We start from the raw sequence: 91461 nt of genomic DNA on the forward strand, positions 1-91461 counted from the left end.
GTGGTGGGTGGGCTTCTCCTCGGTGGGGGGTGATTGTGGTGTGGGCTCCTAATCGGTTGGGGTGTTTGTGGTGGGTGGGTGGCTGCTCGGTGGGGGCGCTTGGCCGTCTGGTGGTGGGTGGGCTTCTCCTCGGTGGGGGGTGATTGTGGTGTGGGCTCCTAATCGGTTGGGGTGTTTGTGGTGGGTGGGTGGCTGCTCGGTGGGGGGTGTTTGTGGTGGGGCGGTGGTGCGGGGGTTCGCTACATGCGGGTGCGCGCGTCGGCTATCCACTGGAGAACGCCGGCCGCGCCGCACTGCGTGGCCGTTGTGTGGGCCTGGTCCAGTAGACGTTGTGCCGAGTCGTGGTCGCCGCAGGAGTGCCAGAGGAACTCGGCGAGGGCGAGTTGGGCCGCGGCCGCGGCGGCGGGGAGGTTCAGGTCCTCGCGTAGTTGGACTGACTGTTCGAAGCGTGCGCGGGCTTCGTCCAGGCGGCCGGCTGCCTCCGCTGCGAACCCCAGGTGGCGTGTGGCGTATGACTGGGTGAGTCGGTCGCCGGTCGACTCGGCCAGGTCGTAGGACCGTTGGAAGCACGGCACCGCCTCGCCGTATGCCTCCCGGACCACTTGGTGCCAGACGCCGAGCCAGAAGAGGGCCTCGCCTTCGCCGCGGATGTCGCCGAGCGCGCGGTAGAGGGTCACCGCCTGCTGGAACAGCTCTCCTTCTTGCCCTTCGACCACCTCCTTTCGGTCTGTCAGATAGCGTGCGTGCAAGGTTTTGCCGCGGGCGAGCGCCAGGTCCGCCGCCAGTCCGTCGAGCACCTGCTCGGCCCGCGCGGGTGCTGTCCGGTCGCCACCGAACGTCGCTGCTTCGTACAACTGCTCGACGTGGCGGAGTCGTTCCCGATCGCTGATGAGATCACCCATACGGCCCAGCGTAGTGACGGCGAGGAACCGGAGTCGGGTGCCGGACCGTCGTAGTTCGCACACGGTCACGCGTTGTCCGCGCGTGGCCTGGCTCCCGGGAGGCACCCATGGACGGCGGCGGCGGGCACGGCGGCTCCGGGCACGGCGGCGGCGGGCACAGCGGGCATCACGGTGGGCATCACGGCCACCACGTTCACCACAGCGGGTATGACGGGGACCCTGGCGTGGGGGGTTCGGCCGGCCAGGGTCCCGTTCGCGGGACCGGGGGGAAGGAGGGTGGTGCTGCGGTCTTCGCTGTCGCGGTGGCCGTCGTGGTGGTCGCGTTCCTGATCTATCTGGGTACCCGCTGAGGTCGGACGCGGGTCAGGCGCCGGCCGGGACCTTGTCGAGGAAGCCGTGGACGCTGTGGATCAGGCCGTCCGTGCCGACCGACACCACGTCGAAGCCGACCACCAGCGACTCGCCGCCCGCGGGGCCCAACTCCCAGGTGAAGCGGGCGATGTTGTGGTGGGCGTCGACCGGGCCGAGGGTGAAGACCAGGCCCGCGAACTGGGCCTGGGCCCCGGCGACCACCTCGCCGAAGGCGGCCCGGCCCGTGACGTCCGCGAGCGGGTCGGTGTAGCTGCCGTTCTCGGCGAACACCTCGGCGATCTTCCAGGTGCGCAGGGCCGGGTCCGCCTCGTTCCAGATGCCGATGTACTGCTCGACCAGGTGCTGGATGTCGCTCATGGCGTTCTCCCATGTGTCGTGACCGGCACCGGTGTGCCGTGTCGTCGCTGGTCACGACGGTACGGAGCGGGAGCGGGCGGCGAATCTGTCACGTATAGGTAGTCGGGTTGGGCCGGACGCGGAAGCACCGCCGGGGGCGAGCCGGGGCACACGCGGATTCGTGTGCCCGGCCCGCCCCCGGCGGCTCCTGTGGGGGGATCTGCGGGAAACGGTTCTCGGGGGGAGCGCGGTCCGTACGGCGTGGGGAAGATGTGGGGGGCCGTGCGGACCGCGCCGGTCGCGGGGCTAGAAGCCGACCGCGACCTCCATCCACTGCGGGTTCTGCATCGAGGCGTACGCCGCCTGCCCGGCCACGTCGTCGTACGGGAAGCCGTAGGCCAGCCCGTTGATGGCGTGGTCGTGCCAGAACTTGGCGTACCAGTTGGCCGGGTCGCCCGAGTAGAACTTCGTCGGGTCCTGCTGCTGGTCGGCCGGGAGGGTGGCGGTGTGCCGGTTGAGCGCGGCGCACATGCTCGGGTCGCCGGCCAGCGAGCCCGCGCAGCCGAAGATGTCCGAGGTCGCCGCGTTCACGCCGACCGACTGGGCGTAGGAGGTGAAGTAGTTCTCGTTGGCGCCGCCGGCCCGGAAGCTCGGGTCACTGCCCGGGGCGATGATCCGGTACGGCGCCTGGGTCTGCGCCAGCACCTTGAACTGCTGCGGCACGGCGTCCTGGAACTCCTGGAAGACCTGGTCGCGGCTGGTGGTGAAGAGGTCCTGGTTGTCGCCGAGTTGGATGTCCTGACCGGTGTGCGAGTGCAGCCGGATGGCCAGCGGCAGCGCCCAGGCGTCCACCCGGGTGGTGTTGCCGTTGAAGACGTCCGGGCCGATCGTGAACTCGATGAAGTCGTTGTACTGGCTGTTCGGCGAGCCGACGTAGAAGTACATCCGGCCGGAGGAGTTGGCCGGCATGTCGAAGTACGGCTGCTCGGCGATCGAGTGCTCCTGGCCGTCGAAGCTCCAGTAGACCTGGCTGTCGGGATACGCACCGTTGGTCCGGTTGAGTATCGCGACCTCCATCACGTTGTTCGCGGCCGGGATCTGGCTGGTGTCGCCCCAGAAGGAGTCGTCACCGCCGGTGGGCGGAGGGCTGGTGGGGGGTGTGGTGGTGCCCGCGGCCAGGTGCACCGAGAACTCCCACAGCGACACGCCGTACGCCGTGGCCCGCGCGGTGGTGTAGACGCGGACGTAGCGGCCGGTGCCGGTGACGTCGATGTTCTGGATGCCGCCGGTGCCGGTCGTGGTGGAGTACACCGTGGTCCAGTTGGTGGCGTCGTCCGAGACCTGGATCTGGTAGGCGGTGGCGTACGCGGTCTCCCAGTTGAGGCCGACGCTGCAGAGCGGCACCGAGGCGCCGAGGTCCACCCGCAGCCACTGCGGGTCGCTGAACGCGCTGGACCAGCGGGTGCCGGTGTCGCCGTCGACCGCGGCGGAGGCCGGGGAGGCCGCGTTCTCGGTGGAGGACGCCGCGGCCGTCCTGCCCTGGGCCGCGTTGTCGGTGGCGCACGCGGTCGGGGTGACGCCGCCGCCGCCGTAGACCTGGAACTCCCAGAGCGAGTAGCCGTACTGGGTGGCGCGCTGGCTGCCGTACATGCGGACATAGCGGCCGGAACCGTTTACGGACAGGGTCTGGTTGCCGCCGGTCCCGGTGGTGGTGGAGTAGACGTCGGTCCAGTCGGTGCCGTTGACCGAGGTCTGGATCTTGAACGCCTTCGCGTACGCCGTCTCCCAGTTGAGGGTCACCTGGCTGATCGACTGGTTGCTGCCCAGGTCGACGCGGAGCCACTGGGGATCGGCCGCGGCGCTGGACCAGCGGGTGCCGGTGTCGCCGTCGACCGCGGCGGAGGCCGGGGTGCCCGCGTTCTCGACCGACGAGGCGGTGGCGGGTCGCCCCTGCGACAGGAGGGCGCCGGCCGCGCGGGCCGGCGCCTGCGAGGTGACGACGAGGGCGAGGCCCGCCGTCAGCGCGAGCAGGAGGGCAAGGATGAGATACGGCCGGGATCTGTCGTGCCGTCCGGGCCGTGGCCGCACCAACAGCGAAGTGCTGCCTGACATTTGGTATCTCCTCAACCGGGTGGGGGTCCGTGATGGAGGCCAGGGGGACGCGTGTGAGAGAGCGCTCTCTGGCGAGGTGATGTTTACAAGGCCCGTACATCGGCGTCAATAAGTTGTTCAATACTGGCCTGTTGAGCACTGTCGCCGTTTCGAGTCCCGAACGGACAACCCGCTGCTCACGCGGGAATCGCCGGACAACCCGGACATGCGTGAAGGGGCGGCCCCGTACACGCCATCCGTGTACGGGACCGCCCTGTCCGGGGGCGCCGGGAGCCCGGCCGAACTCAGCCCAGCGCGGCCAGATGGTCCTTGAGGCCCTGCCCGTAGGCGGTGGGCGTTCCGTCGTAAGAGGAGATCAGCGACGGGCCGGAGGAGCAGTCCCAGGTGTTCCAGGTCCAGCCCAGGTAGGACAGGTGGTGCGCGTCCAGCCAGCTCATGAAGGTGTCGGTGAAGGCGTGGGCGCAGGTGTTCTCACCGATCTCGCCCGCCACCAGCGGCACCTGGGCGGCGACCGGGGCGATCTGCGAGTCCCAGCAGGACTGGTTGGCGCACGAGTTGAAGTTGTAGACGTGCAGGGAGGCGGCGAGGTTGCCGGTCGGGTCGGTCGGCTCGTGGGCCAGCCAGCCGGTCTCGTCGTTGGAGTACGCCAGGCCGCCGAGCATGATCACGTTCTGCGCGCCGGTGCCGCGTACCGCGTCGACCAGGTCCTGCATGCCGGCCACCTGGTAGCCGATGCCCGGGCAGGTGCCGCCGTCCCGCCAGCAGGTCCACGCCTGCTCCGAGGTGGAGGTGGCGCGGTCCGGGTAGGGCTCGTTGAACAGATCGAAGACGACCGAGGTGTCGGACTTGAAGGTGTCCGCGACGCTCTGCCAGAACGGGACGGCGTACTGCGCGTCCGGCATCGGTTTCTGGCAGGTGGCGTTGACGTCCGAGCAGCCCGCCGAGTTGCCGGTGTACAGGCCGTGCGTCCAGTGCAGGTCGAGGATGGGCGTGATGCCGTGCGCGACCAGCCGGTTCACCCAGTCGGTGATCGCCGCGATGTAGGCGGCGCCGCCGTCTTCCGCCGGCACGTACGAAAGTCCCTCCCAGCAGTCCTCGTTGAGCGGGACGCGGACCGCGTTGACGCCCTTCCAGCTGGTGATCGCGTCGATCGCCGTGTCGTCGACCGGGCCGTCGAAGATGCCGTTGCCCTGCGCGCAGGCGAACTCGGTGCCGGAGCGGTTCACGCCGTGCAGCACCACCTGCTTGCCGGTGGAGTCCACCAACTCGTTGCCGGAGACGTGCAGTTTCGGCGGGGCCGGGTCGCCGCCGCCGTCGCCCGGCGGGGTGGTCGGGGGCGTGGTGGGCGGAGTGGTCGGGGGAGCGGTGCCGTCGTCCTCGTTGCAGGTGGTGCCGTTGAGCGTGAACGCGGTCGGGCTCGGGTTGCCGCCGGACCAGTCGCCGAGGAACCCGGCGCTGATGCTGCCGCCGCTGGGGATCACGCCGTTGTACGACTCGGACGCCACGCTCACGGTGCTGCCGGCCTGCGACCAGGTGCCGTTCCAGCCCTGGGTGACGTGCTGGCCGCCGGGGAAGTCGAAGGTGAGCCGCCAACTGGTGGTGGCGGCGGAGTTGTTGGTGATCACGACGTCGCCCTGGAAGCCGGCGTCCCACTGGTTGGTCACCGAGTAGGCCACCGTGCAGGCCGGGGTGGCGCCGGCCGCGGCGCCGGCGCCGAGCGCGGGCAGCAGCGCGGCGGCGGCCGCCGCCGTGGTGACGGCGGCGACGGAGAGCGCCGCGGTACGTGTTGGTCGTCGCATGTGCGACTCCTGGGAGTGTGGGGGGTGGTGGGGGGAGGGTGGTGCGGTGGTGCGAGGTGCCGGACGTGCCGATGTGCTGTGGGGGTGGGCGTGGGGCCCGGGGCGGGCGCGGACGAGGCGGCCCGCGCCGGGCGGGCCCGGCGGTGCGGGCCGCCTCGTGGCCCGGGTGGTGCGCAAACGGGGAAGGAACATGGACGCGCTCCCACTGGTCCGCCGGAGACCCTAGCGGGTCACCGTCCGTCCCGGTAGGGGTGAGGTAAAGGCCGGGTCGGTTTCCGGTCGGCTCGACCATGATGAAGTGGGCTGTTTTCAGGAGCAATTGACGGATGGTGCGGCATGGGCATGCCGTTGCGATCGGCCTCTTGACAGCGCTTCGTGGCACCCCGATGGTGGGAGCGCTCCCACTGGTTCAGTTGAACTTCCCCCCACGTTCCCCCCACAACGAACCGCGAGGAGGACCTCTCGCATGCCCAGAGGAAGACCTTTCAGAAAGCGGCTGAGAAGGCTGGTGACGGCCTTCACGGCCGCGCTCGCCGTGCCGCTCGCCATGACGGTGGCGGGCGGTACGGCCGCGCACGCGGCGGACATCCGGTGCGCCGTCGACTACACGACCAACGACTGGGGCGGCGGCTTCACCGCCAACGCCGAGATCACCGACCTCGGCGCCGCCCCGATCGACGGCTGGACGCTGACCTACGCGTACTCCGGTGACCAGACGCTGCAGAGCGGCTGGAACGGCGACTGGTCGCAGGCCGGCAAGGCCGTGACTGTCAAGTCGCTGGACTGGAACAAGACAATCGCGGCCGGCGGCAGCGTCACCGCGAGTGCCAATTTCACCTACACGGGCAGCAACGCGGCACCCACCGCGTTCGCCGTCAACGGCACGGCCTGCGGCGGCGCGCACCAGCCGCCGCTGCCGGTGCTGACCAGCCCCGCGGCCGGCGCCACGTACAACGCGGGCGCCGACATCCCGCTGGCGGCCACCGCCGTGGCCGCGGACGGCGCGACGATCACCAAGGTCGAGTTCTACAGCGACGACGTGCTGCTGGGGACCGACACCACCGCGCCCTACACCACGGACTGGTCGTCGGTTCCGGCCGGGGACTACTCGGTGTACGCCAAGGCGTACGACAGTCTCGGCGCGAGCGCCGAGTCCACGCCGGTGGGCCTGCATGTGGTGGCCGGGCCGTCGATCGTGGCCACCCCGGCGCAGGTCTCCGTCCAGCAGGGCGGCACCGGCGGCTTCGCGGTGAAGCTGTCCAGCGCTCCGACCTCCGATGTCACGGTGGCGGTGGCGCGTTCCGCGGGCAACACCGGGCTGAGCGTCACGTCCGGCGCGAGCCTGACCTTCACCCCGTCGAACTGGAGCACCGCGCAGCAGGTCACCCTCGCGGCCGACAGCGGCGGCACCGGCGCGGCGACCTTCACCGCGACGGCCGACGGCTATCTCAAGGCGAGCGTGACCGCCACGGAGATCGGCGCCACCAGCGACTACGACGCGCGCTTCCTGTCGCTGTACGGCAAGATCACCGACCCGGCCTCCGGCTACTTCTCACCCGAGGGGATTCCGTACCACTCGGTGGAGACGCTGATCGTGGAGGCCCCGGACTACGGCCACGAGACGACCTCCGAGGCGTACTCGTACATGATCTGGCTGCAGGCGATGTACGGCCAGGTCACCCAGGACTGGAGCAAGTTCAACGCGGCCTGGGCGACCATGGAGAAGTACATGATCCCCACCCACGCCGACCAGCCCACGAACAGCTACTACAACGCGAGTTCACCGGCGACCTACGCGCCGGAGCACGACCTGCCCTCGGAGTACCCGTCGCAGCTCGACGGCAGCGTGCCGGTCGGTCAGGACCCGATCGCGGGTGAGCTGAAGTCGGCGTACGGCACCGACGACATCTACGGCATGCACTGGCTGGAGGACGTCGACAACGTCTACGGCTACGGTGACACGCCCGGTGGCGGCTGCGAGCTGGGCCCGACGGCGAAGGGGCCGTCGTACATCAACACCTTCCAGCGCGGCTCGCAGGAGTCGGTCTGGGAGACCGTGCCCCAGCCGACCTGCGACGACTTCAAGTACGGCGGCAAGAACGGATATCTGGACCTGTTCACCGGCGACTCCAACTACGCCACGCAGTGGAAGTACACGGACGCGCCGGACGCCGACGCGCGGGCGATCCAGGCCGCCTACTGGGCGGACACCTGGGCGCAGGAGCAGGGCAAGGAGGCCGACGTGAAGGCCACCGTCGCGAAGGCCGGCGAGATGGGCGACTACCTGCGCTACTCGTTCTTCGACAAGTACTTCAAGAAGATCGGCGGTTGCACGAGCCCCACCTCGTGCCCGGCCGGCACCGGCAAGGACAGCGAGCACTACCTGCTGTCCTGGTACTACGCCTGGGGCGGCTCGACCGGCTCCGGCGGTGGCTGGGCCTGGCGGATCGGCGACGGCGCCTCGCACTTCGGCTACCAGAACCCGCTGGCGGCCTACGCGTTGACCACCGACGCCAACATGGCGCCCAAGTCGGCCACCGGCAAGCAGGACTGGACCACCAGCCTGGGCCGGCAGCTGGAGTTCTACCAGTGGCTCCAGTCCGACGAGGGGGCCATCGCCGGTGGCGCCACGAACAGTTGGGACGGCGCCTACGCCCAGCCCCCGGCCGGCACGCCCACCTTCTACGGGATGGCATACGACTGGGAGCCCGTCTACCACGACCCGCCGTCGAACCAGTGGTTCGGCATGCAGGCGTGGTCGATGGAGCGGGTCGCGGAGTACTACCAGCAGACCGGTGACGCGAAGGCCAAGGCGATCCTGGCCAAGTGGGTGAGCTGGGCGATGTCCGAGACCACGGTGAACGCGGACGGCACCTTCCAGATCCCGTCCGACCTCGCGTGGTCCGGCGCACCGGACACCTGGAACCCGGCCAGTCCGGGCGCCAACTCCGGCCTGCACGTGACGGTCACGTCCTACGGCGACGACCTGGGCGTCACGGCGGCCTACGCCAAGACGCTCGCCTACTACGCCGCCAAGTCCGGTGACACCGCGGCCCAGGCGGAGTCGAAGGCCCTGCTCGACGGCATGTGGGACCACTACCAGGACCCGCTGGGCATCGCGGCCCCGGAGACCCGCGCGGACTACTCGCGGTTCTCCGACCCGGTGTACGTGCCGTCCGGCTGGACCGGGACGATGCCGAACGGCGACAAGATCGACTCCAGCTCCACCTTCCTGGAGCTGCGGTCCTTCTACAAGGACGACCCGAACTGGTCGAAGGTCGCGGACTACCTGAACGGCGGGGCCGTGCCGACCTTCACCTACCACCGGTTCTGGGCGGAGGCGGACATCGCGATGGCGATGGGCACGTACGCCCTGCTCTTCGAGGAATAGCGCCACCAGGCCCCCGGAGGCGGGGGCGGCGGGAGATGACCCGGGCGGCCTGACCGCTCCCGGCCCGCCGCCGCCCGTCCCCGGCCCGGGCGCCGGGGCCCGCCCCTCGCCGAGAGTGCGGGGGCGGGCCGCCGGCGCCGTATCGCGCGCCCGTGCCGGTGTGCTGCGGCTCGGCGCCTGGGTACCGGGGCCCGTGTCCGTGTGCCGGGTGCCGGGGGCTGCGTGCCGAGGGCCGGTCTCGGGTGCCGCGCCCTACGCCTTCGCGCCGTCGACCACGGCCATCGCCTCGATCTCCACCCGGAACGCCGGATGGACCAGGGCCGAGACCTGGACCAGCGAACTGGCGGGCAGCCGGGCCGGGTCGAAGTGCTCGTCCCGCACCCGGCGGAAGGCGGGCAGGTCGGAGCCGATGTCGGTGAGGAAGACGGTGATCTTCACGACGTCCGCGAGGTCCGCGCCCGCGGCGTCCAGGACGGTCGCCAGGTTCGCGAACACCTGCCGGACCTGCGCCTCGGTGTCGCCCTCGCCGACCAGCGTCCCGTCCGCGTCCACGGGCACCTGCCCCGAGACGACGACGGTCGTGCCGGTGAAGGCGACCGCGTGGCTGTATCCGTTGACGGGCGCGCTGCCCTCGGGCCGTTCGTATCGAGTGATCACGCGATCATCATGCCGCTTCCCGCCCGCGCGCGGTGAGGGTGCCCAGGTGGCCCGCCGGCCTGGTGACGTGGTGGCGCGGTGACGTGGCGGCCTGGCCGCCCGGTGACACGGTTGACGCGGTGGCCCAGTGACGCGGTGGCCCGGGCAGACGAAAGCGGCCGCTGTTCTGCCGGAGCAGATCAGCGGCCGCCTCGCGTGAGGGTGAGTGACGGGACTCGAACCCGCGACATCCTGGACCACAACCAGGTGCTCTACCATCTGAGCTACACCCACCATGAGCGGCGCTTTTCCCTACCGGGGTGGCGCCGCCTGGAAAAGTGTACAGGGTGGGGAGGGGTGGTCGCGCCCGCTTATCCGGCGGGGTGCGGAGCCGGCGGAAGGACGTGCTTGGCGGCGATCGCGCGGGCGGTGTCCGTGTCGGGGCCGGGGGCGGGCACGAAGACGGCCTCGCGGTAGTAGCGCAGCTCGGCGATGGACTCGCGGATGTCGGCGAGCGCGCGGTGGTTGCCGTTCTTCTCGGGGCTGTTGAAGTACGCCCGCGGGTACCAGCGGCGGGCCAGTTCCTTCACCGAGGAGACGTCCACGATGCGGTAGTGCAGGTGCTGCTCCAGCGTCGGCATGTCCCGGGCGAGGAAGCCGCGGTCGGTGGAGACGGAGTTGCCGCACAGCGGGGCCTTGCGCGGCTCGGCGACGTGCTCGCGGATGTAGTCCAGGACGGCCTTCTCCGCCTCGGCCATGCCGACCCCGTCGGGCAGCTCCTCCAGCAGTCCGGAGGTGGTGTGCATCTGCCGGACGATCTCCGGCATGGTCTCCAGCGCCTCGGCGGGCGGGCGGATCACGATGTCCACCCCCTCGCCGAGGACGTTGAGCTCGGAGTCGGTGACGAGCGCGGCCACCTCGATCAGCGCGTCGTGCGCCAGCGAGAGGCCGGTCATCTCACAGTCGATCCACACCATCCGGTCGTTCATGTGTCTCACCCTACGGGCGATCACGCGGTCCCGGGAGGGCGGCTCCCAGCCCGCGCCCGGCACGCAGCCGCCCGCGGGCCGGCCCGTCGGCCGGATCGGGCCGCCCGGACTGCTCCGGGACCCGTGCGGACGTGGTGTACGCGTCCGGGTCGCCCTTGGCCGGAGCGGCCAGCACCTGCGAGCCGCCACCAGGACCGGCGCCGGGACTGCCGCCGGCTCCGGCTCCGGCTCCGGCCCCCGCTCCGGTCGCGGAGCCGTGCCCGCCGCCGTGCCCGCTCCCGCTCCCGTTCCCGTGGCTGTGGCCGTGACCGTGTGCGGCCCCGGCCCCGGCCGCGGACCCGCCGCCCGGACCGCCCCTGCGCGCGGGTGGCACCTCGGGAGGCGGCACGGCGCGGTCGCTGTCGTCCTGCGGCCTGCGGGCCCGGTACGCGGCGCGGTACGACGCGGGGGACGAGCCGAGCTGCCGCCGGAAGTGCCCGCGCAGCGCCACCGGCGAGCGGAACCCGCACCGCCCGGCCACCTCGTCGACCGAGTAGTCCGATGTCTCCAGCAGCCGCTGCGCCTGGAGCACCCGCTGCGTGATCAGCCACTGCAACGGCGCGCTGCCGGTCAGCGAGCGGAACCGGCGGTCGAAGGTGCGCCGGCTCATGTACGCGCGCGCGGCCAGCGCCTCGACGTCGAACTGCTCGTGAAGATGCTCCAGCGCCCACGCGACGACCTCGGCCAGCGGGTCCGCGCCGATCTCCTCTGGTAAAGACCGGTCCATGTGCCGCTGCCCGGTCTGCCAGTCCGCCCGGCGCGGCGGCACGACCAGCCGGCGGGCGAGCGCGGCGGCCGCGTCCGTGCCGTGGTCGGTGCGCACCACGTGCAGGCACAGGTCGATGCCGGCCGCGGTCCCGGCGGAGGTGAGGACGTCGCCGTCGTCCACGAACAGCTCGCGCGGGTCCACGTGCACCGACGGATAGCGCTTGGCCAGCGTCGGCGCGTACATCCAGTGTGTGGTGGCCGGGCGGCCGTCCAGCAGGCCGGCGGCGGCGAGCACGAAGGCGCCGGTGCACAGGCCGATGATCCGGGCACCCTCCTCGTGCGCGCGACGGATCGCGTCCAGCGCCTCGGGCGGCGGGGCCTGGGATATCGAGCGCCAGGTCGGCACCACCACGGTGCCGGCCCGGGCGAGCGCCTCAAGGCCGTAGGGCGCGGTCAGTTCGAGCCCGCCGGTGGTGCGCAGCGCACCCTCCTCGCCGGCGCAGACCAGCAGCCGGTAGCGGGGCACGCCCGCGTCCTGCCGGTCGATGCCGAAGACGGACAGGGGTATGGAACTCTCGAAGATCGGACCACCGCTGAAGAGCAGCACCGCGACGACCTCGGGCCGGCGGCGCGCGGAGAGCTTGCGGATGGCGCGAGGCGATGCCGATGGTGCTTGCGACGGAGTGTCCGCCGCCGTACCGGAACTGGACTCCTGGCTCATGGAGCTCAAGCCCCCCTCGTATCGACGCGTCGTCCCCTCGGTCCTGCACGTAATCCCCCGCTGTCCAGCGCAGTCACCCATGATCAAATCTACTGTGTCAGGTGGGGCGTTAGTGACAAGTTCACCATCTGACGCTAAGTCGACAAGGCAACGTGGCGTAAAGCATTCGATCACGAAGCGTTTCACCCAGGCGGCCCGCTGGGAAGTACGCCTCATGTCCGGGACCCCGGACCGCACCGTCCGCGTCCTGCCGCATCGTAGAACCGCTGGTGGCGCAGGTGTTAGTGCGCACGGCCGCCAACGAATGCGTAACGGCGCCAAGTTGGCCGAAAATCGCTGCTCCGGCGCGGAATGCGCGTACGGCTTTCGCGGGTATTCCGGGGTGAACTTGCACCTGTGTGACCGCCGCCGGCGCGGTGCACGCGGTGCTGGTCGGGCTGGGCGGAAGGTGGTGACGGGAGTTGTCGGGGAGGTGGCCGCAATGCGCCCCCGCGGTGCGCCCGTGCGCCGAACCGTGCAGCCGGTTGGCGCGATGGCGTCGCACTCATTGGCGCGGTGCCGTTGCGCTCTTGGCTTCCCTCCGGCATTCTCCTGGGAACTCCGGGTACGGAAGACGTACGGAAGAGCCTGTGAAGGGCACGTCAGCTCTGTGCAGGCGCTTGCGCCGGCCGTACCCTGGAGGGAGTGGGACGGGAAGTGGTGAACTGGCCGAAACCGGCCGCTGCGGCGGCCCGCCCCGCGAGAAACGTCTTGTCCGCTGCTCGGCGCGTCAGCGCCGCCCTCGCCGAGAATCCGCATCATGGCCGCTCATGAGATTCCCGAGCCCGCCGACGGCAGGCCGCTTGCCGACTCCGCGGCGGTCCCCGAGCTGGCCACCGCGCGGCACCACTCCTGCGACCCGGCCTTCCGGCACGGCGTCGTCGTCGGCTTCGACGGGTCCCTCTCCAGCGAGCGGGCCCTGTCGTACGCGATCGGGATGGCCCGCAGAACGCACTCCGCACTGATCATCGTGCATGTCGCCAACCGGCTGCCCGCCACCGTCTGGGCCGGCTGCGAGCCACCCGTCTTCGTCGACGTGCCCGACCACCGCACCGAGGTGCTCGGTCTGGAGCTGGCCTGCGCCGACCACCTCGCCGAGATCTCCTGGGTGCTGGTGGAGCGCGGCGGCGACATCTGCCACGAGCTGGAGGAAGTCGGCAAGGAGTACGAAGCCGACGCGATCGTGGTCGGCGGCACGCACGGCATGGTCGGCCGGATCTTCGGTTCGGTGGCCGGGCGGCTGGCTCGCCGGGCGCAGCGGCCGGTGGTGGTCATTCCGTAGCGGCCCGGCCGGTGCGGGCGCGGTCTGTTCGGCCCGTGCGGCGGGCCCGGCCGGGGTGCGGTCCGGGCCCACCACGGGTGTTCCAGGGGCCGCGACTCACTCCACGGTGACCGACTTCGCCAGGTTGCGCGGCTTGTCGATGTCCCGGCCGAGCGCGAGAGCGGTGTGGTACGCGAAGAGCTGCAGCGGGATGCCCATCAGGATCGGGTCCAGCTCGTCCTCGTTCTTCGGCACGATGATCGTGTGGTCGGCCTTCTCCTGCTCCTGGTGGGCCACGGCCAGGATGCGGCCGCTGCGGGCCTTGATCTCCTCCAGCGCGGCCCGGTTCTTCTCCAGCAGGTCGTCGTCGGGCACGATCGCCACCGTCGGCATCGCCGGCTCCACCAGCGCCAGCGGGCCGTGCTTCAACTCGGAGGCCGGGTACGCCTCGGCGTGGATGTAGCTGACCTCCTTCAGCTTCAGCGACGCCTCCCGGGCCACCGGGTAGCCCCGCACCCGGCCGATGAACAGCATCGACTTCGCGTCCGCGAAGTGCAGTGCCAGCCGCTTGATCTCCGGCTCGGCCTTGAGGATCTCGTCGATCTGGCCGGGCAGCCGCCGCAGCCCCTCGATGATCCGCCGGCCGTCGGCGACCGACAGGTCCCTGATCCGGCCCAGGTGCAGCGCGAGCAGCGCGAAGGCCACCACCGTGTTGGTGAAGCACTTCGTGGACACCACGCACACCTCGGGCCCGGCGTGCACGTAGGTGCCGCCGTCCGCCTCCCGGGCGATCGCCGAACCCACCACGTTGACCACGCCGAGCACCCGCGCGCCCTTGCGCTTCAGCTCCTGCACGGCCGCCAGCACGTCGTACGTCTCGCCGGACTGCGACACCGCCACGTACAGCGTGTCCGGATCGACCACCGGGTTGCGGTAGCGGAACTCCGAGGCGGGCTCGGCGTCCGCGGGGATACGGGCCAGCTCCTCGATGAGCTGCGCGCCGATCTGGCCCGCGTGGTAGCTGGTGCCGCAGCCGAGGATCTTGATCCGCCGCACCCCGCGCGCCTCGCGCGGGTCCAGGTTGAGGCCGCCCAGGTGCACCGTGGCGAACTTGTCGTCGATCCGTCCGCGCAGCACCCGGTCCACCGCCTCGGCCTGCTCGGCGATCTCCTTGTGCATGTAGGTGTCGTGACCGCCCATGTCGTACGACTCGGCCTCCCACTCCACGGTGGTCGGCGTGGCGGTGGTCCGTGAGCCCTCGGTGGTGTACGTGCGGAAGTCGTCGGCCTTGAGGGTGGCCATCTCGCCGTCCGCGAGCGTGACGACCTGGCGGGTGTGGGCGACGAGCGCGGCCACGTCGGAGGCGACGAACATCTCCTTCTCGCCGATGCCGAGCACCACCGGGGAGCCGTTGCGGGCCACCACGATCCGGTCCGGGAAGTCGCGGTGCAGCACCGCGAGGCCGTAGGTGCCCTCGACCGCGCGCAGCGCCTCGCTGACCCGTTGCTCCAGCGTGTCGGCCTGCGAGCGGGCGATGAGGTGGACGAGTACCTCGGTGTCGGTCTCCGAGGCGAAGACGGTGCCCTCGGCGGTGAGCCGGGCGCGCAGCTCCGAGGCGTTGTCGATGATGCCGTTGTGCACGATGGCGACGGCGCTGTCCGCGTCGAGGTGCGGGTGCGCGTTGGCGTCGCTGGGCGCGCCATGGGTGGCCCAGCGGGTGTGCGCGATGCCGGTGGTGCCGGCGAAGCGCTTGGGCACGCGCGCCTCCAGGTCGCGTACCCGGCCCTTGGCCTTGACGGTCCGCAGCTCGCCGGACCTGCCGGTGATCACGATGCCGGCCGAGTCGTAGCCTCGGTACTCCAGCCGCTGCAGGCCCTCCAGCAGCAGTGGTGCCACGTCACGCCTGCCGATGTAGCCGACAATTCCGCACATGTGCCGTCCCTCTCGGTCGTACCTGTCGGGGGTGCCCGGTGCGCCCCTGAGCGCCCGGTCGGGTGGGGGTGCCCGGTCAGCCGTAGACGATCCGGCGCAGCTGGCGCTGGGAGAGCGCGGCCGGGGCGACCGCCCGGTGCGGCAGCTCCTCGCCGATCCGCTCGAAGATCTCCGTGTTGACCAGCCCCTTCGCCTGGAGCTCGCGGTGCCTGCGGCGGACGTACTCCTCGGTCGTCTCGTCGAAGTAGGCCAGGACGTCCAGCACCACCCGGGACGCCTCGCCGCGGTGCAGCGACGTGGTGCGGACCAGGTGGTCGATGAGGTCTTCGTAGGACGTCCGGTGTTCGGGCACCCGTTGATACTCATCAGATCATCCCTGCTTTGCAAGAATCCTGCCCGTTTTCGGGCACCCCTGCGCGATTAGTGAGGGCCGAACGGGTGAGCGGCGAGCGGATTGTCCAGTATTCCGACGAACTGGAGTGCCGCCGAGGGGTCGGCGAGGTCGACCATGCTGCGGTTGTTCCGGAGCTGGAGCCGGTTCAGGCAGGACCGGGCGAAGCTCGGCGCGAACAGGTCGTGGCGGCGGAAGCGCCCGGCCAGCTCGGGGTGGGCCCGCTGGTAGTCCGCGACGCACTCGGCGACCGTCCGCCAGAAGGCGTCCTGGTCCAGGACCCGGCCGGTGTGCAGGATCGCGGACAGGAAGCGGAGGAAGCAGTCGAAGACGTCCGTGAACACGCACAGCGCCTGCTCGTCGTCCGGGATGTCGGCGCGGACCCGCCGCACCTCCGGCGGCAGATCCGCCTTCGGGTCCATCACCACGATCTCCTCGGCGATGTCCTTGAAGACCACCCGCTCCACCCGGCCGTCGGCGTCGAGCACGAGGATGACGTTCTCGCCGTGCGGCATGAAGGCCAGGCGGTGGGCGTACATGCAGTGCACGACCGGCACCAGGTACGCGTCCAGGTAGCCGCGCAGCCAGCGCTCGGGCGGCTCGCCGGAGCGGGCGATCAGCGCGGCGGCGAAGGAGCCGCCGTCGGGATCGACGTGCAGCAGCGAGGCCATCGTCGCCGCCGACCGCCCCGGGCCCAGCCCGGGCACCGGGCTCTCCCGCCACAGTGCGGCCAGCATCTTGCGGTACGGCGAGCCCGGCTCGGTGGCGGCCTCGTACGGCAGCGGGTGGTAGCCGACGGCGGCGCGCTCGCGCAGGATCGAGAAGCGGGCGGCGGTCAGGGTCGGGTCGGCGGCGACCAGGTCGGCGACCCAGTCGTTGATCGCGGGGGTGCCGGCCATGTACGCGGCGGACAGGCCGCGCAGGAACCCCATGTTGAGGACGGACAGCGCGGTCTTCACGTAGTGGCGTTCGGGGTGGTCGGCGTTGAAGAAGGTGCGGACCGACTGCTGGGCGAGGTGCGTGTCGTCGCCGGGGCCGAGGTGGACGAGGTGCCGCTGGGCGACCTCGCCGGCGAAGGTGGTGGCGAGGCGGTGCTCCCACTGCCAGGGGTGGGCGGGGATCAGGAGGTAGTCGGCGGGGTCGAGGCCGAGGTCGCGGAGGGTCCGCGCGAAGCGCTCCCGGGTGGAGGCGTCCAGCTCGCCCGCGATCAGGTCGTCGTAGCTGAGGCCGGCGCCCACGCTGAAGCGGGCGCGGTCGCGGTGGGCGGCCAGCCAGGTCAGCCGGACGGGGGTGGCGGCCTCCGGGGTGTACACGGCCAGGTCGTGGGCGCCGAAGCCGATGCGGCCACTGTTGGCCACGAAGCAGGGGTGCCCTTCGAGCATGGCGGCTTCGACGGTCTGGAAGGGGGCGCGGCTGAGGGCGGCGGCGCTGGGAGTGGCAGGGGTGGCGGGGGCGCCGGGTGCGTGCCGGGTGCCGTCCGCGCCAGGGGTGCCAGGGCCGGCGGTCGTGCCGTCGCCGGTGTGCTTGCCGTACTTGTACGCGAGCGACGCGAGGGTGGAGGTGATCTCCTCCAGGTACAGCGGCAGGACGTCGTCGCCGAGTGCGAGGGAGGCGCGGAACTCCGCGAAGAAGGCGAGCGCGTCCAGCGGCATGTCCTCGCCGATGGGGTCCGGGGCGGCCGGGCTCTGGGCACTCTCGCGGGTCCGGGTGAGGGAGGCCGGGTCGAGGTGCCAGTGGTCGAGCGCCAGCCGGTCGGCGCGGAAACGGTACGCCGTGCCGCCGTCGTCGCTGCGGACCGTGTACCACCCGCTGCCGCGCTCCTCGTCGCGGGCCGGCGTCAGCAGCTTCTCGTGCGCGAACTCCGCGAGCGCCTTGCGGACCAGGTGGCGGGTCGCGCGCGCCCACAGTTCCGGGTTCAGGTGGGCGGTGGCCGGGTCCAGGGCCGGTTCCAGGCCCGAGCGGACGGAGGTCGTCATCGCACCCGCCCCCCGTCGAGCGCCGCTTCGTACCCCGCGCGGGTGCAGATGCTCAGCAGCGCCTCCTTCTCCGGCTTGCGTATCCGGCGTACCACCTCGAAGCCGACCGTCTTGTTGAGCGCGTGGACCGCGGTGTTGCGGACGTCCGGCTCGACCACGACGCGGCGTACCGAGGGGTCGGCGAACAGTTCGCCCATCACCGCGGCGATGACCGCCCGGGTGAAGCCGTGCACGGGCCGGTCGGCCGGCGCGACCAGGAAGTGCATCCCGACGTCGCCGGGCTCGGCGTCGTACAGCCCGGGCAGTTCCACCCGCGCGGGGTCGTACCGCTCCAGCAGGCAGACGGGTTCGCCGTCGGACGACCCGATGAACGCGTCCTGGTACGGCGCCTGCGCGATGTCCGCGTAGGCGCGCTCGACGTCGTACCGGCTCGCGTCGGCCATCAGCCAGAACGACGCCTTGGGGTGGGTGACCCAGGTGTGCAGCAGGCCGGCGTCGGCGGGCGGGTCGACCGGGCGGAAGGTGAAGCGGGCGGAGGCGGTCATACGGTGAACTCCTGGAAGGCGATGGCCGTTTCCACCCGGTACGGCTCCTCGCCGTCGAGCAGGTGGCGGATGATGCGGGAGTTGCGGTAGGCGGCCATGCCGAGGTCGGGGGCGGCGAAGCCGTGGGTGTGCAACTCGGCGTTCTGGACGTAGATGCCGCGGCCGGTGACGTCGATCGCGTAGTCCCGACTGACGTCGTAACGGCCCTGGTCGTCCCAGCGGATGCGGTCGCGGACCGGGTCGAGGAAGTCCGGCACCTGGTAGCGGTAGCCGGTGGCCAGCACCAGGCCCTCGGTGGTGAGGGTGTGCGTGCGGTCCTGCTCGTGCTGGCGCAGCCCGAGGGTGTACGTGCCGGTGGCCGGATCGTGATCGGCGCTGTCCAGCGAGGTGTTGGTGAGCAGGCGGGTGGGGACCTTGCCGCGGCGGCTCTTGGCGTAGAGCAGGTCGAAGATCGCGTTGATCAGGTCGGAGTCGATGCCCTTGTACAGGCTCTTCTGCGTGCTGTTGAGCGAGTCGCGGACCGGGGCGGGCAGCGCGTGGAAGTAGTCGATGTACTCCGGTGAGGTCATCTCCAGGGTGAGCTTGGTGTATTCGAGCGGGAAGAAGCGGGGGGAGCGGGTCACCCAGGTGAGGTGGTAGTCGAGGGCGTCGATGTCCTGGAGCAGGTCGTGATAGATCTCGGCGGCGCTCTGCCCGCTGCCGACGATGGTGATGCTCCGCTTCTCCTGGAGCCCGGGTTTCGCCGCCAGGTAGCGGGAGTTGTGCAGGAGGTCGCCGCCGAGGCCGTCCACCGCGGAGGGCAGGTGGGGCGGGGTGCCGGTGCCCAGCACCAGGCGGGGCGCGTGGTACGTCTCGCCGTTCGCCGTCCGCACCTCGTATTCCGCGTGGCGCTCGTCGTAGACCACCTCGGTCACGGTGCGTTCGAAGCGCACCGAGGACAGGCGGGCGGCGGCCCACCGGCAGTAGTCGTTGAACTCCTCGCGCAGCGGGTGGAAGTTCTCGCGGATGTAGAAGGGGTACAACCGGCCGGACTGCTTGAGGTAGTTGAGGAAGCTGAAGGGCGAGGTGGGGTCGGCGAGGGTCACCAGGTCGGACATGAACGGGGTCTGGAGGCTGCTGCCCTCCAGGAACATGCCGGAGTGCCAGTCGAAGTCGGGCTTGCTCTCCAGGAACACGCCGCGGGGGTGGGGGAGCGGGGCGGTGAGGCAGGCGAGGCCGAGGTTGAAGGGACCGAGGCCGATGCCGATGAAGTCGAGCGCGTCGCCGGAGCCGGCCGGTTCCGTAGCCGTGGCTGCGGCGTTGCGGGGGTCACGAGGCGTGGACAAGCGTCTCTCCCGTGGTCGTGGTGGCGAGGTGGCGGTCGGCGTGCCCGGCGAGCAGGTCGAGGACCGCGGTGATGTCGGCGAGCGTGGTGTTCGGGTTGAGCAGGGTGAACTTCAGGTAGTGGCTGCCGCGGACCTTCGTGGCGGCGACCACGGCCTGGCCGGCGGCGGACACCGCCTGGCGGGCGTGCAGGTTGGCGCGGTCGATGTCGGACGGGGTCGCGATGCCGGACGGCAGCCAGCGGAAGACCAGGGTGGACAGCGTGGGGCGGACGACGACCTCGAAACGGGGGTCGGCGTCCAGCGCCGTCCAGGCCGCGTCGGCCAGGTCCAGCACCTCGTCGAAGAGCGCGCCCACCCCGTCGGCGCCCATCACCCGCAGCGTCATCCACAGCTTGAGCGCGTCGAAACGGCGGGTGGTCTGGAGCGACTTGTCCACCTGGTTGGGGATGCGCTCGGCCGCCGCTCGGCGGGGGTTGAGGTAGTCGGAGTGGTAGGTGGCGTGCCGCAGCGTGCCGCGGTCGCGCACCAGCACGGCACTCGAACTGACTGGCTGGAAAAAGGACTTGTGATAGTCGACGGTCACGGAGTCGGCGGCCTCGATGCCGTCGAGCAGGTGCCGGCGGGTGGTGGAGGCGAGTAGCCCGCAGCCGTAGGCGGCGTCCACATGCAGCCAGACGCCGTGCCGCGAGCAGAGCGCGGCGAGGGCCGGGAGCGGGTCGATGGAGCCGAAGTCGGTGGTGCCGGCGGTGGCCACCACGGCCATCGGGACCAGCCCGTCGCGGGCGCACTGCTCCAACTCACGTGCGAGCGCCGCGGGTTGCATCCGCCGGTCGCGGTCGCAGGGCAGCGTGATGACCGCGTCCGCGGACAGGCCGAGGAGCTTCGCGGACTTGCGGACGCTGAAGTGGCCGCACTCGGAGGTCAGGATGCGCAGCCGGGCCGGATCGGCGCCGTGACCGACCGCCTCCTCCCGGGCCAGCAGCAGCGCCTGGAGGTTGGACTGGGTGCCGCCGCTGGTGAACACCCCGTCGGCGGCCGGGCCGAGGCCGATCCGGGCCGCCGTCCAGTCGATCAGCCGGCGCTCGATCAAGGTGGCGCCGGCGCTCTGATCCCAGGTGTCCAGCGAGGAGTTGACCGCGCTGAGCACGGCCTCGGCGGCGATCGCGGGGATCGCCACCGGGCAGTTGAGATGGGCGAGATAACGGGGATGGTGGAAGTAGACGGCGTCGCGCAGATAGACCGACTCCAGCTCCTCCAGGGCGGCGGCGGTGTCGCCGAGGGGCTGGTCGAGGTCGACGGCGTCGACCCGGGGAGCGAGGGCGTCGGGGCTGATGCCGGTGAACGGCCGGTCGGTCGCGGCCAGGGTGGCCGCCACCCGCTCGACTCCCTCGGCGACGGAGCGCCGGTACTGCTCCGTCGTGGCGTCACTGAGCAGGTGTGAGCGCATGGGTGGACCTCTCACTGGGGGGATGAGTTAGGTTAGCCTAACCTAACTCACCGGCCCCGGTGGGCCCACCCCAGCACTTCTGCCCCTTTCGCCGGCTACCTCTGCCGCGTTATTCGGACAATCCCAACTCCCTTGCGATCAGCATCCGCTGGACCTCGCTGGTGCCCTCGCCGATCTCCAGGATTTTGGCGTCCCGCCACATCCGGGCCACCGGATACTCGTTCATGAAGCCGTACCCGCCGTGGATCTGGGTGGCCTCGCGGGCGTTGGTCACCGCGATTTCCGAACTGTAGAGCTTCGCCAGCGCCGCCTCCTTCTTGAACTTCTCCCCGCTCACCAGCCGCGACGCCGCGTCCCGCCAGGCCAGTCGCGCGGTGTGGGCCCGCATCTCCATGTCCGCGAGCTTGAACTGGATCGCCTGGTTGGCGCCGATCGGCCGCCCGAACGCCTTCCGCTGCCGCGCGTAGGCCAGTGACTCGTCCAGGCACCCCTGCGCCAACCCGGTGGCCAGCGCGGAGATCGCGATCCGCCCCTCGTCCAGAATCCGCAGGAACTGGGCGTATCCCCGGCCCTCCGCACCCAGCAGGTTCGCCGCCGGCACCCGGCAGTCCGCGAACGACAACTCCCGGGTGTCCGAGGCGTTCCACCCGACCTTGCTGTACTTCTTCGACACCGTGAACCCCGGGGTGCCGGACGGCACGATGATCGAGGAGATCCGCGGCCGGCCGTCCTCCTTGCGACCGGTCACCGCGGTCACCGTGACCAGGCCGGTGATGTCGGTCCCGGAGTTGGTGATGAAGCACTTCGTGCCGTTGATCACCCACTCGCCGCTCGACTCGTCCAGCCGCGCGGTGGTCCTGGTGCCGCCCGCGTCCGAACCGCACTCCGGCTCGGTCAGCCCGAAAGCACCCAGCATCTCGCCCGAGCACAGCCGCGGCAGCCAGGTCCGCTTCTGCTCCTCCGTGCCGAACCGGAACACCGGCATCGCGCCCAGCGACACCCCCGCCTCCAAGGTGATCGCCACCGACGAGTCGACCCGCGCCAACTCCTCCAGCACCAGCCCCAGCGCGAAGTAGTCCCCGCCCATCCCGCCGTACTCCTCCGGGAACGGCAGCCCGAACAGGCCCATCCGCCCCATCTCCCGCACGATCTCGTACGGGAACTCCTCCCGCTCGTAGAAGTCGCCGATCTTCGGTGCGATCACATCGCGGGCGAACTCCGCCACGGTCGCCCGCAGCGACTCGTGCTCCTCGGACAGACGGTGGTCGATCGACATGGCTACGGCTCCCGGTGGGTGAGGGCGCGGACGGTACGGGACGGGCTCGGCCGTCCCAACTGCTCCGCCATCCAGACGCTTGTGGCGCTGAGGCGGTCGAGGTCGACCCCGGTCCTGATGCCGAGTCCGTGCAGCATCCAGACGAGGTCTTCGGTGGCGAGGTTTCCGGTGGCGCTCTTGGCGTAGGGGCAGCCGCCCAGGCCGCCGGCCGAAGCGTCGACGACGCCGACGCCCCGCTGGAGTGCGGCCAGCGTGTTCGACAGGGCCTGACCGTAGGTGTCGTGGAAGTGCACCGCGAGGTGTCCGATCGGGACCCCGCCGGCGGTCAACTCGTCCAGCAGCGCCACCACATGGCCCGGAGTCGCCACCCCGATGGTGTCGCCGAGGCTCAACTCGGTGCAGCCCAGCTCGTACAGCCGCCTGGCCACCCCCGCCACCTGCCCGACCGGTACCGGGCCCTCCCAGGGGTCGCCGAAGCACATCGACAGATAGCCGCGCACCCGTACTCCCTCGGCCCGGGCCCGCGCCACCACCGGCTCGAACATCGCCAGCGACTCCGCCACCGTCCGGTTCAGGTTCGCCCGGGCGAAGGACTCGGTGGCGCTGCCGAACACCGCGATCTCCCGCACCCCCAGCTCCAGCGCCCGCTCCAGCCCCCGTGCGTTCGGCACCAGCACCGGCAGCCGCAGCTCCGGGTCCCGGGCCAGGTCGGCCAGGAGCGGCATCAGCTCGGCCGCGTCCGCCAACTGCGGCACCCACGTGGGGTGGACGAAGCTGGTCGCCTCGATCGTGGTCAGCCCCGCTTCCGCCAGCCGGTGCACGAACCGCGCCTTCACCTCCGTCGGCACCGTCGACTTCTCGTTCTGCAGGCCGTCACGGGCGCCGACTTCATGGATGCGGACGTACTCCGGCAGTCCCGGCATCGGCACCGCCATCGGCAGGCCCGCGGGCAGCCCCTCCGTGCGGCTGCTCGTGCCCGCTTCCGGGCTGCTGCCGCTGCTCCCGCTGCTCCCGCTCCTTCCGTCAGTCCCGTCAGTCCTGCCGGCACCGCCGGTCCCGGTGCCGCGCACCGCCGATCCGTCGCCGGCCGTCATGACGCCTCCCCGGAGCCGAGGGCCGAAGCGTCCGGGTCGCCGTCCGGCGCCACCACCGCCAGCACCTGGTCCATCGCCACCGTGCTGCCCGCGGTGACGTCGATCTCCGTCACCGTGCCGTCATGCGGCGCGGCGATCACGTGCTCCATCTTCATGGCCTCCACCACCAGCAGACTCTGCCCCGCCACCACCTGCTCGCCCTTGGCGACCTTCACCACCGTGACCGTGCCCGGCATCGGCGCGGTCAGCGCACCACCCCCGGCGCCCGCCGCCGCACCCCGCAGCGCCGCCGCCACCGGGTCGTACGACTGCACCCGCCAACTGTCGCCGTCCCGGCCCAGCCACTCGCCCGCCCGGTCGAAAGCCGACGCCCTGTCCTCGCGGTACAGCACCACCCGCGAGCCGGTCACATCGATGCGTGCCCGCACCGGCGGACCGTCGCCGATCCGCACCCGGCCGTCGCGCACTCCCACCCGCACCGGCTCCCGGCCCGGCACCCGCAGATGGTGCACCGTCCAGGCCGGCTCCCCGCCCAGCCGCCACCCGCTCGGCACCGAGAACGGGTCGACCCACCCGCCGTCCTCCGCCGGCGCTGCCAACTCGCGCTGCCGCAGCAGCGCCGCCGCCTCGTACACCTCGTCCGGCACCCCGTCCGGCAGCAGCCCGGCCGCGTCCCGGTCGATCAGCCCGGTGTCCAACTCGCCCGCCACCACGGCCGGATGCGCGAGCAGCCGCCGCAGGAACCCGGTGTTCGTCTCCAGGCCCAGCACCACCGTGCCGGCCAGCGCCGCCCGCAGCCTGCGCAGCGCCGTCGCCCGGTCCGGGCCGTGCGCGATCACCTTGGCGAGCATCGGGTCATAGGCGGTGCCGACCTCGGTGCCCGCCGCCAGACCGGAGTCCACCCGCACCCCGGGCCCGGCCGGGTCACGCAACTCCAGCACGGTGCCCGCCGACGGCAGGAAGTCCACCGAGCCGTCGCCCGGCCGGGCCGTCTCCGCGCAGATCCGCGCCTCGATCGCGTGCCCGGTCAGCGTCACGTCCTCCTGGCCGAAGTCCAGCGGTTCCCCGCAGGCCACCCGCAGCTGCCACTCCACCAGGTCCAGCCCGGTCACCAACTCCGTCACCGGGTGCTCCACCTGGAGCCGGGTGTTCATCTCCATGAAGTAGTACGCGGCCGGGTCCGCGCCGGGCACGATGAACTCCACCGTGCCCGCGCCGGTGTACCCGCACGAACGCGCCGCCTGCACCGCCGCCTCGCCCATCGCCGCCCGGGTGGCCGGGTCCAGCAGCACCGACGGCGCCTCCTCGATCACCTTCTGGTGCCGGCGCTGCAACGAGCACTCCCGCTCGCCGAGGTGCACCACATTGCCGTGCGCGTCGGCCAGCACCTGGATCTCGATATGGCGCGGCCGGTCGATCCACCGCTCCACCAGCAGCGTGTCGTCCCCGAACGAACCGCGCGCCTCCCGGCGGGCCGCCGCGATCTCCTCGGGCAGCCGCGCCGTGTCCCGTACCAGCCGCATGCCCTTGCCACCGCCGCCCGCGGACGGCTTGAGCAGCACCGGCATGCCGATCTCCCGCGCCGCCTCGGCCAGTTCGCCGTCGGTCAACCCGCTGCCGCTGCTGCCGGGCACCACCGGCACCCCGGCGGCCTGCACGGTCTGCTTGGCCCGGATCTTGTCGCCCATCAGCTCGATCGCGTCGGCCGGCGGCCCGATGAAGACCAGCCCGGCCTGTGCGCAGGCCCGGGCGAAGCCCGCGTTCTCGGCGAGGAATCCGTATCCGGGGTGGACGGCCTGCGCACCGGCCGCGCCCGCCGCCCGCACCAGCTCGGACGCCGACAGGTAACTGTCCACCCGCACCGCGGTGTCGGCCTCCCGCACATGCCGGGCGCCGGCGTCCGCCTCGGTGAACACGGCCGCCGACCGCACTCCTGACTCCCGCAGGGTGCGCATGACCCGCACCGCGATCTCTCCCCGGTTGGCCACCAGCACGGTGTCGAACATCGCCGGCCGGCTCGGGGTGGTGTTGCTGCTCATCTTGGCCCTCACATCCGGAAGACGCCGTAGCCCGGCGCGGTCGGATCGGCTTCGGGCAGTGGCGCGTTGGCACAGGCGGTCAGCGCCAGACCCAGTACGGTGCGGGTCTCCAGCGGGTCGATCACCCCGTCGTCCCACAGCCGGGCCGTCGCGTAGTAGGCGTTGCCCTGGGTCTCGTACTGTTCGCGGATCGGAGCCTTGAACTCCTCCTCCGCCTGCTCGCTCCACTTCTCGCCGGCCGCGGCCAACTGGTCCCGCTTCACCGTCGCCAGCACCGAGGCGGCCTGCTCGCCGCCCATCACGGAGATCTTGGCGTTGGGCCACATCCACAGGAAGCGGGGGCTGTAGGCCCGGCCGCACATGGAGTAGTTCCCGGCGCCGTAGGAGCCGCCGATCACCACCGTCAGCTTCGGCACCCGGGCGCACGCCACCGCCGTCACCATCTTCGCGCCGTGTTTGGCGATGCCGCCCGCTTCGTACTGCCGGCCCACCATGAAGCCCGAGATGTTCTGGAGGAAGAGCAGTGGGATGCCGCGCTGGTCGCAGAGTTCGATGAAGTGCGCGCCCTTGAGGGCGGATTCGGCGAACAGGATGCCGTTGTTCGCCACGATGCCGACCGGATGGCCCTGGAGGTGGGCGAATCCGGTGACCAGCGTGGTGCCGTACTCCGCCTTGAACTCCGCGAAGCGGCTGCCGTCGACCAGCCGGGCGATCACCTCCCGCACGTCGTACGGCGTACGGGAGTCCGCCGGCACCGCGCCGTACAGCCCCGCCGGGTCCACCGCGGGCGGTTCCGCGGGCCGCACCGTCCACGGCGGCGCGCCCCGGGCCGGCAGGGTGGCCACGATGTCGCGGACGATGCTCAACGCGTGCGCGTCGTCCTCGGCGAGATGGTCGGTGACACCGGACGTCCGGGAGTGCACCTCGCCGCCGCCGAGTTCCTCCGCGGTGACCACCTCTCCGGTGGCGGCCTTCACCAGGGGCGGGCCGCCGAGGAAGATCGTGCCCTGGTTCCGCACGATCACGGCCTCGTCGCTCATCGCCGGGACATAGGCACCGCCGGCGGTGCACGAACCCATCACCGCGGCGATCTGCGGGATGCCGCGGGCCGACATGGTGGCCTGGTTGTAGAAGATCCGGCCGAAGTGGTCGCGGTCGGGGAAGACCTCGTCCTGCCGGGGGAGAAAGGCGCCGCCGGAGTCCACCAGGTAGACGCAGGGCAGCCGGTTGTCGAGCGCGACCTCCTGGGCCCGCAGGTGCTTCTTCACGGTCATCGGGTAATAGGTGCCGCCCTTGACGGTGGCGTCGTTGGCCACCACCACGACCTCGCGGCCCGAGACCCGGCCGATGCCGGCGATCACCCCCGCCGCGGGGGCCTGGCCGTCGTACATCCCGTCGGCGGCGAGCGGAGCCAGTTCGAGGAAGGGGGAGCCCGGGTCGAGCAGTCCGTCCACGCGGTCCCGCGGCAGCAGTTTTCCCCGGGAGGTGTGCCGTGCGCGCGCCTTCTCCCCGCCGCCGAGCCGCGCGGCGGCAAGCTTGTCACGCAGAGTCGCCGTGAGTGCGGTGTGCGCCTGCGCGTTGGCGCGAAATGCCTCCGATGCCGGATCTGCGGCACTGGACAGGGCGGGTGCTGCCATGGGTCGGCCCCCCGGGTGTTAGCGAGCGTTAACCTGATGACTCCACGTTAACGCTCGCTAACGGGATTGTCTAGACTCGATTTCATGAGTCCGACCAAGGCTGTGGAAAACCGGCGCGAGCAGATCCTCCGAGAGGCCGCGCGGCTCTTCGCCGAGCGCGGGTTCCACGGAGTCGGCGTGGACGAGATAGGGGCCGCGGTCGGCATCAGCGGCCCCGGGCTGTACCGGCACTTCGCCGGGAAGGACGCGATGCTCGCCGAGTTGCTGGTCGGGATCAGCGGGCGTTTGCTGGCCGCGGGCCGGATGCGGGTCGCGGAGACCACGGAGCCCGCCGAGACGCTGGACGCGCTGATCCGCGGCCACATCGACTTCGCCATCGACGACCGGCCGCTCATCACCCTGCACGACCGCGAGCTGGACCGGCTGCGCGAATCCGACCGCAAACTCGTCCGCCAGCTCCAGCGGCAGTATGTGGAGGAATGGGTGGCGGTGGTCCGCCGGGTGTACCCCGGCGCCACCGAACTGGAGGCCCGAGCCGCTGTCCACGCCGTGTTCGGCCTGCTCAACTCCACGCCCCACCTCGGCGCGCAGTCCGGCCTGCCCGACCGCGCCGGGATGGCCGCTCTTCTGCACCGCCTCGCGCTCAGCGCGCTGGACGCCCTCGGCGGCGGCCCTGCCCTGGACAGCGGTGACGACCGGCGGGTAACTTTCTGAGCGCTTGCTTAATTCTCGGATGGGAGGCGCGCTGTGCGTCGTACGGTGTTCAACGAGGACCACGAGGCGTTCCGCGAGACGATACGCGCCTTCATCGAGGCCGAGGTCGTCCCCGTCTACGACGAGTGGCTGGCGGCCGGGCAGGTACCGCGGGAGTTCTACTACAAGCTCGGTGAGCTCGGTGTGTTCGGCATCGAGGTGCCCGAGGAGTTCGGCGGCGCGGGCGAGCGCAGCTTCAAGTTCCAGGCCGTGATCGGCGAGGAGCTGGCCCGCGCCGGTGTCAGCTTCGGCGGCAGCAGCGTGCACGTCGGCCTCTGCCTGCCGTACGTGATGGCGTACGGCACCCAGGAGCAGAAGAAGCGCTGGTTGCCCGGCTTCGTCAGCGGCGAGACCATGTTCGCCATCGCGATGACCGAGCCCGGCACCGGCTCCGACCTGGCCGGCATGAAGACCACCGCGAAACTCGCCGACGACCGCAGCCACTACGTCCTCAACGGCGCGAAGACCTTCATCACCGGCGGCGTCCACGCCGACCGCGTGATCGTCTGCGCCCGCACCGCCCCGCCCACTCCCGAGGACCGCCGCGCCGGCATCTCGCTCTTCGTCGTCGACACCAAGTCCGACGGCTACGCGGTCGGCCGCAAGCTGGACAAGCTCGGCCTGAAGACCTCCGACACCGCGGAGCTGTCCTTCACCGACGTCCGCGTGCCGGTGGAGGACCTGCTGGGCGAGGAGGGCAAGGGCTTCTCCTACCTCGGTCAGAACCTGCCGCAGGAGCGACTCGCCATCGCGGCCGGCGCCCACGCCCAGGCCGCGGCCGCGATCCGCTTCGCGCAGGCGTACGTCCAGGACCGCACCGTCTTCGGCAAGACCGTCGCGTCGTTCCAGAACACCAAGTTCGAACTCGCCGCCTGCAAGGCCGAGGTCGACGCCGCCGAGGCCGTCGTGGACCGCGCGCTCGAAGCCCACGACCGGCGCGAGCTGTCCGCCGCCGACGCCGCCTCGGCCAAGCTCTTCTGCACCGAGGTCGCCGCCCGTGTCATCGACCGCTGCCTCCAGCTGCACGGCGGATACGGTTACATGAACGAGTACCCGATCGCCCGCCTCTACGCGGACAACCGGGTCAACCGGATCTACGGCGGGACCAGTGAGGTCATGAAGTCGATCATCGCCAAGTCGATGGGCCTGTGAACGAGAAACCGACACCCCTGCAGTCCCTGCTCGGCCTCCTCGACCTGGAGCGGATCGAGCAGGACATCTTCCGCGGCTTCAGCCGCTCGGCCGTGGTGCCGCGCGTCTTCGGCGGGCAGGTCGCCGCGCAGGCCCTGGTCGCCGCCGGCCGCACCGTGCCCGAGGAGCGCGCCGCACACTCCCTGCACGCGTACTTCCTGCGGCCGGGCGACCCGGGCGCGCCGATCGTCTACCAGGTGGACCGGATTCGCGACGGCCGCTCGTTCACCACCCGGCGGGTCGTCGCGATCCAGCACGGCCAGCCGATCTTCCACCTGTCGGCGTCCTTCCAGATCCATGAGGACGGCCTGGAGCACCAGGAGGCGATGCCGCCGGCGCCCGACCCCGAGACGCTCCCCTGCGCCGACGAACTGCTGCCGGCCCACGCCGACAAGTTCCCCGATCCGACGGTCATCGACCGGCTGCTCGAAGCGCGGGCCGCCGTCGACCTGCGCTATGTCGAGGACCCGCCCTTCCTCACCGCGGGCGTGCGCCGCGAACCGCGCTCCCAGGTGTGGTTCCGCACCCGTGGCAAGCTCGCCGACGACCCCTTGCTGCACGTCTGCCTGGCCACCTATGTGTCGGACATGACGCTGCTCGACTCGGTGCTCCTCGCGCACGGGCGCGGCGGCTGGGCGGTCGGCGACGTGGTGGGCGCCAGCCTCGACCACGCCATGTGGTTCCACCGCCCCTTCCGCGCCGACGAGTGGCTGCTGTACGACCAGCAGAGCCCGTCCGCCTCGGGCGGACGCGGGCTGGGCACCGCGCGCATCTACACGCAGGACGGCGCGCTGGCCGTGTCGGTGATCCAGGAGGGCCTGGTCCGGGTGCCGTGGGACTGAGGCCGGCGCGCCCCGCAGAGGGCCTCGGTCGGCGATAGGGGGGCGGGGGCGGCGATCGGGGTCGGTGTCCGGGCTCCGACGCTCCCTGGTCCCCGGTTCCTAGTCGCGGGTCTTGCGGGTTCTGGTCCTTCGGGTCCGGGGGTCCGGGCGGTGCCGGCCGCCACCGCCCGGCCGGGGCGCCGCCGGGCGGCGCCGCAGGTCGGCCGCGTCCAGCAGGTAGGAGGCCATCGGCGCGTAGAAGTGCGGCTGCACGTTGTCGTCGAGCGGCACGCTCACCAGGACGCTGCCCTCGGACTCGCCGACGAACAGCGCCGGGTCGTTGGAGTCCGCGAAGCCGACCGTGTCGATACCGCGCGCCCCCGCGCAGCCCGCCCAGCCGTGGTCGGCCACCACCAGGTCGGGCAGCCCCCGCCCGTCGCGCTCCAGGGCGTTGAGCACCTCGGTCATCGGTTCCGGTGAGTGGGTGTGCACCAGGCCGCCACCCCGGTGCAGCATGAAGACACCGCCGAGGTAGCGGATCTCGCCGCCGTCCGCGTACAGGTTCTCCGCCGGTCCGACCACCTGGCAGCCGACCGCCCGCAAGGCCCCGGCAAGTACGTTGTGCACCGCGAACAATCCCGCGGGATGCCCGCTGGCCAGCAGGACCGTTGAGCGGCTCTCCGCCGCCTTCTTCAGCACCTCCGCCATACGGTCCAGGCCGTCGACGGTCAGCTCAGGGTCGATGGTGTCCTGCCCGTGCACGTGCTCGGGGTCGGCGACCACCCCGCAGCGCTCCGCCATCAACTCCAGCACCGCCGACTCCTCGGTCCACCGGTCACCGAGGTCCAACCCGAACCAGAAGTAGCGGTTGCCCTCGGCGAGCTCCCGGTAGTGGTCGAGGTTGTTCTCGCGCGTGGTCGCGACGTCTCCGGCGATCCGGGTGCGTATCAGGTGCGAGACGAGGGCCTGGCGGGTGGGGGTGGCAGGCAGCGGGTCCATGGGCATGGAGACATTCTCCCGCCCCCGCGTCCCGGTATGCGACGTGCCCCGGATCGACGCCGAGGCGTAATCACCGTCGCCGATTGGAGGAAACGTACATTTCGGGGGCCGATGGGGGACCGTAGGGTCGGCGGGCACCGGCCGTACCGAGAAGCGCCGTACCGAACCGCCACACCGAGAAGAGGCAGCCACATGAGCAGCGCCCAGCCGCGCGGCCCCGTCGACTCCTCGCGTGTCCCGCGCTACGCGGGCCCCGCGACCTTCGCCCGTCTGCCCCGGCTCGACGAGGTGGGCAGTGCGGACGTCGCGGTCGTCGGCGTGCCCTTCGACACCGGGGTGTCCTACCGCCCCGGCGCGCGTTTCGGCGGCAACGCCATCCGCGAGGCTTCCCGACTGCTGCGCCCGTACAACCCGGCGCAGGACGCCGCCCCCTTCGCGCTTGCCCAGGTGGCCGACGCGGGCGACATCGCCGCCAACCCGTTCGACATCGGTGAGGCGGTCGAGACCATCCAGACCGCCGCAGACGACCTGCTGGCGACCGGTGCCCGCCTCATGACGCTCGGCGGCGACCACACCGTCGCCCTGCCGCTGCTGCGCGCGGTCGCCCGCCGGCACGGGCCGGTGGCCCTGCTCCACTTCGACGCGCACCTCGACACCTGGGACACGTACTTCGGCGCCGCGTACACCCACGGGACGCCGTTCCGCCGCGCGGTCGAGGAGGGCATCCTCGACACCTCGGCGCTCTCCCACGTCGGAACCCGCGGCCCGCTGTACGGCAGGAAGGACCTCGACGACGACGAGAAGATGGGCTTCGGCATCGTCACCTCCGCCGACGTGATGCGCCGCGGCGTCGACGAGGTCGCCCAGCAGCTGCGGGAGCGGATCGGCGACCGGCCGCTGTACATCTCGGTGGACATCGACGTCCTCGACCCCGCGCACGCCCCCGGCACCGGGACCCCGGAAGCCGGCGGCCTCACCTCACGCGAGCTCCTGGAGATCCTGCGCGGCCTGTCCGGCTGCCATCTGGTGTCGGCCGACGTGGTGGAGGTCGCCCCGGCCTACGACCACGCGGAGATCACCTCGGTCGCCGCTTCCCACACCGCCTACGAGCTCACGACGATCATGGCCCGGCAGATCGCGGCAGCCCGCTGAGCCGTCCGAATCACTCGAAGTGATTACGACCAAGGTCGCACTCATGTGCGACCTTGGTCGTTGGTTTTGTTGCGGGAGGATGAAACGCGCGGTGCGGCGCGTTGGGAGCGTCGGCAGGACAAGCGGCGGCGGGTCGCGGGACGAACGTGGTGGAGGACGGCGTGGCGAAGGCGAGACCGGGGGCAGCGGCTGAGGACGGCCCCGAGCAGGGCTGGCTCCGGAGGCTGAGCGGCTATGCCTGGCGGTACAAGCGCAGCGTGCTGCTGTCGCTCGGCGCGTCCCTCGCGGGCATGGGCGTCACCGCCCTGGTCCCGCTGGTTCCCAAGCTGATCATCGACGACGTCATCGTCAAGCACGACAGGCCGCTCGCGCCGTGGGCCATCGCCCTGGTGGTCGCCGCCGTCGTCGTCTACGTGCTGACGTACCTGCGGCGGTTCTACGGCGGGCGCCTCGCCCTCGACGTCCAGCACGACCTGCGGGACGAGATGTTCCGGTCGATCATGCGGCTCGACGGCCGCCGCCAGGACGAGCTGAGCACCGGGCAGGTCGTCGGCCGCGCCACCAGCGACCTCCAACTGATCCAGGGGCTGCTGTTCATGCTGCCCGTCATGATCGGCAACCTGCTGCTCTTCCTGCTCTCCCTCGTGGTGATGCTCGTCCTTTCCCCGGTGCTGACCCTGGTCGCGCTGGCCGTCGCCCCCGCGCTGTGGTTCATCGCCGACCGCTCCCGCAAGCGGCTCTTCCCCGCCACCTGGTACGCCCAGGGCCAGGCGGCGGCAGTCGCCGGCGTCGTCGACGGGTCGGTCACCGGGGTGCGGGTGGTCAAGGGCTTCGGCCAGGAACAGCAGGAGATGGGCAAGCTGCAGAAGGTCAGCCGCCGCCTCTTCGCGGGCCGGCTGCGCACCGTCCGGCTCAGCGCCCGCTACACGCCGGCGCTCCAGGCGGTCCCCTCGCTCGGCCAGATCGGCATGCTCGCGCTCGGCGGTTGGATGGCCACCCGCGGCCAGATCACCCTGGGCACCTTCGTCGCCTTCTCCACCTACCTCGCCCAGCTCACCGGCCCGGTCCGGATGCTCACCATGATGCTGACCGTCGGCCAGCAGGCCCGCGCCGGAGTCGAGCGCGTCCTCGAACTCATCGACACCCGCCCCACCCTCGACGAGGGCACCAAGACCCTCCCGCCGGGCGCCCCCGCCACCGTCGACTTCGACAACGTCTCCTTCGGCTACAGCGCCCAGCGCCCGGTCCTCGACGGCTTCGACCTGAGCATCGAGCCCGGCGAGACGGTCGCCGTCGTCGGCGCCTCCGGCTCCGGCAAGTCGACCGTCTCCCTGCTGCTGCCCCGGATGTACGACGTGACCGGCGGCGCCGTGCGGATCGGCGGTGTGGACGTCCGCGAGCTGACCTTCGAGTCGCTGCGCTCCGCGATCGGGCTGGTGCCCGAGGACAGCTTCCTGTTCTCCGACACCGTGCGGGCCAACATCGCCTACGGCAAGCCCGACGCGACCGACGAGGAGGTCCTGGCGGCCACCCGCGCCTCCCAGGCCCACGACTTCATCACCGCACTGCCCGACGGCTACGACACGGTCGTCGGCGAGCAGGGCCTGACCCTCTCCGGCGGCCAGCGGCAGCGCGTCGCCCTGGCCCGCGCGATCCTCACCGACCCGAGGCTGCTGCTCCTGGACGACGCCACGTCCGCGGTGGACGCCCGGGTCGAGGCGGAGATCTTCGACGCCCTGCGCCAGGTGATGCGCGGCCGTACGACGCTGCTGATCGCCCACCGCCGCTCCACCCTGGCCCTCGCCGACCGGATCGCGGTCCTGGACGCGGGGCGCCTGGCCGACCTGGGTACCCACGACGAACTCCAGGCGCGCAGCCCGCTCTACCGCGCGTTGCTCACCGACCCCGAGGCGCTCGGCGCCGACGTCGTCGACCTCGACCCGGCCGGCGCCGCTGTGTCGCGGACCGTCGAGCGGTGCGGACACGAGATGGCCGCCGACGGCACCTGCGCCGACCCGGAGTGCCTGCTGCTGGCCGAGGAAGAAGCGGTGGCCGAGGCCGAATCGGTGCGGGACGCGGCCGCGGGCATCACCCCGGAGCTGTGGCCCGAGCACCTCCGGGTGGACGAGGACGACGATCCGTCCGGCGGCGGCACATCGGCGCCGGCGGCCGCGCGCAGGACCGCGGCGGGCCCGGGCGGAATGGCCGGCGCGCTCGCGGGGATGCCCGCCACTCCGGAACTCCTCGCCAAGGTCGCCGCCTTGCCGCCCGCCCTCGACACGCCCGACATCGACGAGGAGCGCGCTCGCTCCGCCGACCAGACATTCGGGCTCGGCAGCATGCTCCGCGGTTTTCGCACCCCGCTGCTGCTCAGCCTGCTGCTCGTCGCGATCGACGCGATCGCCGGACTGCTGCTGCCGGTCCTGATCCGGCACGGCATCGACGCGGGCGTGCGCAGGCAGGCGCTGGACGCGGTCTGGGTGGCCTCCCTGCTCGGCCTGGCACTGGTCCTGCTGCAGTGGGTGGTGGAGTGGGGCTCGACCCTGCTCACCGGCCGCACCGGCGAACGCGTCCTGTACACCCTGCGCGTGAAGATCTTCGCCCACCTGCACCGGCTCGGACTGGACTTCTACGAGCGGGAGCTGTCCGGCCGCATCATGACCCGGATGACCACGGACGTGGACGCCCTGTCCACCTTCCTGCAGACCGGTCTGGTCACGGCGCTGGTCAGCGTGCTGACCTTCGTCGGCATCCTGGTGGCCCTGCTCGCCATCGACGTGCAGCTCGCTCTGCTGGTCTTCGCCACCCTGCCCCTGCTGGTGATCGCCACCTGGGTCTTCCGCCGCAAGTCCGTGCGCGCGTACGAGTCCGCCCGCGAGCGGATCGCCGTCGTCAACGCCGACCTGCAGGAACACGTGGCCGGCCTGCGCGTGGTCCAGGCGTTCCGCGGTGAGCAGCACGGCGCCCGGCGCTTCCTCAGCCGCAGCGACGAATACCGCACGGCCCGGGTCCGCGGCCAGTTCCTGATCTCGGTGTACTTCCCGTTCGTACAGCTGCTGTCCAGCGTGGCGGCCGCGCTGGTGCTGATCGTCGGCGCCCACCGGGTCAACGCGGGCACCCTGACCGCGGGCGCCCTAGTCGCCTACCTGCTCTACATCGACCTGTTCTTCTCCCCGGTGCAGCAGCTCTCCCAGGTCTTCGACGGCTTCCAGCAGGCCTCGGTCTCGCTCGGCCGCATCCGTGAACTGCTGCGCCGGCCCACCACCACACCGCAGGCCCGGGACCCGCGGCCGGTGCACCGCCTGCGCGGCGAGATCACCTTCCAGGACGTCTTCTTCCGCTACGGCGGCGCCGACGCCGAAGGAACCGACGCCCTGGCCGGTATCGACCTGCGGGTGCCCGCCGGCCAGACCGTCGCCTTCGTCGGCGAGACCGGTGCGGGCAAGTCCACGCTGGTCAAACTCGCCGCTCGGTACTACGACCCGACCGGCGGTGCCGTCCTCGTCGACGGCACCGACATCCGCGAGTTCGATCTGACCGGCTATCGGCAGCAGTTGGGCGTCGTCCCCCAGGAGCCGTACCTGTTCGCGGGCACCATCCGCGACGCCATCGCCTACGGGCGGATGGACGCGACCGACGCCGAGGTGGAGGCCGCCGCCCGCGCGGTGGGCGCCGACGGGATGATCGCCTCCCTCGAAGGCGGCTACCTCCACCACGTCGCCGAACGCGGCCGGAACCTGTCCGCGGGCCAGCGCCAGCTCATCGCCCTGGCCCGCGCCGAACTCGTCGACCCCGCCGTCCTGCTGCTCGACGAGGCCACCGCGGCACTCGACCTCGCCACCGAGGCCCTGGTCAACCAGGCCGCCGACCGGCTGTCCGTCCGCCGCACCACCCTCGTGGTCGCGCACCGGCTCAGCACCGCGGCCCGGGCAGACCGGGTCGTGGTCCTCGACCACGGCCGTGTCGTCGAGGACGGCACCCACGAGGAACTCCTCGCCCGCGACGGTCGGTACGCCGGGCTCTGGCGCACTTTCACCGGCGAGGTCCGTTCGGCGGCCTGACCTCCGCCGCCGTGAACCCGTCACCCGGCCTGTCACCCGGCCCGTCACCCAGTCCGGGTGACGGGCCGGGCTACGCGGCCTGCTGCCAGTGCGCCCGGAGCGTGTCGACGGCGGCCGTGATCGACGGCCGCCGCGCCGCGCCCTTCCGCCACAGCGCGTACAACCGTCGCACCGGCGCGGGCTCCAGCCGCAGCACCCGCACCCCCTCGGGCAGCGGCCCCCGGCCCAGCCGAGGCACCAGCGCGATGCCCAGCCCGGCCGCCACCAGTGCGACCTGCGTGCCGTACTCCCCGACCTGGTACGCCATGTCCGGTTCGGTACCGGACTCCCGCAGCGTCCGCACCAGCCAGTCGTGGCACACCGAGCCCGGCGGCTGGCAGATCCACCGCTCCCGCGCGATGTCCGTCCGCAGCACCGACCCCCTTGCCGCCAGAGGGTGTTCGGCGGGCACCAGCACATCGCACCGGTCATCACCGATGACCGCTCGCCCCAGCCCGTCCGGCACGGGGAGCGGCGCGATGTCCCAGTCGTGCGCCACCGCCAGGTCCACCGCGCCCCGCAGCACCAGATCGACCGACAGGTGAGCGTCCACCTCCACCAGCCGCAGATCCAGCACCGGGTGCGCGGCGGCCAACTCGGCCAGCACCGGCGGCAGCAGCCCACAGGCCGCGGTCGGGAACGCCGCCACCGTCAGCCGCCCGCTCGGCCGCCCGCGCTGCTCCTCCAGCGCGACCTCGGCCGACTCCACCACCCGCATCAACTCCTGCGCCGCGGCCACCAGCAGCCGCGCCGCATCAGTCAGCGCCACCCCGCGGCCCTGCCGCTCCAGCAGTACCGACCCGGCCTCGCGCTCCAGCTTCGCGATCTGCTGGGACACCGCCGACGGTGTACCCCAGCGCCGCGGCCGCAGCACCGATCGAGCCGTGCGTGTGCACCGCGTGCAGCGCTCTCAGCCGTCCCAGATCGAGCACGCCCGCGTTCTCCCTTCCCTCTCCTGGCCGACGCCCGTCCGGGCCGGGCCCGTCGCCGACCGGCGCTCCAGCGCGCCCGTACTCCTCGGGCCGCTCAGGCCGACTCCGACAGCAGCCGAACCAGATGCTCCCGCCCGGCCTCCAGCAGACCCGGCAACTCCTCCGCCTGCGGATACCACCTCTTCTCGTACTCCCAGCACAGCCAGCCGTCCCACTCGGCGCGGCTGAGCACCTCGACCGTCTCGGCCAGCGGCAGCGCCCCCTTGCCGAGCGGCAGCGGCGTCCGATCCTCCGTCGAGGCGATGTCCTTGACCTGTACATAGCCCAGGTAGGGCGCCAGCGCCGGGTACGTCGAGGACGGCTGCTCCCCGGCGAGCCACGTGTGCATCACGTCCCAGATCGCGCCCACGGCGTGGTGCCCGACGGTGCCCAACACCCTCGCCACGTCGGCGCCGGACCGATGCGAGTCGTGTGTCTCCAGCAGCACTCGGACCCCTCGGTCGGCCGCGAGGGGCGCCACCGCGGCCAGCCGCCGTTCTGCGAGGGCGTCCGCCTCGGCGGCGGCCAGGTCGCCGCCGCCTGGGAAGACCCGGACGAAGGACGCGCCCAGGTCCGCGGCCAGGTCCACCGCGGCCTCTACCTCGGCCAGCACCGGACCGTCCTCGCCGGGTGCCGCCATTTTCGCGTAGGCGGCGACAGTGAGAACGGCGATGTCGGCCGCCGCGAACTGCTCGACCACGCTGGCACGTTCACCTGCGGAAATCCCCGGGTGGACCGGTTCTTCCTCGCTCGCGCGCAACTCGACGCCGTGGTAGCCATGGTCTGCCGCGAGCCGTACGACCTGCTCGATGGGCAACGCGGGAAGTCCGAGGGTGGAGAAGGCGAGTTTCATTCGCCGGACACTAGGCACGGGCCCGCCCGCGGTCAACCGGGGTCAGGTATCCCTGAGTCGCCGTGCCGCCTGCGTATCACGCCTGATACGACCTCCTTTCGGCTGTGGCCTCGGCTTCGGAGCGGCTTCCGGATTCGGCTACAGGGCCAGACGCCAGTCCTGGCCCATCAGCTCCCGGCCGAAGCTGCGGTGCGGTTTCTGGGCGACCAGTTCGAACCCGGCCCGCTCGTAGATCCTTCGGGCGCCGGCCAGCACGTCATTGGTCCACAGGACGAGTTCGGTGTAGGCGGCCTGGCGGGCGAAGGCGATGCACGTGTCCACCAACCGCCCACCTATCCCGTGGCCACGCGCTGCCGGATCGACCAGCAGCAGTCGCAGCCGCGCGGTATCGGGCGCGTCGTCCCGCATGCAGAACACACATCCCGCCCGCTCGCCGTCGAGTTCGGCCACCCACATCGCCTCGCGCTGCGGATCGTGGTCCGACGCGTAGTCCGCGACGATGCGCGCGACGAGGGTTTCGTAGTCCTCGTCCCAGCCGTATTCCGCCGCGTACACCGCGGCGTTGCGCTCGATCGCCCACCCAAGATCGCCCGGGCGGGGGGCACGCAGGGTCACGCGCGGGCCGGTGGTGATCCGGTGGTCGTCGTGCAGGATCTCGCGGACCGTGCTCATCGCATCGGTCAGCCGGGGCCGGTCCTCCGGGGCTATCCGGCCGACCAGGGAGCCCACGGCCTCCTGCGAGCGCTCCTCCAGCAGCGAGGCCGCTTCCTTCCCCCGTGCGGTCAGCTCTATCCGCTGCCTTCTCGCGTCCTGCTCGGAGGGCCTGCGGGTGACGAGCTGCCGCTCCTCGAACTTCGACAGCATTCGGCTGAGATGGCCCGCGTCGAGCGACAACTCCATCCGCAGGTCAGCAGCGTCGGTGCGCCGCGCGTGCGCGAGTTCGTACAGCACGCGAGCCTCGGTGAGCGTGAACGGTGTGTGCAGGTGGCGGCTGTAGTCGAGCGCGCCGATGAGGTTGGTGTAGAACCGGTTGAACTCGCGGATCTCCTGAACTGCCATGACGACCTCGGCCTTCCGTAATTCCTTTGCCTGAGTCAAAGGTATGCCCGTGCCGAGGCTGTGCGGAAGTCTCTTTTTCCAGCCTGTGGATAACTTTCAGCGAGCGGTGGCCGCCGGCGGTGCGGTGGAGCTGCGGACCATCAGCTCGGTGGTCACGGTGGCGACCGAGCCGGGCGGCGGGGCCGACCGCCCCAGTACCAGCCGGCCGGCCCGCGCGCCGGCCTCATGGAGCGGGATGCGGACCGTGGTCAGCGCCGGCGAGGCGTCCGCAGAGAACGGCAGGTCGTCGAAGCCCGCCACCGAAATGTCGCCGGGCACGCTCAGCCCGCGATCGCGCAGGGCGGCGCACACTCCGAGCGCCGCCGTGTCGTTGGCGGCCACGATCGCGGTCACCGTGGGGTCCTTGCGCAGGAGTTCCAGCGCGCCGTCGTAACCGGAGGAGCGGTCGTATCCGCCGTGTACGACGGGTTGGCCCGGGATCTCGCCGGGGTCTGCCCCGTTCGAGGTCTGCGGCGCGAGCCCGTAAGTGGCCAGCGCCGCGCGGTGGCCTTCGAGCCGGTGCCGTGTCGTGCTGCGCTCGATCGGGCCGGCGACGCAGCCGATCCGGCGGTGCCCCAGTGACAGCAGGTGCTCGGTCAGTCGCCGCGCCCCGCCGCGGTTGTCGAAGGCGATGGTCATGATGCCCGGCGCGGTTTCGGGCAGCGGGGGGCGACCGCACAGCACGATCCGGGTGCCGGAGGACGCCAGCCGGGCCAGCCGGGTGGCCACCGCGGCGGTGTGCCGCTCATCCTCGACCGCGCCGCCGGTCAGCACCACGCCGGCCGCGCGCTGGCGTTCGAGCAGGGTGAGATAGGTGAGTTCGGACTCGGGTGATCCACCGGTGTTGCAGACGACCGCGAGCTTGCCGCCGCTCGGGGGGTTGCCGGGACCGGCGGCGATCTCGCGCTGCAAGGCGCTGGCGATCAGGCCGAAGAAGGGGTCTGCCACGTCGTTGACGAGGACGCCGACGAGATCGGAGCTGGCCGCCGCGAGTGCCCTCGCCTGCCCGTTGACGACGTAGTCCAGCTCCGCCACGGCCCGCCGCACCCGTTCCCGGGTGCTGCCGGCCACAGGGTAGTTTCCGTTGAGCACCCGGGAGACGGTCGCCGACGACACTCCCGCGCGCGCCGCGACGTCGGCCAGTGTCACTGCCATATCGGTCCTGACCTCCTTGTGCGGCGGCCGGGATCGTGACCACCCGGCCCGGCGTCGTACGGCCGCCGACCACCGCGGCACATGCTCTCACCTCGATGGCGCGCGCGGCAGCGGCACCATCCTCGAATGGTCCACCATGCCAGCAAGCGCTTACATTCGCATCCAGGAGAGGGTTGTCCATCGCCACCCTTGCAAGCTAGCGTGACGCGGAAGAAAGCGCTTGCTATACGTGAGTACCTCACAGCCGGCCTTCGCGCCCCACCCCCAACCGCTCAGGAGAGGCCCCCATGACACGCAAGACCGTGCGGATCGCCATGAACGGCGTCACCGGACGCATGGGCTATCGGCAGCACCTGGTCCGATCCATCCTCAGTCTGCGCGAGCAGGGCGGCCTCGACCTCGGCGACGGCACCGTTCTGTGGCCGGAGCCGATCCTGGTCGGCCGCCGAGAGCACGCACTGCGCGCGATCGCCGAGCAGCACGGCATCGAGCACTGGACCACCGACCTCGACGCCGTGCTCACCGACCCCTCGGTCGAGATCTACTTCGACGCGCAGGTGACCTCCGCCCGTGAGGAGGCCGTCAAGCAGGCCATCGCGGCGGGCAAACACATCTACTGCGAAAAGCCGACCAGCACCACGCTGGCCGGGGCTCTTGAACTCGCCAGGCTCGCCAACGAGGCCGGCGTCAAGCACGGAGTGGTGCAGGACAAGCTCTTCCTGCCCGGCCTGCGCAAGCTCCGACGCCTGGTCGAAGGCGGCTTCTTCGGCCAGATCCTCTCCGTCCGCGGTGAGTTCGGCTACTGGGTCTTCGAGGGCGACTGGCAGAGCGCACAGCGTCCGTCGTGGAACTACCGCACCGAGGACGGCGGCGGCATCGTGGCGGACATGTTCCCGCACTGGGACTACGTGCTGCATGAGTTGTTCGGCCGGGTGCGCAGCGTGCAGGCGCTCGCCACCACGCACATCCCGCAGCGCTGGGACGAGCAGGGCAAGCCGTACGACGCCACCGCGGACGACGCCGCCTACGGCGTCTTCGAGCTGGAGGGCGGTGCGATCGCGCAGATCAACTCCTCCTGGGCAGTGCGGGTCAACCGGGACGAACTCGTCGAGTTCCAGGTGGACGGCACCCATGGCTCCGCCGTCGCAGGTCTGCGCAACTGCCGCGCCCAGCACCGCTCGGCCACCCCCAAGCCGGTCTGGAACCCCGACCTGCCCGCCACGGAGTCCTTCCGCGACCAGTGGCAGGAAGTGCCGGACAACGCCGACTTCGACAACGGCTTCAAGGCCCAGTGGGAGCTCTTCCTGCGCCACGTGGTGCTCGACGAGCCGTGGCGGTGGGACCTGCTGGCCGGCGCCCGAGGCGTGCAACTCGCCGAACTCGGCCTGAAGTCCTCCGCGGAAGGCCGCCGCTTCGAGGTCCCGGAGCTGTCGCTGTGACCATCCTGCTGCCCGACGTGTCGGGTGAATCACGCGCCTACCAGCCCAGGACGGAGTCGGTCGTCCACTCCGCCGGCCTGCCGCTGCGCAGCAGGGTGGTGTACTCGGCGGCCCATGTCGTCGCCGACCCGCTGCGCACCGCCGCCGACGCACCCGCGGCCGTCGACTGGGACGCGACCCTCGCTTTCCGCCGCCACCTGTGGAGCCATGGGCTCGGGGTGGCCGAGGCGATGGACACCGCACAGCGCGGGATGGGCCTGGACTGGCCGGTCGCGGCGGAGCTGATCCGACGATCATCCGCCGAGGCGCGTGCGGTGGGCGGCCGGATCGCCTGCGGTGTCGGCACCGACCAACTCGCCGGTCCTGCCGCCTCCGAGGTGACCCTGGCCGAGGTCACGGCTGCCTACGAGGAGCAGCTGGCGGTGGTGGAAGCGGCCGGCTCGCAGGCCATCCTCATGGCCTCGCGCGCCCTGGCCGCCGTCGCCAAGGGGCCGGACGACTACCTGGAGGTCTACGGGCACCTGCTGCGGCAGTCCGCGGAACCGGTGATCCTGCACTGGCTCGGCCCGATGTTCGACCCCGCGCTCGCCGGCTACTGGGGGAGCGACGACCTCGACGCCGCGACCGAGACGTTCCTGGAGGTGATCACCGCCCATCCGGACAAGGTCGACGGCATCAAGATCTCGCTGCTCGACGCGGACCGCGAGGTCGCGCTGCGCCGCCGCCTGCCGGAAGGAGTGCGCTGCTACACCGGCGACGACTTCAACTACCCCGAGCTGATCGAGGGCGACGACGAGGGCTTCAGCCACGCCCTGCTCGGCATCTTCGACCCGCTCGCACCGCTGGCCGCCGCCGCGGTCAGCGCACTGGACACGGGGGACGGGGCAGGGTTCCGCGGGCTGCTGGACCCGACCGTCGGCCTGTCCCGGCACCTCTTCGAGGCGCCCACCCGCTTCTACAAGACCGGTGTGGTCCTGCTCGCCTGGCTGGCGGGACACCAGGAGCACTTCACCATGGTCGGCGGCCTCCAGTCCGCGCGCTCCCTCCCGCACCTCGCGCGGGCGTACGAACTCGCCGACCGGGTCGGGCTGTTCCCCGACCCCGCACTCGCCGAAGCCCGGATGCGCGGGCTGTTGGCCGTATACGGAGTGGACGCATGACCGAGACCCAGGCCGCCGCACAGGGCCTTGAGCGCCTCAGCATCAACCAGGAGACCCTCAAGCAGTGGTCACTGCCCGAACTCGCCGAGGGCTGTGCGGCTCTCGGCATCACGTCGGTCGGGTTGTGGCGCGCGCCGGTCCAGGAGTTCGGCGTGCGGGACGCGGCCGCGCTGATGAGCGACCACGGGATCAACGTCACCTCGCTGTGCCGCGGCGGCTTCTTCAGCGCGTCCGACCCGGCACGCCGGGCCGAGGCGCTGGACGACAACCGTGCGGCGATCGACGAGGCAGCCGTGCTCGGCACCGGCACCCTGGTGCTGGTCTCCGGAGGTCTGCCCGAGGGCGACCGCGACATCGCCGCCGCCAGGGAGCGGGTCGCGGACGCGATCGGCGCGCTCGTGCCGTACGCGGCGGAACGTGGTGTGCGGCTGGCGATCGAGCCCTTGCACCCGATGTTCGCCTCGGACCGCTGCGTGGTCTCGACCCTGGGCCAGGCCCTGGACATCGCGGAGCGTTTCGCGCCCGAACACGTCGGCGTCGTGGTGGACACCTACCACCTGTGGTGGGACGACCGTGCGGAGGCGGGGATCGCCCGGGCCGGTGCGGGCGGCCGGATCGCGTGCTTCCAGGTCGCGGACTGGGTGACGCCGCTGCCCGAAGGGGTGTTGCTCGGACGCGGACAACTCGGTGACGGCTGTGTCGATCTGCGGGGATTCCGCGCGCGGGTCGACGAGGCCGGGTACCGGGGACAGGTGGAGGTGGAGATCTTCAACCCCGCGTTGTGGGCCAGGAAGGGCACGGAGGTGCTTGCGGAGGTCGCGGAAAGGTACCGGCAGCACGTGCTCTGAGAAGATCTTGGAATTTTGTCGTCCGCGGTACAACCCTTCCTCCACCTGGCGTGTCGTACATGGCATCAGGGCTCCTGGAGGGGGTTCAAGGAGCCCGGCTGGTACGCCCGAGGGGGGCTTCGGGAGTACAGGGGGAGGGAAGAGGGGTCCGGCTTCGGCCGGGCCCCTCTCCGCTTGTCCCTGCTTGCCATCGGGGTTGTCCACAGCCGCACGGGTGACCGACGACGCGGTGTCGGTCACTGCGAGTACCTTCGGAGCAGATCACCGACCGGCCCGAAGGGAGCCCGCAGATGGGTGAGGCGCCGCACCTTTCGGTCCTGGAGGGCGTCCTCGAGCGGATCACGTACGCCAACGAGGACAACGGCTACACGGTCGCGCGCGTCGACACCGGCCGCGGTTCCGGCGATCTCCTCACGGTGGTCGGTGCCCTGCTCGGCGCACAGCCCGGCGAGTCCCTGCGGATGCACGGCCGATGGGGCTCCCACCCGCAGTACGGCAAGCAGTTCACCGTGGAGAACTACACGACTGTCCTGCCGGCCACGATCCAGGGCATCCGCCGCTACCTCGGCTCGGGGCTTATCAAGGGGATCGGGCCGCGCATCGCCGAGCGCATCGTGGATCACTTCGGTACCGACACCCTGGAGGTCATCGAGACCGAGGCCGCCCGCCTGGTCGAGGTGCCGGGACTCGGGCCGAAGCGGACGAAGTTGATCGCCGTCGCGTGGGAGGAGCAGAAGGCGATCAAGGAGGTGATGGTGTTCCTCCAGGGCGTGGGGGTGTCCACGTCGATCGCCGTGCGGATCTACAAGAGTTACGGCGACGCCTCGATCTCCGTGGTGAAGAACCAGCCGTATCGCCTTGCCTCCGAGGTGTGGGGCATCGGGTTCCTGACCGCGGACCGACTCGCCCAGGCGGTGGGCATCCCGCACGACAGCCCTGAGCGGGTCAAGGCCGGTCTTCAGTACGCCCTTTCGCAGGCCACCGACGGCGGCAACTGCTTCCTGCCCGAGGAGCGGCTGATAGCCGATGCGGTGAAGCTGCTCCAGGTGGACATCGGCCTGGTGATCGAGTGCCTGGGGGAGTTGGCCGACGAGGAGGGGGTGGTGCGTGAGCGCGTGCCGTCGCCCGACGGCGACGGCGAGCCGATCAAGGCGGTGTACCTGGTGCCGTTCCATCGCGCGGAGATAGCGCTCGCCGCCCAGGTGCTGAGGCTGCTGCGCGGCCCGGAGGACCGTATGCCGTCCTTCCAGGACGTGGCCTGGGACAAGGCGCTGTCCTGGCTCGCTGACAAGACCGGTGCCGATCTCGCCCCCGAGCAGCAGGAAGCGGTGCGGCTGGCGCTCACGCAGAAAGTGGCGGTGCTCACCGGCGGTCCGGGCTGCGGCAAGTCGTTCACGGTGCGCTCAGTGGTTGCCCTCGCCACGGCCAAGAAGGCCAAGGTGGTGCTTGCCGCGCCCACCGGCCGGGCTGCCAAGCGGCTCGCCGAGCTGACCGGAGCCGCCGCGTCGACCGTGCACCGCCTGCTGGAACTCAAGCCGGGCGGCGACGCGGCCTACGACCGCGACCGGCCGCTCGACGCGGACCTGGTGGTGGTCGACGAGGCGTCGATGCTGGACCTGCTGCTGGCGAACAAGCTGGTGAAGGCGGTGCCTCCGGGGGCGCACCTGCTGTTCGTCGGCGATGTGGACCAGCTGCCGAGCGTGGGCGCGGGGGAGGTGCTGCGGGATCTGCTGACACCGGGCGGGCCGGTCCCGGCAGTGCGGCTCACCCGTATCTTCCGCCAGGCCCAGCAGTCCGGTGTGGTGACGAACGCGCACCGGATCAACTCGGGGGTGCCACCGGTCACCCAGGGGCTGGCCGATTTCTTCCTCTTCGCCGAAGAGGACTCGGAGGAGGCGGCCAGGCTGACAGTGGACGTGGTGGCCCGGCGAATTCCGGCCAGGTTCGGTCTCGACCCGCGCCGCGACGTCCAGGTGCTCACTCCCATGCACCGCGGCCCGGCCGGCGCGGGCGTGCTCAACGGACTGCTCCAGCAGGCCGTCACGCCGGCTCGCCCCGATGTGGCCGAGCGCCGGTTCGGCGGGCGCACCTTCCGGGTCGGCGACAAGGTCACCCAGATCAGAAACAACTACGACAAGGGCGCCAACGGCGTCTTCAACGGCACCGTGGGGGTCGTCACCAGCCTCGACGCGGTCGAGCAGCGGCTGACGGTGCGGACCGACGAGGACGAAGAGGTCGGCTACGACTTCGACGAGCTGGACGAGTTGACGCATGCCTACGCGGTCACGATCCACCGTTCGCAGGGCAGCGAGTATCCGGCAGTAGTGATCCCCGTCACTACCGGCGCCTGGATGATGCTCCAGCGCAACCTGCTTTACACCGCCGTCACCCGGGCGAAACGCCTGGTCGTGCTCGTGGGTTCCCGTCGTGCGATCGGGCAGGCGGTGCGCACGGTCTCCGCGGGTCGCCGCTTCACCGCTCTCGACCATCGGCTTGATCTGGGCGCAAAATAGGCACTCCGTGCCACTTTTCGGCCCGATGGCCGACCCCGAGTGCACACCCCAGTGCCAAATGGGGGACAGTGGACCTAGTCAGGGCACCTCGAAGAAGAGGCAAAACCGTCGGTGAGGGAATGACGTGAGCGACAACTCTGTAGTACTGCGGTACGGGGACGGCGAATACAGCTACCCCGTTGTGGACAGCACCGTCGGCGACAAGGGCTTCGACATCGGCAAGCTGCGTGCCGACACCGGGCTGGTCACCCTGGACAGCGGCTACGGCAACACCGCGGCGTACAAGTCCGCGATCACCTTCCTCGACGGTGAGCAGGGCATCCTGCGTTACCGCGGGTATCCGATCGAGCAGATCGCCGAACGCGGTTCCTTCCTGGAGACCGCGTACCTGCTGATCAACGGTGAGCTGCCGACCGTCGACCAGCTCTCGGAGTTCCAGGGCCAGATCACCCAGCACACCCTGCTGCACGAGGACGTCAAACGGTTCTATGACGGCTTCCCCAGGGACGCCCACCCGATGGCGATGCTGTCCTCCGTGGTCAGCGCGCTGTCGACGTTCTACCAGGACAGCCACAACCCGTTCGACCCCGAGCAGCGCGACCTGTCCACGATCCGGCTGCTCGCCAAGCTGCCGACCATCGCGGCGTACGCGTACAAGAAGTCCGTCGGCCAGCCGGTGGTCTACCCGCGCAACGACCTGGGCTACGTCGAGAACTTCCTGCGGATGACCTTCTCCGTCCCGGCCGAGGAGTACGAACTCGACCCGGTCGTGGTCAGCGCCCTGGACAAGCTGCTCATCCTCCACGCCGACCACGAGCAGAACTGCTCGACGTCCACGGTCCGGCTGGTCGGCTCCTCGCAGGCCAACCTGTTCGCCTCGATCTCCGCCGGCATCAGCGCGCTGTGGGGGCCGCTGCACGGTGGCGCGAACCAGTCGGTGCTGGAGATGCTGGAGCGCATCAAGGCCGAGGGCGGCGACGTCGACTCCTTCATCCGCCGGGTGAAGAACAAGGAAGACGGCGTGAAGCTGATGGGCTTCGGGCACCGCGTCTACAAGAACTTCGACCCCCGGGCGAAGATCATCAAGGCGGCGGCGCACGACGTCCTCTCGGCGCTCGGGAAGTCCGACGAGCTGCTGGACATCGCGCTCAAGCTGGAAGAGCACGCGCTCAGCGACGACTACTTCGTGTCGCGCAAGCTCTACCCCAACGTGGACTTCTACACCGGCCTGATCTACCGGGCGATGGGCTTCCCGACCAGCATGTTCACCGTGCTGTTCGCGCTCGGGCGGCTGCCCGGCTGGATCGCCCAGTGGCACGAGATGATCAAGGAGCCCGGCTCCCGCATCGGTCGGCCGCGGCAGATCTACACCGGTGTCGTCACCCGCGACTACATCCCGGTCGAGGCCCGCTGACCTGGGCACACGCACAAAGAGAGCGCCCCGCGACGGATCCCCCCACGGGTCCGGCACGGGGCGCTCCCGTTTCCCGGAGCGGATCCCCCCACGGGTCCGTACCGGGCGTTTTTCGGCGGCTGCGCCAAGCCGGGACGATAGGGCCGGGAGGGCCGCTCAAGCTCCCCGGCGTCGCCCCGGCGACGCAACTCGATCCATCCCCCAAGACGGACCGTACCTCAACCCCCCGCACCGGCTCCGCCGGGGGCCGGTGTTCAAGACATAAGACCCACGAAACACCGTAATGGTTACGTTCCAAGTGGTGTGATCTACGTCTCTTTGGTGAAGGTGTTTTCGCAGGCTACCCCGCGCGCTGCCGGTCCAGCGCGATCCCGTAGCGTGCTGTTTCTCCTCGAGGGGCGGAGCACATGGCAGAGAACGGGACAGCGGTCCGGGACATCGTGGTGACCGGTGGCGGCACGGGCATCGGCCTGGCCATCGCGATCCGGTTCGCGGAGGACGGCCACCGCGTCACGATCGTCGGCCGCCGCCGCGAGGTGCTGCACGCCGCCGCGGACGAGTTGCGTACCGAACGCGGCCTGGATGTCACCCCCGTCGTCTGCGATCTGGCCGATCCCGACGACGTGGAGGCGGTCCTGTCGCAACTTCCCGAGCGGGTCGACGTCCTGGTCAACAGTGCGGGCAGCCGTGAGCTCGCGGTCGGCGCCGGCCCGCACGGGCTGCTGGCCCGCTGGCGCGGCGACTTCGAGCGGAATGTCCTGACGGCGGTGCTGCTCACCGAGTCGTTGCGGGACCGCTTCACCGACGGCGGCCGCGTCGTGACGGTGACCTCGGTCGCCGCACTGCGCGGCGGTGGCTCCTACGGGGCCTCCAAGGCCGCTCTGCACGCCTGGAACCACTCCCTGGCCGCCCAACTCGGTCCGCAGGGCGTCACGTGCAACATCGTGGCTCCTGGGACGGTGGCGGGCACCGAGTTCTTCGGGTCGCGGCTCAATGACGCCGAGCTGACCCGGCGCGCCGGGCGCACCCTGGTCGGCCGGGTCGGGCGGCCTGCGGACGTTGCGGCGGCAGTGCTCTTCCTGGCCTCCCCGGAGGCGGGCTTCGTCACCGGGGAGATCCTCCAGTGCAACGGCGGCGAGTTGCTCGGGCGCTGACCCTGGGTCTGGGCCCTGCCGGGCCGGCGCGCCCTGGCCCCTGGCCCCGCCTCGTCTCCGGCGCCCGGGTGTGTTCGGCGGCGCGGTCTGCTCCTCGCACCAACTCGATCCCGCCACCTCACCGAGCGTCTCCACCCACAGGAGTAGGACCGCTGCGCCCCGAGGATGAGATTTCCGGGGAATCGGCGGAGAAGTGCCCCTACACCGCCAAACCCGCTTGCCGTGCCCCCGGAACCGCTGTCAGCGTTGATTCCAGGGGGTGGGAAGAGGGGCGGTGATATGGACGTTGCACTGAACGTGTCGTCATTGGACTTCACCTCAGGTCTCGCCGAGCACCTGCGGGGTGGCAACGTCTTCTGGGCGTACGCGCTGCTGGCCGCGACGACGGCTCCGCCGCTCGTACCCAACGCCGTGTTGCTCGTCACCGGCGGTGTGATGGCGGCTGAGGGCCGCCTGGACATCGCCCTCGTGCTTCTCGTGGTGGCGGGCAGCGCCGTCCTCGGCGACATGCTGCTGCACCGCGCCGGACGCGCGCTCAGCGGCCGGGTGCTGCAACGCATGCGCCGCCGGCCCCGCCAGGCGGCCCTCCTCAAATGGGCGGCCCTGCGCATTCAGCGACACGGGGTGCCCTTCGTCATAGGCGTCCGCTTCCTGCCCAGTGGCCGGGTGATAGGCGGCCTGGCGGCGGGCGTCGTACGCTATCCGGCTCGGCGGTACGCGATCGGTGCGGGCGTGGCGGAGGCGGTGTGGGCGTCATATTCGGTGGGGGCCGGATACATCAGCGGTCGGGCCGCCTCGAACTCGTTCTACGCGCTCTCCCTGGGTCTCGGCATATCCCTGCTGGTCGCGGGGGTCGGCACGATCGTCCAGTGGGTCTCGCGCGGCCGGGACCGCAGGCGCGGTGAAACCGCCCGGCCCTCCCCCGTCGTGGCGGCGTCCCTCGTGGCCGGCGTGGGTGGCGGTGCGGCCGGCGTCGCGACGGCTGCCGGTGGTTCTGGCAGCACCTTGGCTCCGAACCCGCTCCCGCCCCCCACACCGGCCGCAGCGGCTTCCTCGGTGCCCGTCCCACCCGAGCGACCACCGCCCCTCTCGGTGCCGACTGAGGGCAGGGAGATTCTGCCCTCCCCACTGCCGCCCCCGGACAATGACGCGGATGACAGTTCCTGTCCGCTGACCGGGCGCGGTACGTAGCCATGTCCGGGCCGGGGCGCACCCCCGGCCCGCGCGCGGTGCGTCCTTGTTGCCGCCGCGGGTCGGGCCGTCCCGTGGGGCTCAGCCGGGGTCCCGGCGTCCCCTGTTACCTGGGCGCCTGGCGCTCCACGACCGAATCGTGTCCGCGTACCAGAAGGGCTTCCCGCCCCGCACCACGTCGGGGTCCGGCAGGTGCCCGTGTTTGCGGTAGGAGCGCACGGTGTCGACCTGCACGCGGATATGGGCTGCGATGTCCGCGTACGACCACAGAGTCCGATCGGTCATGAAGAACCTCCATGCGACAGGGATGTCGATCAGCACCTTCGTCCGGTCAACGACGGGGTGCGACGACCGCATGCGGTTGTTGATCTTCTGTGACACGGAACCCGCGTAACGGTGACATCCCAGGTCACCGCAGGTACGACTGAAGTGTTGATCACACCGGAACTGTTATCGGTCACTCGTTCGAGTCAACCGCAGGTGCGGATCGTTTCGGGTCGGCGAGGTTGCGGGAGGCTTCGAGTGCGGGACGATCTCGCTTCGTTCGCTTCAGTCCTTCTGCTCGGGCTCGCCGGCCACGACTCGCAGCATGTGGGCGGCGGTGGCAGTCATCGCGTCGCGTGCCGGGCGCAGGTAGCGGCGCGGGTCGACCGCCGTGGGGTTGGCTGCGAGATGGTCGCGTACGGCGGTGGTGAAGGCGATGTTGAGTGCCGTGCCGATGTTGACCTTCGACATTCCTGCGGCGACCGCCCGCCGCAGTTCGCCGTCGGACACACCGGACGAGCCGTGCAGGACCAGCGGCACGCCCACGGACTCGCGCAGCCGGCCGATGAGTTCGTGGTCGAGGTGGGCAGTGCGCTCGGTCATGGCGTGCGAACTGCCGACCGCGACGGCCAGTGAGTCCACACCAGTGGCGGCGGTGAAGGATGCCGCTTCCGCCGGGTCGGTGCGCACTCCCGGGGCGTGCGCGCCGTCCTTGCCGCCGACCTCGCCGAGTTCGGCCTCCACCCACACCCCGTGGGTGTGGGCGAACTCGGTGATGCGGGCGGTGGCGCTGACGTTCTGCTCGTAGGGCAGGACGGACGCGTCGAACATCACCGAGGTCACGCCGGCGGCGACCCCGGCACGGAGAAGCGCCTCGTCCTCCACGTGGTCCAGGTGGAGGGAGACGGGCACGGATGCCGCTGCGGCGACGGCAGCCGCGCCGGCGAGCACACCGTCGAGGCGGCCGCCGTGGAACTTCACGGCGTTCTCGCTGATCTGGAGGATGACGGGCAGGCCGGTCTGCTCGGCGGCGGCGGTGATCGCCTCGGCGTGCTCCAGGGTGATCACGTTGAAGGCGGCCACGCCACCACCGGACGCGTGGGCGGCGAGGACGAGTTCGGCGGTGGCGGCGGTCGGCATGCGGGCTTCCTCGGGGTCCGGGTCCCCCTGGGCGGCGCGGGGACCGGTGGGTCGGCACGGAACGTGCCGACGGTTCGGGCGGGTTGATCAGCCGTGGGAGCGGCGGACGGGAGGTGCGGAGCGGGTGCGGACGGAATCGGACGGATCGTCAGCGGTGGAAGGGAGGTGGGTGGTGATGGGACTCACGAGAGGATGACCGAGCGGGTCAGGTTGCGCGGGCGGTCGGGGTCGTAGCCCTTGGCCTCGGCGATCGCGACGGCGAGGCGTTGGGCGCGGATCAGGTCGGCCAGAGGGTCGGCGGCGGGCCGGTGCTCGAGGTGACCGCCGACGGCGGCGACGTTCGCGGCCAGGCCCTCGGGCAGCGGGCCGAAGGACCAGGCGACGCGGCCGGGGCCGGTGATGCTGATCGGACCGTGGCGGTACTCCATGGCCGGGTATGCCTCGGTCCAGGCGCCGGCGGCCTCGCGCATCTTCAGCGCGGCCTCCTGGGCCAGGCCGTAGGTCCAACCGGTGCCGAGGAAGGTGATCTGCTCGGCGGCGAGTGCCTCGGATGCCAGTTCGTCGCTGACGGCGGTGCGGGCATCGGCGATCGCGGTGGTGAGGTCCTCACCGAGGTGGGCGCGGAGCAGGGCCAGCGCGGTGGTGGCGAAGCGGGTCTGCACCACGGACTGCTCGTCGGCGAAGTCGAGGACGACGATCTCGTCGGCGGCCTGCATCACCGGGGTCTTCGGGTCGGCGGTGATGGCGGTGACCGGAGTGGAGCCGAGCAACTGCTCGCAGGCCCTGAGTACTTCGGTGGTCGTGCCGGAGCGGGTGATCGCGAGCACCCGGTCGTAGCTGCGGCCGAGCGGGAACTCGGAGGCGGCGAAGGCGTCGGTCTCGCCGTGCCCGGTGCTCTCGCGCAGGGTGGCGTAGGACTGGGCCATGAACCAGGACGTGCCGCAGCCGATGACCGCGACCCGTTCGCCGCGGGCCGGCAGCTTGCCGGACTGCCCCGGGGCGAGGTCGGCCGCGCGCTGCCAGCAGTCGGGCTGGGTGGTGATCTCGGTGGTGGTCAGGGATGGGGCGGCCATGCGGGCTCCTCGGGCAGGGCGGGGCGCGGTGGTGCGCGGGCGGGTGTCGTGCGCGTACTTCGGTCAGTGTAGATGATTGATTCTGCTTGAAGAGAGGGTGTAATGAACAAGAGTGTGCAGTTCGGTGTTGTCATGCCGACCACGCGGGGATCAAAGGCGGCTCGACGGGAAGCGGCGGGGGCGGGCCGTGGGCTGCACGGTCGACGGTGGACCGGAGATCGCCTTGCGGCGGTCGGGTCTCCGCCGCGCGGGCGAGGCCGCGTGGCGGCGGTCCGGACCAGGGGAGCTGTTCGAAGGATGCTCGGGCGAACGGATGCTGGGGGAGGAGAAGAAGGGCGAACGCGCCTTGTTCCGCGAGTGGTTGGCGGCGGTCGAGCAGCGGTCATCCGATGGCTCGGCCGAGATGAGCTGCTGGGCGCAGCGGCCGCGTGGCATCGCGGAAGGCCGTCGTCGTCGGAGGGAGGACGAGACGCTGCTGCCGGCCGGGTCGGCGAAGATGCCGGCGGGGTGGCGGGGGCGGTCGGACGATGGTGCGCGGGCGGGGGCGCGGCAGCGCGGCGGCGTGGGTGCCGTGGATCGCCGGTGGGGTGGCGCCGGTGGGGGCGAGGGGGATCGGCGGGCCCGGCCGCCCGCGCGACGGTGTTTGTCGAACCGCCGGTGCTGGAAAGTGCGGTGCGGGGGCCGGGCCCGGGCTTGGAAGGGGGAGGGGCGCGCGTCAGCTTTCGGTGAGCTCGTCCGTGGCGATCCGCCCCGCCTTGGCGCTGCGCAGCAGGAAATCGGCTATCAGCGCCAGTTCATCGTCGTCGTACCCCGCGCACACGTCGTCCATGGCGTGGCTGAGGCCGGAGAGGAGGTATGCGATCTCGGCTTCCTTCTCCTTGATCACTTGGACGAGTATCGCCCGGCGGTCGCTCGGGTTGGGGGTGCGGACCACCCACCCACCGCGTTCCAGCCGGTCCAGCACGCCGGTGAGCGTGGCCGGATGGAGCCCCGCGCGCCGGGCCAGTGCCGTCGGGCCCGTCGGGCCGTGCCGGCTGATCAGGTCCAGGCACTCCAGGTCGGCGTCTCGGAGGTCCAGGTGCGCGCCTACCTGGTGGTTGAGTAGCGTGAGCTGCACATTGAGGTCCCGCACGTGCTCCTTGATGCGGTTCGTCAGCCGTCTGCGTCGCCGGGCTGTCGAAGTCGCCCCGGACAGTGTGGAGTCCATACGCAACGATCCCTCGCATCGTTTGCTTGCTCGCCGGGGTGGCCCATGACCGCCCGCGCGATCGCCCCGGCGGCGAGCGCGATGCCGACAGGTGCTCGAAGCCTGCCGGGGGCAGCTCAGGCGCACACCTTCTCACACCGCTCATTCACGCTCGTAGCCCTTTCGGGCAAACCATGCCCGTTCCTGCTCACCTGAGTTCGGGTTCGCGGGAGGGGAGATGCGCTGGTGAAGAGGAGGGGAAGGGGAGGCGATCGCGACGGTCCGCGGGGACGCTCCTCGTCGGCCGGAACTCGTCCACGGCGCCGGCGGTGCCGGGACGGGCCGGGGTGGCGTTTCCGTCGGAGAGTGGGGCGGTCGCCCTTCGTTCCAGGGCGCGTGAGGGTGGTGCGGGTCGGTCAGGCGGCGTGCCGCTGCGGCGGGGAGTCGGCTTTTGGGGCGGCTGTCCGGTCGTATTCGGTCACGGCCCGGTCGGTTTCGCTGCCTCCGGCTTCATCCTCGGCCGCGTCCACGGCCAGCTCGGCTCCGACGACCTCCGCGCGGATCGCCGAACAGGACCGGCTGATCAGTCGTGACACGTGCATCTGGGATATGCCGAGCTGGTCGGCGATCATGCTCTGGGTCATTCCGCGGAAGAAGCGGAGGTAGAGGATGTGACGCTCGCGTTCGGGCAGGCGGCACAGCTGCGGCTTGACCGCCTCGCGGTCGAGGACGACGTCGAGCGCGGGGTCCGGGGCGCCCAGCGTGTCGGCCAGTGACATGGGCCCGGTGTCCATCGGCTGCCGGCACTGCGCGTCCAGCGACAGCGAGCTGAAGCTCTCGAGTGCCTCCAGGCCGGCGGCGGCTTCCTGTTCGGTGAGGTCGGCGTGCTCGGCGATCTCGGCCGCGGTGGGTTCCCGGCCCGGTCGGCTCTGCGCCAGTTCCTGGTGCGCGGCCCGCACCCGGGCCCGTAGTGCCTGCACCCGGCGCGGTACGTGCACCGACCACATGCAGTCGCGGAAGTGCCGCTTGATCTCGCCGTCTATGGTCGGCACCGCGTAGCTCTCGAAGGCGGTGCCGCGCGCCGGGTCGTACCGGCTCACGGCCTTGACCAGGCCGAGTGCGGCCACCTGCCGCAGGTCGTCCAGTGACTCGCCGCGGTTGCGGTAACGGCCGGCCAGGCGGTGTGCCATCGGCAGCCAGTCCGTGGCGATCTCCTGGCGCAGCCGTTCCTTGGACGCGCCGTCCGGCAGCCGGGCGAGGCGGCGGAACGCCTCGGCGGTGTCGGGGGCGTCGTCGTGCGGATGCCTGCCGCGCGGGGAAGCGGGTGTGTGCGCGGGTGTGGGCATGGACGCGGGGGTGGAAGCGGAGACGGAAGGGGACATCGATCACCAGCTCCTCGCACTACGACCCCGCGGGGCTACGGTCGGTCACCGCCGGGGAGGGGGCCGAATGGGGTGTGCCCGGTCACCGATCCGACAAACCACCGTAAACAGGTAAAATAATCCAGTCATGTACAAATTGGTGTTGCGTGGCTTCGTTGCGCCCCATCCCGAACGGCGCCCCTGTCCGCTCCTGACCGGGTGCCTTCCGGAGCGGCGCCGCACCCGGCGGCCCGGGCGGCTACCGCCCCCGTGTCCCGCAGCCCCGCGGGGCCGCCGAGCCTCGGCTCAGCCGTAGAGCACCGGGTTCAGCGGTGACGCCGGGACGCCGCCCACCTTCGTGCCCGGCAGCCACATGGCCAGGTCGGATCGCTGGAAGTCGTTCGTCGGCTCGGCCACGGTGATGTCGGCGGCCATGTAGATCACGGTCATCACCCGACGGGCGATCGCGGAGCGGTTCGGGGCGGCCCGGTGGAAGGTCCAGCCGCCGTGGAAGCTGGCGTCGCCGAGACGGTAGGGCGTTTCCTCCACCGGGAAGTCCTGCGTGGCGAGTGCCTGCCGCAGCGCGCGTTCGGAGTCGTCGCTGATCGGCAGGTCGCGGCCGAACGCGAAGCGGTGACTGCCCGCCGCGAACGACAGCGGACCCATCTCGGCGGGCGTTTCCTGGAGCGGCAGCCACACGGTCACCGTCCGGTCGCTCGACAGCGGCCAGTAGTACTGGTCGGCGTGCCACGGGGTGATGCCGCCGCCGGGCTCCTTGTACAGCGCCTGGTCGTGGTAGAGGCGTACCGACGGAACGCCGAGCAGTGCGGCGGCGATGCCGGCCAGTCGCCGCGAGAAGACCAGCTCGCGTACCTTCGCGCTGTGCTGCCACAAGTTGGTGACCTGGAGGAACGCCTTGCCGTACGTGTCGCGTTCGGCCAGCGGCAGGTGCTGGGTGTTCAACTCCACGACCTTGGCGGTGATTTCCGGTTCATATGCCTCGACGGTGCTGGCGGCAAGCACGCCGGACAGCTTGGCGAAGCCCTCCTCGTGGAACCGCCGGACCGCGGCCGGTTCGATGGCGTACGGAGTGCTCAGGTCTTCCTCGGGCGTCGGCGTCATGCGGCAAGACTCCCGTCCGGCGCCTGACCGGGCCACGCCTGAGATGGCCGGTTCTGGTACTTTCCTGCCCGCCGGATGTCCCGATGCACGCCGACAAGGGCATGTGAGTAGCATGCGCGCGGTATTCGAGTACGTCGTCCCCACCGCACCCCTGAGCTGGAAGCTCTTCGCGCGCCGCGAAGCCCGCTTCGACTTCCAGTGGCACTTCCACCACGAGTACGAGTTGACGCTGATCGTGCGCGGCAACGGCACCCGCATCGTCGGTGACTGCGTACAGCCTTACGGGCCGGGCGACTTGACGCTGATCGGCCCGGAGATGCCGCATACGTACGTCTCGACGCCCGGGCAGGTCGGGCGGGTCGGACCGGTCGGGCAGGAGGCGGTCGTCGCGCAGTTCCGGCGGGACTTCCTCGGGCCCGACCTCTTCGACCGCCCCGAGTTCGCCGATGTGGCGCGGTTGCTCGAACGGGCCGCCCGCGGGCTCCACTTCCCGTCGCGATCGGCCGCGCCGGCCGAGCGGGTGGAGCCGGCCGGGCCTGGCGGGCGGACCGAACCGTTCGATCCCACTGGTCTCACCGCCCTGCCCACCCTCCCGCCACCAGAGCGCACCCTCGCGCTGCTTCGCCTCCTCGTCGACCTGTCCACCCGCGAGCCGGCGATCCCGCTGGCCGGCGCCCGGCACGTGCCCGCCCTCAATCGCACCTCTGGCGACCGTGTCGACGCGATCGTGCGGCTGTTGCACGCGTGCTACACCCGCTCGATCGGCCTGGACGAGATCGCCGGGGCCGCCCACATGTCACCCACGTCGGTGAGCCGCTTCTTCCGCCGCACCACCGGCATGACCCTCACCGACTACCTCAACCGCCTGCGGATCGAGGTGGCCTGCCATCTGCTGCGCGACACCGACCGGCGGGTCGCCGACATCGCCGCTGACTGCGGCTACGCCAACCTCGCCAACTTCAACCGCAGGTTCCGCCAGTTCAAGGGGCTGCCGCCGCGGGAGTACCGCGCCGGGTTCCGCACGCCGTAGCGCGTCGGCCCCGGGGGCGTATCCGGATCACTCCGGAACCGGGGCCCAACGCCCCTGCCGACGGGACGACTTCGGCGCAGACTGGGCGCAGCGGTACGGGTCCGCGACGTGAGCCGGGGCGGCGGCGGAGATGGCGTCAGGGGCGGAGCCGGGGCGACGAACTTTGCCAAGCCGAGTCCAGGATTTCGCCTGGGCTGTGGTGATCACCGCGAGGACTCGTGATGTCCTGTACATGTCATATCGGACAACCCCCACGCGAGGTGCGCATGTCCCGCCCGCACATCCGTCCCGCCTGCCTGCTCGCGGCCGCCGCCCTGGTCGCGGGCGCGGCCGGCGCCGTCGGCACGGCAGGAACCGCCGGAGCCGCCACGACCGGAGCCGCCACGACCCGGGCCGGCGCGAACGGAGCCGCCACGACGACCACGGCCGCCGGACCGTCCGCCGCCACCCCCTCGGCGGTCACGTACACCCTGGTCACCGAGCCGTCCGCCGGTTACGGCGCCATCTACGACCTGATCGGCTCGGCGACGACCAGCATCGACCTCACGATGTACGAACTGACCGACACCACCGCCGAGCACGACCTCGCCGCGGCCGCGGCCCGCGGGGTGACGGTCCGGGTGATCCTCGACCAGAACCTGGAGAAGTCCAACAACACCGCGGCGTACAGCTATCTCAACGCCAACGGCGTGCCGACCCACTGGGCCTCCACCAGCTACGCCGCCACCCACCAGAAGACCCTCACGGTCGACGACGCCACCACCGCCATCATGAGCGGCAACCTGACCAGCCAGTACTACTCCACCAGCCGCGACTTCGCCGTCATCGAGAACAACTCCCTCGACGTCAAGGCGATCGAGAAGGTCTTCGAGGCCGACTACGCGGGCACCGCGATCACCCCCACCGACGGCGACCACCTGGTGTGGAGCCCCACCGACGCCCAGTCGAAGATCCTGGCGATCATCAACGGCGCCACCACCAGCCTGTCGGTGGAGAACGAGGAGATGGGCTACGCCACCGTCGTCACCGCGCTGGAGAACGCCGCCAAGCGCGGCGTGAACGTCGAGGTCACCATGACCAACGACGACAACGAGTACGCCGACGAGTTCGACGCCCTCACCACGGCCGGCGTCCACGTCCGCACCTACGCCTACACCGCGTCCCTCTACATCCATGCCAAGGCGATCGTCGCCGACTACGGCACCAGCGCCGCCACCGTCGACGTCGGCTCCCAGAACTTCTCCAGCGCCTCCCTCAACAAGAACCGCGAACTCGGCTTCATCACCACGTCCGCACCGATCATCTCCGGTATCAACACGGCACTCGCCTCCGACTACGCCGGCGGCACCGCCTGGTCCTGACCCCCGCGGGGACGCACCCGGCCCGCCCTTCCGCAGTGACCGCGGCCCCACGGCCCCGGGATCACCGGGAGGGAGGGCCGGCCGGCGCCTGGTTCAAGCCGCTGGTCGGTGCGTGGATCAGGCCGTCTGGCCGGCGCGTTGGCGGTCGCGGACGCGGGAGCCGAGACGGTTGGCGACGAAGGGGCAGATGATCCAGAGCACCCATCCGTAGGTGGTCGCGAAGAAGACCGGGATCGAGAGGGCGAACCCGATGGTGACGCCGTGCAGGTCGCGGCCGTCGCCCGGGCCGGAGGGTGCCGGGGCGCCTCCTGTGCGCAGGTGCTGCTCGGTCAGGCGGCGGGTCGCCGCGAGCAGCGCGAGGCCGGCGATCACCTGCAGGAGTGCGTAGAACCCGAAGCGCAGGGCGTGCGTGGCGACACTGTCGTGATCCTCCGTGGTGAGCATCTTGGTCGCGAGCGGGTTCAGGACGATCATCAGCAGCCAGAGCATGTTGATCGACCGCAGCGGCGCGTCGACGCGGGCGACGGCGCGGTGGACGCGGTGGTGCCGGCCCCACGACGCCGAGATGACGGCGAAGCTGATCAGGAACGCCAGGTAGTGGCCGTCGTTCGACTGCCCGTGGGCGCCGCGCGGTCGACCTCACCTGCCGCCGGAATCGGACGGCGCCGAGCCGCGGGGGAACCGTCGGTTCCGGAACGCGGCGGTGGCATCGGACCTACGGGCGATCGGGCGTCAATCGGCCTGTGTACGGGGCGAGTTGTGCTGTGGCCCCTGATCCGAGCTGAGCCGGTGAACGCTCTTGCGCACGGAGCGACTTGGGTCTGCGGGAGAATTCCCCCGACGACTCGCCGCAGCCGGAACCGGACCGGGCCGGGCCGGGGCCGTTCCCGTCCGGGATCGGACGGGCGCCGGAGCGGGACCGGACCGCGAACGGACTGGACAGGAGCTGACGCGATGGCCACCGCCGACCTTGACGGAGTCGCCCTCCACTACGAGGTGAGGGGCACGGGACCGCGACTGCTGTTCCTCAACGGGTCCGGCGGGACGCTCGCCGAGGCGGCGCCCCTGATCATCCCCCTGACCAGCCACTTCGAGGTGGCCGCCTTCGACCAGCGAGGCATGGGCCGGTCGGCGCCCGCCGCCGGGCCGTACGGCATGGCCGACCTCGGTGCGGACGCGGCGGCGCTCGCCGACCACCTCGGCTGGCCGACGTTCCGGCTGCTCGGCTTCAGCTTCGGCGGGATGGTCGCCCAGGAACTTGCCGTCACCCGACCGGGCCGGGTCGAGCGACTGGCGCTGCTGTGCACGTCGTCCGGCGGCCGCGGCGGTTCCTCCTTCCCGCTGCACACGCTGGGCCAACTCCTCCCGGGCGAGCAGGAGACCCGGTACGCGCGCCTCCTCGACACCCGCTTCACCACCGAATGGCTGGCCGGCCACCCTGGCGACCGCGCTCTGGTCGCCCCGATGCGCGGTCGGCTGACGTCGGACAAGCCGGACCGGATACGGCGGGGCGAGGACTTCCAGTTGCGTGCCCGGGCGGACCACGACGTGTACGACCGGCTCGCGGCGGTCACCTGCCCGACGCTGGTCGCCGCCGGTCGCTACGACGGCATCGCGCCGGTCGCCAACAGCGAGGCCATCGCCCGGGCCGTTCCTGACGCCGAACTGCGGCTTTTCGACGGCGGGCACCTCTTCCCGTTCCAGGACCCCACCGCGCTGCCGGCGATCGTCGACTTCCTCTCCCGGTGACCGTCCGCCGGAGCGGGGGCCCGCCCGCGTCACCGCCGCCGACATCGTGAGCCGGCGGCCGCACGGGCGGCATGATCCGGGAGGTAGCCGGAGCAACCGAGGCAACAGCCGCCTCAGGGGCTGAAACCAGCCATCCGCGGCAACGATTCACCGGAGTCCACACCCCCGCAAAAGCGAAAAAGAAGGATAAGGTGACCGCTGGTAGCCGCCCCTCGGTCCTTCCGCGTGGTGCCCCCGGCAGGACTCGAACCTGCGGCCAAGTGCTTAGAAGGCACCTGCTCTATCCACTGAGCTACGGGGGCCGGACAGTGGCCGCGGCTGTCTCCGCCCCTGGGTGGTTCCGTGACCTCGTACCGGGGTCAAGGATAGGGCGACAGATACCCGCTGCCGCGTGCTTCACCCGCGTGACACGTTGTGGAGGTTCGGTGAAGCGGTCCGATAATCCCAGGTGGCCGCGGAAGCCGCATCGCTTTTGACGGGTCGAAATGCTGCTGTTGTGCACTCGTTATGCCGGTGGCTCATTCCGCCCCCTGGCTCCCGTGCGTCCCATCGGGGTCTCGTAAGACGCGAATAGGGCAAATCGTCTCGAATAGGCTTCGAAATCACGCCAATGTGGGGCATTGTGCCATTGTGGTGATCTTGGACGTACGGCCCGAGCTGCTCGATGCGCTGTCCGCACTGCGTGACGGTGTCGACGCCGCACGCTTCCCCTTCCCACTGCCCGGGGCCGCCCGGGCCCGCCGAGCCCGTCAGGAACTGCTGACCCAGCTCGACGACTACCTCGTCCCCCGACTCAAGGCACCGGAGGCACCGCTCCTGGCGGTCATCGGCGGCTCCACGGGCGCCGGGAAGTCCACCTTGGTCAACTCGCTGGTCGGCCGCCGCGTCAGCCCCTCAGGAGTGCTACGGCCCACCACCCGCACCCCGGTGCTGGTCTGCCATCCCGAGGACCGGGCGTGGTTCGCGGACCCGAGGGTGCTCCCGGGACTGACCCGCATCTGGTCGGTGCGCCAGCGCTCCCGCGCGGACGAGGACGGCCAGGACCGCTCCGACGCCGAGCGCCACGGGTCCGAGCGGGCCGAACTCCGCCTGGAAGCCGACGACTCCCTGCCCCGCGGCCTCGCCCTCCTCGACGCCCCCGACATCGACTCCCTGGTCAGCCACAACCGCGAACTCGCCGCCGAACTCATCTGCGCCGCCGACATCTGGATTCTCGTCACCACCGCCTCCCGCTACGCCGACGCCCTCCCCTGGCACCTGCTGCGCGCCGCCAAGGAGTACGACGTCACCCTCGCCACCGTCCTCGACCGGGTGCCGCACCAGGTCGCCGACGACATCAGCCGCCACTACGCCGCCCTGCTCACCAAGGCCGGTCTTGGCGACGTGCCCCGCTTCACCGTCCCCGAACTGCCCGAGTCCGCCGCCGGAGCCGGGCTGCTGCCGCAGACTACCGTCGCCGCGCTGCGCGCCTGGCTGGCACACTGCGCCGAGGACCCGGCCGCCCGGCAGCACGCCGCCCGCCGCACCGCCGTCGGCACCCTCGACTCGCTGCGCGGCCGACTGCCCGCCCTGGCCGCGGCTTCGGCCGCCCAGCACGCCGCCGCACAGCGGCTGACCCGCGCCGCCGAGGACGCCTATGAACAGGCCGCGGCCCGCGCCGCCGCCGCCGTCGAGGCCGGCAGCCTCCTGGCCGGAGAGGCGCTCGCGTACTGGCAGGGCTATCCGGCCTGCGGCCCAGACGCGCTGCAGCGCGCCCTGGCCGAGGAACTGGCCGCCTTGCTGCGCACCGAGACCGACGCGGCCGACGACCGTGTCGCCGAGGCGTGGCGGCATGAGCCGGCAGGTGCCGCCCTGCTCGACGAACCCACCGCTCGCCCCGACCGCGACCGGGTCGCCGTCGCGGCCCGCATCGACAAGGGCGTACGCCGCTGGAGGCGCGGCCTGACGGACCTCGCCTACGCCGAAGCCCGGGCGTCCCGCTCCGCCGACCGGCCGGCCGCCGACCCGGAGGACGTCGCCACCCTCCTGGCCACGGTGCTGCTCGGCGGCAGGTCCGGCCGGCCCGCGGGCGAACGGCTGGCCGAAACGCTCGGTGCCCAGGCCGCCGTCCGGCTGCGCGATGCCGCCCGTGCCCTGCTCGACGACGCTGTCGCCGGGCTGCTGTCCCGTGAACGCGAACGCCGGCTCGCCCCCGTGGACGGCTACGACGTCACCGCCGGTCAGCAGTCCGCCCTGATCGCCGCTCTGTCCGTACTACAGAAGGAGAGGTGACCCGGTGGCCACCAGCCCCTCGGCCCTGGACGTCCCGAACGCATCCGCCGAGCCGTCGGTGGTCGACCCGCTGACCGTACGGGTCGAGGCGCTCGGCGAACTGCTCGGCCTGTCCAGGACCCGGATCAGTCCGGATGAGCTGGCCGAGAGCAGCGAACTGCTCGCGCGGGTCGGTGAGCGGCGGCGGCTGTCACTCGACCACACCGTGGTGGCCATGGCCGGGGCGACCGGCAGCGGAAAGTCCACGCTCTTCAACGCGCTGACCGGGCTCGAACTGTCCGCCACGGGTGTGCGCAGGCCCACCACCTCACGACCGGTGGCCTGCGCGTGGCAGCCGGAGCGGGCAGCCGGGCTGCTGGACCGGCTGGGCGTGGCCCCACAGGACCGCTACGCGCGCTACGGGTTGCGGGACATGTCAGCGCCCGCTCCCGCGGAGACGGGGGCGGAAAGGGAGCTGGAGGCACGGCCGCAAGGGCGCCCGGAGCGGCAGGAGCACGAACTGCCGTGCCTGCCCGGTCAGTCCGGCGCACCCGATGGCGCTTCCCACTGTTCAGTTGGCGACGGCGCCGAGGCCGGCGGGGACCTCGGTGACGTCAAGGAGCAGAGCCTCGACGGGCTGGTGCTGATCGACCTCCCCGACCACGACTCCGCCGCCACCGGCCACCGCGAGCAGGTGGACCGCCTGCTGCGGCTGGTGGACGTCGTCGTCTGGGTGCTGGACCCGGAGAAGTACGCCGACGCGGCACTGCACGAGCGCTATCTGCGGCCGCTGGCGGGGCACGCCGATGTCACCGTGCTGGTGCTGAACCAGGTCGACCGCCTCCCGGGGGACACGGCCGACCTCGTCCTCGACGACCTGCGGCGACTGCTCGACGAGGACGGGCTGGCGGTCGGCGAGCACGGCGAGGCGGGTGCCGTCGTGCTCGCCGCCTCCGCACTCACCGGGCAGGGCGTGCCGGACCTGCGCGCCGTGCTGGCCCAGATCGTCTCCGAACGCGCCGCTGCGGGGCGGCGGCTGGCGGCGGACATGGACCGCATGGCGAGCGGACTCCAGCCGCTCTACGTCGGCGAGGGCGGCGCCGGGCTCACCGATCCGGCGCGCGAGGAGTTCGTCGACCGGCTCGCGGACGCGGTGGGAGCGGCCGGTGCCGGTCAGTCGGCGGAGAAGGAATGGTCGAGTGCCGCGTGGGACGCCTGCGGCACGCCGTGGAGTCGACTGATGGGAGAACGGGCCGGCTCTGCGGGCTGTTCCCGTTTCGTCCACAAAATGACCGGTTCACTCGGTCGGCGTACAAATGGGCCGCGGTGGGCCGAGGTTCGGCCGCCCGCGCAGCTCGCGAAGGAGCAGAGCGGTCCGTCCGGGCTGCGGCCGACGGCCTCCCGGCCGGTGATCGACGAGGCGGTGCGCGGACTTTCCGCCGACGCGGCCCGCGGACTGCCGGTGCCGTGGGCGAGAGCGGTGCGGGACGCGGCGCGGCGCGGCGGGGAAGGACTTCCGGCGGCACTCGACGCCGCGGCGGTCCGGGCCCGGCCGCGTACGCCGGAACGGCCCGGCTGGTGGTCGGTGGCCGCGGCCGTCCAGTGGCTGCTGATGGCTCTCGCGCTGGCCGGAGTGGTCTGCCTGAGCGCGGTCGGATCGGGCTCTCTGGACATGTCGTGGTGGCCGCCGCTCGTCACGGTCGCGGTGGGCGGGGTCGGCGGTCCGCTGGTCTCCGGGACGTGTCGGATCGCCGCGCGGGGACCGGCCAGAAGGTACGGACAGGCCGCCGAGCGGCGGCTGCGGGACGCGGCGGCGGACTGCGGCCGGGCCCGCGTGCTCGAACCGGTCGCGGCCGAGCTGATGCGCTACCGCGAGGTCCGCGAGCAGTACGCGGTCGTGGCCGGCTCCGCGCCGGCGTCCGCCCGGCTCCTGCCGGCGGGCAGGCCGTCGGATCGGCGGACCGGCGAGGTGCCGGCGCCGACCGGAAACCGCGGGGATCGCTTGTCTCACTCGTCCGAGTGACGAAGTTATCCACATCCGGCGAGTTATCCACAGTTTCCGGATCTTTTTTCCTCGGTCGTCCGATTTCGCGCACGATGGTCTTGTCGCGTTCCGCAGGGGAGCGCGGCGGACGAAAGGAACGCGCGATGAACGAGACCTTGGTGACTGTCGTGGGAAATGTGGCGACCGAGCCCGAGAGCCAGGTGACGGCCACCGGCCTGATCGTCACCCGATTTCGGCTGGCCACCACCACGCGCCGCTGGGACGCCGAGCGCGGAGCGTGGACCGACGGCGCGACGAGCTTCTACACCGTGCGCGCGTGGCGGAACCTCGGGAGCAACGTGAAGGAGTCGGTCTGTCTCGGTGAACCACTGCTCGTGCAGGGCAGGTTGCGGATCAGGCAGGACGAGAAGGACGGCCGGCGCTACCTCGCGGCTGAACTGGAGGCAGTGGCGATCGGACACGATCTGGCCCGCGGCGTGGCCCGGTTCAGCCGTTCCGGCGGGGGTGGCGGGGTGAGCGCGGCCGCACGGGCGGAAGCGCGCGCGCCGGAACCGGAGTTGACAGCGGCCGGGCCCTGAGTGGCTGCCGCGTGAATGCGCCCCGGCATTTCTGGCGTGAATTGCGTCAATGATTTATCGACAATGACGGAAACATGTCCGTGGTCGCGTAACGATTGAGATTCGAATGCCGCTCAGGCTGCTCTCGGCTGTGGTCATGCCATCTGCGGTTCCTAGGATTTCGGCGTTCGTATGCACGGGGGCTCGGCACAGGCGGGGCCAACCCTCATCACGACCAGGCGCCCCGCCCGGAGGGGAAAACTCATGTCCAAGACCTACAGGCGGGGCGCAGCCCGTCTCGCGGCGGCCGGCGTCACCGCCGGCCTGCTCGCGGTCGGCGCCTTCGCCGGAGCGACCACGGCCGGCGCCGACAGCGGCACCGGCTCGGCCGGCGACACCGCGTCGTCCGGTGGCGCGACCGGCACACTCGGCGATCTCGTGCCGGGTATGTACGGTGGCGCGACCGTCACCAGCAAGGACGGCAAGCCCGCGGCGGAGCAAGCCGGGCTGTTCAAGCTGAGCCTCAGCGACGGCACGACCGTCTACACCTACTGCATCGACCTCTACAACGGCGCCGACACCAGCGGCAAAGCCGCCTACCATGAGGTCCCCTGGAGCGCGACGTCCCTGACCCAGCAGGGCCGGGACAAGGACGTGGCCGGGAAGATCACCTGGATACTCCAGCACTCCTTCCCGCAGGTCAACGACCTCGACGCGCTGGCCAAGACGGCGGGATCGGGGTCGCTGACCAAGGAGACCGCCGCGGCCGGCACCCAGGTGGCGATCTGGCGGCTCTCCGACGACCCGAAGGCGGCCGCGGACGATCCGGCGGCGGAGAAGCTGGCGGACTACCTCGACCAGTCCGCGCAGGCCGTAGCGGAGCCGTCGCCGTCGCTGGAGCTCACTCCGTCCTCGGTGTCCGGCAAGTCCGGCGGGCGGATCGGCCCGGTGACCGCGCACACCAGCGCGAGCGGGGCCCAGGCGGTGCTGGCCTCCGACGCGCCCGCCGGCGTGAAACTGGTGGACGGTGACGGCAAGCCGGTCACGTCGGTCTCGGACGGCAGCCAGCTCTACTTCGACGTGCCCGCGGGCACCAAGGAGGGCGGCACGTCGGTGACGGTGTCGGCGACCACGAGCGTGCCGGTCGGCCGCGCCTTCGCGGGCACCAACTCGAAGGACGGCGGGTCGAGCCAGACCATGATCCTGGCCGGCACCAGCCAGACCGAGATCAAGGCCACGGCAGCGGCCACGTGGGCGGACCAGGGCCCGATACCGGCGCTGACCGCGCAGGTGAACTGTGCCAAGTCCGGTGTGGACGTCAGCGCCACCAACAAGGGCGACGAAGCCTTCACCTTCACCCTGGAGGGGAAGACCTACACCATCGCCCCCGGCAAGTCGCAGACGATCACGGTCCCCGTCGCCGAGGACCAGGGCTACAAGATCGACATCGCGCTGCCCGACAAGTCGGTGAAGACCTTCAAGGGCGTGCTGGACTGCAAGGCGGCCACGCCGCCCCCGACCCTGCCGGCCAACCAGCCGAGCCCGGCGTCCGGGACCGGCAACCTTGCCGAGACCGGTAGCAGCAACTCCACCCCGCTGATCGCGGGCATAGCGGTCGCCCTCGTGGTGGTCGGTGGGGGAGCGGTCTTCTTCTTCCGCCGCAGCGCCAAGAAGAACTCCGCCACCTCGTAGGACCGTAGCCGGGGAACGGCAGCCGGACGGGCGGTCCCACCCGTCCGTCCGGCTCCGGGCCACGGTCCCGGCCGCTGCCGTCGTGCGGGGCCGGGACTGCGGGCCTCGGCCGGGGCAGGGGCTGACCTACCCGTTCGCCCCGGTGGGTGGACGTACGGCAAGATGGGGCGTATCTGCCCTCACGCGGCGGAGCCGCACATTGGCCCTTCTCGATTGCCGGACGGTTTCTCTTGGCTGAGTACATCTACACGATGCGCAAGACGCGTAAGGCGCACGGCGACAAGGTCATCCTCGATGATGTGACGCTGAGCTTCCTGCCGGGCGCGAAGATCGGTGTGGTCGGCCCGAACGGTGCCGGTAAGTCCACCGTGCTGAAGATCATGGCGGGGCTGGAGCAGCCGTCGAACGGGGATGCGTTCCTGTCGCCGGGCTACAGCGTGGGGATGCTGCTCCAGGAGCCGCCGCTGGACGAGTCGAAGACGGTCCTGGAGAACGTGCAGGACGGCGTCGCGGAGACCAAGGCGAAGCTCGACCGGTTCAACGAGATCGCCGAGCAGATGGCGACGGACTACTCCGACGCGCTGCTGGACGAGATGGGCAAGCTCCAGGAGCAGCTCGACCACTCCAACGCGTGGGACCTCGACGCGCAGCTCGAGCAGGCGATGGACGCGCTGGGCTGCCCGCCCGGTGACTGGCAGGTGACGAACCTCTCCGGTGGCGAGAAGCGCCGGGTGGCACTGTGCAAGCTGCTGCTGGAAGCGCCTGACCTGCTGCTGCTGGACGAGCCGACCAACCACCTGGACGCGGAGTCCGTGCAGTGGCTGGAGCAGCACCTGGCGAAGTACCCGGGCACCGTGGTGGCCGTGACCCACGACCGGTACTTCCTGGACAACGTCGCGCAGTGGATTCTGGAGCTGGACCGCGGCCGCGCGCTGCCGTACGAGGGCAACTACTCGACGTACCTGGAGAACAAGGCTTCCCGGCTGAAGGTCGAGGGGCAGAAGGACGCCAAGCGGCAGAAGCGCCTGAAGGAGGAGTTGGAGTGGGTCCGCTCCAACGCCAAGGGGCGGCAGGCCAAGTCGAAGGCCCGACTGGCCAGGTACGAGGAGATGGCCGCCGAGGCGGACAAGATGCGGAAGCTGGACTTCGAGGAGATCCAGATTCCGCCGGGCCCGCGGCTCGGGTCGGTGGTGGTCGAGGTGGACCACCTGCACAAGGCGTTCGGCGACAAGGTGCTGATCGACGACCTGTCGTTCACCCTGCCGCGCAACGGCATCGTGGGTGTCATCGGGCCGAACGGCGCGGGCAAGACCACGCTGTTCAAGATGATCCAGGGCCTGGAGCAGGCGGACACCGGCAGCATCAGGGTCGGCGAGACGGTGAAGATCTCGTATGTCGACCAGGGCCGGTCGAACATCGACCCGAAGAAGACGCTGTGGGAGGTCGTCTCGGACGGCTTGGACTACATCAACGTCGGGCAGGTCGAGATGCCGTCGCGGGCGTATGTGTCGGCGTTCGGCTTCAAGGGCCCGGACCAGCAGAAGCCGGCCGGGGTGCTCTCCGGCGGTGAGCGAAACCGGCTGAACCTCGCGCTGACCCTCAAGCAGGGCGGGAATCTGCTGCTGCTGGACGAGCCGACCAACGACCTCGACGTGGAGACGCTGTCGTCGCTGGAGAACGCGCTGCTGGAGTTCCCGGGTGCGGCGGTGGTCGTCTCCCACGACCGGTGGTTCCTGGACCGGGTGGCGACGCACATCCTGGCGTACGAGGGCGACTCGAAGTGGTTCTGGTTCGAGGGCAACTTCGAGTCGTACGAGAAGAACAAGGTCGAGCGACTGGGTCCGGACGCGGCGCGCCCGCACCGGGCCACGTACAAGAAGCTGACGCGCGGCTGATGGCGCGGCACGTCTTCCGCTGCCCGATGCGCTGGGGCGACATGGACGCGTACGGCCATGTCAACAACGTGCTGTTCCTGCGGTATCTGGAAGAAGCGCGGATCGACCTCATGTTCCGGCTGGCGGATCGGGAGGGCGGCGGGACGTTCGCGGGCGGTTCGGTGGTGGCCAGGCACGAGATCGACTACCTGCGGCCGCTGGTGCACCGGTACGAACCGGTGGCGATCGAGACGTGGGTGGAGAGCATCAACGCCGCGTCGATGACGGTCAGGTACGAGGTGAAGGACGAGGACGCGGTGTACGCGCGGGCGGCGACGGTCGTGGTGCCGTATCTGCTGGCCGAGCAGCGGCCGCGGCGGATCACCGAGGAGGAGCGGGCGTTCCTGGAGCGCTACCGCGACGAAGGGGCCGTGGTCGGGTGAGCGTGCGGCTCGGCTTCGCCGAGGGGCCGGGCGGGGCGGCGGTGGTGGAGGCCGACCTCGCCGCGTTCCTCGGGCGGCTGGTGAGGTGGGACAAGGCCGCGGTGGTGCGGCTGCGTTCGGCGGAGGGGGAGGCGGCGCTCGGCGTGTTCGGGCAGCCGCCCTTCGGCGGGGTGCTGGCGGTCAAGAGCCTGGCGCTCGGCGGCGACGGGATAGCGGCGGTGGTGGACGCCACCGTGTCGGCCGGGCAGTTGCTGGAGGCGGTCGGGGAAGCGGTGGGCGGCGGGCTGTTCACGGTGCCGCCGTCCGTCACCGGCCCGGCCTGGGCAGGACTGCTGCCGCCGCGCGAGGGATGGCGCCGGGTCGCGGAGATGCAGGCGACGGTCGTGCGGGAGGTGGCGGCGCGGGCGGTCGCGGAGTTCCGGGACCGTACCGAGGCGCTGGTGCCCGAGCGGCGTGGCCGGGCGGAGCTGGACGCGCTCGCGGAGGAGCTGTGGAGCAGGCCGCTGCCCGGCGGCGGGGCCGGGGTGACGCTGCGAGTGGTGCATGCCGCGCACGCCCTCGGGTTCCTGCCCGCGCGGCGGTCCGGCGAGGCAGCGGACGAGGCCGTCGCGGTGCTCGCGGCGGGCCCGTGGGTGCGGCTGCGCACCGGGTACGGGTCAGTGGCGATGCGCGGGGCGTCGGGGGCGTCCGGACTGACGGTGTCGCCGTTCTGACCGGGGGCCGACGCCGCTGACGGTGTCGCCGGTACCGGCCCGCCCGAGCCCGAGCCCGGGTTCGGGTCCGGGTCCGGGTCCCGGTTCCCGCGGCTACTCCTCCGGGCGGTCCGGCCACACCCCGATGTGGTCCGGCTCCAGTTCCAGCAGCACCCGGGAGCGGATGTCCAGCGCGTCGGTGTAGTCGCGCGGGATCTGGAGCCGTCCGGCGCGGTCGACGGTGGCGTACTCCCGGGCCACCACCGACTCCTGGCCGTGCTCGTCGACTTCGGTACGGCGGACCACCTCGGAGGCGGTGCGGCCGTCGCGGATGGCGACGGTGCGCCGGACGGCGTTGGACACCGCGTGGTCGTGGGTGACCACGACGACGGTGGTGCCCAACTCCTCGTTGGCGGTGCGGAAGGACGCGAAGACCTGCTCGCCGGTGGCCGAGTCCAGCTCGCCGGTCGGCTCGTCGGCGAGGATCACCGAAGGGTTGTTGGCGAGGGCGACCGCGATCGCGGCGCGCTGCTGCTCACCGCCGGACATCTGGCCCGGCTGCCGGTCCCGGCAGTAGCCGACGCCGAGCATGTCGAGGAGTTCGGCGGCGCGGGCGGACCGGCGGCGCTTGGTGCGCAGGCCGGTGCGGCCGGCCAGTTGCATGGGCAGCACGACGTTCTGGGCCGCGGTCAGGTACGGCAGCAGGTTGCGGGCGGTCTGCTGCCAGACGAAGCCGACCATGTGGCGGCGGTAGCTCAGCCGGGCGGCGGCGTCCATGGCGAGCAGGTCGTAGCCGCCGACGGAGGCCGCGCCCGCGGTGGGGACGTCGAGGCCGGCGAGGATGTTGAGCAGCGTGGACTTGCCGCTGCCGGACGCGCCCACCAGCGCCATCAGTTCGCCCTTGCCGACCAGCAGGTCCAGGCCCTGAAGGGCCTGCACCTCGACACCGTCCGCGGTGAAGATCCGGACCAGGCGGTCGCAGCTGATCAGCGCGTCGTGCCCGTACGCGGGGCCGTCGCGGCGGGCGGCCGCCTGCTGCTCCAGGTCGGCGAGGCTGCGTACCGCCGAACGCCCATCGGCCGCGCCGGCCGCGCCGGATGAGCCCGCCGCGCCGGATGAGCCACCCGTCACTGCCGAGCCAGTCGTATCCGCTGCGCCCACCGGGCCGGTGGAGCCCGCACCGCCCGCCGCTTCGCCCGCGCCTCCGGAGCGAGCCGGACCCGTCCCTGACGCCGAGGCCGACGCTGCCGCCGACGATCCCGCGTCCCCGGAATCCCCGTGCGTCCCGTTCCCCCGCGCTTCCCCGCTCATACCCGGTCCCCCGCTCTCAGTTCCGTGCTTTCCCGCCGCCGCCCGGCCAGCCACGCCTGCGCCAGCAGCACCGCACAGGCCAGTATCAGCAGCCCTGCCGACGGCAGGGCAAGGGCCCAGGGGTTCGCGCGCAGCCCCAGCCCGAAGTCGACCGCCGTGATGTCGCGCGGTTCCGTACCGAAGGTGAGCGCGCGCAGGTCGATGCCTGGGCCGAGCAGCGGAATCACCGCCAGGCCCACCAGCACCCCGCCGACCGCGCCGAGCAGCACCTGCGGCAGCATCTCCAGCAGCACCAGCCGCCGCGCCTGGCTCCGGGTCATGCCCATCGTGCGCAGCCGGGCCAGCAGGGTGGTGCGGCCCGGTGCCGCCTGGAGCAGCGACAGCAGCAGCGCCAGCGCGCTGTAGCCCGCTCCCGCCGCGACCGCCGCCAGGTACAGCCGGCGGGCGCCGTGCTGGAGCGGGGTGTCCGCGAGCGAAGCCCGCTCCTCGCTGCGCAGCAGCACCGACACCGACGAGACGTCGGACGCGGCCACCTCGCGCAGCGCCTTCGCGTCGATGTGCCGGCCGGGTGCCGCCATCGCCAGAAGGGTCGTCGGCGCCGTCTGCTGCGGGTACTGCTCGGCCTCCGGGTGCATGGCCTTGAGCGCGGCCGCCGAGACGATCACGAAGTCGCCGCCGGGCGCGGCCGGGGTGGTCGGCAGGACGGCAGCGGTACGGATGGAGACGGAGCCGAGATCGGTGGCGACCGGCACCGTCTTCCGGCCGATCTGCCCGGCCAGCCCGGGCGACAGCACGGCGGGCAGCACCGGCTGGCCTGCCTGCCCTGCCTGCCCTGCCTGCCCCTCCTGCCCCGCCTGGCCCCCGTGCCCGGACAGCGCGTGCGCCGGGAAGGAGGGCAGCCCGACCGAGCCGGTCAGCTTGTCGTACGCGGCGGGGTCCACCAGCACCACCGCGTACGATCCGTTGAACGTCGCATCGGCCGAGTGCTGCTCGACCCGCGCCGTGGTGGTCATGCCGATGCCGGGCACCTTCCGGACGCGGCCCGGGAGTTGGGGCGACAGCGTGGCGGTGACCGCGTCGATCCGGGCGTCCGCGCCGACCGTCGCCGTGGCCGCCCGGTCCCTGCCGTGGTTGATTCCGGCCAGCACGGAGCCGCCGAAGGACGTCACGGTCAGCGCCACCAGCACCGCCAGCAGCGGCAGTTGACCGGTGGCGGGGGAGCGGCCCGCGCGGGCCAGGCCGAGGTGGGTGACCGCGCCGGTCAGCCGCGCCGCGGGACGGGCCAGCAGCCGCAGCGGCACCGGGTACAGCCGCAGCAGGACGAGCGCGGCGCCGATCGCCACCAGTACGGGCGCGGCGGCGAGGAACGGGTCGTTGCCGGGGCCGCTGCCCCCGCCGGTGGCGGTGCCGCCCGAACTCCCGCCGCCCCGCTGGCGAAGCGCCACGACCGCGCCCACCACCAGCACCACCACGGTCAGTTCGACCACGAGCCGGCGCCGCGAAGGCCGGGCCGAGACCACGTCCTCCCGGCCGCCCGGCCCCGGCCGGCGTACCGCGAAGGCGGCCCGCAACGGCAGCGCGAGCACCACGACCGCGGTGACCAGCGCGGCCAGCAGCACCGGCAGCAGGCAGCGGCCGGTCGGCAGCAGCAGGAGCGCGAGCAGCGCGCCGGCCACCCCGCCGGGCACGGCCGCGGCCGCGGTCTCCGCCGCGAGCCGGCCGGTGACGCCGCGCAGCGAGCCACCGCGGGCGCGCAGCAGCGCGATCTCGACCCGCCGCCGCTCGGCGGCGAGCCCGCCGGCCATCAGCAGCACGGCGAGCGCGGTGGTGGCCACGCCGACCGCGGCGATCAGCACCAACGGGGTGGTGGCGTCGCGCTCCCGGAGGAAGCCGGTGAGGACGGTGCCGAGCGCATCGCTGACGCTCAGCTGCGCGCCGCTCGCGTCCTGCAGCTTGACCGCCAGCGGGCCGCCGCTCAGCGACGACAGCATGTTCTGGAGCGCCGGGACACCGTGCGCGGTCAGCCGGCCGATGTCCAGCGGTTCGTACCAGTAGACATTGACGCCCGCGCCGAGTTCCGGCAGCGAGTCGGCGGCGTCGCGGTGGGTGAGCAGCGTGAAGTGCCAGTACGCCTTGGGTTCCTCGCCGCGCTCGCCGGGCTGGGAGCCGAGGACCGGCCCGAGCAGGTCGGGGTCCTCGTTCCAGTACGACGAGGTGGGGTCGAGCGGGGCCACGATGCCGGTGATGTGCACGGTCAGCGGTTTCGAGTTCGTCCCGCTCGGGTGGACGGTCTGGCCGACCTTCAGATGGAGTTTCCGGGCGGTTCTCAGCGTCACGGCGGCGTCGATGGGCGGCGGCCGCTGTCCGTCGGAGACCGCGGGCGGCGGTTGCGGCATCCGGCCGGCCACCAGCCGGGCGTGCGCGCCGAGATCGGCCTGTGCGACGAGGTCGGCGGTCGGGGGGTGCGAGGACGGACGCGGCAGGCCGGGGTCGGGGACCTCGGACGCCTGGCCGGTGCGCGCCCCGTACACCGCGGAGTGCGGGGCGAGCGGGGTGGTGCGCGCCAGCAGCGAGTGGACGGCGCTCTGGACGGCGTCGAGGGTGGTCACGTCGAGCGGGTTGGTCCCGTAGAGCCCCTGCTGCGGGTTGTAGCTCTCGGTCAGGGCGATCCCGCGGTCCTGGTACTGGCCGGCCCGCACCGCATGTTGCAGCGCCCGGTCCTCGTAGCGGTCCACGGAACGCGGCAGGCCCGCCGCGAGGAACGCGGTGACCAGGACGAGCCCGAAGGTCGCGAGGGCCGCGTGGCGGGCGGCGCGCAGCCGCACCCGCACCCAGGCGAGTTGCACGTCGTCGCCGGGCAGGCCCGCGCCGTCCGCCGCGCCTGAGCCGCCGCCTGAGCCGCTGCCCGAGCCGCCGCCTGACGCCCCGCCCCCGCCCCTGCCCCCGTCCACGCCCCCGCCGTCTCCCGCTCCCGCTCCCGCTTCCGCTCCCGCTTCCGCCCCGCCCTCCGGCTCCCACGCCCCGCTGTCGTCCCGCTCTCGCGCCGCCATCTCAGTCCTCCCCCTGCCGCCGCAGTGCCGTCGCCGGATCGCCGCGCCGTGCCGCCGTCGCCAGGACCACCAGCACCGGCACCACCACGACCTCCGCGAGGAGTTCGAGCAGCCGGCCGGCCGGCAGCCGTACGACCAGTGACGGTGTCGGAGTCGTGGCCTGCGGGGTCAGCACGATCAGCGGCGTCACCAGCCGGGTCAGCAGCGCACCGAGCGCGGCGCCGACGATCAGCGACACCAGCACCAGCAACCCCTGCTCGGCCGCGATCACCCGGGCCAGCTGGCGCCGGGGCGCACCCAGGGCCCGCAGGATCGCGAACTCCGCCGTGCGCTCGCGGACCGCGCCCGCCGAGGAGACCGCGAAGCCGAGCGCGGCCAGCACCACCGCGGCCACCACGGCGGCCGGCAGCGCCGACTGCGGGCCCGCGCCCAGCGGGTCGGCGCGCAGGTCGGCGGCCGTCTCGTCGGCGACCAGGACGGTGTCGACGTCGGCGCGGGCGCGCAGCGCGGCGGCGACCTCGGCGGTCCGGCCCGGCCGCGCGGCCAGCCACCACTCGGTGGGTTCCATCGCCTGCGCGTCGTGGTACTGCAGGTACTGGTTGACCGCCCGCAGGTCGACCACCATGCCGCCGACGTCCTGGTTGCCGCCCGTACCCGATCCGGCGTCCGTCCCCGAGCCCGACCCGGCGCCCGAATCCGCGCCCGACCCGCCGGACCCGTTCCCGGCGTCCGCGCCCTGGCCGTCGCCGAGCCCGGGGATCGCCTTGACCGAGCCCACGATGCGCACCGGCACCGAGATTCCGCCGAGTTGGACGCTGACGCTCTTGCCGACCTTCGCCTGCTGCGACGTGAGGAAGGCGTCGGTGGCGACAGCCGCCGGGGTCGGCGGTGCGGGCGTGTCCGCCCCGGCATGTACGGTCGCGGTCGCTATCGGGCTGTAGCTGTCCTGGGGCGCCTGCGCGGCGCCGGTGTCGTAGTCGAGCGTCATGGTCGTGCCCCCGCCGACCCGCGGCACGCCCGCCCCCGGCGCTCCGGCGGTCGGCGCGCCGGCGCCCGGCAGTTGCTCGAACGAGGGGCCGTCGATGGACGCCGTCGCCGACCACTTCTGGACGGGTACCGTCAGCGGGCGGACGGTGCCCGTGCCGTCCGCGACCCGCGTGGCCGACATCGTCAGCGTGTAGGTCCGCTCCTTGACCGGGATGTCGAAAGCGATGTCCAGGCCGGTGACCCGCAGCGGACCGGCGGGCGCGCCGCCGGCCGCACCGGACAGCGCGGCGATGTCCAGGACCAGCGGGTGCGGTCTGCCGTCGGGTTGCAGGTCGCCGACGGCGGCGGTGTACGGCACGCCCTCGGCGTCCAGGACGGTGACGCTGACGTGCTGGACGGCGTCCGCGGTCGCGGGACCGCCGCCCGGTCCGGGCCGCAGCACGGCGTCGAACGTCACCTTGCGGGCGTCGGCGGGCAGCGGGAAGCCGCCGCCGGCGCGGACGCCCTTGCCCAGCGGCGCCAGCACCGTGGCGGCCGACCGTCCGCCGGTGAGGTCGGAGCGGAACAGCATCGTCTTCCCGGCCCGCGCGGAGTCGATGGCCAGCACGGTCGCCGTACGGTCCTGGTCGAGGTAGAGGCCGGTGTCCGCGGCGGGCGCGGCGGCGGCGAGGCCGGGCTGGTGCGCGAAGATCCCGGGCTGCCCGAACGGCGGGGTGGTCATGCCGGTCACCCGCAGGTCGGCGCCGACCGCGTACCGGGCCTGATCGCGCTGCGAACGGTCCCAGCTCGCGCTCTGCCCGATCGAGAAGACGCCCATCGCGATCGCGAGCACCAGCAGCAGTGCCGCTCCCGCGCCGCGCCGCGGCCGCCGGGCGAGTTGCCAGCCGGCGAGCGCCAGCGGCAGGGTCCGGCCGCGTGCGGCCCGCCGCTCGCCGAGCTTCGCGACCAGCGGCAGCAGCCGCAGCACCAGCACGGTGCCGGCCAGCAGGCACAGCGCGGGCGCGGCGACCAGGATCGGGTCCACCCCGAGCCCGCCGCCCGCGTTGGCGCTCAGCGCGCCGCTGCCCGAGGCACGCCGCTCCAACTGCCAGTAGGCGATCCCGGCGACCACCAGCAGCCCCACGTCGGCGCCCGCCTGCACCGCGCCGGGCAGGGAGCGGCGCCGGGCGCGCTCGGCCCGCTCGGCGGCGTAGGAGCCGCCGGTGCGCAGCGCGGGCACGATCACCGCGCCGGCGCAGGCCAGCGCGGCGGCCACGGCGACCAGCCAGGCCAGGCCGGTGTCGCCGGAGCCGAGACTGACGCCGGTACGGGCCATGGCGCCGGTGCCGGCCAGCTCCCGCGTGACCGGCCCGGCCAGCAGCGGGGCGAGCAGGGCCGCGGGCACCGCGAGCAGCAGCGCCTCCCACCCGGCCAGCCGGGCGACCCGGGCCCGCGATCCGCCGCGGGCGCGCAGCAGCGCGGTCTCCCCGGCGCGTTCCTCGGCGAGCAGCCCCGCCACCAGCAGCAGCGCGAAACCGGCCAGGATCACCAGTTGCAGCGCGCCGATCAGCAGCGTGGAGCGGGTCACCAGCATGCTGCGGCGCAGCGCGTCGAGCAGGTCGGGCAGGCCGCTGGTGCCCTCGGTGACGGCGGTGGTCCGGTCGTCGTGCAGCGCGTCGAGGGTCTGCTGGACGCCCTTCTCCAGCGTGTTCATGTCGTGTGCGGTGGACTGCCGGAAGTCGCCGGTGGCCTGCCAGGCCATCGCGGCGGCCTTGACCCGGCCGGAGTCGAAGCTGCCGGGGTCGGCGAGCATCGGCCCGTAGGTGGTGAACGCGACCGTGTGCGCGCCCCGGCCGTCCAGCGGGTCGAGGTGCCAGTACGGGGAGGACGGGTCGCGCGGCTGGAAGATCCCGCTGACCTGGACCTTCAGCGGGGCGCCGCCGAGTCGGTCGGCGAGGGTGAGGACGTCGCCGGGCTCGGTGCCGAGGATCAGCGCGGCCACCTGCGGCAGCGCGACCTGCACCCGGGCCGCGCCCCGCTCGGCCGCGGTCGGCCAACTCCCCTTCACCAGCCGGACTTCGGCGCGGTCGAAGGTGGCCAGCAGCGTCAGGTCGGGCTCGCCGTTCGCCGACTGGGCCGAGGAGCGCGGCCGCTTCGGCAGCCCGTAGGGGCCGGAGCGGGTGCTGCCGTGGACGCTGGTGGGCAGCCCGGTGAAGGAGCCGCGCAGGTGCTTGCGCACCGCCGCGTCGAGCGCCTTGCGGTCCGTCCCGTTCAGCTGGGTCTGCACCTCGACCGTCGACCGCGCGGCCGCCTGGTGCTGGAGGGTGCGCCGCAGGGCCGCGTCGCCGATCGCGCCGGTGAAGGCGGTGAACGTCGCGAGCACGCACGTGGTCAGCAACACCGTGAGCAGGGCGGCGGCGAGAAGCAGTCGGTGTGCGCGGACACGCAGCAGCACGAATCCGGTCACATGTTCCCCCCGTCATGTACTGACGGGATGCTCTCAAACCGCGCAGCGGCGCAGAACCCGGACCGCGGATGTCGCAATCCGATCGTGATGGTCCGCCGAGCGGACGCCGGGCCGGCCCGCCGGGCGGGAAAGTGCGGGCCGCTGCGGTGCGTGGCCCACCGGCCACGCGGGGTCAGCCCGGGGTGTTCACCATCGACGCGGCGGCGTACACCAGGTAGTCCCACAGCTGGCGTTCCTGCTCGGCGGGCAGCGCCAACTCGTCGACGGCCACGCGCATATGGCGCAGCCACGCGTCGTGGGCGGCGCGGTCCACCGCGAAGGGGACGTGCCGCATCCGCAGCCGGGGGTGGCCGCGCTCGTCGCTGTAGGTGCGCGGGCCGCCCCAGTACTGCATCAGGAAGAGGGTCAGGCGCTCCTCGGCCGGGCCGAGGTCCTCCTCGGGGTACATCGCGCGCAGCTCGGGGTCGTCGGCGACGCCCTGGTAGAAGCGGTGTACGAGGCGGCGGAAGGTCTCCTCGCCGCCGACGAGTTCGTAGAACGTCTGCTGCTGCAACTCGCCGCGCCGGATCTCATTCACCCTTCCATCGTCGCAGATGCGGCGAGCGGCCCGCCGTGGTGTCCCGGTTCGTATCCCCGCCGCTCCGGGCGCACGATGGAAGCATGGGCGCGACAGGGCCCGACGGGCGGCGCGAGGGGCGATTCGAGCGGCGGTACGCCGTCGCCGCGGGGTCGCTGCGGGCCCGGATGGTCCGCCGGATCGAGTCCGGCGGCGGCCTCACCGACCCCGCCTGGCGGGCGGCCTTCGCGGAGGTCCCGCGCCACCTCTTCGTCCTGGACGACCAGGACACCGGGTACGGCGGGGAGCCGGGGCCCGGCGGGGAGTACGGCGGGGGATACGACGAGGAGTACGGCGAGGGGTCCGCGTACGGCGAGGGGCCGGTTCACGGCCGCGGTCCGGTGGCCGCGTCGCACCGCCGCGCGATGAGCCGCCTCACGGGCGCCTACGCGGACCGGCCGATCGCCACCCGCGTGGTCGGCGGTGAGCTGGTCTCCTCCAGCAGCCAGCCGTCGCTCATGGCGCTGATGTGCGAGGCACTGGACGTGCACGGCGGGGAGCGGGTGCTGGAGATCGGCGCGGGCACCGGCTACAACGCGGCGCTGCTGGCCCACCGGCTCGGCCCGGACACGGTCACCACCATCGACCTGGAGCCGGAGATCACCGCCGCGGCCCGCGCCCACCTGGACGCGTACGGCACCGAGGCCGCCCGCTCGGTCGTCGTGGTCACCGGCGACGGCGCCCTCGGGCACCCGCCTCGCGCCCCTTACGACCGGGTCATCGCGACCTGCGAGCTCCCCTTCGTGCCCCCGGCCTGGCTGGAGCAGTGCACGCCCGGCGGTCTCCTGCTGCTGCCGCTGGCCACCGGCCTGGTCGCCCTCACCGTGCACGGCCCGCGCCAGGCGGAGGGCCGGTTCCTCTCGACGCCCGCCTACTTCGTGCCCCTGCGCGGCGGATCGGGCGCCCCCGACGGCGCCGCCGAACACGGCCTCGCCGCCGAGGTGTTCGGCCAGAGTGCCTTCGGCGGCATCACCCGCCCCGACCGCACCCGCTACGGCCTCACCGTCGACGGCCCCCGCCAATGGCTCTGGCGCGACAGCCCCGAGGGCCCCCTGACCTGGCCCCTCACCACCACCTGACACCGGCCGCGCCGGCACCCGGAAGCGCCCGCCGCGCCGCTCAGGCGCGGTGCAGCGTGATGGTCGTCCACGCCCCGACGTGCACACGGTCCCCCTCGGCGAGCGGCACCGGCAGATACGGCCGGATCGGGTCCTCCGCCAGGTTCACCGTGGTCCCGTTGGTGGAGTCCTGGTCGACCACCGACCAGGAGCCGTCGGGCTGCTGGACCAGCACCGCGTGATGGTGCGAGACCCCGGGGTCCTCCGGCGAACGGGACAGGTCGATGTCGGGCGCCTCACCCGTGCTGTGCCGGCGGCGGCCGATCGTGACCTGGTGCCCGGTGAGCGGCAGTTGCACCTCGGGGGAGTAGGCGGGGAAGTACAACTGCTCGGCGTCCGGGCCGCTGCGCGCCATCATCGCGGTGAAGTACGCCCGGTCGGCGGTGATCACGGCCACCCAGGCCGTACCGGTGCCGGTCGCGACGGACAGCGGCGGCTGCTGCCCGACGGCGGTGGTGGCCGGACCACTTGAACCACCCTGCTCGCCGGGCCCGTTCGGCCCGCCCTGCGGAACGATCACCGGCCCGCTGGCCGGCCCGCTGGCCGGGCCGCTGACGGGTCCGCCGAGGGTTCCACCGGAAGCCCCGCCGAGGGTTCCGCTGCCGGGCCCTCCCACCGGCCCGCTGACAGGCCCGCTGACCGGTCCGCCCGACGTCGTCCCGCCGGTACCGGGCACCGACCGCACCGACCCGGACGGCGGGTCGAGCAGGAAGTCCCCCGAACCGGAGGTGACCGAGTCGTCCGGCAGCGCCTCCGCCGGCCGGTTGATCTGCGACGGCCGCGACCGCTGCGATTCGTACCGCTGGTACGGCGGGATGCCCGGCGCGGTCGGCTGCGGTGGCACCACGGTCGCCGCGTGGGTGCGGAAGTTGTAGCGGCACTGCTCGCAGAACAGCGCCGAGCCCTCCCGCGGCGTCCCGCAGTTCGGACAGCACTCCTCGCCACCCCCTGCCGGCTCGCCCGTGAATCCGGGCGGCGACGGCGACGAGGGCGGCGGCGAGACCGGCGAGGCCGAGGACGACGACGCGGAGGACGCCGGCCGCGACCCCGCGGCCGGTGCCGGCATCAGCAGGCCGCAGACCTCGCACCAGTCGGTGGCGCTGGTCTGGTGGCCGTTGGCACAGATCGGCATGGCGTCGGCTCCCCCTCCGCCCGGTCGGGCGGCTCCCAAGGTTGTGCGCGAGCACGTAGTACCCGACGGTTACTTTTTCACGCGTACGGTCTTTGTCGACCGCGTCTCCAAGGTCATCTCGTCGGCGTCGGCGACCTTGGGCTTCAACCGCACAGTACCGTTCACCGCGTCCACCACGTCGACCACCTTCGCCAGCAGCTTGGAAGTGTCCTCGTTGCCCGAGGCGCTGGCGAGCTGCACCGCGCGGCCCAGCTTGGCGGTCGCGGAGTCCAGGTCCCCGGACTTGCGGGCCTCCAGGCCCTGCTGGATGGCCTGCGCCAGCTCGGCCTGCCCGGTGTAGTGCGCCACCTGCGGGCTGATCCGGGTCGAGGCCGCCATGTCGTCGGTCCACAGCGCCCGGACCAGCCCCTGCGCCAGCACCTGCGTGGTGCCGTCGGGCTCCGGCAGCACCAGCGACACCCGGGCCGCGAGCATCTCCTGGCCGACGACGGCCGGCGGCACCTTCACGCAGACGTGGTAGTCGCGTGACTCGTCGCCCCATGACCCGGTCGGGTAGTCGCCCATCCGCGGCCCGGTCTCCGCACGCCGCTCGGTGAGGTCCTCCACGGTCGGCGCGACCTGCTTGACGAAGGCGATCTCGGCGTTCTGCGGAGTCCACAGCCGCAGGCCGACGTCCGCGACCTCCTTGCCCATCGCGTTCTCCATCATCGCCTGGAAGTCGCCGGCCAGACCGGCCGGGTCGGCGACGATGTCCACCGTGCCGAGCAGCGCCGAGGCGATCCCGGTGACCTCCTTGACCTCCCAGTCCGTGCCCACCCCGCGCGCGTCGCAGGTGAAGCGGCCGGAGCAGGCGTCCAGGGCGCTTTGCAGGTCCTCCGGCTTCTCGTGCTCGTTGCGGCCGTCGGTGAGCAGGATGCCGTGCCGTATCGCCACGTCGGAGCCGGCCAGCAGCCGGTCGGCGAGCCGCAGCCAGGTGCCGATCGCGGTGCCGCCGCCCGCGGTGAGCTTGCGCAGCGCCTGTTTGGCCTGCGCGCGGGTGTTCGGATCGGCCACCGCCAGGCCGCCGTTGGCCGGGTAGACCTCGCGGGCCTGGTGGGTGCCGGCCACCACCGCGAACGACACCCCGTCGCGCAACGTGTCGATGGCGACCGCGGTCGCGTCCCGCGCGTTGCGCATCTTCGTCGGCGGGTACTCCATCGAGCCGGAGCAGTCGACCATGATGACCACGCCGGCCGCCGCCGCGTCGCCCGGCAGCGGGCGGCCGCCCGAGGTGCCGCCGCCGGTCGAGGTCACCGTGACGATCGCGTTGACCTCGCGGCCGCCCTCGGGCAGGTACTCGTTCTGGTACACGTCCACCGAGAACTGCGGCACGTTCGACTTCGAAAGACTTGGCATCGCTTCCTGTGCTCCTTCACGCCATTGCTCGTCCGCCCCCCGCCGTGCGCGTCGCGCCGGCGAGAGCTAGGCGGAGGGGAATCCTGCCCGTGCGACGCTTGCCGGGAACGGCAGCACCGCGACCGTTACGTTGTCGTGGCCGCCGCCGTCGAGGGCCAGGCCGAGCAGCGAACGCGCGCTCGCCAGCGGCCGGACACGGGCGTCGGCCGGCAGCGCCTCGGCCATCTCCGCGGCCGATTCTGCGTAGTTCCACAGTCCGTCGGTGCACACCACGATCACGCCCGGGCCCTCCGGCTGGAAGGCCGCCACGTGCGGATCGACCTCCACCGCGTCCGCGCCCAGCCAGCCGGTGATCGCGTGCGCCCGCTCGTCGGCGTACGCCTCGGCCTCCGACATCAGCCCGGCCGAGACCATCCGCGCCGCCCACGAGTCGTCCTCGGTGAGGCGTGCGGCGGGCGTGCGGCGGTCGTCCGGGACCCAGTACGCGCGGCTGTCGCCGATCCAGCCGACGGTGAAGACCGGGCCGGTGATGACCGCGCTGACGCAGGTGCACGCCGGGGCGTTGTGGTGCGCGGTGATCGGCTCCGGCGACTCCTCCTCGGCCAGCGCGCCCACCGCGTCGAACGCGGCCATCAGCGCGTCGCGCATCGCGTCGTCGGGGGAGGTGCCGCGTTCCAGGGCGGCGAGCAGCGACTCGCTGCCGGCGGCGGAGGCCGCGGCGGAGGCGTCGTCGGGACGGTAGGCGGTGGACACGCCGTCGCACACCACGGCCACGACAGCGGCGCTGCCGTCTGGCAGGGCGGCGGTGCCGAGCATGAACGCGTCCTCGTTGCGGTGGTGCCGCAGGCCGCGGTCGCTCACCGCGGCCACGCCCTCCAACTCCTTCTCCTGGTGGTCGCGTTGGCGGGGCTGCGCGTGCCCGCAGTGCTCGCAGTAGCCGTCGTCGTCCACCCCGCCGAGGCCGCAGGCCACGCACACCGTGCCGGTCGTGGCCGAACGGCCGGTCGAGCCGGTCCCGTCCTTGCTCCCGGTCGCGGTTCCGGTTCCGGTCCCGGTCGCGGCCTGGCCGCCGCCCGCCGTCGCTTCGCCTTCGCCGGCGCCGGCGTCGTCGCCGTTCTCGCTCTCGTCGGAGAGCCGGGCGGTGAAGCCGAGCGGGAGGGTGTCCTCGGAGGACCCGCTGCGCGGGGGAGCGAGCAGGAAGGCGCCGGTGGCGTCGGCGGCGGCGCCGTTCACGGCGGGCGCGGCGGCGTCGGGACCCGGCGCGTGCGGCGCGGGAGCACCCGGCGCCGGAACACCGCGCGCAGGAGCACCCTGCGCCGACGCGTTCGGCTCCGCCGCATCCGGCTCGGGCTCGGGCGGTGGCACGCTCAGGTCGCGGCCGCAGCCCCCGCAGAACCGGTCGTCGGGGGCCTGGGGTTCGGAGCAGCCCGGGCAGATCGTCGGGCGGGCCGTGGGCGCCGAGGGCGCCGACTCGGGCAGTGGTGGCATCGGTTTACACCCAGGTCCTGGGGCGGAAGCGGTTGGCCCGCTCCACCAGTTCGATCCTCGTACCGCCCTGGCGGGCCAGCCGGGCGAGCACCCGGTAGGACCGCTCAAGGCCGAACCGCAGTCCGCGCTCGTCCAGTTCGGCGCCGAGCACCGGCCCGGTCGGCGCGGTGCCCGCGCCGGTCCGGCCGGCCAGCACCCAGTCCAGCGCGCTGCCGTACACCTCCGTGGCGAGCTGCTCGCGACGGTCGTGGTCCAGGCCCTGCCGCTGGAGGTCCTCCACCTGGCGGGCCGCCGCGTGCAGGTCGGGCAGCAGCGGCTCCTGCGGGGCCCGGTCGCGCAGCCGGGCGCGTATCGCGGCGACCCGGGCGGCGGTGTAGTGGATGGAGGACTCGGGCACCGACTCCAGCGCGCGCACCGCGCCGACCCGGTCGCCGGACTTCAGCAGCACCCGGGCCAGCCCGAAGGCCGCGCTGACGTAGCTGTGGTCGGTGGTCCACACCAGGCGGTAGTACTCGGCGGCGTTGTCGAGCTGCCCGAGCACCTCCGCGCAGATGCCCAGGGCCAGCTTCGGCGAGGGCTCGCCGGGGAACGCGTCGTAGACCGCGTCGAAGCTGAGCGCCGCCGTCGCGTGGTCGGCGGTGCACAGGCCGACCAGCCCGCGGTGCCAGACCACCCGCCAGTCGGCGCTGTCGTCGCCGGAGCCGTCGAGGCCGCTCAGCACCGCCTGGGCGCCGGCGGTGTCGTCCAGCTCCAGCAGGGCCCGCAGCTCGCGCAGCCGCTTCTCCACGGAGTCGATCGGCGCCGACCGCAGCGCGGTCACCATCTCGCCGGGGGCGGCGGCCGCGATGCCGGCCAGGAAGCCCGCGTTGGGGTCGGTGGAGTCCACATGCGGTACGGGCAGCGCGAGTACGGCCGCGGCCGCGTCGAGCCGGGAGACGATCGGCCGGCCCGGACCCCAACCGCCGCCCGCCGGAGCCCCGGTGGGCGCCTGCGGTGCGACGGGCAGCCCGGGCGGCGGGGTGGCGCCACCCGTCGCGGGCCCGAACACCCCGGCCGGCGCGGCCTGGGCGACCTGCCCGGGAAGCGCCGCGGGGGGCGCGCCCGGCAGCACCGGCGCACCCGCGGGAGCGGCCGGCAGCGCCGGGGCGCCCTTGTCCCTTCTGGACCGTCGCTTCCCGTCGGGCGGGCGCACCGCGCCGAGCCGCGAGGTGTCGCCGGTCACCGGCCGCACCAACTGGGTGTCCACCACCCGCAGTTCGGGACCGAACAGGGTGGACAGGGCCGGCCGCGGCGAGCCCGACTCCAGGGCGACGACCTCCCGCAGCACGCCGAGCAGCTGGTCGGACATCTCCTCGGCCGAGGCGAACCGCTTGTGCGGGTCCGGGTCGGTGGCACGCACCAGCAGCCGGTAGAAGGACTCGTAGCGCCGGAAGACCTCGATCTTGTCCGGGTCGGGCAGGCTGTCCACGAAGATGTTGGTGTAGCCCTGGAAGTCGAAGGTCAGCACCGCCAGGGTGCGGGCGACGGTGTAGAGGTCGGAGGCGACCGACGGGCCGACCTCCGCGACCTCCGGTGCCTGGTAGCCGACCGTGCCGTATATCGCCGACTCGGTGTCGTCCATCCGGCGCACCGCGCCCATGTCGATCAGTTCGAGCCGGTCCTCGGTCTGGATCGCGTTGTCCACCTTGAAGTCGCAGTACAGCAGGTTGCGGCTGTGCAGGTGGCCGAGCGCGTCCAGCGCCTCGATGGCGAACGCGATGGCCTGCGCGACCGGCAGCGGCTCGCGCTTGCCGTCGGGGGCGCGGCGCTCGTTGGCGATCTCCTTGAGCGACTTGCCGCCGACGTACGCCATCACGATGTAGCCGTCGAGGGTGCCGGTGCGCTGGTCGAGGTGCTCGACGAAGTTGTAGATCCGCACGATGTTGGGGTGCTCGATCTCGGCGAGGAAGCGCCGCTCGGACAGCGCGGCGGCCAGCGCGTCCTCGTCGCCGGTGTCGAGCAGGCCCTTGAGCACCACCCAGCGGTCGGAGACCGCCCGGTCCACCGCGAGGTAGATCCAGCCGAGTCCGCCGTGCGCCAGGCAGCCCATCACGTGGTACTGCCCGTGCACCAGGTCGCCCGGGCGCAGCTTGGGCGTGAAGGAGTACGGGTGCCCGCACTTGGTGCAGTAGCCCTCGGTGCGGCCGGGCCGCCCCTCGCGGCTGCGGCCGACCGGCGCGCCGCAGTCGCCCTTGCTGCAGTAGCGCTTGCGCTCGGGTACCTCGGGGTTCTCCAGCACCGCGGCGGCCGGGTCGGGCTTCGGCACCGTCGGCACGCTGACCAGGCCGGCGCCCAGCTTGCCGCGGGTGGGGCCGCTGCCGGTGCCGCGGGTGGTGCGCACCGACACCGAGCGGCCGGTGGAGCTGCCGGCCAGCGACTGGGAGAGCCGGCCCGACACCGAACGGCGGGACGCCTGGGAGGTGGAGGAGCGGGACGAGCGGGAGGAGTGCGCGGAGGAGCTGCCGGCCGAGGACTGCCCGGAGTCCGCGCCGGAGCGCGCGCCGGGGACGGCCGCGCCGCCCGCACCGCCGGAGCCCGCGCCGAACCCGCCCGCGGCACCCGCGCCCGGCACCGGTCCCGCGGGTGCGGCCACCACCACGGGCGCCAGACCGCAGGTGCCGCAGTACAGGTCCCCGCCGCCCATGTCCTCCAAGGTCCCGTCGCAGCCGGGTCGCTGGCACTCGCTCACGGTCTCCCCCTCAGCCTTTCCCTGTCCCTGACGCCATCTTCGTACTGCTGCCGATCCTCGCGCGCGGGTCCGTGGCCGCGGCCGAAGCCGCACCCGAACCCGGACCCGAACCCGTGTCCGTATCCGTGCCTCTACGGGTGACGGTCGCCGCGGTCGTGCGCGGGTGCCCGCTCATGCCGGCCCCCGGCGGTCGGTGGGGGTGCGCGGGGTGCTGCCCAGCTCCGTGACCGCCTGCTGGTAGCGGCGTACGGCCCGTTCGGCCGCGCCGAGGTCGCACGGCGCGCTCCACAGCAGCCGCCGCGCCTGGTCGTACCGTTCGATCAGCACCGGGTCCTCGGCCATGCCGAGCCGGGCCACCTTCGCCCGGTACGCGTCGAGCCGGCCGCGCAGCTCGGCGCGGACCGCCAGCGGGGCGGTCACCGCGGTCAACGACTCCCGGGCGCGCAGCAGTTCGTCGTCGGCGTGTCCCTCCAGGCTGTCCAGCAGCGGGGAGAGCCGGTGCCATTGCGCGGTCCTGGCGAACTCCTCGGCCGCGCCGAGCTGTTCGTGCAGCGCGGCGGCCGGGCCGCTGACCGCGGGCACGTCGGAGGCGAGGATCTTCGACAGCACCTCGACCCGGGCGCCGCGGGCCTCGGTGAGGGTGCGGTCGGCCCGCGACATCACGTCGCGCAGCCGCCCGAGCCGGTGTTCGGCGTCGTCGCGCACGTGCAGGACCGCCTCGACCTCGCGGCGGATCTCCTCAAGGCGCCGACCGGCGTCGTCGTAGCGCGAGGTGTCGGGGCGGCCGGGGGCCGGGCGCGGGTTCCAGAAGGCCAGCGGGTCGGAGACCGTACGGGCCCGGAGCTGCGTCAACTCCTCGACCAGCGCCTCCAGTTCGTCACCGGCGGGGTGGCCGCCCGGGCGGACGCCGACCGAGTGCGCCAGCGAGCGGACCCGCTGCGTCTCGGCGGCCAGCAGGTCGATCCTGGCCGGCAGCGCGGACCACACCGCGTCGGCGGCGGCCACCGTCTCCATGGCCTGGTCGTACCAGCTGTTCATCCGCCGGACCAGTTCGTCCAGGCTCATCTGCTCGCTGACGCGGGCCGGGCCGGTCAGCGAGCGCTCGTGGTCCGGCACGGTGCCGCCCAGCACGGTGATCCCGTCGCCGCGCAACAGCTCGGTGAGCCGGGCGAGTTCGGTCTGGGTCGGCCAGCGGCGGCGGGCCCGCAGCTCGCGGGCGGCGGTCAACGCCTCGGTGTACGCCTCGAAGTGCGCCCACAGCGCGGTGACCGCCGTGTCGGTGCGCTGCCACCGCTCCTTGGTGACACCGGTCAACTCGGCGCCTTCGAGCAGCCTGCGCCCGGAGTGGTCCTGGAGGGCGAGCAGGGAGGTCTCGACGGCTTCGTGCTCGGCGCCGAGCCGTTCCAGCGCGAGATCGACGTCCTCCCGGCCCATCACCGGTCCGGATGCTCCCACGACCGCCATCACACCCTCTTCCCGTCCGCCGTGCCTGCCCTGCCCGCTCCGACTGCCGTGATCGTCGCCGTGCCCTTCGTGCCTGACCTGCCCGCCCTGCCCGTTCTGCTCAGCTTGGCCCGCGTGTTCCGCGTGTTCCGCGTGTCCCGCGCGTGCGCCGTGCCGGCCGAGCCCGCCGTACGCGTCGGAACACCCCTTCCCTTATTTGTACTTCGGTTGCGGCGGTCCCGTGACGTCCGGCAGGTCCTTGGCGAGCCAGGTCTGGTACTGGTGCATCCACTCGCTGCTCGCGCCGCCCGCCTCGTAGGCCACCAGCACCTGGTTGACCCGGCGCACCAGGTCCTGGTCGTCCAGGTTCATGGCCACACCGTACGGCTCCTCGGTGACGGGAGTTCCCACCAGGTGCACGGTCGGGTCCTGCGCGGCCTGTCCCGCGGCGAGCGCGTTGTCGGTGAACACCGCGTCGACCATGCCGAGTTGCAGCAGCACCAGGCAGTCCAGCTGGTTGTCGACCAGCTTGATCCTCGCGCCGTGCGCGCCCTGCTTCAGCTTGGCCTCCCCGGTCGAACTCGACGCGGTGCACACCGTCTTGCCCTTGAGGCTGTCGTTGTACCCGGTGATCGGCGAGTCCTTCGGGACCAGCAGTTGCTGGCCGGCTTCGAAGTAGGCGATGGAGAAGGCCACGTCCTTCAACCGGGAGCAGGTGATGGACATGGTGCGCACCACCATGTCCACCTTGTGCTGCTGTATGTCGGTCACCCGCTTGTTCGTCGGCACGGTCAGGTACTGCACCTTCGCCGAACTGCCCAGGATGTTCTGGGCGATGGCCTTCACGATCTCGATGTCGAAGCCCGCGATGGCGCCGGTCTCCGGGTCGCGGAAGCCCCACAGGTAGCTGTTCTGGTCCACGCCGACGATCAGCCGCCCGCGCTTCTTGATCCGTTCCACGGCGGCACCGTCGGTGGTGCCGGACGACGGCGACAGGCTCGCCTCGGGCGTGGTGCAGGTGCCGGAGTCGGTGGCGGCGGCGTCCCGCGCGTGCGCGACCGGCCCGCCGCTCGCGGGCGACGACGTACGCCCTGCCCCCGAGGCGCCGCCGAACGGCCCGACGCCCAGCGGGCTCAGCGCCGCCGTGACGGTCAGCGCGCAGGCCGCCGCCATCGCCGCGACCCCGCCCCATCCACGTGCCGTACGGCTCACCGCGACCTCCCTCGTCTCCACCCGGCCGGACCGGCCCCACCCTCGGTACGTTCGCACGCCGCTCACCGGTACTCCGACAGGCGCCGCCCGATGCCGATCAGCGCGGCGCCCGCGGCGAGCGCGGCCAGCAGGCCCGCGCCGTACGGCAGCAGCGACAGCGCGCCGCGGCCGTCGGTCGCGGACTGGTGGAACTCCTTCTGCTCCTGCGCGACGGCCTTGCCCAGGCTGGTGTCGACCGCGCTGAAGCTCTCCTGCGTGGTGTTCGCCACCGTGAACTCGCCGCCGCTGTTCTTCACGCCGATCACCTCGGCGACCGCGGTGGTGTAGTCGCCGCCGTCGTCGGCCGCGCGCTCGCGGGTGTGCCGCTGCCGCCACGCGCTCGCGTTCTCGATCGCGGAGCGCACCGGGGCGCGGCCCGCCTCCTTGTCGGCGAGCGCCAGCGCCTGGGCCAGCTCGCCGCCGCCCTTCGCGCTCGCGGCGGTGGACTTGCCGGCCAGCGTGGCCATCTCCTTCTCGAACTTCGACTCGTACTCGTCGCCGGAACCGCGCGCCACCAGCGTGAGGTTCTCGTCGCCGCGGGCCTGGAGCACCGCGATCCGGGCGTTGTTGAGCACCTGCATCGACTTCGCGCCGTGCGTGTACGAGTCGGCGAGTTCGGTACGGGCCAGGGTGTGCGCCGCGACCAGCCACAGCAGCACCGCCGCGGACGCCGCGGTCGCGGTCAGCATGCCCCGGTTGAACACCCGGTTGGTACGGCGGTAGTGGCGGCGCTGCGCCCACACCAGCGCGGCCAGCGCGATCACGCCCAGCGCCCACGACGCGTACGGCAGCGCCTTCGCGTCGGAGTAGTCGGAGCCCAGCCGGGCGTTCTCGGCCTGGTACAGCTTGTCGGCCGCGTCCAGCAGGCCGCCCTGCTTGCGCATCTGCGTGTCGGCGTACCGCAGGTAGGCGCCGCCCAGCGGCAGGCCCTGCCGGTTGTCGGCCTGCGCGGTCGCCACCAGCTCGGTGTACTGCGGGAGGTGGCTGTTCAGCGTGGCGATCTGGGTGCGGGCCTCCTGCGAGCCCGCGCTGTTCGCGGCGGCGTCGGCGATCAGCTTGGCGGCCGTGGTGATGTCCCTCTGGTAGCGGTCGGACACCTCCTTCGGCTCCTCGCCGCCGACCAGGAAGCCGCCCGCGACGGTGGCGTCCGCGTCCGCGAGGGAGCGGTAGATCTCGGCGGCGTTCGCGCTCAACGGGGCGCTGTGGTCGATCACATGGCCCGCGGCGGACTGCCGTTCGGCGACCTGCCACGCGGTGACGGCGCCGAACGCGATGACGAGGACGGCGAGGACCGCGCCGATCAGGCGGAGCCGGCCGGGCTCGGTGGTGGTCGCCGCGCGGAGCCGGGCCGTGGACTCCGCCCAGGCGCGGCGCGGGGCCGCTCCCGGTGCGGCGGCGTGCTCCGGCTGCACCCCGGGGTGCGGCCCGGGGTGCGGCCCACCGGTCAATCCCCCTGCGTACCCCTGGACCTGGCTTCGGCCTTGGCTCTGCACAGGCACGCCACCTGTCGGCGTCTGCGTCACGCGCCCTCCCCACGATGCGGTCAGCTTGCAGCAGCAGTATGGCTGCCGCCGCCTACCTCTGCACACGCCTCCGGCGGCTGCACGGTTCCGTGGGCACCCTTTGCCCGAGAGGGTGCCCACTTCCCGGCACGGGGGTGCCCTGATGGGGCGCGGGGCTCTGCGTGTTCAGCCGTCCATCGGCCGGTGGCCTGGATGCGACTGCGGCTGCCCCTTCTGGCCGGTGGCGAACTGACGCGCCGTCGTGGCTGGTCGCGCAGTTCCCCGCGCCCCTTGGTGGTGGGTGGTTGCGCAGTTCCCCGCGCCCCTTGGTGGTGGGTGGTCGCGCGGTTTCCCGGGCGCCTTGGGGGTGGCTGGTCGCGCGGTTTTCCGGGTCCCTTGGGGGTGGCTGGTCGCCGTGGGGGGAGGTTCGCCGTTCGGGGGCGCGGGGAACTGCGCGACCAGCCCTCCACGGGCCGGTGGTCCCGGGGCGGACGGGACATCCGTCCCCGGGGGGACAGGGGCGCCCTACGGGTAGTGGGTGCGGAGGGTGGACTGGGCGGAAGCGGGAGCGGAGGTGTGGTCGAGGCCGAGGAGGGCCGCCCCGAGCACCGGGGGCGCCGTGACCACGTGGGCGCGGGCTTTGGGCGCGGTCGAGGCGAGCCCCGCGGTGATCCCGCCCATGAGACGGGGATTGCTCGCGGCCATGACACCACCCCCGAGGACGACGTCGGCCTCGTCGTCGAGGAGGTCGAGCCGCCGGAGCGCGACCGTCGCGAGGCAGACGATCTCCTCGGCCTGCCGGTCGACCACGGAGCAGGCGACCGGATCACCGGCGTCGGCGGTGGCGAAGAGCACGGGCGTGAGTTCGTACCGCCGTACGTACGGTATGCGTTCCAGGTGCAGCGCCTCGATCAGCTCGTACATCGTGCGCAGCCCGAAGTGCGCGGGCAGCGAGGTGGCGAGCGCGGTCGGCTCGCCGCGCCCGTCCTCCGCGCGCGCGGCGAAGTACAGCGCCTCCTCCGCCAGTCCGGACCCGCCGCCCCAGTCCCCGGAGATCTTCCCGATCGCGGGGAACCGCGCGGTGCGCCCGTCCGGCAGCAGGCCGACGCAGTTGATGCCGGCGCCGCACACCACGGCGACGCCGCGCGGCTGTTCGACGCCGGCCCGCAGGATCGCGAACGTGTCGTTGGCGACGTACGTGCTGCGCGCCCACCCGCACGCGTGCACCGCCGCCTGCAACTGCTCTTCCTCGACCGGCAGATCGGCGTTGGCCAGGCACGCCGAGGTGTGCTCGGCCAGCGGCCGGCCGCCGCGGTCGCCGGCCGCCCATGGAAGGCGCGGAGGGCAGCGACGGCGCCGGCGGGGAGGTCCGCGGCGGGGCGAGCGAGTCGTCCGCCTGGTTCTCCAACTGGCGCA

The 91461-nt window shown here is 72.2% G+C and carries 65 protein-coding genes, 2 tRNA genes and 1 pseudogene; 25 read left to right on the plus strand and 43 right to left on the minus strand.

Annotation, left to right across the window (positions count from 1 at the left end):
• Positions 1-239 precede the first annotated feature (239 nt).
• From AB0399_RS07080 to AB0399_RS07095, 4 genes are all read right to left on the minus strand, one after another.
• Entirely contained in the window at positions 240-902 is a 663-nt protein-coding gene (locus AB0399_RS07080) for a tetratricopeptide repeat protein (protein WP_366410510.1), read from the minus strand.
• 363 nt (positions 903-1265) lie between these two features.
• Positions 1266-1631: a nuclear transport factor 2 family protein gene (locus AB0399_RS07085; protein ID WP_329369227.1), complete on the minus strand. Its 366-nt coding sequence runs from the start codon at positions 1629-1631 to the stop codon at positions 1266-1268.
• Positions 1632-1916: 285 nt separating this feature from the next.
• Positions 1917-3722, minus strand: coding sequence for a discoidin domain-containing protein (locus AB0399_RS07090; RefSeq protein ID WP_366410511.1), 1806 nt, complete (start codon positions 3720-3722; stop codon positions 1917-1919).
• A gap of 284 nt (positions 3723-4006) precedes the next feature.
• Positions 4007-5521, minus strand: coding sequence for a cellulose binding domain-containing protein (locus tag AB0399_RS07095; RefSeq protein ID WP_366410512.1), 1515 nt, complete (start codon positions 5519-5521; stop codon positions 4007-4009).
• A gap of 466 nt (positions 5522-5987) precedes the next feature.
• On the opposite strand from AB0399_RS07095, the gene AB0399_RS07100 reads away from it, so the two are divergent.
• Positions 5988-8912 carry a glycoside hydrolase family 48 protein gene (locus AB0399_RS07100; RefSeq protein WP_366410513.1) on the plus strand — a complete coding sequence of 975 codons (2925 nt, stop codon included), beginning with the start codon at positions 5988-5990 and terminating at the stop codon, positions 8910-8912.
• Between the two features lie 252 nt (positions 8913-9164).
• On the opposite strand, the gene AB0399_RS07105 is transcribed toward AB0399_RS07100, so the two are convergent.
• From AB0399_RS07105 to AB0399_RS07120, 4 genes are all read right to left on the minus strand, one after another.
• Entirely contained in the window at positions 9165-9569 is a 405-nt protein-coding gene (locus AB0399_RS07105) for a RidA family protein (RefSeq protein ID WP_366410514.1), read from the minus strand.
• A 200-nt stretch (positions 9570-9769) separates the two neighbouring features.
• Positions 9770-9842, minus strand: a tRNA-His gene (locus AB0399_RS07110).
• A 77-nt stretch (positions 9843-9919) separates the two neighbouring features.
• Positions 9920-10537, minus strand: coding sequence for an oligoribonuclease (gene orn, locus AB0399_RS07115; protein WP_329369238.1), 618 nt, complete (start codon positions 10535-10537; stop codon positions 9920-9922).
• A 10-nt stretch (positions 10538-10547) separates the two neighbouring features.
• Positions 10548-12005 (minus strand): helix-turn-helix domain-containing protein, encoded by a 1458-nt coding sequence (locus tag AB0399_RS07120; protein ID WP_366410544.1) that lies wholly within the window; start codon positions 12003-12005, stop codon positions 10548-10550.
• A gap of 799 nt (positions 12006-12804) precedes the next feature.
• On the opposite strand from AB0399_RS07120, the gene AB0399_RS07125 reads away from it, so the two are divergent.
• The gene (locus AB0399_RS07125) at positions 12805-13326 is read left to right on the plus strand and encodes a universal stress protein (protein WP_328464365.1); all 522 of its coding nucleotides are present in this window, start codon (positions 12805-12807) and stop codon (positions 13324-13326) included.
• A 96-nt stretch (positions 13327-13422) separates the two neighbouring features.
• On the opposite strand, the gene glmS is transcribed toward AB0399_RS07125, so the two are convergent.
• The 10 genes from glmS to AB0399_RS07175 all read right to left on the minus strand — a co-directional run bounded on the left by glmS (position 13423) and on the right by AB0399_RS07175 (position 26967).
• Positions 13423-15237, minus strand: a complete 1815-nt coding sequence (glmS, locus tag AB0399_RS07130) for a glutamine--fructose-6-phosphate transaminase (isomerizing) (RefSeq protein ID WP_366410515.1) — start codon at positions 15235-15237, stop codon at positions 13423-13425.
• Positions 15238-15313: 76 nt separating this feature from the next.
• Entirely contained in the window at positions 15314-15589 is a 276-nt protein-coding gene (locus tag AB0399_RS07135; RefSeq protein WP_328464361.1) for a hypothetical protein, read from the minus strand.
• Between the two features lie 68 nt (positions 15590-15657).
• Positions 15658-17604, minus strand: coding sequence for an IucA/IucC family siderophore biosynthesis protein (locus tag AB0399_RS07140; RefSeq protein WP_366410516.1), 1947 nt, complete (start codon positions 17602-17604; stop codon positions 15658-15660).
• A complete protein-coding gene (locus tag AB0399_RS07145) occupies positions 17601-18149 on the minus strand; it encodes a GNAT family N-acetyltransferase (RefSeq protein ID WP_366410517.1) in 549 nt (182 codons plus the stop codon). Before AB0399_RS07145 ends, AB0399_RS07140 begins: the two co-directional genes overlap by 4 nt.
• Positions 18146-19474, minus strand: coding sequence for a lysine N(6)-hydroxylase/L-ornithine N(5)-oxygenase family protein (locus AB0399_RS07150; RefSeq protein WP_366410518.1), 1329 nt, complete (start codon positions 19472-19474; stop codon positions 18146-18148). Before AB0399_RS07150 ends, AB0399_RS07145 begins: the two co-directional genes overlap by 4 nt.
• Complete coding sequence (locus tag AB0399_RS07155) at positions 19458-20921, minus strand: aspartate aminotransferase family protein (RefSeq protein ID WP_366410519.1); 1464 nt, start codon at positions 20919-20921, stop codon at positions 19458-19460. The genes AB0399_RS07150 and AB0399_RS07155 overlap by 17 nt, the downstream gene beginning before the upstream one ends.
• Positions 20922-21030: 109 nt before the next feature.
• Positions 21031-22197, minus strand: coding sequence for an acyl-CoA dehydrogenase family protein (locus AB0399_RS07160; RefSeq protein ID WP_328464351.1), 1167 nt, complete (start codon positions 22195-22197; stop codon positions 21031-21033).
• A gap of 2 nt (positions 22198-22199) precedes the next feature.
• Positions 22200-23132, minus strand: a complete 933-nt coding sequence (locus AB0399_RS07165) for a hydroxymethylglutaryl-CoA lyase (RefSeq protein ID WP_329374287.1) — start codon at positions 23130-23132, stop codon at positions 22200-22202.
• A gap of 155 nt (positions 23133-23287) precedes the next feature.
• Positions 23288-25297, minus strand: a complete 2010-nt coding sequence (locus AB0399_RS07170; protein ID WP_366410545.1) for a biotin carboxylase N-terminal domain-containing protein — start codon at positions 25295-25297, stop codon at positions 23288-23290.
• A gap of 41 nt (positions 25298-25338) precedes the next feature.
• On the minus strand, positions 25339-26967 hold the full coding sequence (locus AB0399_RS07175; protein WP_366410520.1) for a carboxyl transferase domain-containing protein: 1629 nt from the start codon (positions 26965-26967) through the stop codon (positions 25339-25341).
• An 84-nt stretch (positions 26968-27051) separates the two neighbouring features.
• On the opposite strand from AB0399_RS07175, the gene AB0399_RS07180 reads away from it, so the two are divergent.
• The 3 genes from AB0399_RS07180 to AB0399_RS07190 are packed head-to-tail and all read left to right on the plus strand — an operon-like array spanning position 27052 to position 29753.
• Positions 27052-27681 carry a TetR/AcrR family transcriptional regulator gene (locus tag AB0399_RS07180; protein WP_328464348.1) on the plus strand — a complete coding sequence of 210 codons (630 nt, stop codon included), beginning with the start codon at positions 27052-27054 and terminating at the stop codon, positions 27679-27681.
• 33 nt (positions 27682-27714) lie between these two features.
• Positions 27715-28872 carry an acyl-CoA dehydrogenase family protein gene (locus AB0399_RS07185; RefSeq protein WP_366410521.1) on the plus strand — a complete coding sequence of 386 codons (1158 nt, stop codon included), beginning with the start codon at positions 27715-27717 and terminating at the stop codon, positions 28870-28872.
• Positions 28869-29753, plus strand: coding sequence for an acyl-CoA thioesterase II (locus AB0399_RS07190; RefSeq protein WP_366410522.1), 885 nt, complete (start codon positions 28869-28871; stop codon positions 29751-29753). Before AB0399_RS07185 ends, AB0399_RS07190 begins: the two co-directional genes overlap by 4 nt.
• 99 nt (positions 29754-29852) lie before the next feature.
• Here AB0399_RS07190 and AB0399_RS07195 read toward each other — a convergent pair whose 3' ends face one another.
• Entirely contained in the window at positions 29853-30737 is an 885-nt protein-coding gene (locus AB0399_RS07195) for a phosphatase (RefSeq protein ID WP_366410523.1), read from the minus strand.
• 186 nt (positions 30738-30923) lie between these two features.
• On the opposite strand from AB0399_RS07195, the gene speB reads away from it, so the two are divergent.
• Both speB and AB0399_RS07205 read left to right on the plus strand, forming a co-directional pair.
• Positions 30924-31883 (plus strand): agmatinase, encoded by a 960-nt coding sequence (gene speB / locus AB0399_RS07200; protein ID WP_328464344.1) that lies wholly within the window; start codon positions 30924-30926, stop codon positions 31881-31883.
• Between the two features lie 161 nt (positions 31884-32044).
• Positions 32045-35944 carry an ABC transporter ATP-binding protein gene (locus tag AB0399_RS07205; RefSeq protein ID WP_366410524.1) on the plus strand — a complete coding sequence of 1300 codons (3900 nt, stop codon included), beginning with the start codon at positions 32045-32047 and terminating at the stop codon, positions 35942-35944.
• A 70-nt stretch (positions 35945-36014) separates the two neighbouring features.
• On the opposite strand, the pseudogene AB0399_RS07210 reads toward AB0399_RS07205, so the two are convergent.
• The 4 genes and pseudogenes from AB0399_RS07210 to AB0399_RS07225 all read right to left on the minus strand — a co-directional run bounded on the left by AB0399_RS07210 (position 36015) and on the right by AB0399_RS07225 (position 40060).
• A pseudogene (locus AB0399_RS07210) lies at positions 36015-36915 on the minus strand (LysR family transcriptional regulator).
• A 94-nt stretch (positions 36916-37009) separates the two neighbouring features.
• Positions 37010-37807: a sugar phosphate isomerase/epimerase family protein gene (locus AB0399_RS07215; protein ID WP_366410525.1), complete on the minus strand. Its 798-nt coding sequence runs from the start codon at positions 37805-37807 to the stop codon at positions 37010-37012.
• Between the two features lie 138 nt (positions 37808-37945).
• On the minus strand, positions 37946-38866 hold the full coding sequence (locus AB0399_RS07220; RefSeq protein ID WP_366410526.1) for a bifunctional helix-turn-helix transcriptional regulator/GNAT family N-acetyltransferase: 921 nt from the start codon (positions 38864-38866) through the stop codon (positions 37946-37948).
• Positions 38867-38962: 96 nt separating this feature from the next.
• A complete protein-coding gene (locus AB0399_RS07225; RefSeq protein WP_366410527.1) occupies positions 38963-40060 on the minus strand; it encodes a LacI family DNA-binding transcriptional regulator in 1098 nt (365 codons plus the stop codon).
• A gap of 287 nt (positions 40061-40347) precedes the next feature.
• Between AB0399_RS07225 and AB0399_RS07230 the strand changes: the two genes are divergently transcribed.
• From AB0399_RS07230 to AB0399_RS07260, 7 genes are all read left to right on the plus strand, one after another.
• Complete coding sequence (locus AB0399_RS07230) at positions 40348-41499, plus strand: Gfo/Idh/MocA family oxidoreductase (protein WP_328464334.1); 1152 nt, start codon at positions 40348-40350, stop codon at positions 41497-41499.
• Positions 41496-42659: a dihydrodipicolinate synthase family protein gene (locus AB0399_RS07235; protein WP_366410528.1), complete on the plus strand. Its 1164-nt coding sequence runs from the start codon at positions 41496-41498 to the stop codon at positions 42657-42659. The genes AB0399_RS07230 and AB0399_RS07235 overlap by 4 nt, the downstream gene beginning before the upstream one ends.
• Complete coding sequence (locus tag AB0399_RS07240) at positions 42656-43507, plus strand: sugar phosphate isomerase/epimerase family protein (RefSeq protein WP_366410529.1); 852 nt, start codon at positions 42656-42658, stop codon at positions 43505-43507. The genes AB0399_RS07235 and AB0399_RS07240 overlap by 4 nt, the downstream gene beginning before the upstream one ends.
• A gap of 290 nt (positions 43508-43797) precedes the next feature.
• A complete protein-coding gene (locus tag AB0399_RS07245) occupies positions 43798-46020 on the plus strand; it encodes an ATP-dependent RecD-like DNA helicase (RefSeq protein WP_366410530.1) in 2223 nt (740 codons plus the stop codon).
• Positions 46021-46144: 124 nt separating this feature from the next.
• Entirely contained in the window at positions 46145-47434 is a 1290-nt protein-coding gene (locus AB0399_RS07250) for a citrate synthase (RefSeq protein ID WP_329369273.1), read from the plus strand.
• A gap of 407 nt (positions 47435-47841) precedes the next feature.
• Entirely contained in the window at positions 47842-48588 is a 747-nt protein-coding gene (locus AB0399_RS07255) for an SDR family oxidoreductase (protein ID WP_329369275.1), read from the plus strand.
• Positions 48589-48867: 279 nt separating this feature from the next.
• A complete protein-coding gene (locus AB0399_RS07260) occupies positions 48868-49779 on the plus strand; it encodes a DedA family protein (protein ID WP_366410531.1) in 912 nt (303 codons plus the stop codon).
• 81 nt (positions 49780-49860) lie between these two features.
• Here the strand turns inward: AB0399_RS07260 and AB0399_RS07265 are convergent, their stop codons facing one another.
• The 6 genes from AB0399_RS07265 to AB0399_RS07290 form a co-directional block, all read right to left on the minus strand.
• Positions 49861-50064 carry a MarR family transcriptional regulator gene (locus AB0399_RS07265; protein WP_328464320.1) on the minus strand — a complete coding sequence of 68 codons (204 nt, stop codon included), beginning with the start codon at positions 50062-50064 and terminating at the stop codon, positions 49861-49863.
• A 264-nt stretch (positions 50065-50328) separates the two neighbouring features.
• A complete protein-coding gene (locus tag AB0399_RS07270) occupies positions 50329-51183 on the minus strand; it encodes a class II fructose-bisphosphate aldolase (RefSeq protein WP_329369277.1) in 855 nt (284 codons plus the stop codon).
• Positions 51184-51365: 182 nt separating this feature from the next.
• A complete protein-coding gene (locus AB0399_RS07275; protein WP_366410532.1) occupies positions 51366-52256 on the minus strand; it encodes an SIS domain-containing protein in 891 nt (296 codons plus the stop codon).
• Between the two features lie 715 nt (positions 52257-52971).
• A complete protein-coding gene (locus AB0399_RS07280; RefSeq protein WP_328464314.1) occupies positions 52972-53463 on the minus strand; it encodes a MarR family transcriptional regulator in 492 nt (163 codons plus the stop codon).
• Between the two features lie 395 nt (positions 53464-53858).
• Positions 53859-54788, minus strand: coding sequence for a SigB/SigF/SigG family RNA polymerase sigma factor (locus AB0399_RS07285; RefSeq protein WP_366410546.1), 930 nt, complete (start codon positions 54786-54788; stop codon positions 53859-53861).
• A gap of 321 nt (positions 54789-55109) precedes the next feature.
• A complete protein-coding gene (locus tag AB0399_RS07290; RefSeq protein ID WP_366410533.1) occupies positions 55110-55925 on the minus strand; it encodes a phytanoyl-CoA dioxygenase family protein in 816 nt (271 codons plus the stop codon).
• 112 nt (positions 55926-56037) lie between these two features.
• On the opposite strand from AB0399_RS07290, the gene AB0399_RS07295 reads away from it, so the two are divergent.
• On the plus strand, positions 56038-56955 hold the full coding sequence (locus tag AB0399_RS07295) for an AraC family transcriptional regulator (protein ID WP_366410534.1): 918 nt from the start codon (positions 56038-56040) through the stop codon (positions 56953-56955).
• Between the two features lie 266 nt (positions 56956-57221).
• Positions 57222-58316, plus strand: coding sequence for a phospholipase D-like domain-containing protein (locus tag AB0399_RS07300; protein ID WP_366410535.1), 1095 nt, complete (start codon positions 57222-57224; stop codon positions 58314-58316).
• 117 nt (positions 58317-58433) lie between these two features.
• Here the strand turns inward: AB0399_RS07300 and AB0399_RS07305 are convergent, their stop codons facing one another.
• On the minus strand, positions 58434-58910 hold the full coding sequence (locus tag AB0399_RS07305; RefSeq protein ID WP_366410547.1) for a TMEM175 family protein: 477 nt from the start codon (positions 58908-58910) through the stop codon (positions 58434-58436).
• A gap of 360 nt (positions 58911-59270) precedes the next feature.
• On the opposite strand from AB0399_RS07305, the gene AB0399_RS07310 reads away from it, so the two are divergent.
• Positions 59271-60065: an alpha/beta fold hydrolase gene (locus tag AB0399_RS07310; RefSeq protein WP_366410536.1), complete on the plus strand. Its 795-nt coding sequence runs from the start codon at positions 59271-59273 to the stop codon at positions 60063-60065.
• Between the two features lie 226 nt (positions 60066-60291).
• Here the strand turns inward: AB0399_RS07310 and AB0399_RS07315 are convergent.
• A tRNA-Arg gene (locus tag AB0399_RS07315) sits at positions 60292-60367 on the minus strand.
• 328 nt (positions 60368-60695) lie between these two features.
• Between AB0399_RS07315 and AB0399_RS07320 the strand changes: the two genes are divergently transcribed.
• The 7 genes from AB0399_RS07320 (at position 60696) to AB0399_RS07350 (ending at position 69599) form a co-directional block, all read left to right on the plus strand.
• Positions 60696-62336: a dynamin family protein gene (locus AB0399_RS07320; protein ID WP_366410537.1), complete on the plus strand. Its 1641-nt coding sequence runs from the start codon at positions 60696-60698 to the stop codon at positions 62334-62336.
• 58 nt (positions 62337-62394) lie between these two features.
• Complete coding sequence (locus AB0399_RS07325) at positions 62395-64338, plus strand: dynamin family protein (protein ID WP_366410548.1); 1944 nt, start codon at positions 62395-62397, stop codon at positions 64336-64338.
• 125 nt (positions 64339-64463) lie between these two features.
• A complete protein-coding gene (locus AB0399_RS07330) occupies positions 64464-64898 on the plus strand; it encodes a single-stranded DNA-binding protein (protein ID WP_329369291.1) in 435 nt (144 codons plus the stop codon).
• 243 nt (positions 64899-65141) lie between these two features.
• Complete coding sequence (locus tag AB0399_RS07335; RefSeq protein WP_329369293.1) at positions 65142-66569, plus strand: thioester domain-containing protein; 1428 nt, start codon at positions 65142-65144, stop codon at positions 66567-66569.
• Positions 66570-66799: 230 nt separating this feature from the next.
• The gene (gene ettA, locus AB0399_RS07340; protein WP_328464296.1) at positions 66800-68464 is read left to right on the plus strand and encodes an energy-dependent translational throttle protein EttA; all 1665 of its coding nucleotides are present in this window, start codon (positions 66800-66802) and stop codon (positions 68462-68464) included.
• Positions 68464-68886 carry a thioesterase family protein gene (locus AB0399_RS07345; protein ID WP_329369297.1) on the plus strand — a complete coding sequence of 141 codons (423 nt, stop codon included), beginning with the start codon at positions 68464-68466 and terminating at the stop codon, positions 68884-68886. Before ettA ends, AB0399_RS07345 begins: the two co-directional genes overlap by 1 nt.
• Complete coding sequence (locus AB0399_RS07350; protein ID WP_328464292.1) at positions 68883-69599, plus strand: hypothetical protein; 717 nt, start codon at positions 68883-68885, stop codon at positions 69597-69599. Before AB0399_RS07345 ends, AB0399_RS07350 begins: the two co-directional genes overlap by 4 nt.
• Before the next feature lie 93 nt (positions 69600-69692).
• On the opposite strand, the gene AB0399_RS07355 is transcribed toward AB0399_RS07350, so the two are convergent.
• The 4 genes from AB0399_RS07355 to AB0399_RS07370 all read right to left on the minus strand — a co-directional run bounded on the left by AB0399_RS07355 (position 69693) and on the right by AB0399_RS07370 (position 77949).
• Positions 69693-70622 carry an ABC transporter ATP-binding protein gene (locus AB0399_RS07355; protein WP_366410549.1) on the minus strand — a complete coding sequence of 310 codons (930 nt, stop codon included), beginning with the start codon at positions 70620-70622 and terminating at the stop codon, positions 69693-69695.
• A gap of 263 nt (positions 70623-70885) precedes the next feature.
• Positions 70886-73939, minus strand: a complete 3054-nt coding sequence (locus AB0399_RS07360; protein ID WP_366410538.1) for an ABC transporter permease — start codon at positions 73937-73939, stop codon at positions 70886-70888.
• A gap of 1 nt (position 73940) precedes the next feature.
• On the minus strand, positions 73941-77372 hold the full coding sequence (locus tag AB0399_RS07365; RefSeq protein WP_366410539.1) for an ABC transporter permease: 3432 nt from the start codon (positions 77370-77372) through the stop codon (positions 73941-73943).
• A gap of 172 nt (positions 77373-77544) precedes the next feature.
• Positions 77545-77949, minus strand: coding sequence for a globin (locus AB0399_RS07370; protein ID WP_328464284.1), 405 nt, complete (start codon positions 77947-77949; stop codon positions 77545-77547).
• 167 nt (positions 77950-78116) lie between these two features.
• On the opposite strand from AB0399_RS07370, the gene AB0399_RS07375 reads away from it, so the two are divergent.
• The gene (locus tag AB0399_RS07375) at positions 78117-79067 is read left to right on the plus strand and encodes a methyltransferase domain-containing protein (RefSeq protein ID WP_366410550.1); all 951 of its coding nucleotides are present in this window, start codon (positions 78117-78119) and stop codon (positions 79065-79067) included.
• Between the two features lie 40 nt (positions 79068-79107).
• Here AB0399_RS07375 and AB0399_RS07380 read toward each other — a convergent pair whose 3' ends face one another.
• The 8 genes from AB0399_RS07380 to AB0399_RS07415 form a co-directional block, all read right to left on the minus strand.
• On the minus strand, positions 79108-80238 hold the full coding sequence (locus AB0399_RS07380; protein WP_366410540.1) for an FHA domain-containing protein: 1131 nt from the start codon (positions 80236-80238) through the stop codon (positions 79108-79110).
• Between the two features lie 69 nt (positions 80239-80307).
• Positions 80308-81633 carry a VWA domain-containing protein gene (locus AB0399_RS07385; RefSeq protein WP_329369308.1) on the minus strand — a complete coding sequence of 442 codons (1326 nt, stop codon included), beginning with the start codon at positions 81631-81633 and terminating at the stop codon, positions 80308-80310.
• Positions 81634-81699: 66 nt separating this feature from the next.
• Complete coding sequence (locus AB0399_RS07390; RefSeq protein ID WP_366410541.1) at positions 81700-83121, minus strand: PP2C family protein-serine/threonine phosphatase; 1422 nt, start codon at positions 83119-83121, stop codon at positions 81700-81702.
• Positions 83122-83125: 4 nt separating this feature from the next.
• Positions 83126-85804, minus strand: a complete 2679-nt coding sequence (locus tag AB0399_RS07395) for a tetratricopeptide repeat protein (protein ID WP_366410551.1) — start codon at positions 85802-85804, stop codon at positions 83126-83128.
• Between the two features lie 216 nt (positions 85805-86020).
• A complete protein-coding gene (locus AB0399_RS07400; RefSeq protein ID WP_329369312.1) occupies positions 86021-87313 on the minus strand; it encodes a hypothetical protein in 1293 nt (430 codons plus the stop codon).
• A 192-nt stretch (positions 87314-87505) separates the two neighbouring features.
• The gene (locus AB0399_RS07405) at positions 87506-88465 is read right to left on the minus strand and encodes a glutamate ABC transporter substrate-binding protein (protein ID WP_366410552.1); all 960 of its coding nucleotides are present in this window, start codon (positions 88463-88465) and stop codon (positions 87506-87508) included.
• Between the two features lie 101 nt (positions 88466-88566).
• The gene (locus AB0399_RS07410) at positions 88567-89991 is read right to left on the minus strand and encodes a hypothetical protein (RefSeq protein WP_329369316.1); all 1425 of its coding nucleotides are present in this window, start codon (positions 89989-89991) and stop codon (positions 88567-88569) included.
• 579 nt (positions 89992-90570) lie between these two features.
• On the minus strand, positions 90571-91461 hold an 891-nt coding region (locus AB0399_RS07415; RefSeq protein ID WP_366410542.1), incomplete at its 5' end, for a BadF/BadG/BcrA/BcrD ATPase family protein.

It is taken from the genome of Streptomyces sp. NPDC088194 (genome assembly GCF_040702025.1).
GTDB lineage: Bacteria > Actinomycetota > Actinomycetes > Streptomycetales > Streptomycetaceae > Actinacidiphila.

What these genes read in the sequence shown, in the direction of transcription:
- AB0399_RS07080 (WP_366410510.1), bottom strand. Translation starts at nt 902, where the DNA reads ATGGGTGATCTCATCAGCGATCGGGAACGACTCCGCCACGTCGAGCAG.
- AB0399_RS07085 (WP_329369227.1), bottom strand. Translation starts at nt 1,631, where the DNA reads ATGAGCGACATCCAGCACCTGGTCGAGCAGTACATCGGCATCTGGAAC.
- AB0399_RS07090 (WP_366410511.1), bottom strand. Translation starts at nt 3,722, where the DNA reads ATGTCAGGCAGCACTTCGCTGTTGGTGCGGCCACGGCCCGGACGGCAC.
- AB0399_RS07095 (WP_366410512.1), bottom strand. Translation starts at nt 5,521, where the DNA reads ATGCGACGACCAACACGTACCGCGGCGCTCTCCGTCGCCGCCGTCACC.
- AB0399_RS07100 (WP_366410513.1), top strand. Translation starts at nt 5,988, where the DNA reads ATGCCCAGAGGAAGACCTTTCAGAAAGCGGCTGAGAAGGCTGGTGACG.
- orn (WP_329369238.1), bottom strand. Translation starts at nt 10,537, where the DNA reads ATGAACGACCGGATGGTGTGGATCGACTGTGAGATGACCGGCCTCTCG.
- AB0399_RS07120 (WP_366410544.1), bottom strand. Translation starts at nt 12,005, where the DNA reads ATGAGCCAGGAGTCCAGTTCCGGTACGGCGGCGGACACTCCGTCGCAA.
- AB0399_RS07125 (WP_328464365.1), top strand. Translation starts at nt 12,805, where the DNA reads ATGGCCGCTCATGAGATTCCCGAGCCCGCCGACGGCAGGCCGCTTGCC.
- glmS (WP_366410515.1), bottom strand. Translation starts at nt 15,237, where the DNA reads ATGTGCGGAATTGTCGGCTACATCGGCAGGCGTGACGTGGCACCACTG.
- AB0399_RS07140 (WP_366410516.1), bottom strand. Translation starts at nt 17,604, where the DNA reads ATGACGACCTCCGTCCGCTCGGGCCTGGAACCGGCCCTGGACCCGGCC.
- AB0399_RS07145 (WP_366410517.1), bottom strand. Translation starts at nt 18,149, where the DNA reads ATGACCGCCTCCGCCCGCTTCACCTTCCGCCCGGTCGACCCGCCCGCC.
- AB0399_RS07155 (WP_366410519.1), bottom strand. Translation starts at nt 20,921, where the DNA reads ATGCGCTCACACCTGCTCAGTGACGCCACGACGGAGCAGTACCGGCGC.
- AB0399_RS07160 (WP_328464351.1), bottom strand. Translation starts at nt 22,197, where the DNA reads ATGTCGATCGACCACCGTCTGTCCGAGGAGCACGAGTCGCTGCGGGCG.
- AB0399_RS07165 (WP_329374287.1), bottom strand. Translation starts at nt 23,132, where the DNA reads ATGGCGGTGCCGATGCCGGGACTGCCGGAGTACGTCCGCATCCATGAA.
- AB0399_RS07170 (WP_366410545.1), bottom strand. Translation starts at nt 25,297, where the DNA reads ATGTTCGACACCGTGCTGGTGGCCAACCGGGGAGAGATCGCGGTGCGG.
- AB0399_RS07175 (WP_366410520.1), bottom strand. Translation starts at nt 26,967, where the DNA reads ATGGCAGCACCCGCCCTGTCCAGTGCCGCAGATCCGGCATCGGAGGCA.
- AB0399_RS07180 (WP_328464348.1), top strand. Translation starts at nt 27,052, where the DNA reads ATGAGTCCGACCAAGGCTGTGGAAAACCGGCGCGAGCAGATCCTCCGA.
- AB0399_RS07195 (WP_366410523.1), bottom strand. Translation starts at nt 30,737, where the DNA reads ATGCCCATGGACCCGCTGCCTGCCACCCCCACCCGCCAGGCCCTCGTC.
- speB (WP_328464344.1), top strand. Translation starts at nt 30,924, where the DNA reads ATGAGCAGCGCCCAGCCGCGCGGCCCCGTCGACTCCTCGCGTGTCCCG.
- AB0399_RS07215 (WP_366410525.1), bottom strand. Translation starts at nt 37,807, where the DNA reads ATGAAACTCGCCTTCTCCACCCTCGGACTTCCCGCGTTGCCCATCGAG.
- AB0399_RS07220 (WP_366410526.1), bottom strand. Translation starts at nt 38,866, where the DNA reads ATGGCAGTTCAGGAGATCCGCGAGTTCAACCGGTTCTACACCAACCTC.
- AB0399_RS07225 (WP_366410527.1), bottom strand. Translation starts at nt 40,060, where the DNA reads ATGGCAGTGACACTGGCCGACGTCGCGGCGCGCGCGGGAGTGTCGTCG.
- AB0399_RS07230 (WP_328464334.1), top strand. Translation starts at nt 40,348, where the DNA reads ATGACACGCAAGACCGTGCGGATCGCCATGAACGGCGTCACCGGACGC.
- AB0399_RS07240 (WP_366410529.1), top strand. Translation starts at nt 42,656, where the DNA reads ATGACCGAGACCCAGGCCGCCGCACAGGGCCTTGAGCGCCTCAGCATC.
- AB0399_RS07245 (WP_366410530.1), top strand. Translation starts at nt 43,798, where the DNA reads ATGGGTGAGGCGCCGCACCTTTCGGTCCTGGAGGGCGTCCTCGAGCGG.
- AB0399_RS07255 (WP_329369275.1), top strand. Translation starts at nt 47,842, where the DNA reads ATGGCAGAGAACGGGACAGCGGTCCGGGACATCGTGGTGACCGGTGGC.
- AB0399_RS07260 (WP_366410531.1), top strand. Translation starts at nt 48,868, where the DNA reads ATGGACGTTGCACTGAACGTGTCGTCATTGGACTTCACCTCAGGTCTC.
- AB0399_RS07265 (WP_328464320.1), bottom strand. Translation starts at nt 50,064, where the DNA reads ATGACCGATCGGACTCTGTGGTCGTACGCGGACATCGCAGCCCATATC.
- AB0399_RS07270 (WP_329369277.1), bottom strand. Translation starts at nt 51,183, where the DNA reads ATGCCGACCGCCGCCACCGCCGAACTCGTCCTCGCCGCCCACGCGTCC.
- AB0399_RS07275 (WP_366410532.1), bottom strand. Translation starts at nt 52,256, where the DNA reads ATGGCCGCCCCATCCCTGACCACCACCGAGATCACCACCCAGCCCGAC.
- AB0399_RS07280 (WP_328464314.1), bottom strand. Translation starts at nt 53,463, where the DNA reads ATGGACTCCACACTGTCCGGGGCGACTTCGACAGCCCGGCGACGCAGA.
- AB0399_RS07285 (WP_366410546.1), bottom strand. Translation starts at nt 54,788, where the DNA reads ATGCCCACACCCGCGCACACACCCGCTTCCCCGCGCGGCAGGCATCCG.
- AB0399_RS07290 (WP_366410533.1), bottom strand. Translation starts at nt 55,925, where the DNA reads ATGACGCCGACGCCCGAGGAAGACCTGAGCACTCCGTACGCCATCGAA.
- AB0399_RS07295 (WP_366410534.1), top strand. Translation starts at nt 56,038, where the DNA reads ATGCGCGCGGTATTCGAGTACGTCGTCCCCACCGCACCCCTGAGCTGG.
- AB0399_RS07300 (WP_366410535.1), top strand. Translation starts at nt 57,222, where the DNA reads ATGTCCCGCCCGCACATCCGTCCCGCCTGCCTGCTCGCGGCCGCCGCC.
- AB0399_RS07310 (WP_366410536.1), top strand. Translation starts at nt 59,271, where the DNA reads ATGGCCACCGCCGACCTTGACGGAGTCGCCCTCCACTACGAGGTGAGG.
- AB0399_RS07330 (WP_329369291.1), top strand. Translation starts at nt 64,464, where the DNA reads ATGAACGAGACCTTGGTGACTGTCGTGGGAAATGTGGCGACCGAGCCC.
- AB0399_RS07335 (WP_329369293.1), top strand. Translation starts at nt 65,142, where the DNA reads ATGTCCAAGACCTACAGGCGGGGCGCAGCCCGTCTCGCGGCGGCCGGC.
- AB0399_RS07345 (WP_329369297.1), top strand. Translation starts at nt 68,464, where the DNA reads ATGGCGCGGCACGTCTTCCGCTGCCCGATGCGCTGGGGCGACATGGAC.
- AB0399_RS07360 (WP_366410538.1), bottom strand. Translation starts at nt 73,939, where the DNA reads ATGGCGGCGCGAGAGCGGGACGACAGCGGGGCGTGGGAGCCGGAGGGC.
- AB0399_RS07375 (WP_366410550.1), top strand. Translation starts at nt 78,117, where the DNA reads ATGGTCCGCCGGATCGAGTCCGGCGGCGGCCTCACCGACCCCGCCTGG.
- AB0399_RS07380 (WP_366410540.1), bottom strand. Translation starts at nt 80,238, where the DNA reads ATGCCGATCTGTGCCAACGGCCACCAGACCAGCGCCACCGACTGGTGC.
- AB0399_RS07385 (WP_329369308.1), bottom strand. Translation starts at nt 81,633, where the DNA reads ATGCCAAGTCTTTCGAAGTCGAACGTGCCGCAGTTCTCGGTGGACGTG.
- AB0399_RS07390 (WP_366410541.1), bottom strand. Translation starts at nt 83,121, where the DNA reads ATGCCACCACTGCCCGAGTCGGCGCCCTCGGCGCCCACGGCCCGCCCG.
- AB0399_RS07395 (WP_366410551.1), bottom strand. Translation starts at nt 85,804, where the DNA reads ATGGGCGGCGGGGACCTGTACTGCGGCACCTGCGGTCTGGCGCCCGTG.
- AB0399_RS07400 (WP_329369312.1), bottom strand. Translation starts at nt 87,313, where the DNA reads ATGGCGGTCGTGGGAGCATCCGGACCGGTGATGGGCCGGGAGGACGTC.
- AB0399_RS07405 (WP_366410552.1), bottom strand. Translation starts at nt 88,465, where the DNA reads ATGGCGGCGGCCTGCGCGCTGACCGTCACGGCGGCGCTGAGCCCGCTG.